The organism is Pseudomonas sp. P5_152 (assembly GCF_033989915.1).
Lineage (GTDB): Bacteria > Pseudomonadota > Gammaproteobacteria > Pseudomonadales > Pseudomonadaceae > Aquipseudomonas.
This window is the reverse complement of the sequence record NZ_JASFAH010000002.1, coordinates 5,828,670-5,924,505: the sequence shown is the minus strand read 5'-3', so window position 1 is coordinate 5,924,505 and position 95,836 is coordinate 5,828,670. Positions and strand designations below refer to the sequence as shown.

Here is a 95,836-nt window from a genome sequence, read left to right as displayed (position 1 = left end):
CTTGGGGCGCTGGATCAGTGGGCAAACAGCGAGTTGCCCTTCTGCCCGGCCAGTTTCTCCGGCTTGACCAGGAAACGCGCCAGCGCTGGCAGCAGCCACAGGGCGCCAAACATGTTCCACAGCAGCATGAAGGTCAGCATCAGGCCCATGTCGGCCTGGAACTTGATTGCCGAGAAGATCCAGGTGCACACGCCGATGGCCAGGCACAGGCCGGTGAACAGCACCGCCTTGCCGGTGGATTTCAGCGTCTGGTAATAGGCCTCCTGCAATGGCAGGCCGGCACGCAGGAAGCTTTCCAGGCGGCTGTAGATGTAGATGCCGTAGTCCACGCCAATCCCCACCCCGAGCGCCACCACCGGCAAGGTCGCAACCTTCACGCCGATGCCCATGAAGGCCATCAGGGCGTTACCCAGCACCGAGGTCAGGACCAGCGGCAAGACGATGCACAAGGTCGCCGCCCAGGAACGGAAGGTGATCATGCACATGGTGGCTACACAGATGTAGACCAGGATCAGGATGGTCAGCTCCGACTCCTTGATCACCTCGTTGGTGGCCGCCTCGATCCCGGCGTTACCGGCGGCAAGGATGAACTCCAGGCCATCCTTGTTGTTTTCCTTGGCAAACTCCTGCACCGCATGTACCGCACGGTCGAGGGTTTCGGCCTTGTGGTCGTTGAGGAACACCAGCACCGGCGCCAGGGAGCAACTGTTGTTGTACAGGCCGTCGGCGCGGGCGATGGAGTTGTTCAGCACGTCAGGGTTACGCGACAGGGTTTCCCATTTCAGGTTGCCCTCGTTCATGCCCTTGATCATCTGCTTGGACACGGTCACCAGGGAAATCGCCGACTGCACGCCCTCGGTGTTCTGCATTTTCCACATCAGCTCATCGATCGGTGCCATGGCCTCGTAGCGCGAGCAGCCTTCGGACTTGGTCTTGACCATCACCACCAGTACGTCGGAGCTGGTGGAATAGTTGTTGATGATGAAGTTGTTGTCCTTGTTGTAGCGCGAGTCCGGACGCAGCTCCGGTGCGCCCTGGTCGAGGTCACCGATTTTCAGGTTTTTGCTGTACCACAGGCCGCCACCGAAGGCGATCAGGGCGATCAGGATCGACACTGGCGCGACTTTGGAGCTGGCGAAGTTCGACAGCAGGCGCCAGAACGGGTGTTCGCGGGTTGCGTCCTTCTTGCTTTTGGCGATGGCACGCTTGCTGATGCCGACGTAGGAAATCGCCACCGGCAACAGGATCAGGTTGGTGAACACGATCACCGCCACGCCGATCGAGGCGCCGATGGCCAGCTCGCGAATCACCCCGATGTCGATGATCAGCAGGGTAATGAAGCCCACCGCGTCCGCCAGGATCGCGATCATGCCCGGCAGGAACAACTGGCGGAACGTGCGCCGGGCTGCGGTCAGCGCGTTGTCGGCCTCGCTGGATTGCAGGGCGATACCGTTGATTTTCTGCACGCCGTGGGAAATACCGATGGCGAAGATCAGGAACGGCACCAGCATCGAGTACGGGTCCAGGCCGAAGCCGAACGCATGCATCAAGCCCAGTTGCCAGATCACCGCCACCAGGGTGGTACTCAGTACGGCGATGGTGCTGCGCACGCAGTTGGTGAACCACAACAGCAGGACCAGGGTGATGACAAAGGCCACGCCGAAGAACAGCACCACCATGATCAGGCCATCGATCAGGTCACCGACCTTCTTGGCAAAACCGACGATGTGAATCTTGATGTTGGGGTTCTGTTGCTCGAACTTGTTGCGGATCTTGTCTTCAAGTTCGTGGGAGAACTTCTGGTAGTCCAGCGCCAGCAGCTTGCCCTGGTCTTGCGGGTCCGGGTAGGACTCCAGCAGCGGAATGTCGACGATGCTCGACTTGAAGTCGTTGGACACCAGGCGCCCGACCTGGCCGGACTTGAGCACGTTGTTGCGCAGCAGTTCGAGGCTGTCGGCCGAGCCGTTGTAGCTCTGCGGGATCACTTCACCGCCGGCAAAGCCCTCCTCGGTCACTTCGGTCCAGCGTACGCTGGGGCTCCACAGCGACTTCAGGCCCGAGCGATCGACGCCGGAGATGTAGAACACCTCGTCGTTGATCTGGCGCAGGGTCTCCATGTACTCCTTGGAGAAGATGTCACCATTGGTGGCCTCCACCGAAATCCGCACGGTGTTGCCCAGGTTCGCCAGGTCGTTGCGATGCTCCATCATTTTTTCAATGAACGGATGCTGCAGCGGGATCATTTTTTCGAAGCTGGTGGAAGGCCGGATCAGCGTCGCCTGCCAGAACAGGAAAATGCTCACCAGCAGGCAGATCACGATGACTGCCGGGCGGTTGTTGAAAATCAGGCGCTCGAGAAACGTCGCCTTGTCTTGATGATGACTGCTCATGGATGTCATTTCTCCGCCTTCTTATTATTTGCCCGGCTCATTTATTCAGTTCTGCACCGGTTGGCGAAGTGGCGCGAACGCCGCCCTGTCCGACCAAAATCAAATTGCCGTTGCCTGCCGCCGTGACGCCCGCCACCGAAATCCGGTCTGGGCGATTGAACACACTGAAGGTCTGCCCGTCGTCATTGCTGCGCACCACGCTGCCGCCGTTGCCGACGATCACGATCGAGCCATCCTCGAGCAAGGTCGCGCCAGACAGGCCGAATTCCAGGGCGCCGCGCGCGGCCTTGAGCTCGACCGGCTCCCAGTTGCTGCCAAAATCGCTGGAGCGGAACAGGTTGCCGCGCAAGCCGTAGGCCAGCAGCGTCGATGGCTGGGCGGTGCCGATGACCCCGAACAGCGAACCCTCGTACGGGCCTTCGACCCGTTCCCAGGTCTGGCCCCAGTCGGCGGAGCGGAACATGCTGCCCTGCTCTCCGACGATGAACAGGCCGGCATCCTTGACCGCGGCAATGGCGTTGAGGTGGTACTGATCTTCGTTGTCGAGGCGGTCACTGACGTCTTCCCAGGTTTTCCCGGCGTCGGTGGTTTCCAGTAGCGCGCCATAGGCACCCACGGCAAAGCCGTTGCTGGCGTCCTTGAACCAGACGTCGAGCAACGGCGCTTCGCGCTTGAGGTCTTCGAACTGCTTGGTCCAGGTCACACCGCCGTCGGCACTGGCGAGGATCTGCGCATCGTGACCGACGGCCCAGCCATGCTGGTCATCGACGAAGAACACCGAGGTCAGCAACTGCCGCGAAGGCACCTTGGCCTGGGTCCAGGTGCTGCCCTGGTCATCGGAATAGAGAATGTGCCCGCGGTCACCGACCGCGATCAGCCGTTTGCCGGCATGCACGACATCGAGCATCAAGCCCTTGGCGGACTTGGCCGACTCAATGGAATAGACCGTATCGACGGCTGGCGTGGCATTCGCCAAGGCCGGTGCCGACAGGACCGCGCTGCCCAACAGCGAGAGCGCTGTAGCCAGCAACGCGAATCTGCGTAGTGCCGGCGGGCGGCCAATACCCACACCCATGACAGGCTCACTCATAGACCTTTCCCCCATTATTATTGTTAGGTCGTTCAACCTTTCAGGGCGCCGTGCGGGGCGTGCTACCGGATGACCGGATTCAGCGTTGAGCTGAAACCTGCAATCTAGAGCCCCTTCTCGGAAGCTGGCCTATCCTATCCAGCTTTAGAATCGTCTGACAATCGACGCCACGTTATGTTTTGTTAACTTGGGGAGTAAGGGTAGGCGCTGAATGGCAAGGCATTCGTGCGCATGATGAAAAAAGGCCACGAAGGTTAATGCCGATCAGTTAAGCCCTTTTGTAGGAGCGAGCTTGCTCGCGATGGCGGTGGGTCAGGCGCCATCGATGTTGAATAGGAAACCGCAAGCGGGCACCGCAAGCGGGAGCCCGCTCCTACCTAAGCCAGGCTTTTGCTGACCACCTCGAAGACGTCGCTGGACAGCTCGCCCGAGGCGCGGATGCGTTCCAGTTCGGCTTTCATCAGCGCCTGGCGGGCGCTGTCGTATTTGCGCCAGCGGGTCAACGGCGCCAGTTGGCGCGAGGCGATCTGCGGATTGAAGCCGTTGAGCTCGATCACCAGGTCGGCGAGGAAGCGATAGCCCGAGCCATCGGCGGCGTGGAAGTTGATCAGGTTCTGCCCGGCGAACGCCCCCACCAGCGCCCGGACCTTGTTCGGGTTCCTGAGGTTGAACGCCGGGTGCTCCATCAGTTGCCGCACGCGCTGCAAGCCACCCGGCAGGCCGCTGCCAGCCTGAACGCTGAACCATTGGTCCATGACCAGCGGATTGTCCTTGAAGTGCTCGGCGAAGCTCGCCAGGGCCTTGGCCCTCTCGGCCTCGAACGGCGAATTGACCAGCACCGCCAACGCCGTCAGGCGCTCGGTCATGTTGTCGCAGGCCTCGAACTGCTCGAGGGTCGCGGCCAGGACTTCAGGCTTGGCGCTGAGCATCAGGTAGGACAAGGCGATGTTCTGCAGGCTGCGCCGGGCAAAGTGCTCGGCCTCAGCGAGGTACGGCGTCTGCCGGGACAGCTCGCGATTGGCCTGGTAACGCAGCCACAACCCTTCGAACAGTTGCTCGGCCAGTTGTTTGCGAGCAAATTCACGGGCGGCATGAATTGCCTCGACGTCCGCCACTTCGCTGATTTCGGTCAGGTAGGCTTCACTCGGCAGCGAGAGCATTTCGGCAACCATGGCCTGGTCCAGGCTCGGATCGGCGAGCACGCTGCGCAGCGCTTCGATCAAACGCTGGTCGAGGGCCAGTGCCTGCCCCGCCTGGTGCTGGCCGATCAGTTCCTGGAGCACTTGCACCGACAGTTGCTGGCCGGCTTCCCAACGGTTGAAGCCGTCGCTGTCGTGCTGCATCAGGAACATCAATTGGTCGCGGTTGTACGGGAAGCTCAGTTTCACCGGTGCCGAGAAACCGCGCAGCAAGGACGGCAGCGGGTGTTCGGCAATGTCGAGGAAGGTGAAAGTCTGTTCGGCTTCGGTCACCGACAGCACGCGGGAGGTGCCACTGGCCGCCGCTTCGCCGCTCAGGCGCAGGGCAATCGCCGCGCCCTGGCGGTCCAGCAGGCCCAGTTCCAGGGGAATCACGAACGGCAGTTTCTGCACCTTGTCCGGGGTTTCCGGGCAGCTCTGGCGCACGGTCAGGCTGTAGGTCCGGGCGGCGGCGTCGTACGACTCGCTGACCGCCAGACGCGGCGTACCGGCCTGGCTGTACCAGCGCTTGAACTGGGTCAGGTCGACGCCGTTGGCGTCTTCCATGGCCTTGATGAAGTCATCGCAGGTCACGGCCTGACCGTCATGGCGCTCGAAATACAGGTCGCTGCCTTTGCGGAACCCTTCGTTGCCGAGCAAGGTGCGGATCATGCGCACCACTTCCGAGCCCTTCTCGTAGACCGTCAGGGTGTAGAAGTTGGAGATCTCGATGAAGCTGTCCGGGCGCACGGCATGCGCCATGGGGCCGGCATCCTCGGCGAACTGATGGGTGCGCAGGTAGGCGACGTCCTCGATCCGCTTGACGGTGCGCGAATGCATGTCAGCGGAGAACTCGGCATCGCGGAACACCGTGAAACCTTCCTTGAGCGACAACTGGAACCAGTCGCGGCACGTCACGCGGTTGCCCGACCAGTTGTGGAAGTACTCGTGGGCGACCACCGCCTCGACCCGCTGGTGGGCGGCATCGGTTGCGGTTTCGGCCCGGGCCAGCACGCAACTGGAGTTGAAGATGTTGAGACCCTTGTTCTCCATGGCACCCATGTTGAAGTCGTTGACCGCGACGATCATGAAGATGTCCAGGTCGTACTCGCGACCGTAGACTTCTTCGTCCCAGCGCATGGACTTCTTCAGGCTGTTCATGGCGTGCTGGCACTTGTCGATGTTTTCCGGCTCGACATAGATGCGCAGGGCCACGCTGCGTTGGGTCATGGTGGTGAAGGTGTCTTCGACGCACCACAGGTCACCGGCCACCAGGGCGAACAGGTAGGCCGGTTTCATGAACGGGTCTTCCCAGGTCGCCCAGTGCCGGCCGTCTTCGCCTGGCCCTGAGGCAATCGGGTTGCCGTTGGACAGCAGCACCGGATAGCTGTGCTGCTCGGCGCTGACCGTGGTGGTGAACTTGCTCATCACGTCCGGGCGGTCGAGGTAGTAGGTGATCTTGCGAAAACCCTCGGCCTCGCACTGGGTGCAGAACATGCCACTGGACTTGTACAGGCCTTCCAGGGCGGTGTTGGTTTGCGGGTGGATGCGCACGCTGGTATCGACCGTGAAGCTGGCGCTGGTCGGGTGCAGGGTCAGGTGGCTGTCGCTCAACTGATAGTCGGCCGGCGTCAGCGTGTTATCGCCCAGGGCCACCGACAGCAGTTCCAGCTGCTGGCCGTCGAGCACCAGCGGCGGCAGGCCGGCGCCTTGGGCCGGGTTGCGGCGCATCACCAGTTGCGCATGGACCAGGCTGTGGTCCTCGAACAACTCGAAGGTCAGGTGCGTCTCGTCGATCAGGTACTCAGGCGCCTGATAGTCCTTCAGGTAAATCATCTTCGGTTGTTCGGTGCGCATGGCTCGAATCCTTCTACTGATGCACGGCGAGCTGGTAGGCCGTGTATTTACGAATATTGATCACGCCGGTGTCGAAGATCAGGTACTGGCCCTTGATCCCCATCAGCGTGCCTTCGGCAATCGGGTTCTTGTCCAGGTTAAAACTGACAATCTTCGCCGGGTATTGTTGCACCGGGTAATGGATCTCCAGCGGCTCGACATCGGTCACCGGTTGGATCGCCTGCAAGCCAAAACGCGCCTGCAAGCCTTGCAGGCCTTCGGCACAGCTGGCAAATAGTTGATCGCGAACCGCGGCCAGGTCGACCGCGGGCGCTTCGCCCTTGAGCAAGGCGCGCCAGTTGGTCTTGTCGGCCACCTGGCTGCGGAACAGGTCTTCGACGAACCCCGATTGCTGACGGGTCGACACCCGCATGATGGGCAGTACCTGGCGGGCGCCCTGGTCGATCCAGCGGGTCGGCAACTGGGTGGCGCGGGTGATCCCGACCTTGACCCCGGATGAGTTGGACAGATACACAATGTGATCGGTCATGCAGAACTGCTCGCCCCAGCCCGGGTCGCGGCAGGTGCCGGCGTCGTAGTGACAGCGTTCCGGGCTCATGATGCAGACGTCGCACTGCGCCAGCTTGGTCATGCACGGGTAGCAGTAACCCTGGCTGAAGCTGGTCTTGGTCTTGCGTCCACAATGGCTGCAGTGGATCGCCCCCAGGAACTCCAGGCGCAGCGTGCTGCCGATCAGCGGGTTGACCGGCACCTCGGTATCGCCCAGGCGAAAAGCGTATTGCACCGCCGACGCGTCGAGGCGCGCCGACATTTTACTGATTGCACCGCGGCCAATCTCGATCAATGGATGGCATCCGACTTGAACAGGATATTCGGCACTTCGATGGACTTGGAGCTGCATTCCTGCGGGCCCATGTAGCCGGTGCGCTGGTCTTCGGGCAGGTTCTGCACTTCCCAGGCAATCATTGCCTGCAACGACAGTTCACGCTGCTCGGCGGTGAGTTTGCCGCCGTCGGACCACTTGCCGATCTCCACTGCCAGTTTCAGGCTCTGGTAGATCTCGGGGGTGATGTTGTTGATCATTTCGCTAAAAGAGGACATCAGGGTCTCCGTGCTCTTCATTTACTAAACAGATTAGAGGGCTGTTTTACGACGACTGTACAAGCCGCCCAACAAACCGGTGGCGCAGCCGACGAGTAACCCGCCGACGTGGGCCGCATTGGCGATTTCGCCGAAACCGATCAGCGAGATCAGCCCCGACAGACAGAGCACCAGCCACACCAGCATCATCACCAGCACGCCACGCGGCAAGCGATAAGCCGGGTTCGGCGCCAGCCATTGGTAGATCCAGCAGTGCCCAAGCAGGCCGTACAGCACTCCGGACAGGCCGCCGAACAGCCCCGGACCGCCGTAAAAATACTGGGCGTAGTTCGACACCAGGCTGAACAGCAGGGTCAGGCCCAACAGGTTGATGCCACCCTGGCGCGCTTCGATGCGCCGTCCCAGTTCCCAGTACCACATGCCGTTCATGGCCACGTGCAGGAAACCGAAGTGGATCAGCATCGGCGTCACCAGGCGCCACCACTGCCCTGCCGCCAGGCTGTCGGCCAGGGGGGTGAAATGGATGTACTCGCCCACCACGCGAAACTGCAGGAAGGTGAACCAGCGCATCGTATCGAGGTTGGTCCCCAGTAAGGTGATAGCGCCGACGATCAGGGTCAGCAACAGCACCAAGGCGGTCATGGGGCTGGCGCGCAGTTGCGCAATAAAACCCGGACGCTGGGATTTCGCCGCGGGCGGCAAGTCCAGTTGCTGATCGGGATCACCTGCTGGAAACCGCTCGTACAGCGCGCGCACGTCTTCGCTGACGGCGTGCGGCACCCAGAGCACCTGCTGTCCCGCCTCCTCGCTGACTCGATGGGGCACCTGCATACGTTGCAGCAGTTTGACAAAACCACTGAGGTCCACAGTCAGGGGCAGACGTAATACAGCAACAGCACTCATTGCAGGGCCTCCGGCCGTTCGACATCGACCCAGACGAATTTGCTCGGGTCGAGTCGGGTTTCCTGGTCAAGTCGATAGGCAACCAGCTTGCCGTACAGCACTGCGCTGTAGTCCAGGCACGCCAGGTTCTGGCGGATGGGCGCTGGTTTGCCGCTGCGCCAGTAGTGGCCGACGAACAACAAGGGCTCGTCGACGCCATAGCGCAGCAGGGTGTCTTTTTCCACTGGGGTCAGCGGGGTCCGGGCCACGGGTTCGGGCAAGGCGTCCGGCTGGAACACGATGTCGCCGTAGGTCTGCGGGTTGTCTTCCCAGAACTTGGTACGGAAGAACGAACGCGTCAGGCCATCGCCGCTGGTCATGGTCAAGCCGTGGGGCAGGCGCATGTCGGTGCCGCGCAACAGGCGGTCGAAGGCCATGCAGGCAAAGCTGCCGCTGACCGCCGCGGCCTGGACGAAGTGTTCATCCACGCAGCCGTCAGGGTGCTGGCGGCGCAGCAGGTCGATCAAGCCACCGTCCCAGCAGGCATGTACTACCCGGAAACGCCCGGCGTCGACAAACAGCGGCATCTCGTAGAACCATTCGAGGAAGTCGTGCCAGTCTGCGGGGTGGTGGGCAAACTGGCTCAGGGTTTCGTCGATCAGCCGGGCATGGCGCGGGGTGTGCTCGCGCACGTACTGCTTGCCGCTGCCCGGTGGTGCCGGTGTGCTCCAGCCCAGCGCGTTGAACTCGTGGTTGCCCATGATGCACAGCGCCTGGCCTGCCTCGACCATGTCGTGCACCAGGTGCAGCGCCTCGCGGATGCGCGGGCCACGGTCGATGACATCGCCCAGGAACACCGCCATGCGCGATGGGTGACGCCACACGCCACCCAGCTTGTGGTACCCGAGTCGGTCCAGCAGATGCTCAAGGGTATGAGCGCAACCGTGCACGTCACCGATCAGGTCGTAGCTACGCGCGGGATCGAGCATCAGTCGCCTCCACCACCCAAACGGCTGCCCCAGCCAAGCTTGGTCCGGCAGACTTCGTAGTAGTTGTGGTCCAGTGGGTGGATCAGCCGCAACTTCTGCGCCTTCTTGCTGATAGTGATGGTGTCGCCGGGGGCGCAGGTAAAGTGATTCTGCCCATCACAGGAAACCTGCGGGTAAATCTGCATATCCTTGGACACGACGATTTTCAGCTCACTGTTGCCATCGACCACGATCGGCCGTCCGGACAAGGTATGGGGGTACATCGGCACAATCACAATGGCATCGAGCTTGGGGTGCATGATCGGGCCGCCGGCCGACAGCGCGTAGGCCGTGGAACCGGTGGGTGTGGCGACGATCAGGCCGTCGGCTTTCTGGCTGCAGACGAACTGGCCGTCGATGTACAGCTCGAACTCGATCATCCGGGTCGACTTGCCGGGGTGCAGCACCACGTCATTGAGGGCATCGCCCTGGCCGATGGCTTCGGCATGGCGGCGCACTTCGGCCTGGAGCAGGAAGCGGTTTTCCACCAGGTAGTGGCCGTCCAGCACTTCGGCGACCTTGACTTCCAGCTCGTCGGGGCGGATGTCGGTGAGGAAACCCAGGTTGCCGCGGTTGATCCCCAGCACCGGGATGTTGTGTCGCGCCAGTGCCCGTGCGGCGCCCAGCAGGCTGCCGTCACCGCCGACCACAATCACCATGTCGCAGACTTCGCCAAGCATCTTGCGCGACGAGGTCTGCAGGCCGTGGCCGGGCAGGACTTCGGCGATGGTGTCTTCGAGAATCACGTGCAAGTGCCGGTCAAGCAGGAATCTTTTCAGTCGGCGAACGGTATCCAGCACCTGGGAACTGCCCAGGCGACCGATAATGCCGATATTGCGAAATTGCTCCATGGGGCTCCTGCGGGGGTCTGCGACGGCGAAAACCACGATTATGGGCGAAAGCGCTGCGTAGACAAAATCCTTTCAGCCGGGACTTTAGAAGCTATGCTCGCAAAATGATCCTGTTCCCCGATTTGCTCACCCTGCCCCACCAGTTGCACCACCCGCAAGTGCGCGACCTGGCGTGGGTGATTCTCGCCCCGCCGATGCTCAGCGCCACACCCTGGCCGCAACGCCATCCGCTGGCCGGCAGCGCCTGGGTGAACGATCCGCAGCGCCTGGAGCGCTGGCTGCGCGAGCTCGACCGCGACAGCTACGCGCTGCTGCACTGGTTGTCCCAGGCTCGCACCCGGCGCCTGGGCCTGTATTACGAACGTCTGTGGCAGTTTGCCGTGCAGCATGCGCCGGGGATCGAACTGATTGCCGCCAACCTGCCGATCCGCCGCGAAGGTCATACCCTGGGGGAGCTGGACATGTTGCTGCGCGACCGCGACGGTGTGCATCACCTGGAGTTGGCAATCAAGCTCTACCTCGGCCCGCAACAAGGCAACGGCCAGGACCCCGCACAGTGGCTGGGCCCCGGTTGCCACGACCGACTGGACCTGAAGCTGGCGCACCTGAGCCAACACCAGCTGCCGATCTCCGCGCGCCCGGAGAGCCGCGCGGCCCTGGCCGCCCTGGATATCGGGGAGTTCAGTGCCAGGTTGTGGCTCGGCGGCTATCTGCTGTACCCGTGGCCGGGGCACGCCGAACCCCCGACCGGTGCCCACCCGCAACACCTGCGCGGCAGCTGGCTGCACCAGAAGGACTGGCCGGCCTTTGTCGCGCAACGCCCGCCCGGACGCTGGGTAAACCTGCCCCGCCACGCCTGGCTGGCGCCTGCGCACTACAGCGCCGACCAGGCCTGGCGCCCGGAGCAACTGCACGCCTGGCTGGTTGAGCTGCAACCCATGGCGCCGGCACAGCTGATGGTGCGCCTGAGCGAAAACCCTCAGGGCGACTGGGAGGAAGCCGAACGGTTGTTCCTGGTTTCTGATTTGTGGCCGAACGTTCCGGGGTCGAGCTGAGATGTGCGGTGGCTGGGTCGGCCTCATCGCGGGCAAGCCCGCTCCCACAGGTTTGGTGGTGTATGCAAAACCTGCGAACACCCCAAACACTGTGGGAGCGGGCTTGCCCGCGATAGGGCCAACGCGGTCCTAAACCGACAACCGCAGCGCCAAGGCCGCCAGCGTCACCAGCAACACCGGCAATGTCAGCACAATCCCCACCTTGAAGTAGTAGCCCCAGCCAATCTGGATATTCTTGCGTTGCAGCACATGCAGCCAGAGCAAGGTCGCGAGGCTGCCGATCGGGGTAATTTTCGGCCCCAGGTCGCTGCCGATCACGTTGGCGTAGATCATCGCCTCCTTGACCACCCCGGTGGCCTGGCTGGCATCGATCGACAAGGCACCGATCAGCACTGTCGGCAGGTTGTTCATCAGCGACGACAGCAGCGCCGTCAGCAGCCCGGTGCCCATGGCCGCGCCCCACACGCCATATTGGGCGAACAGATCCAGCCAGCCGGCCAGGTAGGCGGTCAGCCCGGCATTGCGCAGGCCGTAGACCACCAGGTACATGCCCAGGGAAAAAATCACAATATGCCACGGCGCTTCCTTCATCACCTTGCGCGTGGAGATCTTATGCCCACGGGCAGCGATAGCCAGCAACAGCGCCGCGCACACCGCGGAAATCGCGCTGATGGGAATCCCCAGCGGCTCCAGGGCAAAACACCCCAGCAGCAGGATCGCCAGCACCGCCCACCCGGCGAAGAAGGTGGCTTTGTCGTGAATCGCGGTCTTCGGCTCCGCCAGTTGCTCAGGCTCGTAACGCTGCGGAATATCGCGACGGAAATACCACAGCAGCACCGCCAGGGTCGCGGCCACGGCCACCAGGTTGACCGGCACCATCACCGCGGCATAGCGGTTGAAGCCAATGTGGAAAAAGTCGGCCGAGACAATGTTCACCAGGTTCGACACCACCAGCGGCAGGCTGGCGGTGTCGGCGATAAATCCGGCGCCCATCACGAAGGCCAGGGTCGCCGTCGGCGAAAACCGCAGGGCCAGCAGCATTGAAATGACGATCGGAGTGAGGATCAGCGCGGCACCATCGTTGGCGAACAGCGCCGAGACCAGGGCCCCGAGCAAGACCATATAGGCAAACAGCTTGCGCCCGCTGCCGTGCCCCCAGCGCGCCACATGCAGGGCCGCCCAGGCAAAAAAACCGGCTTCATCCAGCAGCAGGCTGATGATGATCAGGGCGACAAAGGTCCCGGTGGCATTCCAGATAATTTCCCAGACCAAGGGGATGTCGCTCAAGTGCACCACGCCACTGAGCAAGGCCAGTACCGCGCCGAGCATGGCACTCCAGCCGACGCCCAGGCCCTTGGGTTGCCAGATCACCAGGGTGATGGTCAGCAGGAAAATCAATGAGGCGATCAGCATGCACAGCAACCTTCAATCAGGAGTTTGGGAAAGAGAAAGCCATCAGCAGCAGCGTTGTGGACGGCCAGGCATCGCCACCAACCGCGCGATATCCGCAGCCAGCCAGGCCTCGTTGGCGACCAGGGCTTCGCGCAACAGCCGGGCGACCCAGGGCGCAAGTTGCGGATGAACCCGGTAATACACCCACTGCCCTTGCCGGCGATCGGCGAGCAGACCACTGCTGCGCAATTGCGCCAGGTGCCGGGAGATTTTTGGCTGGCTGAGGTCCAGCGCCGCAGTCAGCTCACAGACACAAAGCTCGCCTTCATGGGTGATGAGCAAGGCGATACGGCTGCGGGTGTCATCGGCCAGCGCCTTGAATACTTCGACGGGATTGCAGGATGGGGACATGGAGGGAGTGCGCCTGGACTAACCAGGCGCAAATATATGGAATTTCGAATATCTGGTAAAGCACAGACTTTGGGAATCGGGTTCACCCGTGCAACTGTCGAGCTCGCGAGGCTGCGTCAACGGCCGCAGGACGTTCATTCGATATGGCAATACCGCGTGGGGTCGCTGCGCAACCCCACGCGGCCTTCGGCGGTTGCTACAAAGCTCACTCAGGATTTTTTGTGTTGCTCGACCCACTTGGCGTAGGCGTCGATGAAGCCTTGCAGGAATGGCCGGACCTTTTCCGAGAGCTTGCCCGCCTCATCGAAGGCCGAACCCGCGCCCCCCAGGTACGCTTCCGGCTGTTGCATGCACGGCACGTCGAGGAACACCAGGGACTGGCGCAGGTGGTGGTTGGCGCCAAAACCGCCAACCGCACCGGGTGAAACGCTGATCACCGCGCCCGGTTTACCGCTCCAGGCGCTCTTGCCGTAAGGCCGTGAACCAACGTCGATGGCGTTCTTCAACGGCGCCGGTACCGAGCGGTTGTATTCCGGGGTCACGAACAGCACCGCGTCGGATGAGCTCACCTGATCGCGAAAAGTGCTGTAGGCTGCCGGCGGGGTTACGTCGATGTCTTCGTTGTAAAGCGCCAGATCACCAATCTCGACGATGTTCAAGCGCAGGTTGGCGGGAGCCAGTTCGGCCAGCGCCAGCGCGACCTTGCGATTGATCGACTGTTTTCTCAAGCTACCCACCAGGACAGCAACCGTATAGACCTTGCTCATTGGAGATTCCCGACTATCTGGCTAAAGGAGCCTGTAGTTATAGATGATTCGGTGCCATTTCAGGGGGTTGTTGTGCGGTTATCGCGGCAAAACACTATTTTTTTCCTGTAGGAAAACTTACCAAGCTTATCGACGGTCTACAGAACCGCAAATTGAGTGACTTATCTCCAGAGGTTCTAAGCAGATGGCAGCAGTACTCGTCGGACAATTCCATGCAAGAGACGCGGAAGGCCGTGTCTATTCGGTGCATGAGTTCCAGGATTCCACCCCGTCGGCAGACGGTTTCAGCACCTCCGTTCCTGTTACCACCTACAAGCTGGCCATCGGTGATCGAGTCAACAAGCTCGACGGCAACGAATTTGTGCTGGTGCAATCGGGCGTCACCATCATTCGTGAACCGGACACCAACGTCGCCTCTTGAGCCCGCCGTCATGAGCTGAAGTCAACGTCACGGACTTGGGTTAGGATTCAGCCACTACCCCTCACCTGCTGAACATGGACTTCACGCATGCGTCTACGCCATATCGAAGTGATCCAGGCACTCCTGCAAACCAGCCATCTGGGCACCGCTGCCGAGATGCTGCAATTGCCGGTGGCCGCGATCGAGGGGATGTTGCGCGAGGCCGAGGATCATCTCGGCTTCATGCTGTTTGCCAGCGTGCGCGGGCGCCTGCAGGCGACCCGCGAAGCTCGCCAGCTACAGGTGCAGATCGACCGCGTGTATGAAGCCTTCGAGCCCGTGCAGCGCCTGGCCGACAGCCTGCGTCAGTACCAGGCCCCGCCATTACGGGTGATCTGCACCCCACCCCTGGCCCAGCAACTGCTGCCCCAGGGACTGGCGAGCCTGCGCCGGCGGTTTCCCGATGCGCCCTGCTCGCTGCACAGCCAACCCACCCGCGATATCGTCAAGAGCCTGCTGCTGCGCGAAAGCGACCTCGGCTTGAGCCTGCATGACCCCGAACACGCCGACATTCACTGCCAACTCCTGGCCCAGGGCAAGCTGCAGTTGCTGGCCCCCCACGGCTGGCTGCAACCGCGACAGAAGTACATCGGCGTGCAGGACCTGGCGGGCCAGTCATTGGTCGGGCTGGAAGGCCACGACCCACTGAGCCCGCTGTTCGACAGTAAATTGCAGGCCCTGCGCCCCGCCCCGGTGATTCACACCCGGGTGCAGACTCACCAGATGATGCGCAGCATGGTCGAGGCCGGCGAAGGCCTGGCCATCGTCGATCCGTTTACCGCCCTGGGTGCCAAGGCCAGCGGCCTGGATGTCTGCCCACTGTCACCGGCGGTGCCGATCAACCTGTATGCCCTGACCCTCGACAATGCTGTCGCCACACCGGCATTGAGCGCACTGCTGGAGATCATCAAGGCACAAGCCGAGGCGATGCTGGCGGGCTGACCGGGTGCGCCAACGGGTCGGCAAACAGGCGGTACCAGAACAACGCCACTTCCGCCGTCTGCGGGTCGATACCGCGATATCGCAGGTGATCGATGCCGCCAATCACATACCCACAACGCTCATACAGCCGGCAGGCGCCCAGGTTGTTGTTCTGGGTTTCCAGCATGATCCCCGGCAGCTTCTTCTTGCGACTCCAGAACTGCGCCACGTCGAGCAATGCCTTGGCCACGCCATGGCGCCGCGCCGGCGCATGCACCGCCAGCTCGTCGATATGGGCGAAGCCGTTCCAGTTGGTGCTGACCACGATGTGCCCCACTGGCTGGTCATCGAGGAAGGCCATGAAAATCGCACTGTCGGCGGCGTCGTGGAAACTGGCGAACTCCTCGGGATCGATGCCGTAGCATTTGCGATAAGGCGTGATGGTTTGCAGCGGCCACTCCGCCACCGGCGTATCGAGTTGGGCGCGGGCATAGGCCCTGACTTCAAAACTGAAGTCGCTGCCCCAGATGTACGCGGCAAAACCCTGGTCAGCGACACGCACTGCCAGACCCGGGTATTTGGGGTTGATGACCGGTTGCATGCTGGGAAACGTCCTCAAATCTTGATGCAATCGACGGTGTAGCTCCGCCCATTGCCCTCGTCTTCATGTTGCAGGCCGTGCACATCGGCGACGAACCCCGGGAAACTGCGGTCAAACGTGCGGGCAAACGCCAGGTAGTCGATGATCGAGCGAGTGGCCTCGGTAAAACGCTCACCGGGCATGATCAGTGGAATCCCCGGCGGGTACGGTACCAGCATCACGGCAGCGATGCGCCCTGGCAATTGATCGATGGGCACCGCCTCGACTTCGCCACGGACCAGTTGATCATAGGCATCGGCCGGCTTCATCGCGACTTCCGGCAGCACCGTGTACATGCGCTTGAGGTGCTTGGCCGTGGCGTTGCTGCGGTAGCAGGCGTGCAATTGGTCGCACAGGTCGCGCAAGCCCATACCCTGGTAACGGGCGCCGTCCTGCTGGGCCACACAGGGTAGGCAGGCGGCGAGGCTGACGTTGGCATCGTAGCTGCGCTTGAACTCCAGCAACTCGGTGAGCAAGGTGCTCCACTTGCCCTTGGTGATGCCCATCGAGAACAGCACCAGGAACGAATACAGGCCGGTCTTCTCGACCACCAGGCCGCGCTCCCAGAGGAACTTGCTGACCACCGCCGCCGGAATCCCACGCTCGCTCAGCGCCCCGCCGGCGGTCAGGCCGGGCATCACCAGGGTCACCTTGACCGGGTCGAGCAACACGTAGTCCTCGGCGATATCACCAAAACCATGCCACTCGTCTTCGGGCAGCAGCAGCCAGTCCGCGGTTGCGACCCGGTCGATGCCGGTCACCAGCGGCGGCTGCCAGATCGAGAACCACCAGTCATCGGCAGCAATGTGCTGGCGCAGGTTGGCCAGCGCCCGGCGAAAGCTCAGGGCCTCATCGAACATCTCCTGCAACAGCGAGCGCCCCGCCGGCCCCTCCATCATCGCCGACGCCACGTCCAGCGAGGCAATGATGCTGTACTGCGGCGACGTCGAGATGTGCATCATGAAGGCTTCATTGAAGCGGTCGCGATCCAGTTGCCGGGCACCACCGTCCTGCACGTGAATCATCGAGGCCTGGCTGAAGGCCGCCAGCAGCTTGTGGGTCGAATGGGTGGTGAATACCAGCGGGCTGTCGGCCGAACGCGAAGTGCCCATGCCGTAGCGCCCGGCGAAGAACTCGTGAAACGCCGCATAGGCGTACCAGGCCTCGTCGAAGTGCAGGACTTCGACGCTGTTGCCCAGGGTTTGCTTGATCAGCTCAGCGTTGTAGCAAAGGCCGTCGTAGGTCGAGTTGGTGACCACCGCCAGCTTGACTTTGGCGGCACGGCCACGGGTCAACGGGCTGGCATCGATCTTGGCCTGGATCGATTCAGGGCTGAACTCGCTCAAGGGGATCGGGCCGATGATCCCCAGCTCGTTGCGCTCGGGGCACAGGTACAGCGGGATGGCCCCGGTCATGATGATCGAATGCAGCACCGACTTGTGGCAGTTGCGGTCCACCAGCACCAGGTCATCGCGGGCGACCATCGCCTGCCAGACGATCTTGTTGGCGGTGGAAGTGCCATTGATCACGAAAAAGGTGTGGTCGGCACCGAAGTTGCGCGCGGCCCGGGCTTCGGCTTCGGCCAGGGGGCCGGTGTGGTCGAGCAGCGAGCCGAGTTCGGGCACCGAGACCGAGAGGTCCGAGCGCAAGGTGTTTTCCCCGAAAAACTGGTGGAAGGCCTGCCCTACCGGACTCTTGTGATAGGCCACGCCCCCACCGTGCCCCGGGGTGTGCCAGGAATAGTTGGAGTCGGCGGTGTGGTGCTGCACCAGGGCCTTGAAGAACGGCGGCAGCAAGCCATCCAGGTAGCTACGGGCGGCCCGCGCCACCTGGCGTGCGAGAAAGGGCACGGTGTCTTCGAACAGATAAAGAATGCCGCGCAACTGGTTAAGTTCGCTCATGGCGTCGGCCGGGGCGTTTTCCAGGGTGACCTGTTCGCCCAGGGCGAAAATCGGCAGGTTCGGCGCCCGGGCGCGGGCCACCCGGATCAACTCGGCCATGTTCTGCAGCAGGTGGGTGTTTTCCCCCGCCCCCTCGGCGGCAATCAACATGCACGCCAGGCCGTGGTGAGTCGAGGCAACCAGTCGCCCTTCCGCGTAATCCACCGCCGACACGACGCTGAAACCTTCCTGCTCCAACTCCCTGGCGATACCCCGGACGCGGTCACCGGCAACCGTGTCGGCCTTGATGTCGCGGTGAACGATGAGGACCGGGAACTTCAAGTCTTTGTACATGGGGCTTGGCGTCCTGAGACGGCGGACCATGGTCTGCCAATACACTCAGGGTAGAGGGTTGCGGCCCATGTAGCGAGCGATGCCCCAGGAACCTGGGGGCAAACCGTATGCCTGAAACCACAACACCATGAATCATGGTGTACACCCTGTGGGAGCGGGCGCCCGCTTGCGGCTTGCCCGCGATGGTCGTGAACGATGCCGCGCCAAGCCAGGCTCAACGCGGGGTCCTTAAGTCCATCGCGGGCAAGCCGCAAGCGGGCGCCCGCTCCCACAGGGTCGGCGCTACTTCCTCAGCCCAGGGCTTTGGCTTCGGCCAGTTGAGTCCACAGCGCGGGCGCGCCGGCGGACTTGGCGATGATTTCCAGGCGCACGGCATGCTCGGCCAGTTCGGCTTCGCTGGCCCGAATGATCCGCGCCGGGGTGCGATCCGCCGGCAGGCGACGGATTTCACTGGCCTGGCTGCCGGAGCCATCACCCGAACCGTTACCGTCAGACGCATTGCCAGCCAGCGACAGGCTGGTCTGGCCGCCGGTCATGGTCAGGTAGACGTCGGCAAGGATCTCGGAGTCGAGCAACGCGCCGTGCAGTTCACGGCCGGAGTTGTCGACGCCATAACGCTTGCACAGGGCATCGAGGTTGTTGCGCTGCCCGGGGTGACGCTCCCGGGCCATCATCAGGGTGTCGAGGATCGAGCAGTGCTGGGTGATGTCCGCCCGGTCGTGCGCGCCCATCAGGGCAAATTCGTTGTTGATGAAACCAACGTCGAACGCCGCGTTATGGATGATCAGTTGGGCGCCCTTGATGAATTCAAAGAACTCATCGGCCACTTCAGCGAAGCGCGGCTTACCCACCAGGAACTCGTTGGTGATGCCGTGGACGCCAATCGCGCCCTCGTCACTTTCCCGATCTGGCTGCAAATAGACGTGGAAATGCCGGCCCGTCAGGCGTCGGCCGAGCAACTCGACGCAACCGATCTCGATGATCCGGTGCCCGTCGGTTACCGGCATGCCGGTGGTTTCGGTGTCGAGCACCACCATCCTCTGAGCCATCTATGTACACCCCTTCTGCGTAGCATTTTGCGTAGGGCGGCGATCTTAACACAGAGCTGCAAAGCACCGCCGGATGGCAGTTGCAGGCCTCAGCCCTGGTCGCCACCGCCCACCGGCATTACCAACCCGGTGATATAGGCCGCGGCGTCGGACGCCAGGAACAGGATCGGCTCGACCTGTTCATCAATGGTGCCATAGCGCTTCATCAGGCTGCTGTCGACGGTCTGGTCGACGATCTGCTGGTACCAGACCTGCTCCTGCGGGCTCTGCTCGGCGCTGTTGCGCGGGATTCGCCGCGGCGGTGCTTCGGTGCCACCTGGGGCCGTGGCATTGACCCGGATCCCGCGCCCGGCGGTTTCGAAGGCCAGGCATGCCGTCAGGGCGTTGACCCCGCCCTTGGCCGCGCCATAAGGCACACGATTGACACTGCGGGTGGCGATGGAGGAGACGTTGACGATCGCCCCACTGCCCTGCTCCAGCATGTACGGCAATGCGGCGTGACAGCACCACAGGGTCGGAAACAACGACCGCCGGACCTCCGCCTCGATCTGCTGCGCCTCGTAATGTTCGAACGGCTTGGCCCAGATGGTGCCGCCAACATTGTTGATCAGGATGTCGAGACGTCCGAAACGCTCGACCGCGGCCTGCATCACCCGGTCGCACTCGGTGTATTGTTCAAGGTCGGCCGTGAGGGTCAGGACTTCGCAGTGTGCGCCCAGTTGCTCCTGCAACTCGAACACCAGCTCAGAGCGATCGACCAGCACCAGGCGCGCACCTTCCGCCGCCATGCGCTCGGCCACTCGACGCCCGATACCCTGGGCTGCGCCGGTAACCAGCGCGACTTTTTCGTGGAATCTGTGCATATCCAATCCTCAAGACGGTGTGACTGATCCCTGTGGGAGCGGGCTTGCCCGCGATGACTTCGGCACAGTCAACATCATTGTTGGCTGACCCGGCGCTATCGCGGGCAAGCCCGCTCCCACAGGGGATGGGGTGGCTGCCTGAGCCTGTCAGGCAGCACTGGCGGCAAATTTTTCGTAGTAGAAATTCTTCGGTGCAATGCCCTGCTCGCGGATGTAATGGCTCACCGCCTCGACCATCGGCGGCGGACCACAGAGGTAGACGTCGACGTCGCCATCGTTCAAATGCCGGGGTTCGATGTGCTGGGTCACGTAGCCCTTGAGCGGGTGGCTGCTTTGCGGGTTGGCCACGCAGGCGCTGAAGCTGAAGTTGGGGATGCGCTCGGCCAAGGTTTGCAGGCGATCGAGCTCCACCAGGTCAAAATCGTTGGTCACCCCGTAGATCAGGTGCAACGGATGGGCACTGCCCTGGTCGGCGATTTTTTCCAGCATGGCGGTGAATGGCGCCAGTCCCGTGCCGCCCGCCAGCAGCAACAACGGCCGCTGAATATCACGCAGGTAGAAACTGCCCAGGGGGCCCGCCAGACTCATGCAGTCGCCGGCCTTGGCGATGCCGGTGAGAAAGCTGCTCATCAACCCGCCTGGAACGTTGCGGATCAGGAAGCTGACCTCGCCGTCACGCTGCAGCGAGCTGAATGAATAGGCCCGGGTCTGCTCGCTACCGGGAATGCCCAGGTTGACGTATTGCCCCGGCAGGAACGCCAGCTTGCTCAGGGCCTCACCCTTGATCGACAAGGCAATGGTGCTGTCCGACAACTGCCGCACCTGGCTGATGGCGGCGCTGTAGCTGGCCTGCTGGGTGCGGCAGACATCGGACGAGGCCGGCACCCGCACCACGCAATCGCTCTGGGCACGCATCTGGCAGGTCAGGACAAAGCCCTGCTCGGCTTCTTCGGCCGTCAGCGCGTCTTCGATGTATTCCTCACCCAGGTCATAGCGCCCGGCCTCGGCAAAACACTTGCAGGTCCCGCAGGCGCCATCGCGGCAATCCAGCGGGATGTTGATGCCCTGGCGGTAGGCGGCATCGGCCACAGTCTCACCGGGGTTGGCGTCGACAAAACGGGTGACGCCGTCTTCAAAATTCAAAGCGATGGAATGGGACATGCGCGCGGCCTCACAAATGGTAGACATCGATGACCTGGCGAACGTAGTCGTTCTTCAGGATCACTTTCTTGGCCTTGATCAGCGGGCTGTCACCGCGCACGTCGAGGGTGTAGAAACTGCTGCCGAAATAGCTGTCGACGGTCTTGTAGCGAAAACTCAGGGTGTGCCAGTTGAAGCGCACCTTGCACAGGCCGTCGTGCTGTTCGAGCAGCTCGATGTTGCTGATGTTGTGGGAGGTCCGGGTGTCCGGCACGCTGGCGCTGGAACGTTCGGTCTTGATACGGAAGATGCGGTCTTCAAGGCCGGTGCGGTTGCCGTACCAGATCAGGGAAATTTCCCGCTGCGGGTCTTCGGTCAGCTCGTCGTTGTCGTCCCAGGACGGCATCCAGAAGCTGGCGTCGGCGGCGTACAGCTCCAGCCAGTTGTCCCAGTCCTTGTCGTCGAGGTAGCGCGCTTCGCGGTAGAGAAAGTCGCGCACGGTGTCGTAGGTCACGCTCATGCCAGTTCCTCCACCTTGATCAACGCCGACTGCTCGGCGTCCAGCGCCTTGAGCATGGTTTGCTGCCAATACTTGTGTTGCAGCACGAACAGCCCTTCGTCTTCGGTGCGAACGCCACTGAGCAACGGGTGCAGGTCTATTTCCTTGGCCGCCTCATCGGCGCCTTCGACCCAGTGTTCGGCGCCGCGGGACATGTCGTTCCAGGCGCTGGTGCTGCCCTGGTAGCCCATCTGGCAGGAACGGAACTCTTCCAGGTCGTCCGGGGTGGCCATGCCGCTGACGTTGAAGAAGTCTTCGTACTGGCGGATCCGGCTCGAGCGCGCGGTGTCGCTCTCCCCTTTGGGGGCGATGCAGTAGATGGTGATTTCGGTGCGGTTGACCGAGATCGGCCGGGCAATGCGGATCTGCGAGCTGAACTGATCCATCAGGTACACGTTGGGGTACAGGCACAGGTTGCGCGAGTTCTCGATCATCCAATCGGCGCGCGCCTTGCCGAAGTCCCTGGCCAGTTCGTCACGGCGTTCGTACAGCGGACGGTCCTCGGGGTTGGACCAGCGGGTCCAGAGCAGCATGTGGCCCTTGTCGAAGGAGTAGAAGCCGCCGCCCTGCTTGGCCCAGGTGCCGGCGCTCATGGTCGGGTTCTCGTCCCCGCATTCACGCTGCTTGCGCTGGTTCTGGGTGGCTGCGTAGTTCCAGTGCACGGAGCTGACGTGGTAGCCGTCGGCGCCGTTTTCCGCGGTGAGCTTCCAGTTGCCTTCGTAGATGTAGCTGCTGGAGCCGCGCAGCACTTCCAGGCCGTCGGCGGACTGATCGACGATCATGTCGATGATCTTCGCCGATTCCCCCAGGTGCTCGACCAGCGGCACCACATCGGCCTTGAGGCTGCCGAACAGGAAGCCGCGGTAGGACTCGAAGCGCGCGACTTTGGTCAGGTCGTGGGAGCCTTCGCAGTTGAAGCTGGCCGGGTAGCCTGCCGCCGAGGGGTCCTTGACCTTGAGCAACTTGCCGGAGTTGTTGAAGGTCCAGCCATGGAACGGGCAGGTGTAGGACGATTTGTTGCCGGTCTTGTGGCGGCAGAGCATCGCCCCACGGTGGCTGCAGGCGTTGATGAAGGCGTTGAGCTCACCGTCCTTGTTGCGCGCGATGAAGATCGACTGGCGGCCCATGGTGGTGGTGTAGAAATCATTTTTGTTGGGGATCTGGCTCTCGTGGGCCAGATACAGCCAGTTGCCCTCGAAAATGTGCTGCATTTCGAGATCGAACAGGCGCGGGTCGGTAAACATCTCGCGCTTGCAACGGAAAATACCCTGTTCTTTGTCGTCTTCGAGCAGGGAGTGAAGGTATTCGGGTCGCAGGGACATGGCCGCCGCCTCCATTGTTTTTATTCAGGCAAGGCTCATGCTAGAGCCGGTGCTGGAGGGGCAATAGCCATTGGCTGCAGATCATTATCCGTTTTGTGCAATTGCCCCCATGGCAGTCAATGGCGGCGCTTGAGGGTATCGGAAGGCAATTCGCCGAACTGTTTACGGTAGCTCTCGGAAAACCGCCCCAGGTGCAGGAAGCCGTAGTCCATGGCCAGTTCAGTGACGTTGCGCACCGTGCAGGTGGGGTCGCTGAGGCAGGCGTTGACCCGCTCCAGTTTCTTCTGCCGGATGTAGTTTTTCGGCGTGCAGGCGGCATGCCGTTCGAACAGGCCATACAGCGAGCGCAAGCTCATGCGGGCCTGGCGCGCCAGTTCCTCGCTGCAGATGTCCTGCTTGAGATTGCGCTCGATGTAGTCGGCGATCAGCTCGAAACTCGAGGTCTGGGAACCGAGACCGGCGCGGCTGACGTTGGTTTTCATCAGGCTGAGCATCTTGCTGACGATGATCTGCGCGTAGTGTTCCTGAACCCGGGGCATGCTCTCGGTGGCCTCGGCTTCCTGGCAGACCATGCCCAGCAGGTTGACGAAGCCTTCGAGTTCGGCCAGTTGGTAGCGGTTTTCGAGGAAGCGTACGCCCTGCCCCGGATGCAGCCAGCGTTGTTCCTGGCAGACCGACTCGAGCAGGCTGGCGGGCATTTTCAGGATGAATTTTTCGCAGTCGTCGGAGTATGTCAGGTCCACCGGATCGTCCGGGTTGATCAACAGCAGTTCACCGGGGGCGAAGTAGTGTTCCTGCTTGTGACCGCGCCACAGGCAGTTGCCCTTGAGCAGTACCTGCAGGTGAAAGATGGTCTCCAGCGCTGGCGAGGTGACCCGCACACTGCCGCCGTAACTGATGCGGCACAGGTCCAGGCTGGCGAATTTGCTGTGATTGAGACTGGCTTGCGGGCTGCCACTCTTGGGCAGGCGGATGCAGTGGTTGCCCACGTGCTGATTGACGTAACCCGACACCGCGTAAGGGTCGGCCTGCGCAAAGACACTGCTGCGCTCACTCAAGAGATGCGCTTGCATAACCGGTCACTCTCATTATTTTTATAGGCTGTGCAGGGCTGCTCGTGGCGCCCTGCTCAGGCAAATCAGGCCTGGGCATTCTAGGCAACTTACCCCACAGCGCAAAGCCACGGGAAAACCGCAGGGTTTTACCGTGGCTCGATTCCCGCGTGGATCAGTCCTCCAGTGCGCGAACCCGCTCGTGACGCTGCTGCTCCTGGGGCTGGGCCGAGGATTGCAGGGTGAAGTCGAACTCGATTTCGGCAAACCGACCGCTCACGCCGTAGGCCGCGGCACGCTGCTGATCGTCGCTGAAGGTAATCTGGGCGATCAGTTCGTCACGAGTGGCGTAGGCGAAGTCATCGTGCAGGTACTTGTCGCCATCCAGGTTGATCTGGGTGGTCAGGTGGCGATGGTCATCGGCCGAGATGAAGAAGTGAATGTGCGCCGGACGCTGGCCATGCCGGCCCAGTTGATCGAGCAGTTGCTGGGTCGGGCCATCCGGTGGGCAGCCGTAGCCCGACGGTACGATACTGCGAAAACGATAGCGGCCTTCGGCATCGGTGACGATGCGCCGACGCAGGTTGAACTCCGACTGGCTGCCATCGAAATACGAGTAGGTGCCGCCGGTGTTGGCGTGCCAGACGTCAACCACAGCCCCGGCCAGCGGCGTGCCGTCGGTGTTCTTGACCTGGCCCTGCATGAACAGCACCACACCCGGGTCGACGCCGTCATCCAGGCGTGCCTCTGCCTGGGACAGCGGTGCGCCGGCCACGTACAGCGGGCCTTCGATGGTCCGCGGAGTGCCGCCGGCCTTGCCGGCCTGCTCGTCTGCAGCGTCCATCAGCAGGTCCAGATAGTGTTCCAGGCCCAGGCCGGCCACCAGCAGGCCGGCTTCCTGACGGCTGCCCAGCACGTTGAGGTAGTTGACCGCTTTCCAGAACTCTTCCGGGGTCACGTTGAGGTCTTCGATGATGTTCACCGAATCGCGCAGGATGCGGTAGACCAGGGCCTTGGCACGCGGGTTACCGTCATCGTTGAGCAGGCCGCTGGCTTCTTCGAGAAACTTCTGGGCCGTGGCAGTGTGGGAAATTCTGACGTTCATGATTAATCCTCATCTTGTATTTATTAGAGTACAGAACAGGCAACAGCGGCTCAGCGATCGTCCTCATGAATAGAAGAAGGATGCCTGCACATCGCCGTCACTTCGATAGCCATGTAGGGATACAGCGGCAATTGCATCAGCAGATCGTGCAGTTCTTGCACGCTGTCGACGTCGAACACGCTGTAATTGGCGTACAACCCGGCAATGCGCCACAGGTGCCGCCACTTGCCCTGCTGCTGCAGGCGCTGGGCCAGGGCCTTCTCGTCGGCCTTGAGTTGAGCGGCTCGCTCAGGGTTCATGTCGACCGGCAGGTTCACGGTCATTTTTACTTGGAACAACATGCGCAACTCCTCAGACTAAATGGTGGGCAGGGGCGCTCTTGTCCCGGCGGAAAAACGCCAGGCGCTCTTCGTCCAGGTTCAGGCCCAGGCCCGGCGCCGATGAAACGTGTAGGTGGAAATCGCGGTACACCAGCGGTTCGCTGAGGATGTCTTCGGTCAACAGCAGCGGGCCGAACAGTTCGGTGTCCCAGCTCAGTTTGTTCAGGGTCAGGAACGCATGGGCCGAGGCCAGGGTACCAATCCCGCCTTCGAGCATGGTGCCCCCGTACAGGCCGATGCCCGCCGCTTCGGCAATCGCCGCCGTGCGCAACACCGCGCGGGGTCCGCCATTCTTGGCGATTTTCAGGGCGAACACCGAGGCCGCGCCTTCACGGGCCAGGTTGAACGCGTCCTCGACGCACTCGATCGACTCGTCGGCCATGATCGGCGCCGGGCTCATGGCATTCAGGCGCACCATGCCGGAACGGTTGTTGCGCGAAATCGGCTGTTCGATCAGGTCGATGCCATTGCCGCCGAGAATCCGGCAGGCGCGCAGGGCCACGGCTTCGTCCCACGCCTGATTGACGTCGACCCGCACACTGGCGCGATCGCCCAGGGCTTTCTTGATGGCGATCACATGGGCCAGGTCGCGGTCGACGTCACCGGCGCCGATCTTCAACTTGAAGATCCGGTGCCGACGCAGGTCGAGCATCTGCTCGGCCTCGGCGATGTCCCGGGCGGTATCGCCGCTGGCCAGGGTCCAGGCTACCGGCAGCGCGTCGCGCACCCGGCCACCGAGCAATTCGCTGACCGCCAGCCCCAGGCGCTTGCCCTGAGCGTCGAGCAAGGCAGTTTCGATACCTGACTTGGCAAAGGTGTTGCCGCGAATGCTGCGCTCCAGGCGCAACATCGCCGCGTTGATATTGCTGGCATCCTGGCCCAGCAGCAGCGGAGTGAAATGCTGGTCGATGTTGGTCTTGATGCTGTCCGGGCTTTCATTGCCGTAGGCCAGGCCACCGATGGTGGTCGCCTCGCCTATCCCCTCGATACCGTCCTCGCAGCGTACCCGGATGATCACCAGGGTCTGGTTCTGCATGGTGTGCATCGCCAGCTTGTGTGGGCGGATGGTCGGCAGATCGACGATGATCGTCTCGATCGATTTAATGGCAGCAGCAAGCATGTCGATACCCGTTAGGTTCTTGAAGTTCTGGGATCGATTCTCGTACGGCTTTTTTCTGGGTTCCAATATAGAATTGGTCTGGATCGATACCTTAAAGGTATTCACTCCTGTGGACGGTGGAGGGCTCATGGAGCTGCGTCATTTGCGTTACTTCCAGGTGCTGGGGCAAACCCTGAATTTCACACGCGCCGCCGAGCGCCTGCATATCGCCCAGCCGCCACTGAGCCGGCAGATCCAGCAACTGGAAGATGAACTGGGGGTGGTGCTGCTTGAGCGTGGGCGGCCATTGCGCCTGACCGAGGCGGGACGATTTTTCCTCGAGCATTCCACAGCGTTGCTCGAGCAACTGCACAAGGTCTGCGACAACACGCGGCGCATCGGCCTGGGCGAGAAGACCTGGCTGGGCATCGGCTTTGCGCCTTCGACCCTGTATGGCGTGTTGCCCGAGCTGATTCGCCGCCTGCGCAGCAACGAGATCCTGGAACTGGAGCTGGGGCTGTCGGAAATGACCACCCTGCAACAGGTGCAGGCACTCAAGGCCGGGCGGATCGATGTCGGATTCGGGCGGATTCGCATCGACGACCCGGCGATCATCCAGACGGTGCTCAACGAAGACCGCCTGGTCGCCGCCCTGCCCGCTGGCCACCCTCTGCTCGCACGGCCCATCAGCCTCACCGAACTGGCCACCGAACCCTTTGTGCTGTACCCGGGCAATCCCCGGCCAAGCTATGCCGATCACGTGATCGCGCTGTTCGAATCCTACGGGGTCAGCATCAAGGTGGCGCAGTGGACCAACGAACTGCAAACGGCGATAGGCCTGGTGGGCGCGGGAATCGGCGTGACGCTGGTACCGGCCTCGGTGCAGTTGCTGCACCGCGACGACATCGGCTTCACTCCACTGCTGGAAAGCAATGCCACCTCGCCGATCATCCTCAGCCAGCGCATCGGCGATGTGTCGCCGGGGCTGAACCATTGCCTGCGGCTGATCGAGCAGTTGCGCAGCGCTTGATAGTTCGGCGCAGTCCCATTAAGCGGGCTTGCCCGCGATAGCGGTGTGCCAGGCGCTATGGATGCTGGCTTTGCCGACCCCATCGCGGGCAAGCCCGCTCCCACAGGTTTTGTAGGTGTATGCGGGATCTGTGCGCATCCAAAACCACTGTGGGAGCGAGCTTGCTCGCGATAGCAATGCGCCAAGCACCATCGATGTTGAATGTGCCGACCCCATCGCGAGCAAGCCGCAAGCGGGCGCCCGCTCCCACAAGCCTTACAGATCCTACAGGCCCCGAACTTCGTCGACGCCGCGGTTGGCCAATTGGTCGGCACGTTCGTTGCCTGGGTGGCCAATGTGCCCGCGGACCCATTTCCAGGTCACGTTGTGGCGGTTGACCTGCTCGTCCAGCAGTCGCCACAGGTCGGCATTTTTCACCGGTTCCTTGGCCGCGGTTTTCCAGCCGCGCTTTTTCCAGTTGACCATCCACTCGTTGATGCCTTTCATCACGTACTGCGAGTCCGTCACCAGCAGCACGTCGCAGGAACGCTTGAGCTCTTCCAGGCCGCGAATCGCGCCCATCAGTTCCATGCGGTTGTTGGTGGTATTGGCTTCGCCGCCCCAGAGTTCCTTTTCGACGCCCTTGCAGATCAGCAGTGCGCCCCAGCCGCCGGGGCCAGGGTTGCCTTTGCAGGCGCCGTCGGTGAAGAGTTCTACGCTATCGCTCATGCCAATCTATCCAGAAAATGTCGGTGGCTTGCCGATCAACGACCGACAACGCCTGAGGCCGGGCAAGCCCGGCCGGGAAAATAATGAGGGTGTTACGGATCGCTGTGGCGGCGGTTGACCTTGGCCATCGGCAGTGGAATCAGCTTGCCCATTGGCTCGCGGCGAACCTGACGCACCGGGCGCAGGCCGACTACTATCTTGCGTGCCACCAATAAATAGAAACCACCACCGGATACCTGCCAGTCTCCGGCCTTGCGCTCCCAACCGGCCAAACGTGTTTGCCAGGCGGGGGATGCGAGCGGCGGACGATAGCACCCGAAGCGGCGTTTCTCCAGCGCGAAGCCCAGCAGGTTGAGCCAGTCGGCAACCCGTGACGGCGAAATACAGCGCGCCTTGCGCAGCCCGTCGTGGGCAAACACATGGCGCAGACCCCAGGTGCTCCAGGGGTTGATGCCGATGATCAGCAAATGCCCGCCAGGCCTTACGGCACTGGCCGCTTCGCGCAGCAGGCCATGGGGCGACAGGCAGAAGTCCAGGCCGTGCTGCATCACCACCACGTCGGCGGCGTGTTCGCTGAGGGGCCAGGCCTGTTCTTCGCAGACGATTTCCACCCCCGGCAACGGTGCGCCAAGGCGCACATTACGCTGCACCTGGGGCGCATTGGGTGGAGACTCGGCAGACGGCCCGTAATGCACCAGGTAGCCACCAAAAAAGCGCCCCAACTCGTCTTCGAGCATGCGCCGCTCTTCATTCAGTAGAAATTGCCCCAGGGGACCGGACAGCCACTCGCGGGCCGCGCTGATCAATGCCAGCCAGTCCGGGTCAGCCTGAGCGAACGCTTTATCGGTCATTGCATTCTCCAATGCGCCAGGAAGCTCTAAGATGCACCAATGTTTTCCGCTTGGCGAATCCCGCGATGATACAGATCAGTGCTCTTCCCGCGTTCACCGACAACTACATCTGGTTGTTACAGGATCATCGCAGCCAGTGCTGCGCGGTGGTCGATCCAGGCGATGCCGCGCCGGTCCAGGCCTGGCTGGCCCAACACCCGGAGTGGCGGCTGAGCGAGATTCTGATCACCCACCATCACCATGATCACGTCGGCGGAGTCGAAACCCTGAAGCACGCCACGGGCGCGACGGTCTACGGCCCTGCCAGCGAAAACATTCCCGGGCGCGACGTGGCCCTAAATGACAACGATCGAGTCAGCGTACTCGGTTGGGAGTTTGAGGTGTATGCGGTGCCAGGCCACACCCTGGGCCATATCGCCTATTACCACCACGGCCTGCTGTTCTGTGGCGACACCCTGTTCGCCGCCGGCTGCGGGCGCCTTTTCGAGGGCACGCCGCAGCAAATGCATGACTCCCTCAGCCGCCTCGCCGCCCTGCCCGAGGACACCCTGGTGTATTGCACCCATGAGTACACCCTGAGCAACCTGCGTTTCGCTGTCGCGGTCGAGCCCGACAACCGGCACATAGCCGAGCGATTCGAGAAGGTCTCCCAGTTACGCGAAGCCGGACGCATGTCGTTGCCTTCGACCCTGGCGCTGGAAAAGCTGACAAACCCGTTTCTGCGTACTGGCGTAACATCTGTTAAAGAAAAAATAGACGAACGGAATGGCCCCGATAACCGGGCCCCCAGTGAGGTTTTTGCGGCCCTGCGCGCATGGAAAGATAAGTTCTAAGCAGTGCCACCATAGGCCGAAAAATTCTGAATGGTTGACCGCACCCGGTGCGCTTTCTAGAATCGCCCGACATTTTTGCCCGGAACTTACTTCCAGCCAATGTCGTCATCTATTCGTAAATCCATCCATTCAGACGCATTGACCCGCTTGGCTCAAGCCATCGCGGTGGCTGTGTCCGCCACCCTGGCGGGCTGTAGCAGCACCAGTCAGTTGCCGCAAACCGACGCGGCCCACACCTTATCCGTACGCACCAAGCAAAAACCGATCTGGCTCAGCGAGAAGCCCGCACCGGAAATTCCCCAGGATGTCTGGGAGCGCATGCGCCAGGGCTTCCAGCTGCAAGATGGCCTGGGCGTCAACCCGCGCATCGAGCAACAGCGCTTGTGGTTCGCCAGCAACCCGTCCTACCTGGAAAGCGCCGGCGAGCGCGGCAGCCTGTACATCCACTACATCGTCGAACGCCTCGAAGAACGCAACATGCCGCTGGAACTGGCCCTGCTGCCAGTCATTGAAAGCTCCTACAACCCGATGGCCTACTCGCGTTCCCATGCCGTCGGCCTGTGGCAGTTCATTCCGTCCACCGGGCGTTATTTCAACCTGCGCCAGACCCGCTTCTACGATGGTCGTCGCGACATCACGGCCTCCACCACGGCCGCGATGGACTACCTGACCAAGCTGCACGACATGTTCAACGGCGACTGGCTGTTGGCCCTGGCGGCCTACAACGCCGGCGAAGGCACGGTCAGCCGGGCCATCGAGCGCAACGAAAAGCTCGGCCTGCCCACTGACTACTGGAACCTGCCGTTGCCGGCGGAAACCCAGGCCTACGTGCCCAAGCTGCTGGCCCTCTCGCAAGTGGTCCTGGCGCCCGAAGCCTACGGCGTGAACCTCAATCCGATCGCCAACGAACCCTACTTCGAAGTCGTCGAGATCAACCAGCGCATGGACCTGTCCAAGGTTGCCGCGGTGGCCAACATCGACGAAGACGAACTGTTCCAGCTCAACCCGGCCTTCAAGCAACGCACCACCATCGACGGCCCCCAGCACCTGCTGGTGCCAACGTCCAAGGCGCAACTGCTGACGACCAGCCTGTCGACCATGAAACCCGAAGAGCTGATCAGCAAGCGTTCGCTCAAGCCGGTGTTCGAAGGCGCAGACAGCCCGGCGCTGGCCACGGCCAAGCGTAACTATCGGGTCAAGCGCGGCGACAACCTGACCTCCATCGCCAAGGCCAACCGGGTCGACGTCAAGGACCTGCAGCGCTGGAACAACTTGACCGGCAAGAACCTCAAGGCCGGCCAGACCCTGGTCATGCAGGACACCCGCAAGCGCAGCACCGGCCGCACCACTACGGTGCTGGCCGCCAACACCAAGAAGCAGACCCAGTACAAGGTCAAGCAAGGCGACTCGCTGTACATGGTAGCCAAGCGCTTCAACGTCGAGATGCAACACCTCAAGCGCTGGAACCCGCGCGTTGGCCAGGCACTCAAGCCTGGGCAGATGCTGACGGTCTCCTCGCCACGCTGAGCCCCCTTGCCTGCGATGGTCGCCAACGATGACGCGTACATCCTGAATCACCGCGTTGTTCTTTAGTGCATCGCTGGCAAGCCAGCTCCCACAGTTTCTGCCGCAAACCTTGTGGGAGCCGGCTTGCCGGCGATGGTCGTCAACGATGGCCCGTGTTGCGTGGGAGAACCTTGAACCCTACCTTTTTCCTGCCCATACAAGCTGTTACTGTACGAACCATGTAGCCCAAGCCGCCTGGATCGGATCTCTGACTTGAAGCGTCCCCTGCCCCTGTTCCTGATCAGTCTGGCCTTGAGCTTCCCCGCATGCGCGACGATCAGCGAAAGCCATGGTTATGCGCAGTTCGGCACACTCAAGTACCCGACACGTTTCACCCACTTCGACTGGGTAAACCCGCAAGCGCCCAAGGGCGGTACGTTGCGGCTCATGGCCTTTGGCACGTTCGACACCCTCAATCCCTACACCTTCAAGGGCACCAGCCCGGTCGCCACGGCTAACTTCCTGCAGTACGGAATCAACGAGTTGAACGAACCGTTGATGGTCGGCACCGGCCAGTACGCGCCATCAGGGGACGAACCGGCCTCCAGCTACGGCTTGATCGCGCAGTCCGTCGAGTACAGCGAGGACCGCAGCTGGGTGGTGTTCAACCTGCGGCCCGAAGCACGCTTTCACGATGGCCAGCCGATTACCGCCCGCGACGTGGCCTTCTCCTACCGACTGCTGCTCAAGGAAGGCCATCCGCGCTATCGCACCAGCCTGCAGGAAGTGCAGCGGGTGGATATCCTCAACCCCCTGCGCATCCGCTTCGTGTTCAAGCGGGCGGGCAACCCGTTGCTGATCCTGCGCCTGGGCGAGTTGCCGGTATTGCCCCAGCATTACTGGAAAGGCCGCGATTTCAAGGCCACCACCTTCCAGGCGCCGCTGGGCAGCGGGCCGTACCGCATCACCCGGGTGTCGCCAGGCCGGCAGTTGCTGTTCGAGCGAGTGAAGGATTACTGGGGCAAGGATTTGCCGGTCAATCGCGGCAAATACAACTACGATCGCGTCGAAGTCGAGTTCTATCGCGACAGCGATGTGGCGTTCGAAGCCTTCAAGGCCGGCGAGTTCGACATTTACATCGAGCACCAGGCGAAAAACTGGGCCAATGGCTACAACTTCCCCGCCGTACGCCGTGGCGAGGTGGTCAAGGCGCAGATCGAGCACCAGATCCCGACCCAGACCCAAGGCCTGTTCATGAACACCCGGCGCGCCTCGTTCGCCGACGCCAAGGTGCGCGAAGCCCTGGGCCTGATGTTCGACTTCGAATGGACCAATCGCACCCTGTTCAGCGGCGCCTACAAACGGGCCATGAGTTTCTACCCCAACAGTGAGTTTGCCGCCACCGGCCTGCCGGTGGGTCACGAGTGGCTGATGCTCTCACCCTATCGCGAGCAGTTGCCCGCCAAGCTGTTCACCGCCCCCTTCAGCCTGCCGCAGACCGATGGCCGCGGGATTCCCCGCGACACCCTGCGCCAGGCCCTTGGCCTGCTCGCCGAGGCCGGCTGGAAGCTCAGCGGCCAGCGCCTGCAGAATGCCGCCGGCCAACCGCTGCGCCTGGAGATCCTGCTGGTCAATCCGAACCTGGAGCGCATTCTCCAGCCCTACACGGAAAACCTCGCCAGCATCGGCATCGACGCCCGCCTGCGCACCGTCGACCGGGCCCAGTACAAACAGCGCCTGGACCAGTTCGATTTCGACATGATCCTGATGACCCTCGACCAGACCCTGAGCCCGGGCCTGGAGCAGTGGCAGTACTTCCACTCCAGCCAGGCCAAGGTCAAGGGCAGCAAGAATTACGCCGGCGTGGCCAACCCGGTGGTCGACCACCTGCTGGAACAACTGCTCGCCGCCCAATCCCGTGACGCGCAACTGGCCGCCGGCAAGGCCCTGGACCGGGTGCTGCTGTGGCAGCACTACATCATTCCCAACTGGTACATCAATTATCATCGCCTGGCGTACCGCAACCGGTTCGCCTTCGTCACCACGCCGCCCTACACGCTGGGGCTCAACGCCTGGTGGCTGAAGACTTCGGAGAAAGCCCAATGATGCCTTTGCGTACCCTGCTGGGCCTGGTCTTCGCAGGACTGGCCTGCGTCGCCCAAGCGGCCCCGCAACATGCCCTGACCCTGTATAACGAGCCACCCAAGTACCCGGCTGACTTCAAGCACTTTGCCTACGTCAATCCCGACGCGCCCAAGGGCGGGATCTTCCGCCAGGCCGGTTTCGGCGGGTTCGACAGCCTCAACCCCTTCATCAGCAAGGGTGTGCCGGCCGACAACATCGACCTGATCTACGACACCCTGGCCCGCCAGAGCCTGGATGAACCCTTCACCGAGTACGGACTGCTGGCCGGCAAGATCGAAAAGGCCCCGGACAACAGCTGGGTGCGTTACTACCTGCGCCCCGAAGCCCGCTTCCATGACGGTCATCCGGTGCGCGCCGAGGACGTGGTCTTCAGCTTCCAGACCCTGATCAAGGACGGCGCGCCCCTGTTCCGCGGCTACTACGGCGACGTGGCAGAAGTGATCGCCGAAGACCCGCTGCGGGTCCTGTTCAAGTTCAAGCACAACAATAACCGCGAGCTGCCACTGATCCTTGGCCAACTGCCGGTGCTGCCCAAGCACTGGTGGCAAAACCGCGACTTCAGCAAGGGCAACCTCGAGGCGCCGTTGGGCAGCGGTCCGTACCAGGTCAGCGAGGTCAAGGCCGGGCGTTCGATCCGTTATCAACGGGTCAAGGACTACTGGGGCAAGGACCTGCCGATCAACCGCGGCTTCTACAATTTCGACACCCTGAGCACCGACTACTACCGCGACAACACGGTGGCACTGGAGGCACTCAAGGCCGGACAGTTCGATTACTGGCTGGAAATGACCGCCAAGAACTGGGCCAACGCCTACAACATTCCCGCCGTCACCGAAGGTCGGCTGATCAAGGAGCAGATCCCCAACGGCAACCCCACCGGCATGCAAGGTTTCGTCTACAACCTGCGCCGCCCGGTGTTCCAGGACGTGCGAGTGCGCCAGGCCCTGAGCCTGCTGCTGGACTTCGAATGGACCAACAAACAACTGTTCAACGGTGCCTACGCCCGCACTCGCAGCTACTTCGAAAATTCGGAAATGGCCGCCAGCGGCCTGCCGGATGCCGAGCAACTGGCGATCCTCGAACCCTTGCGCGGCAAGATCCCCGACCAGGTGTTCAGCCAGCCCTTCGAGAACTCGGTGTGTGACGGCAGCGGCATGATCCGCGCCCAGCAGCGCCAGGCCTACCAACTGCTGCAGGAAGCCGGCTGGCGCATCGTCGACGACAAGATGGTCGACACCACCGGTAAACCGGTGAGCATCGAGTTCCTGCTGGCCCAGACCGAATTCGAGCGGGTCCTGCTGCCGTTCAAGCGCAACCTCAGTGACCTGGGGATCGAGCTGGTGATCCGCCGGGTCGATGTGTCCCAGTACATCACCCGCGTGCGCTCACGGGACTTCGACATGGTGGTCGGCAGCTTCCCGCAGTCCAACTCGCCGGGCAACGAACAGCGTGAATTCTGGAAATCGGAAAGTGCCGACAAGCCCGGCAGCCGCAACACCATAGGCCTGAGGGACCCGGCCATCGACCAACTGGTGGAAGAACTGATCAACGCCGATTCACGCCAGAGCCTGGTGGCCCACGCCAGGGCGCTCGACAGAGTGCTGCAATGGGGCTATTACGTGATCCCCAACTGGCACATCAAGACCTGGCGCGTGGCGTACTGGAACCACATCGGCCACCCCAAGATTTCGCCGGCCTATGACATAGGCATCAACACCTGGTGGATCAAGCCCGATGCCAAGCCCGCGATCGAGGTGCTGACCAACGAGCAAACCGAACCTGCAGGCGTGGAGCAATAAGATGCTGGCGTACATATTACGGCGACTGTTGCTGATCATCCCGACCCTGTTCGGCATCCTGTTGATCAACTTCGTGATCATCCAGGCGGCCCCCGGCGGCCCTGTGGAGCAGATGATTGCCAAGCTCGAAGGCTTCGAAGGCGCTACCAGCCGGATTGCCGGTGGCGGCGCGGAAGTCTCGGTGGCCGGCTCCAGCTACCGTGGCGCCCAGGGCCTGGACCCGGCGCTGATCAAGGAAATCGAGCACATGTACGGTTTCGACAAGTCGGCGCCGGAACGCTTGTGGATCATGGTCAAGAACTACGCCCGCCTGGATTTCGGTGAAAGCTTCTTTCGCGACGCCAAGGTCATCGACCTGATCAAGGAAAAGATGCCGGTGTCGATCTCCCTCGGGCTGTGGAGCACCCTGATCATGTACCTGGTGTCGATCCCCCTGGGGATCGCCAAGGCCACCCGCCACGGCAGTCACTTCGATGTCTGGACCAGCTCGGCGATCATCGTCGGCTACGCGATCCCGGCGTTCCTGTTCGCCATCCTGCTGATCGTGGTGTTCGCCGGGGGCAGCTACCTGGACTGGTTCCCCTTACGCGGCCTGACCTCGAACAACTTCGACGAATTGAGCTGGAGTGGCAAGATCCTCGACTACTTCTGGCACCTGGCACTGCCCGTCACGGCGCTGGTGATCGGCAACTTCGCAACCATGACCCTGCTGACCAAGAACAGCTTTCTCGACGAAATCAACAAGCAATACGTGGTCACGGCCCGGGCCAAGGGCCTGACCCGCCATCGGGTGCTCTATGGCCACGTGTTCCGCAACGCCATGCTGCTGGTAATCGCCGGATTCCCCTCGGCCTTCATCGGGATCTTCTTCACCGGCTCCCTGCTGGTGGAGGTGATCTTCTCCCTCGACGGCCTCGGCTTGATGAGTTTCGAGGCGGCGATCAACCGCGACTACCCGGTGGTCTTCGGCACGCTGTTCATCTTCACCTTGCTCGGCCTGGTGGTGAAACTGATCGGCGACCTCACCTACACCCTGGTCGATCCGCGCATCGACTTCGAAACCCGGGAGCATTGAGATGAACCTGTCCCCTCTCAACCGCCGCCGTTTCGAACTGTTCAAGGCCAACAAGCGTGGCTGGTGGTCGCTGTGGCTGTTCCTGATCCTGTTTGGCCTGAGCCTGGGCGCCGAACTGATTGCCAACGACAAGCCGCTGGCGGTGCATTACGACGGCGGATGGTACTTCCCGGCACTCAAGCGCTACCCGGAAACCACCTTCGGCGGCGAATTCCCGCTGGAAGCCAACTACAAGAGCCCCTACATCCGCGAACTGCTCAAGGCCAAGGACGCCTGGACCCTGTGGGCGCCGATCCCCTTCAGCTACCAGAGCATCAACTACGACCTGAAAGTCCCGGCCCCGGCCCCGCCCTCGGCGGATAACCTGCTGGGCACCGATGACCAGGGCCGGGACGTGCTTGCGCGGGTGATCTATGGCTTTCGGGTGTCGGTGCTGTTCGCCCTGACCCTGACCGTGCTCAGCTCGATCATCGGCGTTATCGCCGGGGCCCTGCAGGGTTTTTATGGCGGCTGGGTCGACTTGCTGGGCCAGCGCTTCCTGGAAATCTGGTCGGGGTTGCCGGTGCTGTACCTGCTGATCATCCTCGCCAGCTTCGTGCAGCCCAATTTCTGGTGGCTGCTGGGGATCATGCTGCTGTTTTCCTGGATGAGCCTGGTGGACGTGGTGCGTGCCGAGTTCCTGCGTGGACGCAACCTGGAGTACGTGCGCGCCGCCCGGGCGCTGGGCATGCAGAACGGGGCGATCATGTTCCGCCATATCCTGCCCAACGCCATGGTCTCGACCATGACCTTCATGCCGTTCATTCTCACGGGCGCCATCGGCACCCTCACCGCCCTGGACTTCCTCGGCTTTGGCCTGCCACCCGGCGCCCCGTCCCTGGGTGAGCTGGTGGCCCAGGGCAAATCCAACCTGCAGGCACCCTGGCTGGGCATCAGTGCCTTTGCCGTGCTGGCGGTGATGCTCAGCCTGCTGGTATTTATCGGCGAGTCCGCTCGCGATGCCTTCGACCCGAGGAAGTGAAATGAATCAGGACAATCTGATCGAAGTGCGCGACCTCAGCGTCGAGTTCGTGGTTGGCGAGCACCAGCAGCGCGTGGTGCAAGGCGTCAGCTTCGACATCAAGCGCGGGGAGACCCTGGCCCTGGTGGGCGAAAGTGGTTCGGGCAAGTCGGTCACGGCGCACTCGATCCTGCGCCTGCTGCCCTACCCCCTCGCTCGTCATCCCACAGGGACCATCCAGTACGCCGGACACGACCTGCTGAGCCTGAAGGAGAAAACCATCCGCCACATCCGCGGTAACCGGATCGCGATGATCTTCCAGGAGCCCATGACCTCGCTGAACCCGCTGCACAGCATCGAGAAGCAGATCAACGAAGTGCTCGGGATCCACAAGGGCCTGACCGGCAAGGTCGCGACCCGGCGCACCCTGGAGCTGCTGGAGCTGGTTGGCATCCCCGAGCCCCACAAACGCCTCAAGGCGCTGCCCCACGAATTGTCCGGCGGCCAGCGCCAGCGGGTGATGATCGCCATGGCCCTGGCCAACGAGCCCGAACTGTTGATCGCCGACGAACCGACCACCGCGCTGGACGTTACCGTGCAGCTGAAAATCCTCGAATTGCTCAAGGAGTTGCAGGCGCGCCTGGGCATGGCGCTGCTGCTGATCAGCCACGATTTGAACCTGGTGCAAAGAATTGCGCATCGGGTATGTGTCATGCAGCGCGGTTGCATCGTCGAACAGGCATCCTGCGCAGAATTGTTTCGCGCGCCGCAGCATCCGTACACCCGTGAGCTGTTGGCCGCGGAGCCCAGCGGGCGGCCTGCAACCAATGAAATCGGGCCGCCGCTGCTGCAAGTCGAGGACCTGAAAGTCTGGTTTCCGATCAAGAAAGGCTTCTTGCGCAGTACGGTCGATTATGTAAAAGCGGTGGACGGGATCAACTTCAGCCTGCCCCAGGGCCAGACCCTGGGTATTGTCGGCGAGAGTGGTTCGGGAAAATCGACCCTGGGCCTGGCGATTTTGCGCCTGATCGCCAGCAAAGGCGCGATCCGCTTTGCAGGCAAGCAGTTGGACGGCTTGACGCAGCAGCAGGTCAGACCGCTGCGGCGGGAGATGCAGGTGGTCTTCCAGGACCCCTTCGGTAGCCTGAGCCCACGCATGTGCGTGAGCCAGATCGTCGGCGAAGGTTTGCAGATCCACAAGATCGGTACGCAAGCCGAACAGGAGCTGGCTATCATTGCAGCCCTTGAGGAGGTAGGACTGGACCCGGCAACCCGGCACCGCTACCCCCATGAATTTTCCGGCGGGCAACGGCAAAGAATCGCCATTGCCCGGGCTTTAGTGCTAAAACCGGCGTTGATTTTGCTGGACGAGCCGACTTCGGCTCTGGACCGCACCGTGCAACGCCAAGTGGTTGAACTGCTGCGCAGACTGCAAAGCAAGTACAACCTGACGTATCTGTTTATCAGCCATGACCTGGCTGTGGTGAAAGCGCTGAGCCACCAACTGATGGTGGTCAAGCATGGCCAAGTGGTCGAACAGGGAGACGCGCAAGGTATCTTTGCCGCCCCCCAACATCCGTATACACAGCAGTTGCTGGAAGCCGCTTTCCTGGCACCAGCCACTGCGCAATAACCTGAAAGAGGAGCAACACATGGGTTTTCTCGCCGGTAAGCGCGTACTGATCGTCGGTGTCGCCAGCAAGCTGTCCATCGCATCCGGCATCGCTGCCGCCATGCATCGCGAGGGCGCTGAGCTTGCCTTCACTTATCAGAACGACAAACTCAAGGGTCGCGTCGAAGAGTTCGCACAAGGCTGGGGCTCGAGCCCTGAACTGTGCTTCCCGTGCGACGTGGCCAGCGATGAAGAAATCGCCAAGGTCTTCGAAGCACTGAGCAAGAAGTGGGACGGCCTGGACTGCATCGTGCACTCCGTCGGCTTCGCCCCGGGCGACCAACTGGACGGCGACTTCACCGAAGCCACCACCCGTGACGGTTTCCGCATTGCCCACGACATCAGCGCCTACAGCTTCGTGGCCCTGGCCAAGGCTGGTCGCGAAATGATGAAAGGCCGCAACGGCAGCCTGCTGACCCTGTCGTACCTGGGTGCCGAACGCACCATGCCGAACTACAACGTGATGGGCATGGCCAAGGCTTCCCTGGAAGCAGGCGTGCGTTACCTGGCCGGCTCCCTCGGCCCGGACGGTACCCGCGTAAACTGCGTATCGGCTGGCCCGATCCGCACCCTGGCAGCTTCGGGCATCAAGAACTTCCGCAAGATGCTGGCCGCCAACGAAGCACAAACCCCGCTGCGTCGTAACGTCACCATCGACGAAGTCGGCAACGCCGGCGCGTTCCTGTGCTCGGACCTGGCGTCCGGCATCAGCGGCGAAATCATGTACGTGGACGGCGGCTTCAACACCACCGCCATGGGCAACATCGAAGAGTAATCTTCGCGCGGCACGAAAAAACCGCCAGGATCGGCTGACGCCGATCCTGGCGGTTTTTTTGTGCCTTGGGCCTACCTCTTGGCGATCGCCGCCGATGCCGCCAGCATCGCCCGCAGCAACACCGCACAACCCGCCGCCAGATCTTCTGGCGTGGCGTTTTCGATTTCGTTGTGACTGATGCCGCCCTCGCACGGCACGAAAATCATCCCGGCCGGGCCCAGTTCGGCGAGGAAGATCGCGTCATGCCCGGCGCCACTGACAATATCCATATGGGACAGGCCCAAGCCCTGGGCCGCGCCGCGTACGGCCTCGACACAGCCTTGGTCGAAGTACAACGGAGGGAAATCGGCGGTCGGCGTCAGCTCATACGTCAGGCCGTGCTCCTGGCAGGTGCTGTCGATCACCTCGCGCACCTCGGCAATCATCGAGTCCAGGCGCGCCGGCTGCAGGTGCCGGAAGTCCAGGGTCATGCGCACCTCGCCGGGGATCACGTTGCGCGATCCCGGATAGGCTTGCAGACAACCGACGGTGCCACAGGCGTGGGGCTGATGACCGAGGGCCGCGCGATTGACCGCTCCGACTATCACTGCGGCCCCCACCAGGGCGTCCTTGCGCAGGTGCATCGGCGTTGGCCCGGCGTGGGCCTCGACACCGCGCAGCTTGAGGTCGAACCATTTCTGCCCCAGCGCGCCCATCACCACACCGATGGTCTTGCGCTCGTCCTCCAGGATCGGCCCTTGCTCGATGTGCGCTTCAAAGTAAGCCCCCACCGCATGCCCGCTGACCTGGCGCGGTCCGGCATAACCGATCGCGTTGAGTGCTTCACCGACCGTCACCCCCTCGGCATCGACCTTGGCCAGGGTTTCTTCCAGGGTGAACTTTTCGGCAAACACCCCGGAACCCATCATGCACGGGGCAAACCGCGAGCCTTCCTCGTTGGTCCAGACCACCACCTCCAGTGGCGCCTCGGTCTCTACTCCCAGGTCGTTGAGCGTGCGCAGCACTTCGACCCCGGCCAGCACGCCAAAACAGCCGTCGAACTTGCCGCCGGTGGGTTGGGTGTCGATGTGGCTCCCGGTCATCACCGGTGGCAGGTCCGGGTTGCGCCCGGGGCGACGGGCAAAAATGTTGCCCACGGCATCGATGCTCACGCTGCACCCAGCGTCCTCGCACCAGCGCACAAAGATGTCCCGGGCCTGACGATCAAGGTCGGTCAGGGCCAGGCGACAGACGCCGCCCTTGACCGTGGCGCCGAGCCTGGCCAGCTCCATGAGCGACTGCCACAGGCGGTCGCGATTGATGTGCTGATGGTTCGATTGCAGAACGTCTACGGCCGCGTTCATGGGGATCTCCTCAGGCTGTTATTGTTTTGTCAGGTACCAGGCACATGCTCCGCTCTGTCGGAGCGGGCTTGCCCGCGATGAGGCCTGCAGTCATACCGCCGATTTCGCAATGGAAGCGTCCGGCCGCATCGTGCACAACCCGTAGTAAATCAGGCCTCCCAGGGCCGAACCGGTGAACCAGCCGTAGCTGTAGAACCAACTGAACGCATCGCTGCCCAGGGACAACAGGGTCAGCACCACCGGTACGCCGAACGCGATGAAACCGAACCAGTTCCACGCCGGGTATACGTCATCGCGGTACAGCCCCGCCAGGTCCAGTTGCTGTTTCTTGATCAGGAAATAGTCCACCACCATGATCCCGGCGATCGGTCCAAGCAAGCTCGAATAACCCAGCAGCCAGTTGGAATACACCGATTCCAGGCTGATCTCGGAGACGATCCAACCCAGTTTTTTCAGCAGTTCATGGCCCATCAGGGCCAGGCCCACCAGCCCTGTGAGCATCACCGCCATGGTCCGGTTGATCAGCTTGGGCGCCAGGTTCTGGAAGTCATTGGTCGGCGACACAATGTTCGCCGCGGTGTTGGTGGACAAGGTGGCAATGATGATCAAGGCCATGGCCAGTGCGACCCAGAGCGGGCTCTGGATGTGACCGATGAGGGTCACCGGATCGGACACTGTCACCCCCACCAGTTTTTCCGAGGCGGCGGTCAGCACCACGCCCAGGGCGGCGAACAGGAACATGGTCAGCGGCAGGCCGATGATCTGCCCGACGATCTGGTCCTTCTGGCTTTTTGCGTAGCGGCTGAAATCCGGAATGTTCAACGACAGGGTGGCCCAGAAGCCGACCATGGCGGTCAAACCGGCGAAAAAGTAACTCCAGACGCTGGCGCCTTCCGGCCGTTTGGGCGGCTGCGCCATCAACTCGGTCAGGGAAACGTTCGGCATGGCCCACACCAGCAGCCCCAGCCCCACCAGCACCAACAGCGGCGCCGATAGGGTCTCCAGCCATTTGATCGACTCGGCCCCGCGCAGCACCACCCACAGGTTCAGGGCCCAGAACACCATGAAGCCAATAACCTCGCCGGTGCCGCCGAGGGATTTCCAGCCCTCGAAGATCGAGCCCAGAAACAGATGGATTGCCAGCCCGCCGAACATGGTCTGGATACCAAACCAGCCACAAGCGACCAGGGCGCGGATCAGGCAGGGTACGTTGGAGCCGATCACCCCGAAGGAGGACCGCAGCAATACCGGGAACGGAATACCGTACTTGGTCCCGGCAAAGGCATTGAGGGTCAGCGGAATCAGGACGATGACGTTTGCCAGCAGGATCGCCAGCAGTGCTTCGCCGACGCTCAGGCCGAAGTACGCTGTCAGCACCCCGCCCAGGGTATAGGTCGGTACGCAGATCGACATGCCGACCCACAGCGCGGTGATGTGCCATTTGTTCCAAGTGCGCTCATGCACCTTGGTCGGGGCAATGTCGTGGTTGTACCTGGGGCTGTCGAGGACGTCACTGCCGGCGTCCAGCTCGTACAACCCGTCGCGCTCGGTGACCTGGGATCTGTTCTGTTGCATGGCCGCTCCACTGTTCTTTTGATTATTTTGCTCATCGGGCTGGCCAACGGAGTAACCGCGAGCCAAACGATGGCCGGAGAACTGACGACTTTTACCTTCCGGCCAAGGTGTCAGCGGCGGCAATCAATAAGCGTGCCGCGGACGCTGCCAGGCTTCGGTGCGGATCAGTAAAATCCATGTAAACAACTGATATCAATTGGTTTCTGTTTCAAAACTATCCCGCCTGCAACAACCCGCCCGCACACTCAGGCTAACTGCCAGGCAAGTTGTCCAACCCGTCAGGACTCATTCTGGTGCGTTATATTTATAGATGAATTTTTCCTTCGCCACAGGCTGACCTCAAATAGCTGATTTCACATGACAAATCTCGACCATATTGGGTTCCTGTCAAGTGCGTCAAAATGGTGAACGGTCGCACCAATATGCGTATTTTTAGTTTTATCTGTTTATATTCAATAACTTAAGATAGTTATAAGCATATAAAAAATATTCTTGCTCATTCGCTTAACTCCAGCTAGCGTTTAATCCTGACAGCGCTGACAGGAATACAACTTCCTTGGCCTGCTCCATATAAAACACTTAGAACCGGCACAAGCCGGTCTTGCCTGCGAGGAACTCGGAATGTCTCTGTTGATCCGTGGCGCCACTGTAATTACCCATGATGAAAGTTACCGCGCCGATGTCCTCTGCGCCGACGGTTTGATCAAAGCCATCGGTAACAATCTGGAAATTCCCGCAGGCTGCGAAGTGCTCGATGGCAGCGGCCAGTACCTGATGCCCGGCGGCATCGACCCCCATACCCACATGCAACTGCCCTTCATGGGCACAGTCGCCAGCGAGGACTTCTACAGCGGCACGGCCGCGGGCCTTGCCGGCGGCACCACCTCGATCATCGACTTCGTGATCCCCAACCCCCAGCAGTCCCTGCTCGAAGCTTTTCACCAGTGGCGCGGCTGGGCCGAGAAGTCCGCCGCCGACTACGGCTTTCATGTCGCCATCACCTGGTGGAGTGAGCAGGTCCGCGAGGAAATGGCCGAATTGGTCAGCCAGCACGGGGTCAACAGCTTCAAGCACTTCATGGCCTACAAGAACGCCATCATGGCGGCCGACGACACCCTGGTCGCCAGTTTCGAACGCTGCCTGGAACTCGGGGCCGTGCCCACCGTACATGCGGAAAACGGCGAACTGGTCTATCACCTGCAACGCAAGTTGATGGCCCAGGGCATGACCGGGCCGGAAGCACACCCGCTGTCGCGGCCGTCGCAGGTCGAGGGCGAGGCGGCAAGCCGGGCGATCCGCATCGCCGAAACCCTCGGCACGCCGCTGTACCTGGTGCACGTCTCGACCAAGGAAGCCCTGGACGAAATCACCTATGCCCGCAGCAAGGGGCAACCGGTCTACGGTGAGGTGCTGGCCGGGCACCTGCTGCTGGATGACAGCGTCTACCAGCACCCGGACTGGCACACCGCCGCCGGTTACGTGATGAGCCCGCCCTTCCGTCCCCGCGGCCACCAGGAGGCACTCTGGCACGGCCTGCAATCGGGCAACCTGCACACCACCGCCACCGATCACTGCTGTTTCTGCGCCGATCAGAAAGCCGCCGGTCGCGACGACTTCAGCAAGATTCCCAATGGCACGGCCGGCATCGAAGATCGCATGGCGGTGCTCTGGGATGAAGGGGTCAACAGCGGGCGCCTGTCGATGCTGGAATTCGTCGCGCTGACCTCCACCAACACCGCGAAGATCTTCAACCTCTACCCGCGCAAGGGCGCGATCCGCGTAGGCGCCGATGCCGACCTGGTGCTGTGGGATCCACAGGGCACTCGCACGATCTCGGCCAAGACCCATCACCAGCAAGTCGACTTCAACATCTTCGAAGGCAAGACCGTGCGCGGCATTCCCAGCCATACCATCAGCCAGGGCCGGCTGGTCTGGGCCGATGGCGACCTGCGGGCCGAACGGGGTGCCGGGCGCTACATCGAACGCCCAGCCTACCCGGCGGTGTTCGACCTGTTGAGCAAGCGCGCCGAACTGCGCAAGCCGGTGGCGGTGAAACGCTGAGATCCGGGCCCACACAGGCCATACAAAAACCAATGCCCGCCAGAGGCAAACCCTCAAATAACCGTGAGGCCTAGACCGTGATCAATTCCCTGAACCACTTGCCCCATCCCCTTGAGGATGGCGCCACCCTCGCCGGCCACTTCAGCGACCTGGCCCCGCCCCTCACTGCGCGCCAGGCCGAAGTCGAAGCCTCGCGCTGCCTGTATTGCTACGACGCGCCCTGCGTCAACGCCTGCCCCAGCGAGATCGACATTCCCTCCTTCATCCGTAACATCCACCAGGACAACGTCCAGGGCGCCGCGCAGAAAATCCTCTCGGCGAACATTCTCGGCGGCAGCTGTGCCCGGGTCTGTCCGACGGAAATCCTCTGCCAGCACGCCTGCGTGCGCAACAACGCCGAGGAATGCGCGCCGGTGTTGATCGGCCTACTGCAACGCTATGCCATCGACAACGCGCACTTTCGCGAGCATCCGTTCCAGCGCGCCGCCGCCACCGGCAAGCGCATTGCCGTGGTCGGCGCCGGCCCCGCCGGGTTGTCCTGCGCGCACCGCAGTGCCATGCACGGCCATGAAGTGGTGATCTTCGAAGCCCGGGAAAAAGCCGGTGGACTCAACGAATACGGGATCGCCAAGTACAAGCTGGTGGATGACTTCGCCCAGCACGAACTGGATTTCCTCCTGCAAATCGGTGGCATCGAAATCCGCCACGGGCACAAGCTCGGCGACAACCTGAGCCTCAGCGACCTGCACCAACAGTTCGACGCAGTGTTCCTCGGGCTCGGCCTGGCCGCCAGCAAACAACTGGGCCTGCCCCACGAAGACGCGCCGGGCCTGCTGGCCGCCACCGACTACATCCGCGAACTGCGCCAGAGCGATGACCTCAGCCAACTGCCCCTGGCCGAGCATTGCATCGTCCTCGGCGCTGGCAACACAGCCATCGACATGGCCGTGCAAATGGCTCGCCTGGGGGCCCGTGACGTCAACCTGGTGTACCGCCGGGGCCTGGAGGAGATGGGCGCGACCGACCACGAGCAAGACATCGCCAAGGCCAATCAGGTGCGGCTGATGACCTGGGCCCAACCCGAGGAAGTCTTGCTCGACGCCAAAGGCCAGGTGCGCGGCATGCGCTTCGCCCGCACCCGCCTGGATGAGGGGCGGTTGGTCAACACCGGCGAGACCTTCGAACTGGCCGCCGATGCGATCTTCAAGGCCATCGGCCAAAGCTTCGACGAGCACGCCCTGAGCGATCCGCTGGCCGGCCAACTGCAGCGCCAGGGCGGGCGAATCCAGGTGGACGAGCAGATGCGCACCAGCATTCCCGGGGTCTATGCCGGCGGCGATTGCACCAGCCTCGACCAGGACCTGACCGTGCAAGCGGTGCAGCACGGCAAGCTCGCCGCGCACGCCATGCATGCCCAACTCATGCTCAACGTGGAGGCTGCGTAATGGCCGATCTCTCGATTGTCTTCGCCGGCATCAAGGCCCCCAACCCGTTCTGGTTGGCCTCCGCACCGCCCACCGACAAGGCCTACAACGTGGTCCGGGCCTTCGAGGCCGGCTGGGGCGGCGTGGTCTGGAAAACCCTGGGCGAGGACCCGGCGGCGGTCAACGTCTCGTCCCGCTATTCCGCGCACTTTGGTGCCAACCGTGAAGTCATGGGCATCAACAACATCGAACTGATCACCGACCGCTCGCTGGAGATCAACCTGCGGGAAATCACCCAGGTCAAGAAAGACTGGCCGGATCGCGCCCTGATCGTCTCGCTGATGGTGCCCTGCGTCGAAGAGTCGTGGAAACACATCCTGCCGCTGGTGGAAGCCACCGGCGCCGACGGCATCGAGCTGAACTTCGGCTGCCCCCACGGCATGCCGGAGCGCGGCATGGGCGCGGCAGTGGGCCAGGTGCCGGAATACGTCGAGCAAGTCACCCGCTGGTGCAAGACCTATTGCTCGTTGCCGGTGATCGTCAAGCTCACGCCGAACATCACCGACATCCGCGTCGCCGCTCGTGCGGCCCATCGTGGCGGGGCCGATGCGGTGTCGCTGATCAATACCATCAACTCAATCACCAGCGTCGACCTCGACCGCATGGTCGCCCTGCCCATGGTTGGCACCCAGAGTACCCACGGCGGTTACTGCGGTTCGGCAGTCAAGCCGATTGCCTTGAACATGGTCGCCGAAATCGCCCGCGACCCGCAGACCCAGGGCCTACCGATCTGCGGTATCGGTGGCATCGGCAGTTGGCGCGACGCCGCCGAATTCCTGGCCCTGGGCAGCGGCGCAGTGCAAGTGTGCACCGCAGCGATGCTGCATGGTTTTCGGATCGTCGAGGACATGAAGGACGGCCTGTCGCGCTGGATGGACAGCCAAGGTTACGCCAGCGTGCAGGACTTCGCCGGGCGCGCGGTGGGCAACACCACCGACTGGAAGTACCTGGACATCAACTACCAAGTGATCGCCCGGATCGACCAGCAAGCCTGCATCGGTTGCGGACGCTGCCACATCGCCTGCGAAGACACCTCGCACCAGGCCGTGGCCAGCCTCAAGCAGGCCGACGGCAGCCACAAGTACCAGGTGATCGACGACGAATGCGTGGGCTGCAACCTGTGCCAGATCACCTGCCCGGTGCAGGACTGCATCGAGATGGTGGCGGTCGATAACGGCAAACCCTTCCTCGACTGGAACCACGATCCGAGGAACCCCTATCACGTTGCCGGGTGAGATCAGCGGGGGGTTATCGCCCCCGCGACCTAGCAGATCTGCTAGCTAGACAACACTGCAGAAACATCGGAGCCTCAGACAAACCCAACCAGCCACAGAGCCCCCTGCCCATGGCACCTTCATCATTGAAGATACTGTCCCGGTATCAATACGATCCACTGGACCGTCTCATGGGCGTGGGGCTTCTGGAGCGCGCGAGCACACGGCGCTTCTATCAGGAGAACTACCTGGCGACCGAGCTGGACGGCCAAGGGCAACGATCGATCATTCGCCATGCAGCTCAGCCGTTAGCGCAGCAACAAAGTATGGCCGGTGTCAGCGAAACAACGCTATTGGTAACCGATCAAGCCCACTCGCCGCTGCTGACCCTGACCGGCGCCCTCTTGCAACACCTTAGTTACACCGGCTACGGACACGCGCCGGTCGAGAGTGGATTGAGTGGTTTGCTGGGGTTCAATGGCGGGTGCCCGGATCGAATCACCGGGCACTATTTACTGGGAAAAGGCAAGCGCGCCTTTAATCCGGTATTGATGCGGTTCAATAGCCCGGATGAATTAAGCCCTTTCGAAGAAGGGGGACTTAATGCGTATGTTTATTGTGCCGGCGACCCTATCAACTATTACGATCCAACCGGCAATGCGCGGCTCAGTATATTAATTGCTCGCATGAACGCAAAGCGTGATTCGGTAATAGTACGCAACCCAATGTACAAGGTAAAAAAAACCACTACCACAACATCCAGCCCCAGCGTTCCACAGCAGATCACAACACCATCCGGACTTTTAACCCAACAACCAGGACCTAGCAATTCCAGCGTGATCGGCCAGCGCATTAACGTTCCTCATCCGCTTCCTGCCGCAACCGAAAAGTGGACAACCACACACTACACTGGAGGCGGCAGCAAGAATTTTAAATCAAAACTAAAAGATTACGTATATAAATACGACAACCACATAAAAAATCGCACACCAGACTTCACAACCACCCCCGACAATTACCAGCAATCCAGATGGAATGAACTAAACATAAAACGACAAAACTTTCCAAGAGGAAAAAGCAACCTAAGCTATCAGGCGACAACGCGCCAACTAGAAGACCTAGAGTCCAGAATAAAACAAACCAGCGTTATTAACTTTGAAACCCGGAACAACATCAGGTAATAACCCATCCGCACGTCGAAGGTTATGACACGCTACAACCACAACGTACCACTCAAGGCTCCAACCCAATCCCCCGCAAGATCACACTCGTCACCGTCTGCACCGCCCGCTCGAACTGCATGTCCGACAGCGGCTGGTGCTCGTTGAGAATGTTCACCTGGTGATCGAAGTCAGCGTAGTGCTGGGTCGAGGCCCAGATCATGTACAGCAGGCTGGAAGGCTCGACCGGGAGGATGCGTTGGTCGTCGACCCACTGGCGGATTTTGGCTTCTTTCATCTTGGCCCAGTCGTACAGGCTGGCGTCCAGCGCCTGGCCCAGGGTCGGTGCGCCGTGGATGATTTCATTGGCCCAGACTTTCGAGCCATAGGGTCGGCTGCGCGAATGGTTCATCTTGGCGCGAATGTAGCTGCTCAGGACCACCCGCGGATCGTCGAACATCTCGAAGCACAGCGCGTCCTGCTTCCACACTTCCAGCAAGTCGAAGAGCACCGCGCTGTAGAGTTCGGTCTTGGTGCTGAAGTAGTAATGCAGGTTGGAGCGTGGCAGTTGCACTTCCCTGGCGATGTCCGCCATCGCGGTGCTGCCAAAGCCTTTTTCGGCGAAGACTTTTTCCGCGGCCAGGAGGATTTTCTCGACGTTGCTGCGACGGATCTCGATCTTGTGATTGCCCATGGGGGCTCCCTGTCAGCGGCATTGTCCAAGACTAGCATTGGCGACACACGAAACGAAACGTGTACGCTGAGGGCCGCCAATGATTACCGCTCAACCCAGCAACTGGCTCAACACCGCGCGCAACTTGCCGGGCTTCACCGGTTTGTTCAGCAGCGGCGCATCGAGTTTCTGCAAGGATTGCCGGCATTGGTCAGTGCGGTCGGCGGTGATGATCACTGCCGGGATCACCTGCTGGAAATGCTCGCGCAAATGCCGCACCACCTCACAGCCCACTACCCCGTGGTCCAGGTGATAGTCCGCCAGAATCAACTCCGGAGCCTGGCCCATCAAGTTGCTCAGGGCCGAGCTTTCATCGGTGGCCGTGACCACTTCGCAGCCCCACTGCCCGAGCAACGCGCTCATGCTCTGCAGGATGCTCACTTCGTTGTCCAGCACCAGCAACCGTCGGCCCGGCAGCGGATTGCCGGTGCCCGCCTGGGGCACCGCGAGGCTGATGGGCAGAGGGATATCGTCGGAAATCGGCACATCGATGCTGAACATCGAACCGCGTCCTGGCAAGGAATGCACCTGGACCCGGTAATCGAGGATCTTGGCGATCCGCTCGACGATCGCCAGCCCAAGGCCGACGCCCTTGCGGTCGGCCGCGCGGCCGACATCCAGTTGATTGAATTCGAGGAAGATCGATTCCAGGCGATCTGCCGCAATCCCACGCCCGGTATCCCAGACCTCCAGGCGCAACAGTGCGCCCCGCCGGCGAGCGGCCAGCAGGATGCTGCCCTGCTCGGTGTAGCGGCAGGCGTTGCTGAGGAAGTTGCGCAGAATGCGGGTCATCAGTCGCAGGTCGGTACGGATCCCGAAGTCACCCATGCGCACCCGCAAATTCAGCCCGGCGGCTTCAGCCACCGACTGGAACTCCGAGACCAGCGGGCCGAGCAATTCGTCGAGCCGATACAGGGCGACGTCGGGTTTTACCGCTGCCTGATCCAGGCGCGAGATATCCAGCAAGTCAGTGAGCAAATCCTCGGCCCCTTCCAGGGCCTGGTGAGTGCGCTCCACCAACACCTGCTCGACCTCGGGCAGATGCCGCTCGCGCAGGGTCGAAACCAGCAGCCGCGCGGCGTTTAGCGGTTGCAGCAGGTCGTGACTGGCCGCGGCCAGGTACTTGTCCTTGCTGTGGTTGGCGGCCTGGGCGGCGTCCCGGGCATCACGCAGGGCTTGCTCGATCTGCTCGCGCTCGGCGATCTGCTGTTGCAGGTTGCGGTTGGCCTCGAGCAATTCGTCGGTGCGTGCGGTGACCCGTTGCTCCAGTTGGTCATTGAGCTGTTGCAGGCGCTCCTGGGCCAGTTTGCGTTCGGTAATGTCGGCGACAAACCCTTCCACCAAGCCCTCCTGATCGGGCTTGAGCAACAGGTTCATCAGCACGTCCAGTGCGCTGCCGTCCTTGCGCCGCAGCTGGGTTTCGTAGCCCAGCAGGCTGCGCTCGCGCTGCAGGATCTCGCGGATCTGCTCCAGCTCGCGGGCACCGCCGACAAACAGCGTGTCGGCCAGGTCCGTCAGGGAGAACAGGACATCCTGCGGGTCTGTGTAGCCGAGCATCCGCGCCAACGCCGGGTTGGCCGCACGCATGCCTTCCAGCAAGCTGGCCTGGAACACACCGTGCACGGCGTTTTCGAACAGCCACTTGTAGCGATTGCGCTCGGCTTCCAGCTCTTGCAGGCGCGCCGCCAGTTCCGGGTAATGACTCTTGCGGGCCGAGTGGTTGCCCAGCCCCAGCAGCCCGGCCAGCGCCTGTTGCTGCTGCTCAGAGGGCTTCGCCATAGACGACCTCGACATCCCGCTGACTGGACTCGCGCGGATTGGTGAGGATGCACGGGTCATCCATCGCGTGTTGCGAGAGAAACGGGATGTCCGCCGTACTGACCCCATGCAGGCCCAGGGTTTCGTGGAAACCGATGGCGTGCTTGAGCGCGATCAGGTGCTCCACCAGGCGCCCGCAGATCTGCCGGTGATTGAGGCCACGGCAGTCGATGCCAAAGGTCTCGGCGATCACCTTGAAGCGCTCCGGCGCCGAGCTGTAGTTGAACGCCACCACGTGCTCCACCAGCACCGCGTTGCACAGCCCGTGCGGCAGGTCGAGAAAGCCGCCGAGGCTGTGGGACATGGCATGCACCGCGCCGAGGATCGCATTGGAGAACGCCAGCCCGGCCTGCATGCTGCCGAGCATGATTTTTTCCCGCAGGGCGATATCCGCCGGGTTGGCGATCATCTGCACCAGGTTGCCGTTGATCAGCCGCATCGCTTCCAGGGCGTGGGGGTCGGTCAGCGGCCCGTGCCCGGTGGACACGAAGGCTTCGATGGCATGCACCAACGCGTCAATGCCAGTACAGGCCGACAGGAACGGGTCCATGCTCAGGGTGGTTTCCGGGTCGATCAGCGACACGTCAGGCACCACCGCCTTGCTGACGATGGAAAACTTCATGCGCTCCTGCTGGTTGGAAATGATTACGAACTGCGACACGTCCGCCGAGGTGCCGGCAGTGGTCGGGATCAGGATCAGCGGCGGGCTGGGGACACGAATGGTGTCCACGCCTTCGAACTCGAGAATGCTGCGGCCGTGGGCGACCACAATGCCAATGCCTTTGCCGCAGTCCATCGGGCTGCCGCCACCGACCGCGACAATCACGTCGCAGTGATTTTCCCGGTACAGCTCGGCGCCGAGCATGACTTCTTCGACCCGCGGATTGGGCGACACGTCGCTATAGAGGAAATAATCGATGCCCTGGGCCTGCAGGCTGGCCTCGACATCGGCCACCCAGCCGGCGGCAATCACCCCCGGGTCGCTGACCACCAGTACCTTGCGGGCACCGAAGGTCTTCGCATAGTTGCCGACGTTGTGCCGGCAACCGGCACCGAAGATGATTTCAGGGGAAACGAACTTACGCAGTTGGCTGAGACTCTGGCTCATTGGAAAGCCTGTTTTTTATTGTTTTGAAAGGTAACAGCCACACTAACCGATCCGGTGGTGAATGCAATCAGACCATTGGGTACCCCCAGAGCGAACCAGATCTGACTATCTATCCGCGATAAATCAACCGTGAAGCCTTTTCATTGCGTAGCGTCAGCGCCTCCATGCCCGGCCCGGGTGCCTCGGCTTCTTTCCGGGCCTTGAGGATCACCCCGTGGTGCGCCGACTTGCTGCACACCGGATCAGCGTTGGCGGCGTCGCCGGTGAGCATGAACGCCTGGCAACGACAGCCGCCCAGGTCCTTGTGCTTTTCATCGCAAGAGCGGCACGGCTCCTTCATCCAGGCATCACCGCGAAAGCGGTTGAAGCCGAACGAGTCATTCCAGATGTGCTCGATGCTGTGCTCGCGCACATTGGGGAACGCCACGGGCAACTGCCGGGCGCTGTGACACGGCAGCGCGGTGCCGTCGGGGGTGATATCGAGAAACAGGTTCGCCCAGCCGTTCATGCAGGTCTTGGGACGCTCCTCGTAGTAGTCCGGGGTGACGAAAATCAGTTTGCACGGATGGCCTTGCGCCTCAAGCCGCTTGCGGTACTCCTGGGTGATCGCCTCGGCGCGCTGCAACTGGTCGCGGGTCGGCAGCAGGCCCACCCGGTTGAGTTCGGCCCAGCCGTAGAACTGACAGGTGGCCAGCTCGACAAAGTCGGCCTCCAGCTCCAGGCACAGCTCGATGATCTGCTCGATGCGGTCGATGTTGTGCCGGTGCGTGACAAAATTCAGCACCATCGGGTAACCCTGGGCCTTGACTGCCCGGGCCATCGCCAGTTTTTGCGCGAAGGCCTTGCGCGAGCCGGCGAGCATGTTGTTCACCGCTTCGTCGGCCGCCTGGAAGCTGATCTGGATATGGTCCAGCCCGGCCACTTTGAAATCCCGCACTTTCTGTTCGGTCAGGCCAATGCCCGAGGTGATCAGGTTGGTGTAATAGCCCATGTCCCGAGCGGCCTTGATCAGCTCGGCGAGGTCCTGGCGCACCAGCGGTTCGCCACCGGAAAAGCCCAGTTGCGCGGCGCCCATGTCGCGGGCCTCGCGGAATACCCGAATCCACTCGGCGGTACTCAGTTCCTCGCCGTGCCGGGCAAAATCCAGCGGGTTGGAGCAATAGGGGCATTGCAACGGGCAGCGATAGGTCAGCTCCGCCAGCAACCACAGCGGTGGACCGGGTGGCGTTTCACTCAATCCAGAATTGCGCATGGGCTACCTCCAGGAACGCCAGGACATCCTCGTCGATCCCCGGCACCCCGGGGAAACTGGCGCTCAATTGAGTAATGATCGCCGCCACACTGCGTTGGCCGTCCACCAGGCTGAGGATCTGCCCGGCGCTGGTATTGAGCTTGATCATGCCCTCGGGGTACAGCAGCACGTGACAGTCCTGGCGCGGTTCCCATTGCAGGCGAAAACCACGGCGCAGCACGGGTGCCTGTTCGTGTTTGATCAGGTTCACAAGGCGATCCCCCGGTGCCAGACATTGGCGCTGGTCACCGTGTGGTACGGCGGGCGCTCCAGTTCGTAGGCCAGGCTCATGGCATCGAGCATGCTCCACAGCACATCGAGCTTGAATTGCAGGATGTCGAGCATGCGTTGCTGGCCGGCGGCGGTGACGTAATGCGCCAAGGTAATCTGCAGCCCATGCTCGACGTCGCGACGGGCCTGCCCCAGGCGCGTGCGGAAATACTGGTAGCCGGCCGGGTCGATCCAGGGGTAATGCTGGGGCCAGGCGTCCAGGCGCGACTGGTGGATCTGCGGGGCGAACAGCTCGGTCAGCGAACTGCTCGCTGCCTCCTGCCAGCAGGCGCGCCGGGCGAAATTGACGTAGGCATCCACGGCAAACCGCACCCCCGGCAGCACCAACTCCTGGGACAGCACTTGTTCGCGGGTCAGCCCGACGGCTTCGCCGAGGCGCAACCAGGCCTCGATCCCACCTTCGCTGCCCGGCGCGCCGTCGTGATCGAGCAAGCGTTGCAGCCACTGGCGCCGCACCTCGCGGTCTGGACAATTGGCCAGGATCGCTGCGTCCTTCAGCGGGATGTTCAACTGGTAGTAGAACCGATTGGCGACCCAGCCCTGGATCTGCTGGCGAGTGGCACGCCCGGCGTACATGGTTTGGTGGAACGGGTGATGGATGTGGTAATAGGCGCCCTTGGCACGTAGGGCGGCTTCGAATTCGCTGGGGGTCATTGGCTGGTCAATCATTGTGCTTCTCCTGGCGGTTCGGTGAGGTCTGACGGGCATCGCGGGCAAGCCCGCTCCCACAAGGGTCCGAGGCAGCCTGCTGGCGAAAGGCCCTACAGGTCGATGTGCATGCCGTCATAGGCCACTTCGATCCCGCGCCGCTCAAGCTCCGCCCGCTCGGCCGAGTCCGGGTCGAGGATCGGGTTGGTGTTGTTGATGTGGATCAACACCTTGCGCTGGCGTGGAAAGCCCTCCAGCACCTCAAGCATGCCCCCCGGGCCGCTTTGCGCCAGGTGCCCCATCTCGCGGCCCAGGCTCTGGCCGACTTCGCACAGGCGCATCTCGTCGTCGCGCCACAGCGTGCCATCGAGCAACAGGCAATCGGCGCGCTGCATCCAGCCCAGCAATTCGTCGTCGACCTGGCCCAGGCCCGGGGCATAGAACAACGACGCACCGCTGCGCCGGTCCTCGATGAACAGACCGATGGTGTCACCCGGCTGCGGGTTGCCACGATTCGGCGAATACGGTGGTGCGTTGCTGACCAACGGGATGGCCCGGAACTCAAGGTGTGCGCACGCAGCGATGCTGAACGGCGCGCGGTCCAGGCCGATGGGCGACCACTGCAGGCCGCCGTTCCAGTGGGCCAGCATGTCAAACAAGGGAAACCCGCTGCTCAGGTCCTGATGGACCCGTTCGGTGCACCACACGGTGTGCGGACAGCCTTCGCGCAGGCTCAACAGGCCGGTGCAGTGGTCGATCTGGCTGTCCATCAGGATGATTCCGTTAATCGCCGTATCCCGCAGCCGGCGCGCTGGTTGCAGCGCGGGGAAACTTTCCAGCTGCGCGCGAATGTCTGGCGAAGCGTTGCACAGCACCCAGTCCACAGCGTTGTCACTCAGGGCAATCGAGGACTGCGTACGCCGTTGCGCACGCAGGCTGCCCGCGCGCACGCCAGCGCACTGGCGGCAATTGCAGTTCCACTGCGGAAAACCGCCACCGGCGGCGGAACCGAGGACACGGATGTGCATGGGCATTGCTCCAGAAGGCAGGCCCGGCCAACGCTATGGCTGGCCGGGTGGACAATCAACGGTTGGCGAAATACATCGTCACTTCGAAGCCAATGCGCAGATCGGTAAACGCGGGTTTAGTCCACATGGGTCATTCCTCTTCTTGTGCCGGGCGATTCCGGTACAGGCATTAATGCACGGGGCTTGAGGTGACCGAATGCTACTTTCGAAGGAGTTGGCGGGGTGATTTGGTAGGGGGTGTTGCGCAATTTTTCAGTAACACCTTCAGACCTGTGGGAGCGGGCGCCCGCTTGCGGCTTGCCCGCGATAGCGGTCGTACAGTTCAACATTGATGTTGAATGTGCTGGCCCCATCGCGGGCAAGCCCGCTCCCACAGGTTTTGTGTCGTGTTTAAGGAATCAGAAGAACCCCAGCGGATTGATGTCGTAGCTCACCAGCAGGTTCTTGGTCTGCTGGTAGTGGTCAAGCATCATCTTGTGGTTTTCCCGGCCGACCCCGGACTTCTTGTAGCCACCGAACGCGGCATGGGCCGGGTACAGGTGGTAGCAGTTGGTCCACACGCGGCCAGCCTTGATCGCCCGGCCCATGCGGTAGGCGCGGTTGATGTCGCGGGTCCACAGGCCGGCACCGAGACCGAACTCACTGTCGTTGGCAATCGCCAGGGCCTCGGCTTCGTCCTTGAAGGTGGTGACACCGACTACCGGGCCGAAGATTTCCTCCTGGAACACGCGCATCTTGTTGTGACCCTTAAGCAGGGTCGGCTGGATGTAATAGCCGCTGGACAGGTCGCCCTCCAGACGCTCGGCCGCACCGCCAGCAAGCAGCTCGGCGCCCTCCTCCTGGGCAATCTGCAGGTACGAGAGGATCTTGTCGTATTGCTGCTCGGAAGCCTGGGCGCCGACCATGGTTTCGGTATCCAGCGGGTTGCCGCGCTTGATCTTGACGATCTTCTTCATCACCTCGGCCATGAACGGCTCGTAGATCGACTCCTGCACCAGCGCCCGGGACGGGCAGGTGCAGACTTCGCCCTGATTGAAGAACGCCAGCACCAGGCCTTCAGCGGCCTTCTCGATGAACGCAGGCTCGGCATTCATGATGTCTTCGAAGAAGATGTTCGGCGACTTGCCACCCAGCTCCACCGTGCTCGGAATAATGTTCTCGGCGGCGCAATGCATGATGTGCGCGCCCACCGGGGTCGAGCCGGTGAAGGCAATCTTGGCGATGCGCTTGCTGGTGGCCAGGGCTTCACCGGCTTCGCGACCAAAACCCTGGACGATGTTCAGCACGCCGGCGGGCAGCAGGTCGGCGATCAGTTCGGCGAAGACCATGATCGACAGCGGCGTCTGCTCGGCTGGCTTGAGCACGATGCAGTTGCCGGCCGCCAGCGCCGGGGCGAGTTTCCAGGCGGCCATCAGCAACGGGAAGTTCCAGGGGATGATCTGCCCGACCACGCCCAGGGGTTCGTGGAAGTGGTAGGCGGTGGTCAGTTCGTTGATTTCTGCGGCACCGCCTTCCTGGGCGCGGATGCAACCGGCGAAGTAGCGGAAGTGGTCGGCGGCCAGCGGCACGTCGGCGTTGAGCGTCTCGCGCACGGCCTTGCCGTTGTCCCAGGTTTCGGTGACCGCGAGGATTTCCAGGTTCTGCTCGATGCGGTCAGCAATTTTCAGCAGCACCAGGGAGCGATCCTGGGCCGAGGTCTTGCCCCAGGCATCTGCCGCTGCATGGGCGGCATCCAGGGCGCGGTCGATGTCGGCGGCGCTGGAGCGCGGGAACTCGGCGATCACCTCGCCGGTGACCGGCGAGGTGTTGGTGAAATACTGGCCATTGATCGGCGCAACAAATTCGCCGCCGATGAAATTGCCATAGCGCGGCTTGAAGGAAACAACAGCGCCTGGGGTACCGGGTTGTGCGTAGATCATGCTGGGCCTCTGTCTTGGTCAATGCCTGTCGGGCAAACAGGCGATGCACCGATAGTAGAGAGCCCCGCGTGCCAGACGTATGCGCCGTTGGCAGGGGGGGCTCTCGTTATTTGGTCGTAGATTTTGCACAGATCACTGTAGGAGCGAGCTTGCTCGCGATGAACCCGAGAACGCCACGGGGTATCAGGTTTCCAGCGTTATCGTTGACGACCATCGCGAGCAGGCCGCAAGCGGGCGCTCGCTCCTACAGGGGTTATGCGGTGGAGTCGGGATCAGTGCTTGGCCACCAGCTCCTTCGGCAACTTGAAGGTCCAGAGCATGCCGCCCTGGTTGAAGTCCTTGACCCGCTTGGCCACTTCGCCGCCCCACAGCGGTACGGCGCCGCCCCAGCCCGAGAGCACCGAGACGTATTGTTCGCCGTCCATTTCCCAGGTCACGGGTGAGCCCAGGACCCCGGAGCCGGTCTGGAACTCCCAGACTTTTTCCCCGGTCTTGGCGTTGAACGCCTGCAGGAAGCCTTCCGGCGTACCGGTGAACACCAGGTTGCCCTTGGTGGTGAGCACCCCACCCCACAGTGGCGCGAAGTTCTTGTGGCGCCAGACTTCCTTGCCGGTTTTCGGATCAATTGCCCGCAGCACGCCGATGTAGTCTTCGTTCAGCGGCTTGATGGTGAAGCCGGCCCCGAGGAATGCCGCGCCTTTTTTGTAGGCGATGCCTTCGTTCCAGATGTCCATGCCCCACTCGTTGGAGGGCACATAGAACAGCCCGGTGTCCTTGTTGTAGGCCATCGGCATCCAGTTCTTGGCCCCCAGGAACGCCGGCGCGACAAACACCGAGCTGCCCTTGGCCTCGCTGCCCGGAGCACCCGGTCGGCTGGCTTCGTTGTAGATTGGCCGGCCATTTTTATCCAGGCCGGTGGCCCAGGTGATCTTGTCGACAAACGGGAAGCCACGGATGAACTTGCCGTTGGTGCGGTCCAGCACGTAGAAGAAGCCGTTGCGGTCGGCGGTGGCAGCAGCCTTGATCTCTTTGCCGCCTTCGTTGTAGTTGAACGACACCAGTTCGTTCACCCCGTCATAGTCCCAACCATCGTGGGGCGTGCTCTGGAAGTGCCACTTGATGGTGCCGTCGTCCGGGTTGAGGGCCAGGCGCGACGAGGAGTAGAGGTTGTCGCCAGGACGCAGGTGCGAGTTCCACGGAGCCGGGTTGCCGGTGCCGAACAGCAGCAGGTTGGTTTCCGGGTCGTAGTAGCCGCCAAGCCACGGTGCGGCGCCACCGGTCTTCCACAGATCGCCCGGCCAGGTCTTGCCCGCTTCGCCACCGGAAATGCCGTTCTCGACCGCCTTGCCGTCCTTGTAGACGTAGCCCATGTGACCTTCGACCGTTGGCCGGCTCCACAGCAGTTCGCCGTTTTTCGGGTCGTAGGCTTCGATCTTGCCCACCACGCCGAACTCGCCACCGGCGACCCCGGTGATCAGCTTGCCGTTGATCACCAGGGGCGCAGCGCTGATGGAGTAGCCTTCCTTGTGGTCGGCGACTTTTTTGCTCCAGACCACTTTGCCGGTGTCCTTGTTCAAGGCCACCAGCTTGGCGTCGAGGGTGCCGAAGAACACCAGGTCGCCGTACAGCGCCACGCCGCGGTTGATCACGTCGCAGCAGGGACGGATGTCATCGGGCAGGCGCGCATCGTATTGCCAGAGCTTCTTGCCGGTGCGCGCGTCCACCGCAAACACCCGCGAGTAGGAGCCGGTCATGTACATCACGCCGTCCTTGATCATCGGCTGCGCTTGCTGGCCACGCTGTTTTTCGCCACCGAAGGAGAATGCCCAGACGGGGCGCAGGTCCTTGACGTTATTCACGTTGAGGGTGTCCAGCGGGCTGTAGCGCTGACCCTGGACGCCCAGACCGTTGGTGACGATCTGCTCCGGGTTTTTCGGGTCCTGGAGAATGTCCTGGTCGCTGACGGCGGCCAGGGCCGTGCCGGACAGCAGCATGGCGCTGAGCAGTGCACACAGGACGAAGGGTTGGCGACGTGCGGGTTGGGTCATGGCGGCTACCTCTGCGGTTTTTGTTATACCCGGGAAATTTTCCCGGTCTGGAGCAGATTCTTCAGCGCCACGACCCTGGCAACAATTGCCCGCAGTGTGGAGATTGTTAGTTCCTTGGTAGGGGGTCGAGCCCGACTCCCGTACCACGCGGTCCCGTAGCGCGGTGCGGTGATGCGTTGGGTGGGGTCGTGCAGGGTTACGGGGCGTTTGAGGCGGCGTCAATCCGCTGCATCTGCTCGCGCTCATAGCGCGGATACAAATGACTGACGCTGCGGATCAATTCATAGCGGCTCAGGTTGATGGCGGCGAAGCGCTCGGGGATCGGGCTGCGGATCATCTCGCCCATGTCGCTGCCGTTGGCGGCACCGTCACGCAGCAGTTGGTCGAGCCAGGCCAGGTAGTCGCGCATCTGCTCGAACGGACGCGCATCGCTGGCCACCGGGCCGTGACCGGGCACCACTTGCGTCCAGGGCAAACCCTGCAGCGTGGCAATGTCGGCCAGCCACACCGACAACCCCGGGCTGTTGGGCGTGGTCAGGGCTCGCTGATAAAACACCAGGTCACCGGCAAACAGCACGCCGGTTCGCTGGTCGAGAATAGCCAGATCTGCGCCGGTATGCCCACCCAGGCTCAGCAGTTGCAAATCGTGATTCCCAAAACTTTTCAGCCCCGGCGCCAGGGTCTGGGTTGGCAGCACCACTTCGGTGCCGCGCATCCAGTCGCCGACCATCCGGTACATGTTCTCGGCCATGGCGTCACCCTGCTGTTGCAGGAGCTCGGTGGTCCCGGGCAAGGCGCCAATGGGCACATCACTGAACGCCTGGTTGCCCAGCACGTGGTCAGGATGGTGATGGGTCAACAGCAGCTGGATCACCGGCTTGTCAGTGACCGTTGCGATCGCCTTGCGCAGGGCCTCGCCGTAGCGTTTGGAGGGCCCGCTGTCGATCACCACTACTCCTTGGCGGGTGACGATGAACGCGGTGTTGACGATATTGCCGCCGTTGGCCTTGGCAAAATTGTCGGTGCTGCCCTCCAGCAGCCAGGTGTCTTCGGCGATCTGTCGCGGGCTGAGCACATAGTCTAGATCCGCCAGGGCCGGCAGGCTCAGCGACAGGCACAACAACAGCATCCAGCGCATCAGGTACTCCTTGGGCTCAGGGCAGGGTTGCGGAAAATTGGTTGCCGCTGTTGTCACGCAGCAGCAGGCGCGTCTGCCCTGCCCCTTCGATATCGAAGGCCAGGCTGGGGTTTTCACTGACCGCAGGGAACAGCTCCAGGCGGGCCATGAGCTGGTCGTCCTGGTCACGCAGTTCAGCGTGGTTGAGGAAGAACTCCGGGACTCCGCCAACCATGCCGTTGTCCATCGGATGGGCCACCTGCAGGCGCAAGCGGCTGAAGCTGTCCCGCGGATAACGGCCACCGAGCACTTCGCCAATGTGTTCTTCCCAACCTGGCTGGCTGCGCACCACACTCGGCGCCGTGCAGCCGCCACCCGCGGCGTCGATCAGGGTCGAGCCAACGTGCCACAGGCCGTCCCGGGTCTGCACCGCCGCGCGCAGGGGCGTGGCCTGCTCGATACGGATACGGATCGCCAGCCACGGCAGCACCCCGCCGAGCGGTTCGAAGTCGACGATCTTCGGCAACGGATTCAACTCGGCCCAGGCGAGGATTCTCACCACCTCGCCCTTGAATGCCCGGGCGTCGATTTCCAGTGGCACCTGGCGCGCATCCTCGGCAAACGGTGGCGCCAGCAGCTTGACCCGCTCATCGAACACGAACGGCGCATCGCCGAGCATCTGCTTGTGATAGAAGGCCCACATCACCGACGGCACCGGATCCTTCCCTGGGTCGACCGGCGCGGCCACCGCCAACAACGGCAGCCAGCAGGCCAACAGACAACTCGCTCGCCAGTTCATCGCAGCTCCTATTGATACATCTCGGGCACGTCGTAGCGCAGGCCGTAATGGCTATACAGGGCTTGCACCGCACCCTCGCGGATCAAACCTTCCAGCGCCTCTTCGACGGCGTAGGCCAGTTGACGGTTGCTCTCGTGCACCGCCATGCCGATTTCCCAGCGTTGCTTGCCCATGTTCGGGTAGGCGTTCTCTGCCAGCGCCAACTGCGGGTCGGCGGCTTGGTGCAATTGCCAGTCGATCTCGCCGCGCATGGCCATGACCGCATCAACTTCTCCAGCCTGCATGGCGGCAAAGGCCTGCGGCACACCGGGATAGTGCCGGGTGTTTTTCGCCAGCATGCCGTTGAACACCGAGGTCAGGTAGAACGAGGGCACGCTGTCGACCTCGACCCCGATCGGCTGGTATTCGAACACCGCCACACTGGCCACCTTGTCCAGCCGCCGGCGGTCAAAAGCCACCTGCCACTGTTCGCTCTGGTACGGCCCGAACATCACCACATGGCCGTTTTCCAGCTCGCCCAGCTCGTTGCGTTTCTGCGCGAAGTCGCGGTCGTAGGGCACGCGCATCATCAGGTCGGCCAGTTGCTGGTTGTGCAACGCACTGGCACGCCAGATGTAATCGCGCAGATCGTCATCGAGCTTTTCCCCGGCCGGCGCCCAGATCAGTTGCAGCCGCACGCCCAAAGCCTTGGCCAATGCCTGGGCCAGCTCCACATCGACCCCACGGGGCTGCCCGGCTTCCTCGAAGCTGTAGGGGGCAAAGTCCTTGTACACCGCCACCTTCAACTCCCCGGCGGCGATCATCTCGTCATACGTCCGGACCTGGGCCTGCGCCGCTGGGCAGCACAGCAGCAGCGCACTGATCAACACCGCGAGCAGGCGCATGGGCTCACTCCTCGACGTGCACGCTATCGAGGTAGGTGCGTACCGCCCACAGGGCTTCCTGGCTCAGGTAGTCGGCCATCTTCGGCATGTACACCCGACCGTCACGCACGGCACCGTGGCGCACGCGCTCGACGAACCATTCGTCCCCGGCATCGCCGGCGTCGAGCATGCGCAGGTCGGGGGCAATCCCCCCGGACTTGGCTTCCAGGCCATGGCAGGCGGCGCAGTTCTGGTTGTAGGCCGATGAACCGATGGCCACGGCCTTGTCGTGTTCCGGCGAAGTGCGGTATGGGTTCACTGCAGCCCAGCCATCGCCATCCAGCGTCACGCCGGCATCCTTGATCGGGGTCAGGCCCTGGGTCTCGACGGCTTGTGGCACCACGTTGCCGTGGGCCCAGGCCGAACCTGCACTGATAAAGCCGGCCAGCAGTCCGGCAACGAGCAAGGCGTTGCGTTTTGTTGTCATTGTTATGCCCTCAGGATTGCACGCAAAACCTCTTGGCAGAGGCTATGGCAGCCATCTTAGAAAGGCCTTGGCACAAGCCCCATGCTGCTTTGGTGGCCGCGCTCTACTCCCTTGGTAGTAGGGCTTGTGACGCACACCCAATTCATAGCCCGACCGGGAAGTCTTCCCGGCCACAGCGGGATTTTTTCCGTAGGCGCCACCGACACGGCGCAGCACCCTGTGCAGGCCAAAACCTCCACTGGGAACTGCAACCATGACAATAAGATCGCTACCCGCCCTTTCCCCCCTGACCCTCGCCGTGCAGGCCTTCCTGCTGGTGGGCGGCCTGTCCCTGGGCACCACCGGGTACGCTGCCACTGCCCCGACCAGCGCCAAGGTGAGCTGGGAAGACATTGCCAACGACCACCTGACCACCAAGGACGTGCTGCAATACGGCATGGGCACCAACGCCCAGCGCTGGAGCCCGCTGGCCCAGGTCAACGACCAGAACGTGTTCAAGCTCACCCCGGCCTGGTCCTACTCCTTCGGCGATGAAAAACAGCGCGGCCAGGAATCCCAGGCCATCGTCAGCGACGGCGTGGTGTACGTCACCGGTTCCTACTCCCGGGTCTTTGCCCTCGACGCCAAGACCGGCAAGCGCCTGTGGACCTACAACCATCGCCTGCCGGACAACATTCGTCCGTGCTGCGACGTGGTCAATCGTGGCGCGGCGATTTTCGGCGACAAGATCTACTTCGGCACCCTCGACGCGCGGCTGATCGCCCTCGACAAGAACACCGGCAAAGTCGTATGGAACAAGAAGTTTGGCGACCACGCCGCCGGCTACACGATGACCGGCGCCCCGGTGCTGATCAAGGACAAAACCAGCGGCAAGGTGCTGCTGATCCACGGCAGCTCTGGCGATGAATTCGGCGTGGTCGGCCAACTGTTCGCCCGCGACCCGGACACCGGCGAAGAAGTCTGGATGCGGCCTTTCGTCGAAGGCCACATGGGCCGCCTGAACGGCAAGGACAGCACCCCCACCGGCGATGTCAAGGCACCGTCCTGGCCCAATGACCCGACTACCGAGACCGGCAAGGTCGAGGCCTGGAGCCATGGTGGCGGCGCCCCTTGGCAGAGCGCCAGTTTCGACCCGGAAAGCAACACCATCATCGTCGGCGCTGGCAACCCCGGGCCCTGGAACACCTGGGCGCGTACCTCCAAGGACGGCAACCCGCACGATTACGACAGCCTCTACACCTCAGGCCAGGTCGGGGTCGACCCGAGCACCGGCGAGGTCAAGTGGTTCTACCAGCACACCCCGAACGATGCCTGGGACTTCTCCGGCAACAACGAGCTGGTGCTGTTCGACTACAAGGACAAGGACGGCAAACTGGTCAAGGCCACCGGCCACGCCGACCGCAACGGCTTCTTCTACGTGGTCGACCGCAACAACGGCAAACTGCAGAACGCCTTCCCCTTCGTCGACAACATCACCTGGGCCAGCCACATCGACCTCAAGACCGGACGTCCGGTGGAGAACGAGGGCCAACGCCCGGCCAAGCCCCTGCCAGGGGAAACCAAGGGCAAGCCGGTGGAAGTCTCGCCGCCGTTCCTCGGCGGCAAGAACTGGAACCCCATGGCCTACAGCCAGGACACCGGGCTGTTCTACATCCCGGGCAACCAGTGGAAAGAGGAATACTGGACCGAAGAGGTCAACTACAAGAAGGGTTCGGCCTACCTGGGCATGGGGTTCCGCATCAAGCGCATGTACGACGATCACGTCGGTACCTTGCGCGCCATGAACCCGACCACCGGCAAAGTGGTCTGGGAGCACAAGGAGGCCTTGCCGCTGTGGGCCGGCGTGCTGGCGACCAAGGGCAACCTGGTGTTCACCGGCACCGGCGACGGGTTCTTCAAGGCCTTCGATGCGAAAACCGGCAAGGAGCTGTGGAAGTTCCAGACCGGCAGCGGCATCGTCTCGCCGCCGATCACCTGGGAACAGGATGGCGAGCAGTACATCGGCGTGACCGTCGGTTACGGCGGCGCGGTGCCGTTGTGGGGTGGCGACATGGCCGAGCTGACCAAACCCGTGGCCCAGGGTGGCTCGTTCTGGGTGTTCAAGATCCCGAGCTGGGATAACCCGACCGCCAAACGCTGATCCTCGCTACTGACACATACTTTGTAGGAGCGAGTGCCCGCTCGCTCCTACAGGGAAATCGGCACCTCCGAGAACCTTGCGATGAACTATCTACCTCTGCTGCTTCTCCTGAGCCTCACCGCCGCCCACGCCGACGACGGTGACGACACCCCGCTGATCATCAACGGCTGCACCATCGCCGACCACAGCCAATGCCCCGGCGCCAATCTGCGTGGCGCCAACCTGAGCAACCAGGACTTGCGCAACATGAACCTCAGCGGCGCCGACCTGCGCGATGCCGATCTGCGCCACGCCCGCCTCGACCTCGCCAACCTGGAAAAGGCCCAACTGCAAGGCGCCAACCTGACTCGCGCCAGCCTGCAACAAAGCAACCTGCGCCTGGCCGACTTCACTGGCGCGACACTGCTGGCGGTCCAGGGTTGGGGCCTGTTTGCCCAAGGCGCGCAATTCCAGGACGCCAACCTGGGCGGCGCCTACCTGCAATTCGCTCGCCTGTCCGGCGCCAAGCTGCACAACGCCAACCTGCGCGCCGCCGACCTGGAAATGACCTGGCTGAGCAAGGCCGACCTGCAGGGCGCCAACCTCAGCGACGCCAACCTGCAGGAAGCCAAGTTCGGCGAAAGCAACCTGGCCCAGGCCAACCTCAGCGGCTCGCGCCAGCATTACGGCAACTTTCAGGATGCGAACATGGAGGGGTGTGTCGGTTGCCCAACGACCTGGGATAAATGACTGGCTTTACGCAGGCTCTACGAACACCTGGCTCGTGCCCTCAGTGGGATTTTTCGATAGCGGCAGATTTTGCATACACCGACACAAGGAGCGAGCGCCCGCTTGCGGCTTGCTCTCGATGGCGGTGTGTCAGGCGACATCGATGTTGAATGCTCCGTCAGCTCGCCACCCGCACCACCCCCATATCAATCCCCAGGTGCACCAGTTCGGCATGAGAGCTGACCTGCAGCTTGCTCTTGAGCAAGGTCAGGTGATTGGAAACAGTCTTGCTGCTGATGCTCAACTGCTCGGCAATCAGCCGTGCCGGGGTGCCTTTGGCGAGCATCACGAAGATCTCCAGTTCACGCTGGGTCATGCTCTGCAGGCGCGGATCGCTGGCGTCCTGTTGCGGGTGGCACGCCAACTGGGTAGCCAGGGGCTGCTCGATATAGGCGTGACCGGCGAGAATCCGCCGCACCGCCTCGATCAACACCTCAGGCGCCGAGCTTTTGGTCAGGTAGCCCGACGCCCCGGCATCGAGGGCCTGGCGCACCAGCGGCAGTTCATCGTGCATGCTGAAAAACAGCACCCGCAGTTGCGGCAAACGCTGGCGCAGGCGGCGGGTGGTTTCCAGGCCACTGATGCCCGGCAGGCCAAAATCCATGATCACCAGGTTCGGCAGCGCCTCCTGGACCCGGCTCAACGCCTCCTCGCCGGTGGCCGCTTCGCGCACTTCGATCGCCGGCAACAACGCCCGCAACAGGCTGGCGTAGCCTTGGCGGACTACCGCGTGATCATCGACCAGCAAAATGTTCATGACACCTCCAAAGGCATGCTCAAGGCCAGCGCCCAACCGGCGCCGGGCTGACTGATGATGCGCAGTTCGCCGCCCAGGCAACGGGCCCGTTCGAACATTGAATACAGGCCGACACCCGGTTGCTGTGGTTGCTGCGCACCACGACCGTTATCGCGCACCAGCACCCGCAATCGTCCGCCGCAATGATGCAGGCGCACCCGCACCTGACTGGCGCCAGCATGACGGGCAATGTTGGTCAGGGCTTCTTGCAGCAGCCGATACAGATGGGTCTGGTGCGGTGCGGACAGCAGCGGCAGATCGGCGCTGACCCGCAACCGACAATCGATGCCCTGCCGGGTCTGCCACTGCTGCACCAGCAAGCCCACGGCCGCGCTCAACGGCAGGTGCTGCAGGACTACCGGATAGAGATCCTGGACCAGGGCGCGAAAGCCCTGCTGCAGGTGTTCGCAGTTGTGCTCCAACTCGCGCACTGTGCGCTCGATGGTCTGGGGCTGGTTCGCGACCAGGCGCAGCAGACAGGCCTGGGCGCGAATCCCCGCCAGGTACTGGCCAAGATCGTCGTGCAGGGTCTGGGCCAAATGGGTGCGTTCCTGCTCCTGCACGGCCAACAGGGTGCGGGTCAACCGGGCATTGTCGGCATGGGCCTGTTCCAGTGCCTCGGTCATGCGGTTGAATTGCTGGGCCAGTTGGCGCGCTTCCGCCAGGCCGGTACCGCGCAGACGGACCTTGAGCTGGCCGGCGCACACTTGCTGCAAGGCCCGCAACAACTCATCGAGCAGGCTCATGCCACGGCGTACCGCCCAGCGGATACTGACCAGGCTGACGAGCAACGCCAGGGCGCACAGGCCGAGCAGTTGCTGCACCGAGTCCCAGACTTCATCGAGTTCGTCCCGCGGGTCCAGGGCAATTTGTACCCGCCGGCCGTCGCGCAGATCAAGTAGCCGAGGGCTATGCAGGCGTTCGGCAAACAGCAGGCGGGCGAGCCAGGCATCCATTCCGGTCTGCACCGGAGCCTGTGCCGCCTCCCCCGGCTGCAACCAGCGTACCCGCACGTGACGCAGACCCTCCGTCAGCCGGGGCTGCAGGCTGACCGGGTCGCGCGCCGCGCTTTCGCTCAAATACTCGACCACCGCTTCTGCCGACTGCAGTTCCCGCTCGACATCTGCCAGCGCCTGATGCAGCAGCAAGCCCATGCACCCCAGGGTCACCAGGGCAAAAAAGCCGCAGACCCACAGGTTGATCCGCCACAGGGCCGACACCCCTAGCGCCCCGGTAGAGCGGGCATGACCCGCGCTGCGACCGGTTGCGGACCGTGCAGGCGGTCGACGCCGATCATGCTCAGGATCAGCAACAACGGCAGGAGCAGCGCCTTGAGAATTCGCATGATCAATCGCCTCCACTGAAATAGCCGTTATTGCCCATGCTAAAACCACGCCGCCTTGGCGCAGTTACTACCTTGGTACTGGCTGACTGGTACTTTCTGCATATTTCCCCCTGCTCGTGGGCTTCCTATGCTGGCGCTACCTGGAACGGAGTGCCCTATGCGCCAGCTTGCCCCCTACGCCCTGATCTACCTGCTGGCGATTACCTGCGCCGCCGGCGTGGCGAGCCAAAGCCAGGCGGCAGACCCACCGTTACCGGTGCAGATCGGCTACCTGGGCTATCGCCCCGACCCGGGTCCGCTGTTGTCCAACGTAATTGGCGAACCGACTGACGCCGGCCTGCGCGGCGCCGAACTGGCGATCACCGACAGCAACAGCACCGGGCGCTTTCTCAACCAGAGCTACCACTTGCTCAGCGCCAGCGTCGTCACCCCGCAAGCCCTGCTGGACGCCGCCAAGGCCCAGCATGAGCAAGGGCTGCGGCTGTTTGTGGTCAACGCCCCGGCGTCCAGCCTGCGCCAGCTGAGCGCGGCATTGCCCGACAGCCTGCTGTTCAATGCCGGGAGTCCGGATGACAGTTTGCGCAGCACCGACTGCCTGCCCAACGTGCTGCACAGTCTGCCGAGCCGGGCGATGCTCGCCGATGCCCTGGGGCAATTGCTGGTGCAGCGAAAATGGCAGCGGGCCTTGTTGATCGTCGGCCCGACCGCAGACGACCAGGCTTATGCCGCCGCCCTGCGGCGCGCCGCCAAGCGCTTTGGCCTGCAACTGGTGGCAGAAAAGGCCTGGAGTTTCGACAACGACCAACGCCGCAGCGCCCAGGCCGACATGCCGCTGTTCACCCAGACCGCCGAGTATGACGTGGTGCTGGTGGCCGATGAGCGCGGCGATTTCGGCGAGTACGTGCCCTACCAGACCTGGTACCCGCGCCCGGTCGCCGGCACCCAGGGCCTGACTCCCGTGGGCTGGCACAAGACCGTGGAAACCTACGGCGCCGCGCAGCTGCAAAAACGCTTCGAGGCCCTGGCCGGGCGCTGGATGAACGACCGCGATTTCGCCGCCTGGATGGCCGTGCGCAGCATCGCCAGTGCGGTGAGCAAACTGCGCAACGCCGACCCCATGGCGATCCGCGAGCTGCAACTCAGCGACCAACTGCCGCTGGACGGCTTCAAGGGCCGCAAGCTCAGCTATCGCCACTGGAACGGCCAGTTGCGCCAACCCATCCCCATCGTGCAACCCCGGGCGCTGGTCAGCACTTCACCCCAGGAGGGTTTCCTGCACCCCTTCAACGAAATGGACAGCCTGGGTTACGACAAGCCCGAGGTCAGTTGCCGCTTTCCCTGAAATTGCCCACCCCACAACAAGAAGGTATCCGCCATGCGCCGCACCCTGCTCTCATGCGCCCTGTTGCTCGCCGCCGGGCACGCCGCGGCCAGCACCGCCTGGGTCTCCAACGAGAAGGACAACAGCCTGAGCCTGATCGACCTGCAGACCCTGCAAGTCACCGACACCCTGCCCGTCGGTCAGCGCCCTCGTGGCCTGCTGTTGTCCCACGACAATAAGCTGCTGTACATCTGCGCCAGTGATTCGGACCGGGTCCAGGTGATGGACGTGGCGACCCGCAAGATCATCAAGGAGCTGCCTTCCGGCAAGGACCCCGAGCAGTTCGCCCTGCACCCCAACAACCGCTGGCTGTACGTCTCCAACGAAGACGATGCGCTGGTGACGGTGATCGACACCGAGACCGCCAAGGTGCTCGGGCAGATCAGCGTCGGCGTCGAACCCGAAGGCATGGCCGTCAGCCCCGATGGCAAGTGGGCGGTGAACACCAGTGAAACCACCAACATGCTGCACTGGATCGACACCAGCACCCAGACCCTGGCCGACAGCACCCTGGTGGACCAGCGCCCACGATTTGTCGAGTTCTCCCCGGATGGCCAGCAGCTCTGGGCCTCGGCGGAAATCGGCGGCACCGTGACCATTCTCGAGGTGGCCAGCCGCAAGGTGCTCAAGACCCTGAACTTCCAGATCAAGGGCGTGCATCCGGACAAGGTCCAGCCGGTGGGGGTCAAGCTCAGCGCCGACGGCAAGTACGGGTTTGTCGCCCTCGGCCCGGCCAACCATGTGGCGGTGATCGACGCCAGGACCTTTGCAATCCTCGACTACCTGCTGGTGGGACGCCGCGTCTGGCAGATGGCGTTCACCCCGGATCAAAAACAATTGCTGGCCACCAACGGCGTCAGCGGCGATGTCTCGGTGATCGATGTCGACAGCCTCAAGGTCATCAAGTCGGTGAAGGTCGGGCGTTACCCCTGGGGCGTGGTGGTCACGCCATGAATGCCCTGGACGTCAGCGACCTGAGCTTCGCCTACGGTGCCCGCCAGGCGCTGAACCAGGTCGGCTTCAGTCTGGCACCAGGGCGTTTTGCCGCGTTGCTGGGGCCCAACGGCGCAGGCAAGTCGACCTTGATTGCCCTGCTCACCCGGCTCTACGACCTGCAGCGCGGCGAGATCCGGGTTGGCGGCCATTCATTGCGCGACCGCCCGCGTCCGGCGCTCAAGCAATTGGGCGTGGTATTTCAGCAAAGCACCCTGGACCTGGACCTCAGCGTCGAACAGAACCTGCGTTACCACGCTGCCCTGCATGGCCTGTCCCGGCGCCAGAGCAGCCAGCGGGTGGACGCCGAACTGGCGCGCCAGGGCCTGACCGAGCGCCGCAGTGAACGGGTGCGCGAACTCAACGGTGGCCACCGTCGCCGGGTAGAGATCGCCCGCGCCCTGCTACACGAACCGCGCCTGTTGCTGCTCGACGAAGCCAGCGTCGGCCTCGACCCGGCCAGCCGCCTGGCCCTCAACCAGCACCTGCGTAGCCTGTGCCGCGAGCAACAGTTGAGCGTGCTGTGGACCACTCACTTGCTGGACGAGGTGTCGCCCAGCGACGACCTGCTGATTCTCCATCAGGGTCGCCTGGTGGCCAGCGGGCAGGCCGCGGCCCTGAGCCTGGAACATGGCGGCGACCTTGGCGTGGCCTTCAACCGCCTGACGACCCTGGGAGCCACCCGATGAACGCCTACTGGCAATGCTTGCGCGGGATCGTGCTGCGCGAATGGCTACGGTTCGTGTTGCAGCGCACGCGCTTTCTCAGCGCCCTGGTACGCCCGCTGTTGTGGCTGCTGGTGTTTGCCGCCGGTTTTCGGGCGGCGCTGGGCATCGCAATCATCGAGCCCTACGACACCTACATCCCCTACGAGGTCTACATCATCCCCGGTCTTGCCTGCATGATCCTGCTGTTCAACGGCATGCAGGGTTCGCTGTCGATGGTCTACGACCGGGAAATGGGCAGCATGCGCGTGCTGCTCACCAGCCCCCTGCCCCGGACCTTCCTGCTGTGCAGCAAGTTGCTGGCGACCGCACTGGTTTCGCTGTTGCAGGTGTATGCCTTCCTGGCGATTGCCTGGCTGTACGGGGTGCGCCCGCCGGTGGCGGGTCTGCTGCTCGCCCTGCCGGCGCTGTTGCTGGTGGCGTTGATGCTCAGCGCCCTGGGGTTGCTGCTGTCCAATGGGATCCGCCAGCTGGAGAACTTCGCCGGGGTGATGAATTTCGTGATCTTCCCGCTGTTTTTCCTGTCGTCGGCGCTGTATCCGCTGTGGAAAATGCGCGACTCCAGCGAGTGGCTGTACTGGCTGTGTGCGGTCAATCCGTTCAGCCATGCGGTGGAACTGGTGCGGTTTGCCCTGTATGAGCGGTTCAACCCCCTGGCATTGGCGGTGTGCGCCGGGCTGACGCTGCTGTTCGGCCTGCTGGCGGTGCTGACGTTCAACCCGCAGCATGCAGCGTTGCGCAAGGCAGGTTAGGCGGTATTTGCCAGCAAAGGCGCAAAACTACTACTTTGGTACTGGTTTTCCTGTCTATCGTCGCATTCCCAAGGCACAACGTCTGGCATGTAATAGGTTCATAACGATAAGGACTGAACCGCTATGCTGCGTGCCTGCCATCGCCTGTTGCGCCCTCCTCTCACTGCCCTGTCGCTGTGCCTGCTGCTGGGCGTGGTCCACGCTGACAGCCCGCTGTTTTCTGCCCAGGGCTACCGTATCGGCCAGTACCGCAGCCCGACGCCTGACCAGGCGCCGGGCGCGAGTATTGTCGATACCGCCAGCCTGCAAACCCTGCTCGGCCAGACACCGCCTCCGCTGCTGATCGACGTCTACCGTCGGCAATGGCTGCATGAGCGTTTCATTGAAGACCAGCCCCACGAGAACCTGCCCGGCAGCCACTGGCTGGCCAACACCGGTGACGGCGATCTGAGCCCTGCCTGGCAGGCCTACTTTGCGCGTAACCTGCAAACATTGACCGCAGGCGATACCCGGCGTGCGCTGGTGTTTTACTGCCGCTCCGATTGCTGGCTGAGCTGGAACGCGGTAAAACGCGCCGCAGCCCTGGGGTATCAGTCGGTGTACTGGTACCGCGACGGCCTGGATGCCTGGCAGGCAGCAAACCTGCCCGTGACCCTGGCCCAACCGGAGCCCTTTCCCTGACGTTGCACCCTTGCGTGTTGTTGCCACACCATAATCAAAATAACGAGGTGAAAGGCTATGTACAAAATTCTGATTGCCGACGATCACCCACTGTTCCGCGAAGCCATTCATAACGTCATCAGCGATGGTTTTCCCGGCAGCGAGGTGATGGAAACCGCCGACCTGGACAGTGCCCTGGCCCTGACCCAGAGCCATGACGACCTGGACCTGATCCTGCTGGATCTGAACATGCCGGGCATGCACGGCCTCAATGGCCTGATCAACCTGCGCAACGAAGCGCCGACCATCCCGGTGGTGATCGTTTCCGCCGAACAGGACAAGCAGATCGTCCTGCAAGCCATTACCTATGGCGCGGTGGGGTTCATCACCAAGTCCTCGCCCAGGGCGCAGATGACCGAAGCCATCGAGCAGATTCTCAACGGCAACGTGTACCTGCCGCCCGATATCATCCGCACGCAAAAAAGCAGCAGCCAGCGGCGCATGAACGACACCCCGAGTTTCCCGCCGGAACTGCTCCAGGCTTTGACTCGCAAACAGTTGCTGGTACTCGAACGGATGACCAAGGGCGAGTCGAACAAGCAGATTGCCTACACCCTGGAAATCGCCGAGACCACGGTCAAGGCCCACGTCTCGGCCATCCTGCGCAAGCTCAACGTGCACAACCGGGTACAGGCGATCCTCAGTGCCGGGGACATCGATTTTGGCTCGTACCTGCGCCGCTGAGGCCCTTTGCGGGTTCGCGGTTGGGGCGTGTGGATCAAGATCAAGAGCTGCAGGCGAGCTAACACTCGGCCTGTTGAGTGGTAAGGGTGGGCGAGACGGCCTACCGGCCGGCCTGGCTTTTCCTGGTGTACGAATTTCCCATGAGCTAGCGCCCACAAGTTGGCTGTGGCGCATGCAAAATCTGCGAGCACCTCCAGACCCCCTGTGGGAGCGGGCTTGCCCGCGATGGGGCCGGCACAGCCAACATCGACGGTACCTGACCCACCGCTATCGCTGGCAAGCCAGCTCCCACAGGTTGAGTGGGTGTACCCAGAATCTGCGAACACCCAGAACCACTGTGGGAGCGGGCTTGCCCGCGATGGGGCCAGCACAGTCAACATCGACGGTACCTGACCCACCGCTATCGCTGGCAAGCCAGCTCCCACAGGTTGAGTGGGTGTACCCAGAATCTGCGAACACCCAGAACCACTGTGGGAGCGGGCTTGCCCGCGATGGGGCCGGCACAGTCAACATCGACGGTACCTGACACACCGCCATCGCGAGCAGGCTCGCTCCCACAGGGGTGGGAGCCGGGGTTCAGACGCTGATCGCGCCATCCACCAGGGTCTGGGCTTCTTGCACCAGTTGCTTGAGGTGATCGTCGCCAATGAAGCTCTCGGCATAGATCTTGTAGATGTCTTCGGTGCCTGAAGGACGGGCGGCGAACCAGCCGTTTTCGGTCATGACTTTCAAGCCACCGATGGCCTGGTCGTTGCCCGGCGCCTTGCTGAGGATGCTCTGGATCGCTTCGCCCGCCAGTTGGGTCGACTTGACCTGCTCCGGCGCCAGTTTGCCCAGCAGGGCTTTCTGTTCGGGGCTGGCCTTGGCGTCGACGCGCACGGCGAAGGGCTCGCCCAGCTCATCGGTCAGGGCACGGTAGGCCTGGCTCGGGTCGCGGCCAGTGCGGGCGGTCATTTCCGCGGCCAGCAACGCCGGGATCAGACCATCCTTGTCGGTGCTCCAGACGCCGCCATCCTTGCGCAGGAACGAAGCGCCCGCACTCTCTTCGCCACCAAAACCCAGGGAGCCATCGAACAGCCCGTCAGCGAACCATTTGAAGCCCACCGGTACTTCGTACAGGCGTCGACCCAGGCGCTTGGCCACGCGATCGATCAGGCCGCTGCTGACCACGGTCTTGCCCACGCCCGCATCGGCACGCCACAACGGACGGTTCTGGAACAAGTAGTCGATGGCGACCGCCAGGTAGTTGTTCGGCGCCAGCAAACCACCGGAGGGGGTGACGATACCGTGGCGGTCATGATCCGGGTCGCAGGCAAACGCGACGTCGAAGCGCTCCTTTAGGCCGATCAGGCCCTGCATGGCGTGGCTGGAGGACGGGTCCATGCGAATCTGCCCATCCCAGTCCACCGACATGAAGCGGAACGTCGGGTCGACCTCGGTGTTCACCACTTCGAGGTTCAAGCGGTAGTGCTCGGCGATAGCCGACCAGTAGCGCACTCCGGCGCCGCCCAGTGGGTCGACGCCCAGGCGCAGATTGGCCCCACGGATTGCGTCGAAGTCGATCACATTGATCAGGTCGGCGACATAGGTATTGAGGAAGTCATGGCGATGGGTGGTGCTGGCCTTGAGCGCCTGCTCGTAGCTGATGCGCTTGACCCCGGCCAACTGGTTGGCCAGCAGCTCGTTGGCCTTGGCTTCGATCCACTTGGTGATGTGGGTATCGGCCGGACCACCGTTGGTAGGGTTGTACTTGTAGCCACCGCTTTGCGGCGGGTTGTGCGACGGCGTAATGACGATACCGTCGGCCAGGCCCGAAGTGCGGCCGCGGTTGTAGCACAGGATCGCGTGGGAAATGGCCGGGGTCGGGGTGTATTCGTCATTGGCGGCGATCATCACGGTCACGCCGTTGGCTGCCAGCACTTCCAGGGCGCTGGCACCGGCCGGCGTCGACAGCGCGTGGGTGTCGATACCGACGAACAATGGGCCGTCGATGCCTTGGGCCTGGCGATACAGGCAGATCGCCTGGCTGATCGCCAGGACGTGCCATTCGTTGAAACTCAGCTCGAACGAGCTGCCACGGTGCCCGGAGGTGCCGAACGCAACGCGCTGGGTCGCCACCGAGGCATCGGGCCGACCGGTGTAATAGGCTGTTACCAGTCGCGGGATATCGACCAAGAGCTCTGCTGGTGCCGGCTTGCCCGCAAAAGGACTGAGTGTCATGCAAAACCTCTGAAAAAGAGTGGTTCAGGAATAGGCAGGGAGTTTACTGGCAGTTTGACTATAGAGCGACGATATCTATCCGCGCCAGGTCAGGATTATTTGCCCCTCGACTACTCCATCAACTCCAGCCTCAGGGCATCGCCGAGCATCGCCATGGTCGTGTCCAGATCGTGCTGGCCATTAAACGCATGGCTCAGTCGCACATGCTGCGAATGCAGGCCATGCAGGCTGAACAGCTCCCCCGGGGCAATCACCACACTCTGCTTGAGCATGCGCTGGAATACCCGGCGCATATCGACCGGACGCAGCGAGCGGGCCCAGAGGGTCGCGCCACCCGCCGGCTCGACGAAGTCCAGCGCATCACCCAGGCGCTCCTGCAGCAGCTGCACCATGCGGCTTTTGCGTTCACTGAGCAAGCGACGCAATACCAGCAGGTGCTGGTCGATGCGTCCACTGCTGTACAGCCGGGCAATGGCTTTCTGGCGGATCGGTGACAAGCGGAATGAGCGCAGCAAAAAGGTCCGCTGCAGTTCAGCGCTGAGCGGGCGCGACAGCAGGTAGCCGTAAGGCGCCTCGGGCCCCATGAGCTTTTCGAAGGTCGAAAACACGATCAAGCGCTCGGGATCGAGCAGGTCGCGAAAGCGCAACTCGTTCGGCTCGTGCCCGAGCTCGCCGTAGACATCATTCTCCAGGACCCAGCAACCGTGCTCCTGCAACAGGTGCGCGATGTCCTGGCGGTTGGCGGCCGGCATCAGGCTGCCCCTTGGCATGCTTACGCCGGAGGACAGCAGCACCAGACGCACTGTTTCGGTCGCCAACAGGTGTGCCAGCCATTGCGGGTCGAGCGAGCCATCCTCGCCGATCGGCAACTCGATAACCTGGACCCCGGCCGCCTGCAACAAGCGCAAGATCACCCAGTCACAGGGCGACTCCACCAGCACGGTGGCGCCCTTGAGCGCCAGCACCGCAATCAGGATCTCCAGCACGCCACGCAAATCGGCACCAATGTAGACATCGTCAGCGTGCCAGCAACGGATCGGTGATGTGGTGTAGCGCGCTGCCAACGCGGTACGCAGTTCCAGTTCGCCACAGGGTTGGGAATGCGGTTGCTGCTGGCTCGGATATTGGCGCACCAGTTCGCGCTCCAGCAGCAGTAACGGACTGTCCAGCGACTGCAGCAGGGCCGGCTCGTCGGTGCTCATCACCAACATGCCCGGACGCCTGGCGCTTACGTAGAGGGTTTCCAGCAGGTCATTGCCGCCGCAGAACGCCGCGTTCAGCGACACCGGCAAGGCGTAGTACCCGGACTTGGCCACCGAGTACACCCGCCCTTCCTTCTCCAAAAGCGAGTAGGCGTACTGGATAGTCGAAATCGACACGCTCAGGCGCTCGGCCAGTTGCCGCAGTGACGGCAGCTTGATTGGCGTCTCGGCCTCCATTTCATTGATCAGGCAGGTCAGGTAGCGGTACACCGCCTGATAGGCAAAGTCGCTCTCTCTCTGCTCTTTCATGGACGCAGGCCAATCGCAGCAAGGGTCAGGGGCCGAGCCTGGGGCAGACACGCCTGGGCGCAGGTGTCGCGGCCCATGTAGTTCGAATCAGTCAAACCAGGCTCCTCAAGGTCGCGCTGACAGAGCATTGAGCGCGTGCACCAAGGCCCCGCCACTGGAGTCCGCAACGCCGGCCTCCAGCACGGGACGCCGGCGATATAGCGTGCGCATCAGGTTGATCGGCAAGCCGCTGACATCCACCATCCAGTGCATCACCTGCTCCGGCGCGGCCTCGCCCTGCAATGCCTTGTGCAGCTCGCCAATAGCCACCAGCATGCCGGGATGGCAACGTCGCAGAAATCTCTCCAGACCCGCGCCCTGGCCGACAAAGGGCGCGAACAACAGGCACACCAGTTGCGCTTCGCACAGACCCAGGTTCTGCTGGAGTTCGGCGTTGGCCTCGATGCGCCGCTCGGCCAATGCCGGGGGATTGTCGTAAAGCGCCGAGGCCTGCTGGCAAACGGGCTCTGGTAGGCCTTTTTTACGCATGAGCAACAACCCGCGCTGCACGTACTGGGCAAATCCGCGCTCATACGGCTGGCCCTCCAGGTAGCTGGCCTGCAATCCACGACAATGGGCCGACAGCAGCGCGCTGGCGTAGTCGTTTTCCCGCAGGGCCACATCCGCTTCCTCCGCCTGCAGGCCGAGGAATTCGTTGAGCAGCAGCCAGCGCTCTTGCGCGTTGCCCGTCACCAGGTCCTGGATATCGATAAAGGTGGTCCCGCGCCGCGCGTCAAAACCCGCCTGGGGTCGCCAGGCCACGGTTTGTTGCTCGGCATACAGCTCGCGGTAGCAATCGTTGTCCAGTTGTTCGAGGCTGCTCAGCAGGCCATCCATGCTCAGAGCCGGCTCTGCCAGCGTCGGCAAGCTGGCGCGCTGGGCTGCTCGCGCCAACCCGGCCAGGAACTGCCGCTGCTGACGTGCCGTTGCTCCGCCCACCAGCGCATCCACGCCACCCTGCCAGCGGCTCATCTGCCCATAAAATTCGCCGGTGGCCAGGTAGCCGTCATCACAGGCTTCATAAGGACTCTCCGGCTCTCGCGAATGGCCGAGCAACAACAGGCTGGTGCGATTCCATTCTCGGCCGGCGTCGGACAGCGCTGGTAAATGACTAAAGGGCAATACCTCACGGTTATCGACCATCAGCACCTCGACGCGCGGGTCATCGTAGACAAACAGCGCTGCATAGCTGCGGTGAATACTGTCCATGATCACTGGCGTCGTCGAGCCCATGCGCAGGGTTGCCACCCGCAGATGGAAGGTCGCTGGCGACCGGGCGGCGATGCTCAACTGCGCGGCACGCAGCAACGCCAGCGAGTAGCAGCTGTCCTGGCTACCGGAGTGGGCCAGCAGGACTTTGAAATGCTCGATTCTTTCCGGGCCGCCAGCCGCTACCAGTAAACGCTGGATCAAAAGTTGCAGTGCGGTGCGCTCTGCCCGGGAGAAGAAACTCAGCAGACGAGTCAGTACTTGGTGATAGACATTGTTCATCGCTGAATCATGCATGGTGCTCATCGTTATTTACCTGAAATTCAATAAGTCGGTATCAAAAGAACATCGCTCAACCGCTGTGGCAGTGATCAATCTCGATTGATTAGTGCGAGGTGTAATTATCGGCGATCGATGGTGGCGTTATGCCTTCGGCAACTATTTGACACTGTTGCCCTAACAGATTCAGCACGCCGGAAAGTTCGTCTGCGTGCGCCTGAATCAGGGGCTTTCTGGAAAATACGACAAGGCCTAGGACAATTCCGACAACTTCCCACAGACAATGAGTACGCAAAACCAAGAAGCCATAACCCGGCAAAAAATACGCAACTAGTAGTTAGCTGCGCTACTTGCCAAACACCAACGCCCTGCGTGGGCGAGCAATGCGCCCGCCACCCGACACTGTTAATAGCGCTGACTAAAACAAAAGGCTCAGCCATGACTCATTCCTTGAGATGAAAGTGATCATTCAATTATCAGGGCTTGGATATTGATTAGAAGATACAGATCACAGACAAAAACCAGTTCAGTTGCTGAACAGGCTGTTTATCAGGGGAGTGGGTACGGCGTTTACCTGGGGCCATAACGCAAAAGCCCGCTTTCGCGGGCTGTTTGTTGAGCGGATCTCAGGAGGGCTCGACCAGAATCGCCACTCGCTCGCGACACGGACACTCGTCCATATAGCGATGCGCCTCGACGAACTCGGCGAACGGGAAGACCCGGGTCTTGAGCGGCAGCAACACGCGGTCGGCGGTCAATTGGTTGATTTCGCGCAGTGCCCGTTGCAGCGCGGCCTGGTCCTGGACAATCCCCAGCTCCGGCTTGCCGGTGAAGTTACCGATGCAGTGCACGAAAAACTGAATGTTCTTCTGAAACGCTGCGCAGGCCGGAAATGGCGTCTGGTTGCCGCCTTGCAGGCCATACAGCACCAAGCTGCCCCGTGGCGCCAGGACGTCGCCCAGCAGCGACATCTGTGGACCGCCCAGGCCGTCGAACACCACGTCCACGCCACGATTGTCGGTGAGCTTGTTGATCTGCATGAGCAGGTCCTGCTCTTCGGTGACAATCACCTTCTCGGCACCCAGCGACAGCAGGTACTCACGCTCTTCGGCAGTCTTGGTCGCGGCAATTACCCGCACACCCAAAGCCTTGCCCAGTTGCACAAAGGACGGGCCGGCACAGTGGCTGGCGTCAGTCACTAGGGCAAACTGCCCGGGTTTGACCCGTGCCAGATCGGCGTAGGCAAAATAGGCGATCAGCAAGGGCGTGTAATGCACCGCCGCCTCGATCGGGCTCAGGACATCGGGATAACGGGTCAGCGCCGAACGCGGCAGCACGATCTGCTCGCCGTACACCGGGTAGTCATTGGGGCTTTCCGCCGGGAAGCTGGCCACCTTGTCGCCAACTACCAGGTCATCCACGCCTTCACCGAGGGCCGTGACCACGCCCGCCATCTCATGCCCCAGCCCGGACGGCAGCCGTGCATGGGACGATGCCAGGTTCTGCCGCCAGAGGATGTCATACCAGCTGACGCCTATCGCCTCGACACGCACCTGTACTTCACCGGGTGCCGGCAGAGCAGCCGCATGCTCTTCGCATTTGAGCACCTCGGCTGGACCAAACTTGTGAAAACGGATCGTGCGGGACATCGCAAACCTCGTCAAAGTAACCTCTAATGCCATGAACTTTATCCGGGCTTTGTGGCCAAGACCATCAGTGGCTATTAATAGTCGACATGCCTGTCATTGATTCCGCAGCTCCGGAAATCCGTCAATCAATCTAGAAAACCGAACCAGCATTGTGGGAAAAATGAATTACTCGGTGCAGAGTAACAGCCTTTCCCCGTAAGATTCATGCCGGTCATTGTTCTCATATGGCCGCTCTCGTCAAGCTTGCTGACTCTGCCAGGACTCCAGATGAATCGTAATGACCTGCGTCGTGTCGACCTGAACCTGTTGATCGTGTTTGAAACCCTGATGCACGAACGCAGCGTAACCCGTGCCGCCGAGAAGCTGTTCCTCGGCCAACCGGCCATCAGCGCGGCCCTTTCGCGCCTGCGGGGGCTGTTCGACGACCCTCTGTTCGTGCGCACCGGACGCAGCATGGAACCGACCGCCCGCGCGGTGGAAATCTTCGCCCTGCTCTCCCCAGCCCTGGACTCGATCTCCACGGCCGTGAGCCGCGCAGCCGAGTTCGACCCTGCTACCAGCACCACGGTATTTCGCATCGGCCTGTCGGATGACGTCGAATTTGCCCTGTTGCCCATGCTGCTCAAGCGCCTGCGCGCCGAGGCACCGGGCATTGTCCTGGTGGTGCGCCGGGTCAACTACCTGTTGATGCCCAACCTGCTGGCCTCAGGAGAAATTTCCATTGGCGTCAGCTACACCACCGACCTGCCGGCCAATGCCAAGCGCAAAGTGCTGCGCCGCAGCCAGCCCAAGCTGCTGCGCGCCGACACCGTGCCCGGTGCACTGAGCCTGGACGACTTCTGCGCCCGCCCCCATGCGCTGGTGTCGTTTGCCGGCGACCTCAGTGGCTTCGTCGATGAAGAGCTGGAGAAACAAGGTCGCAAACGCCACGTGGTGCTCGCCGTACCGCAGTTCAACGGCCTGGGCACCCTGCTGGCCGGCACCGACATCCTCGCCACCGTACCGGACTACACCGCCGAAGCCCTGACCGCCGCCGGCGGCCTGCGCGCCGAAAACCCACCGCTACCAACCCGCACCTTCGAGCTGCACATGGCCTGGCGCGGGTCCCAGGATAACGATCCGGGGGAGCGTTGGTTGCGGTCGCGGATTCAGATGTTTTTTGGGGATCCGGACAGTCTCTAGACGTCTTCTGGCAGGCTGTTCATTTGATCATTTTTGCCATTCCACGAACCATAGAGCTCCATTCACTTCCAGTGGATTGCTACATTGGGGGCATATCTGAGGGCATGCTTTGAATGGTTTGAAAACGATGCCTCCAGCCTAAGGCCAAGCAGGCTATTGATGGGGATAGCTCCGTTGGCTGACTCTCCAACATCCCCCCACCCTTAGCTATGAACCCTCGGCCCTACCCCGTATCAATGGTCGAGCCGTAGTGAGCGCAGCAACCACCACGCTGGACAAATGTTTGCAAATGTAAAAAATTATAATGGCACAATGCCTCGATACCCGGCAAAATCCACACGTTCTCAACGGATTTGAAGGACCGATGCCGATGACATGGCCAGTCACACTGAAACTCGACAGCGCAGCCTACCCTCTAAGCGTGGTGCAACGTGCCGCTTACTCCCTGGCCGACACCGTCGCGATTCAGGTCGGTATCGAAGCCAGCCAGATCAGCCTCACGGCTTTCCCCGCTGAAGCAAGGCTGACGCTTTCCCCGGAGCAGGCAAACTCGCTGATCCTCCAGCACCTGAACGACTTCGTCCTGCGCGACCACATCAACCGCGAAACAACGGGGTTGCGTGAAGTTCTGGCCCGAGCCGCGCTCGCTGGATGTGGAATTTCGCAGTGACACTGATTGCAACCGACGCCAAGCACTACCGCTTGCTCCCTTTGCGATTTATGCGCATGAACACGGGGCATGACCGTGACATTCTGCTCACTTCCGATACGGGTGAGTACATGCACGTGAACAACGAGCAGTTACGAGCCCTCAGTTACTTCGACGTTCAAGCGGGTACGCCTTTTTACAAGGACCTGCTGGCTCGCCACTTCATCTACGAACCAGGCCGTCACGACCCATTCCCGGAAATGGCCGCGCAGTATCGCAGCCGCAAGGACTTCCTCTTCCAGGGCCCTGCACTGCACTTGTTCGTGGTTACATTGCGTTGCAACCACACCTGTCAGTACTGCCAGGTATCGCGGGCCCCTCTGGGTGGATCCGGCCACGACCTGTCGGAAGCGGATGCACAGGCTGCGGTCGATCGCCTGTTCGAATCGAACGCCCCCGCCCTGACCGTGGAGTTTCAGGGTGGTGAACCGCTTCTGGCCTTCGAACGCGTCCGCCAGATTGTCGAATGGGTAGTTGAACGGAACGTGGTCGAACAGCGAGATATCCAGTTCGTCATCACCACCACGCTGCACCACCTGACGGACGAAATACTCAACTTCGCAGAACAGCATCGCATCCAGTTTTCGACCTCACTCGATGGACCAGCGCCCTTACATAATGCCAACCGCCCTACCCCGTCACGGAACTCCTACGAACGCACGGTAAAAGGTATCCAGTGGGTACGTGAGCGCCTTGGCCATGATGCAGTTTCCGCACTGACCACGCTGACTTCAAGAAGCCTCGAACAACCTGAAGCGATCATTGATGAGTATGTAAGCCAGAGCTTCTCCAGCATCTCGCTTCGGCCTCTGAGCCCTTATGGGTTTGCCACCAAGAGTGCCCATCGACTTGATTATCCGATTGAGCGATACCTGGCCTTCTACAAGAAGGCACTGGACTATTTGCTGCGTATCAACCAGCAGGGCGTGTACCTGTCGGAGAGTTACACAAGCCTGCTGCTGAAGAATATCCTCACGCCCTTCTCCTCCGGCTATGTGGACCTGCGCTCCCCTGCTGGCGCAGGCACTGCGGCGTTGGTTTACAACTATGACGGTTACGTCTATCCCTCGGACGAAGCCCGAATGTTGCTGGAGATGGGTGAAGACGGCTTGAGGCTCGGCACCGTACGGCAACCCTTGTCTGAACTACTGGCATCGCCCGTCATGGAGGTATTGCTTGCCAGTGGTGTTGCGGAGGCACTGCCGGGCTGCTCGGACTGCGCACTGGTCCCCTACTGCGGCGCAGACCCCATCGAACACTATGCGCGCCAAGGCGACCCAGTCGGACACCGGGTGTTCAGCAGCTTCTGCAAGAAGAACATGGGACTGTTGAAGCATTTATTCGGCCTGCTTCGCGATGGCGACGACAACGCGCAGAGGGTGCTGTTGTCCTGGTTGAACAGACGCTCCTACAGCGATGTTCGGTTCCCGGGTTACAGGGGCTGATGGCGATGCTGCGCAAAGATACCCATTTCGAAATCCATCATCTGAATGAGCCAAAGCTGCTCAAGGTCATCACCCTGGATGAGTTTATCGAACAAGGCCTGGCTGTATGTGCCGGAAACGCTGAGGTCGGTGAGCTGCTGCTTTGGTTGCCAAACCAAGAACGGCTACGGAGCCCGAACCTGCTTTCATTGCCCGTGGGTGGATTCCTGACCCCAGAGCCATTGATTGGCGACTTCGACAGCGAGCGGCTACACCTGCACACACCCAAAGATGCGGATGTCGTGCAGCCCGGCGATGTCATTGCCATCACACCAGGCAACGCTTTGGTGCGAGTGCTCTATCGACGAGGCTCGGACAGCAACCTGCTGTTCATGACCGATCGTTGCAACAGCCTCTGCCTGATGTGCTCGCAGCCACCCAAAGATATCGATGACCGTTGGCACATCGAGGAAAACCTTCGGCTGATCGACCTGATGGACCCGGGCGAGGAAAACCTGGGCATCAGCGGCGGCGAGCCAACACTCTATCGCGACGGCCTACTCGAAACTCTGGCCAAGTGCAAAGCCGTTTTGCCACAGAAATCCATTCATGTGCTCAGCAATGGGCGCCTGTTCAAAGATCCGAGCTGGATCCAAGCACTCTCTACTATCGGCCACCCTCAGTTGAGCTGGGGTATTCCGCTGTATGCCGACAATGCCGAAGACCATGACCATGTGGTGCAGGCCCCAGGCGCTTTCAGCGAAACCCTTCAGGGGCTTTATAACTTAGCCCGCGCCAACCAGATCATAGAGATACGCGTGGTACTCAATCGCCTGACCACGCCACGCTTGCCCGAGCTGGCCCACTACGTGTTCAGGAACCTGCCCCTCGTGCGCCATGTTGCACTGATGGGTATCGAAAGTACCGGCCTGGCCAGGAAGCACTATGAAGAACTGTGGATCGACCCGCTGGACTATCAGGAGTCGTTGAGCCAGGCGGTGTATTTCCTGTTCAACCGCGGGGTGCCGGTTTCGATCTACAACTTGCCCCTGTGCCTGATCCCGGCCCACCTCTCGCGTTTCGCCCGTCAGAGCATCTCGGACTGGAAGAATCTGTTCATCGATACCTGTCAGCAATGCGCTGCCGTCAAACATTGCTCCGGCTTCTTCAAATCCCACAACGACCGCTGGCAGAGCCGCGGCGTACAACAACTATCGACCGAGGCCTTTAGCGCCTATGCAAGGAGTGCACAGTGAAATTGCTTGACCGCTGGAAAGTCCTGATCAGTGGGATCAGTTTGCTGCCTATGGCAGGTACCACCCTGGCACAGACGGGCCATATGCCGCTCGCCGATGCGAACTGGCAGCCTAACGACAAGCTGCAGCCCCCGGTATTTGCCGATACGCTCAATGCGCCAGACGCCGTGAACATCTATGCGGCACATCGCTCACACAGTTCACATCGATCGCACAGTTCGCACAGTTCTCACTACAGCGGCTCAGGTGGCTACAGCGCGCCTCGCTACTACAGCCCACCCGCGACCAGTACCCGGAGCTACAGCGCGCCGAGTACTTCGAGCGGCACCTCTAACAGCAACAGCCTTTATCAGTCGTCTGGCACTACCAGCGGGACAAGGTCGAGCACTTCAAAGAACCGCGCGACCAATGAGCAGAAAAGCGACCTGGTGACCCGCGTGCAGACCGCGCTGATGGTGCGCCAGTATTACCAAGGCACCATTGATGGGGTGATGGGCAAGGCGACACGTGGTGCGTTGATGGCCTTTCAGATGGACAGTGGGCTGACCGTGAATGGCCGGATGGATACACCATCGCTGAATGCGTTGGGGATCAAGATTCCATAAGTCGCTTCACTACGTCAATGAACGCGCTAAGCTCTAGGCCCTGATTCAAAAACACTAAAACAATGCGGTTGCGAACCATGTGCAGGTCTCCCTTACAACTCGATAGTCGAAGCCCTACCTAGACATAGCTGGTGGTAGGGCTTCCCGGAGGTCAGTTGACTTGACCCTGCTAGCTGACGCGCCTATTTCCACCAATACTCAAGCTGCACACCAACGTTTGAGCCATGCAAAGCGTTACCAAAGGCACCGGTATCCGAAAGTGCCGACCCAGCAGCCATTTGATTCGCTGCGCGTTGGGCTGCCTGGTTCCAGGACGCATAGGTGTAATACAGTCGAAACTCTGGACGATGCCAGTAGCCAGGCCCAGCAGGTGACCAAGTTGGTGCAATGGTGAACTTCGTCAGTTTGCGCGTCCCGCCAGGCGCCTCCACTTGGTCTCGGCCAATCTCAGTGCTCAACTTGAATTGTTCAGTGAACGCATAGACCGGGCGTACCCCCACAGAAAGCCAGTTTTGGTCATCACCGTCTGGACGTTTGTCCTTTTGATAGACAACCTGGAGCTGCCCACTGAATCGCGGAGTCATTTGCCAGTCGAAGTACTCCACCATGCGCCAACTCTGGTTGGCGTTGTCCAGGGTTGGGTCGCCGGTGTAACTCAAAGCCGTTCCTGGGCCTCGTCCGTATTGCACCGCGAAAGTATTGAGCCCACCTAGGAAACCTTTCTGCTTGTGCTGAGCAATGGCCGACCAACCAGTATGGGAATCATCCCTGCTATCTGGCTTGTCGAGAAAGCTCACGCCCAGTTGCAAGGCTCCGCCTGGGTTGGTATCGAAGCCACTGACGGTGAAGTCGTGGCAGTTGATATAGTCCTTTTGGAACAAGTTGTCTGTTTGTACTCAATGTTGGCACCGATGCCGAATTACTCCAGTTGCCGAGATGTCACTGACCCAGTCTGTTCCTCTCGAACCATTGCCTATGCGGGATTTGTGCAGATTTAGAGGTGGGTCAGTCTTGCTTCAGCTCGGAGGTTAATTCGGCGTCAGCGTTAACACAGAACACCATCTCTCCTCTCTTCGCTCCGCAAAAGCCACTAGGTTATGGGAGACGGGACGCTCGGCAGCCACGCGATGTATGGCGCCTGCAGTCAGTCATGGCGCGAGAGCTGCTCGATCAAGCGTGTGTTGGGTACGGCTCGGCGCACGTCTTCTATGACGCCCTCAATTGCGTCATGTGCAGAGGGGGCTTCACGCACAAACTCCAACGCCAGGCGGCCTGGCTGTCCGACGCCGACCAACGCATCATCACAGCCTTCTTCCGCCAAGCGATTCATGATCACATCCATATTGTTGTCGTCAGACGGCAATTGGTGCTTCAGCGTGAAAGTACATAGGTTAGATGCATCCTCCATACTACCCGACCATCAAATTCACTGGCGCTTTAATTTCCTTTACGACAAAGGAGGTACAGACATCTTTAACACTTGAAAAACCATTTATATTCTTTCTTGCAAACTCACTGAATTCAGCCAAATCAGTTGCCAATACAGTCAACTGGTAATCATAAACACCTGAAACACAGTGACAGGCTATAACCTGTTCAAAAGAAGTTATCGACTCCTCGAACGCCTTCATATGGGCAGTATCCTTTTGATCTAAGGAGACCTGTACAAAGGCAGTAATAGCGTACCCAAGCATTTCGGTATTAATGCTTGCATGGTAGCCACGTACAAGACCTATTTCCTCAAGTCTTTTGACCCGTCGCCAGCATGGAGATGCGCTCAGTGACACCAACTCAGCAAGCTCCGCACTCGAAAGCCTTGCATCTCTCTGGAGCGCAGCCAAAATGCGGCGATCAGTGGCATCTATCTTTACTTTCGGAATATTCATTTCAAAAACCCCATAAATACAGAATGTTCATTCTGTATTCTCTTAATCGAACTAGGGATTTTAGCACAAGGTATTTACTGAAAAATCGTAGAATCTATCCACCGGTTAGCCTGCTGCTTGGATTGGGATCCTGCTACCTTGAAGCGCCCCCACAAGGGACTCTTGAGGTGAGAACCGCCATATCGGAAACTGAGCAGCTAGCGCTGTCAGCGGCGATAGGGGCTCATTCCAAAGCAGCAGTAACCGGCCTCCGCTCCATATTACCCCTTACAAATCTAGCCTAAGATAAAAAACGCCCCGCTCAACCATCAAACCGAAATTAAGAACTAATAGACGCTGTAGAATTTATAGCAGCTTTAATTATTCGCGCAATCGTACAATACAAATCAGTATGAGTAACATCAACGATGGATTGAAGAGCACTTTAACCAAAGCAGCTCTGACTTGCTCAAAACGAAGTAAATCCAACTTACTCTTCAGCATCACAATACGATGCTTTTTTTCAGTTATTTTCATCTGCGACCTCACAAAACTCTAAGCCTTTTGATGGTCTTCATCTGCCTTGAAAACTGCACCTAACCAAAACTTCGTTTAAAACAGTCAAACCACCACAAAATCTATCAGATACAAGAAGGGAAAAATTAGGATAACTCTCCCTCCCACATCGACAATCACCTTCGAACTTCCCCCCCCAAAGACTCATCGAAATTAAAAATTTTATCTAACTCCTAAGCTCAATCACCCTTCAAAATTTAACTATAAAGAGATCTTGCTCACATTATCAATCGACGCATATCAGCTAGATGCTCGACAAGAAAGGCGTTAAACCGGCCAGCAGCGGCGCCATCAATAACTCGGTGGTCCCAACTCAAACTAAGTGGCAAAATCAACCTTTGGACTACTTGTCCACTCTCTAAAAAAACACGATTATTGCTTCGACCAATGCCCAAAATCGCGACCTCTGGAGCATTGATTATCGGGGTAAAATACGTGCCACCAATCCCACCTAGGGAAGAAACAGTAAAACACCCACTGCTCATATCGGATGGTTCAAGTTTTCCTGCGCGAGCTTTAGCTGACAACTCAGACATCTCGCGAGCTAAAGTTACTACGCCTTTTTTATCAACATCTCGAATTACCGGAACTACTAGCCCATTGGGTGTATCAGCAGCGAAACCGATATGAAAATAATTTTTTAATATAAGCTGATCCCGATCCAGGCTTGAGTTAAACTCTGGGAACTTTTTGAGTGCAGCCACGCAGACCTTCATCACTAAAGCAATCATCGTTACTTTAACGCCGTGTTTCGCATTACCTTCGTTAATATTACGACGAAAATCCTCCAAATCCGTTATATCTGCATCATCATGATTTGTCACATGTGGAATGCTTAACCAATTACGGTAAAGATTCGCACCGCTAATTTTTTTGAGTCGAGAGAGATCTACTCGTTTCACTTCACCAAATTTTGTAAAGTCAATATCTGGCCAAGGTAATACTCCCGCCATGAACGGTTGAGCTGCCTGACTCATCTTTTGCGCGTCGGTTTTTCGTACAGCGACCATCACTTGCCCGACGAAAGCATGTAGATCATCTTTAGTAATGCGTGCTTTCGGCCCAGTACCATTGATTTCATTCAGTGGCACCCCAAGTTCCCGGGCTAACTTACGAACTGATGGCGAAGCAAACGGCAACACTGCGCCTGCGACCACGTTCTCAATAATTTTCGTGCTAGCAAGCTCCGGTAAGGGAGCTATTATCTGTACAGGAGCGTGAACCGGAGTAGATATTGCGGTAGAAACAGCAAGCTGGGGCGGTTTTGTATTAGCCTCAGGTGTTTCACCTAACGTTGAGGGCGGCTGACATGCAGACGCCTCGATTTGTTCCAGGGTTGCAATCAAAGATCCTTCACTGATTTTGTCCCCAACGACGATTTTAATATCTTTTATCTTACCGTCGTGTGGAACGGGAATATCCATTGTTGCCTTATCGGTTTCAACAACAATGATAGTTTGCCCTACCTCAACCAAATCACCAGGCGCAACAAGCACTTCGATAATACTGATTTCTTTAAACTCACCAATATCAGGAACTAAAATATCACGCATCGTACTCATGAGGTTCATCCAGAATTTTTCTAACAGAGTAATGGCAAGCAATGGGGCGTCAATTTCGACGCCCACCACCACAAACTCGAATCAACATTCCCAAGGGGCTTTTTCGTCAAATATGATGTCGTACTTCTCAATCGCACGAGAGCAGACGTCGGCACTAAGCTTTCCTTCGCGAACAAGGGCCGACAGCGCGCTCAAGACTATTTGATGACGGTCGACTTCAAAAAATTTGCGTAAAGCCGTTCGAGTATCACTGCGTCCAAAACCATCGGTGCCCAGCACGACGTAGTGATCCTCAACATAGGTGCCAATCAGTTGTGGCAGCGCTCGTACGTAATCGGTCGCGGCAATGATTGGGCTCCCCTTCGGCAGGCACGTACTAACGTGGCTGGTTTTCTGTTCATTTTCTGGGTGATGCCTATTCCAACGCTCTACGCCCCTGGCATCCCTTGCGAGCTCTGTAAAGCTAGTCACACTCCAAACTTCTGAACTAACCTGCCAATCAGCGTTTAGTAGTTCGGCTGCAGCCATCACTTCGCGCAGGATAGTTCCAGATCCGAGCAGCCGAACTTGGTTAGATTCTGCTCCACACTTGTGTTCTGAGAAGAGGTACATACCTTTAATGATGTCTTTCTCAACATCATTCGGAAGGTTAGGCTGAGCATAGTTTTCATTCATAAGGGTGACGTAATAAAACTCATCAACCTGTTTCTCCAGCATCTGACGCATGCCATGGTCGAGAATTACGGCAAACTCCCCCGCGAATGCTGGGTCGTAAGCTCGGCAGTTTGGCACCAGAGCAGCCATCAAATGGCTATTGCCATCTTGATGCTGCAGACCTTCTCCTCCCAGGGTTGTGCGGCCTGCCGTGGCTCCTAGCAGGAAGCCTCTAGCCCTTTGGTCAGCAGCTGCCCAAATGAGATCACCTACTCGCTGAAAACCGAACATTGAGTAATAGATGTAGAACGGCAACATGGGCAACCCATGAGTGGCATAACTGGTTGCCGCTGCTACCCAAGAGCTAATGGCACTGGCCTCGCTGATGCCCTCTTCGAGTATTTGCCCATCCAGCGCCTCCCGATAGCTCAGGATGGAGCCAATGTCCTCAGGCTCATAATGCTGACCGACGCTGGAATAGATACCGATTTGCTTGAAGAGATTTGCCATCCCGAATGTCCGAGCTTCGTCTGCCACAATGGGAACTACTCGTCGCCCCAGGACAGGATCTTTTAGCAAGCCGCTAAGCATCCTGACGAATGCCATGGTTGTGGACATTTCTTTGCCTTCCGCTTTGGTGGCAAAGCTTCCATACACATCCAGTCCGGGTACCGCGACTACAGGGACATCCGTTTGCCGGCTAGGTGTGTAGCCCCCGAGGCTTTGCCGACGCTCAAGGAGATAGCGTATTTCGCGGCTATCATCGGCAGGTTTGTAGAACGATAGAGTCTCGACCTGCTCATCAGTAAGAGGAAGATTAAATCGGTTTCTAAAACCAATAAGTGCTTCGCGATCTAACTTCTTCTGCTGATGAGTGGTCATCTTCCCTTGGCCGGCTTCGCCCATCCCATAACCTTTTTTGGTCTGGGCAAGAATCACCGTAGGTTGACCCTTATGAACTGAAGCAGCATGGTAGGCGGCATAGATCTTCACCATATCGTGGCCGCCTCGTTTCAGCCGGTCGATTTGCTCGTCTGTGAGACCTTGGGCAAGCTTTGCCAATGCTTCGTTTTGACCAAAGAAATGATCTCTGTTGTAACGTCCATCTTTCGCCGCAAAAGTTTGGAACTGCCCGTCAACGGTTTCCGAAAGGGCTCGCACCAGGCTTCCGTCCGTATCGCGGGCGAAAAGCCCGTCCCAATCAGATCCCCAAACCAGTTTTATGACATTCCAGCCAGCCCCAACAAACAATGCCTCCAGCTCGTCAATGATTCGCCCGTTGCCACGCACCGGCCCATCTAACCGCTGAAGATTGCAATTAACCACCCAGATCAGGTTATCCAAACCCTCCCTTGCAGCTAAAGTAAGAGCAGACATGCTTTCCGGTTCATCCATCTCACCATCACCGAAAACTCCCCACACTTTACGGCCTGAGGTGTCTAACAGATCTCGGTTGTGGAGATACCGCATGAATCGGGCTTGAAAAATCGAACTAATTGGGCCGATACCCATCGACCCTGTTGGAAATTGCCAGAAGTCCGGCATTAACCAAGGGTGTGGATAGCTGGATAAGCCTTGCACTCCTTGGCTAGAAGCAGTGATTTCCTGCCGGTAATGCAGAAGGTTCTCTTCTCCCAATCGCCCCTCAAGAAAGGCTCGAGCGTAAACGCCTGGAGCTGAATGAGGTTGATAGAAGACTAAGTCGCCACCAGAAGCGTCGTTCCTCGCTCTGAAGAAATGGTTAAAACCAACCTCGAACAAGTCAGCCGCGCTCGCGTAACTGGCAATATGACCACCCAGTTCACCATATGCTTGGTTAGCACGTACGACCATGGCTAGAGCATTCCACCGAATAATCGATGACAGGCGTTCCTCGATTGCCAAATCGCCTGGGAATGCAGGCTGCTTTGTCACTGGAATGGTGTTGATGTAGGGCGTACCCAACGTGGGTTTCCAGCCGATGCTGGGATCACGCACTAGGCTGACCAGTTCATCAATGATTTCGCGAGCTCTTTCAGGGCCGCTATTTTCAATCAATGAAAGTAGTGCTTCGCGCCACTCTTCAGACTCCTGCGCGTCATTTTGGTTGGCGGAAAACTCTAAACTTTCAAGAATACCGTGCTGGGAATCATTCATGCTTATATCACCTCACATCAAGAGATCTAGCCACTGCTAGTAAGGTTGTCTGCCCCTATCAGCGGTTATTGTCGCTACCCGCCTAGGTACGAGCTTTTTATGCTCTCGTTTTTCAACAAGTTTCGCCCTGTATCTGCTAATACAACTCGACCATTTTCAAGAACATATCCCCTGTCGGCGATTTGCAATGCCTTGTTGGCGTTTTGCTCTACTAGGAATACCGTGACACCTGAATCTCGAATAGCTTTGACAATTTCAAATATTTGTTTGATCACTAAGGGAGCTAAACCAAGCGTAGGCTCATCCAGTAATAGCAATCTAGGACGACTCATTAAAGCACGACCAATTGCTAACATTTGCTGCTCACCTCCAGACATCGTCCCTGCACGTTGTGTAGATCGCTCTTGCAAGCGGGGAAAAAGTGTATAAACGTGCTCTACACCCTTCTGCGCGTCTTTACGACTAGAGAAGAACCCACCCATCTTTAAGTTCTCGTACACTGTGAGTGTAGGAAAGACCCGGCGACCTTCAGGAGAAACGGCCATCCCGTTTCTCATTATCTCGTGCGTTGGAGTATTGGTAATATCTTGCCCTTCAAAAATTACATTGCCGCTAGAAGCGCCAGGAGACCCGCAAACCGTCATCATCAATGTTGATTTACCGGCACCATTTGAGCCGATCAACGTGACTATCTCGCCTTTATTAACTTCAATGGAAACATCCGCGAGCGCCTCAACAGCACCATAATGTGTATGCACGCTATCTAACCTAAGCATCACTCTTCCCCCAAATAGGCCTTGATAACGCGCGGATCGTTCTGAATCTCTAGGGGCAAACCCGTAGCAATTGCTCGGCCATACTCCATAACCAGTATTCGATCTGAAACCTCCATGACGAGACTCATATCGTGCTCAATCAGCAATACCGATATACCGAAATCAGTTCGCAAGCTATCTATAAGCTTCGCAAGTTCGATCTTCTCCTGGGGATTCAGCCCTGCAGCTGGCTCGTCCAACATTAGGAGGCGGGGTTTCGTGATCATGCAGCGTGCGATTTCAACCAACCGCTGGTGACCATAGGGGAGTGTGCCAGCCCCTCGGTTGGCAACGGATGTCAAACCAAGCCGATGAAGCCACGCTGCTGCATTTTTTAGGGCTTCATGCTCCGCTTTACGGTAGCTTGGGGTAGCAAAAAGCCCCTGCAACAAACCAGTTTTTATCTGACTATGTTGAGCGACAAGAAGGTTTTCAAGCACCGTAAGATCCTTGAAAAGGCGAATATTTTGGAAGGTTCTGACCAGACCTTTTTCCGCAACAGCATGACTCGGAAGTCCCTCAATATGCACGCCATCCAACACAACACTTCCGGCCGCTGGCTTATAAAAACCGCTAATACAGTTAAATACTGTGGTCTTCCCTGCACCGTTAGGGCCAATGACTGAAAACACTTCATTCTTGCGAACGGAAAAGTTTATCTGATCAACAGCTAGCAGCCCACCAAAACGCATCTGCAAGTTTGAAACTTCCAGTAGATTTTTAGTCATTTCGGCAACTCCACATGTGGACGGCTAGCTGGTAAAAGTCCTTGTGGGCGCCATATCATCATAAGCACCATGACAAGACCAAAGATTAACATCCGGTACTCATCGAAGCCACGTGCCACCTCGGGCAAAACCGTCAGCAATATAGCGGCCAGTACAACACCGAGTTGTGATCCCATGCCACCGAGTACGACTACTGCAAGAATTAACGCCGACTCAATAAAGGTGAAAGACTCCGGGTTTACCAATCCCTGACGAGCAGCAAAGAATGCGCCCCCAAGCCCGGCGATTGCTGCACCTAAAGTAAATGCGGAAAGCTTAATTTTTGTTGGGTTCAAAGCCAACGAACGACAAGCGGTTTCATCCTCTCGCAAGCCTTCCCAAGCACGGCCAACCGGCATACGAATCAGGCGACTGGTAACAAATAAGGTAAAGGTAACTAAAGCAAGAGCTACCAGGTAAAGGAACACCACCATATGACTCCCAGAATAGTCAACCCCTAGAATTTGGTGAAATGTTTTAGTTCCCTCCACACTGGCCTTTCTAGCGAACTCAATACCGAAGAATGTCGGTTTTGGGATTCCAGAGATACCATCCGGGCCACCGGTAACGTTCGTAGCATTGTTCAATAACAAACGAATAATTTCACCAAACCCGAGTGTCACAATCGCAAGATAGTCGCCGCGTAACCGTAATACAGGAAACCCCAATACGAATCCGAAAATTGATGCCACGAGGGCCGCTGCAGGCAAGCACTGCCAGAATGAAAGACCGAAATGCTGATTGAGTAGAGCATATGTGTAGCCTCCGACAGCATAAAATCCAACATATCCTAAGTCTAAAAGTCCTGCATAACCTACAACGATATTTAGACCCAGTCCGAGAATGATATAGATCAGCGCAATTGTGCCAACATCCACCGCTCCCCTTGAGGCAAAGAACGGAAAAATTAAACCTAATACCAATAACGCTTGAATAATAGCTTTCTGACGATGCGCATTCAGATCTGGAACTGATGGAAGTTTTATGGCTGAGCGATTTACCAGCCATATGGGCCGGAGTAATTGGAAAACAAACACAGCGGTTGCCGCCAACCACACAGGCATCCAATGCTGTTCTAAAACAACCTTATAGCTAACCATTTTGAGCTGTAGACCCAAAACAGGCGTTGTCAAAATAATTGTTATGACAGAAGCGACAAATGCAGATTTGAGGTTTTTCCCTAGAGCATCCGCTCGTAAGGACTTACCTTTTGCTACTGATATACTCGTAGTCGTGGTATGTAACGAAGCTGCGCTGGCATTAGAGTCTTGATTCATAATGAGTTTACACCTTCTCGACGTTAGTTTTTCCCAGCAGACCCGTAGGCCGGAAGAGGAGAATCAAAATCAACAAAGCGAAGGCAACAACATCTTTGTACTCCGCGGGCAAGTAAGCTGCTGCAAATGTTTCCACCAAGCCCAAAAGTATTCCGCCAAGCATCGCACCTGGAATGCTACCAATACCCCCTAATACTGCAGCTGTGAACGCTTTTATACCTGCAATAAAACCAATAAACGGACTTAGCTTGCCTATCGCCAATGCAATCAAAACCCCTCCTACCGCAGCCAACATTGCGCCCAATATGAAGGTAAACGAAATGACTCGATTAGTATCAATCCCTAGAAGATTGGCCATACGCATATCTTCAGAACAAGCGCGACATGCTCGCCCCATACGGGAATAGGCAATAAAAAGAGTCAAAGCAACCATCAGCACAAAAGTAGCACCAAATATCATGACTCTTGAATATGGGATAGTTATATCAAAAAAACTCCCAGCCAGTTGAAACTCTACAGCACCCGACACCAACGCTGGCACGGATATATCCCGAGATCCATGGCCAATCTGGATGTAATTTTGCAGAAAA

The 95,836-nt window shown here is 60.6% G+C and carries 83 protein-coding genes and 2 pseudogenes (1 of these 85 running past the window's edge); 29 read left to right on the top strand and 56 right to left on the bottom strand.

Annotation, left to right across the window (positions count from 1 at the left end; genetic code table 11):
- Positions 1-14: 14 nt before the first annotated feature.
- From QMK50_RS27050 to QMK50_RS27015, 8 genes are all read right to left on the bottom strand, one after another.
- Entirely contained in the window at positions 15-2,390 is a 2,376-nt protein-coding gene (locus QMK50_RS27050) for an efflux RND transporter permease subunit (RefSeq protein WP_413787313.1), read from the bottom strand.
- A gap of 37 nt (positions 2,391-2,427) precedes the next feature.
- Positions 2,428-3,480, bottom strand: coding sequence for a YCF48-related protein (locus QMK50_RS27045; protein WP_320334476.1), 1,053 nt, complete (start codon positions 3,478-3,480; stop codon positions 2,428-2,430).
- 377 nt (positions 3,481-3,857) lie between these two features.
- A complete protein-coding gene (pepN, locus tag QMK50_RS27040; RefSeq protein WP_320334475.1) occupies positions 3,858-6,515 on the bottom strand; it encodes an aminopeptidase N in 2,658 nt (885 codons plus the stop codon).
- Between the two features lie 13 nt (positions 6,516-6,528).
- Positions 6,529-7,359: a DUF2797 domain-containing protein gene (locus tag QMK50_RS27035; RefSeq protein WP_320334474.1), complete on the bottom strand. Its 831-nt coding sequence runs from the start codon at positions 7,357-7,359 to the stop codon at positions 6,529-6,531.
- Positions 7,356-7,616, bottom strand: a complete 261-nt coding sequence (locus QMK50_RS27030) for a YeaC family protein (RefSeq protein ID WP_095168815.1) — start codon at positions 7,614-7,616, stop codon at positions 7,356-7,358. The genes QMK50_RS27035 and QMK50_RS27030 overlap by 4 nt, the downstream gene beginning before the upstream one ends.
- Before the next feature lie 33 nt (positions 7,617-7,649).
- Positions 7,650-8,519, bottom strand: a complete 870-nt coding sequence (locus QMK50_RS27025) for a rhomboid family intramembrane serine protease (RefSeq protein WP_320334473.1) — start codon at positions 8,517-8,519, stop codon at positions 7,650-7,652.
- The gene (locus QMK50_RS27020; RefSeq protein ID WP_413787332.1) at positions 8,516-9,490 is read right to left on the bottom strand and encodes a metallophosphoesterase; all 975 of its coding nucleotides are present in this window, start codon (positions 9,488-9,490) and stop codon (positions 8,516-8,518) included. The genes QMK50_RS27025 and QMK50_RS27020 overlap by 4 nt, the downstream gene beginning before the upstream one ends.
- Positions 9,487-10,377: an NAD(+) kinase gene (locus QMK50_RS27015; RefSeq protein ID WP_095168818.1), complete on the bottom strand. Its 891-nt coding sequence runs from the start codon at positions 10,375-10,377 to the stop codon at positions 9,487-9,489. The genes QMK50_RS27020 and QMK50_RS27015 overlap by 4 nt, the downstream gene beginning before the upstream one ends.
- A gap of 104 nt (positions 10,378-10,481) precedes the next feature.
- Here QMK50_RS27015 and QMK50_RS27010 point away from each other — a divergent pair, with 104 nt between their 5' ends.
- Positions 10,482-11,432: a DUF1853 family protein gene (locus QMK50_RS27010; protein WP_320334471.1), complete on the top strand. Its 951-nt coding sequence runs from the start codon at positions 10,482-10,484 to the stop codon at positions 11,430-11,432.
- 129 nt (positions 11,433-11,561) lie between these two features.
- On the opposite strand, the gene QMK50_RS27005 is transcribed toward QMK50_RS27010, so the two are convergent.
- From QMK50_RS27005 to QMK50_RS26995, 3 genes are all read right to left on the bottom strand, one after another.
- Positions 11,562-12,845, bottom strand: coding sequence for an arsenic transporter (locus QMK50_RS27005; RefSeq protein WP_320334470.1), 1,284 nt, complete (start codon positions 12,843-12,845; stop codon positions 11,562-11,564).
- Between the two features lie 42 nt (positions 12,846-12,887).
- On the bottom strand, positions 12,888-13,235 hold the full coding sequence (locus QMK50_RS27000) for a metalloregulator ArsR/SmtB family transcription factor (protein ID WP_095168821.1): 348 nt from the start codon (positions 13,233-13,235) through the stop codon (positions 12,888-12,890).
- A 209-nt stretch (positions 13,236-13,444) separates the two neighbouring features.
- Complete coding sequence (locus QMK50_RS26995) at positions 13,445-14,002, bottom strand: NADPH-dependent FMN reductase (protein WP_095168822.1); 558 nt, start codon at positions 14,000-14,002, stop codon at positions 13,445-13,447.
- Positions 14,003-14,186: 184 nt separating this feature from the next.
- On the opposite strand from QMK50_RS26995, the gene QMK50_RS26990 reads away from it, so the two are divergent.
- Positions 14,187-14,423: a hypothetical protein gene (locus QMK50_RS26990; RefSeq protein WP_320334469.1), complete on the top strand. Its 237-nt coding sequence runs from the start codon at positions 14,187-14,189 to the stop codon at positions 14,421-14,423.
- A gap of 87 nt (positions 14,424-14,510) precedes the next feature.
- Positions 14,511-15,404 (top strand): LysR substrate-binding domain-containing protein, encoded by an 894-nt coding sequence (locus QMK50_RS26985; protein ID WP_320334468.1) that lies wholly within the window; start codon positions 14,511-14,513, stop codon positions 15,402-15,404.
- Here the strand turns inward: QMK50_RS26985 and QMK50_RS26980 are convergent.
- From QMK50_RS26980 to QMK50_RS26930, 11 genes are all read right to left on the bottom strand, one after another.
- Positions 15,370-15,984, bottom strand: a complete 615-nt coding sequence (locus tag QMK50_RS26980; RefSeq protein ID WP_320334467.1) for a GNAT family N-acetyltransferase — start codon at positions 15,982-15,984, stop codon at positions 15,370-15,372. The two genes, QMK50_RS26985 and QMK50_RS26980, sit on opposite strands and share 35 nt — an antisense overlap.
- A 14-nt stretch (positions 15,985-15,998) precedes the next feature.
- Positions 15,999-18,257, bottom strand: a complete 2,259-nt coding sequence (locus tag QMK50_RS26975; RefSeq protein WP_320334466.1) for an Orn/Lys/Arg decarboxylase N-terminal domain-containing protein — start codon at positions 18,255-18,257, stop codon at positions 15,999-16,001.
- Positions 18,258-18,547: 290 nt separating this feature from the next.
- On the bottom strand, positions 18,548-19,306 hold the full coding sequence (dnaQ, locus tag QMK50_RS26970; RefSeq protein WP_095168827.1) for a DNA polymerase III subunit epsilon: 759 nt from the start codon (positions 19,304-19,306) through the stop codon (positions 18,548-18,550).
- 89 nt (positions 19,307-19,395) lie between these two features.
- Positions 19,396-20,169, bottom strand: coding sequence for a 1,6-dihydroxycyclohexa-2,4-diene-1-carboxylate dehydrogenase (locus QMK50_RS26965; protein WP_095168828.1), 774 nt, complete (start codon positions 20,167-20,169; stop codon positions 19,396-19,398).
- 147 nt (positions 20,170-20,316) lie between these two features.
- Positions 20,317-21,330 carry a benzoate 1,2-dioxygenase electron transfer component BenC gene (benC, locus tag QMK50_RS26960; protein ID WP_320334465.1) on the bottom strand — a complete coding sequence of 338 codons (1,014 nt, stop codon included), beginning with the start codon at positions 21,328-21,330 and terminating at the stop codon, positions 20,317-20,319.
- A gap of 10 nt (positions 21,331-21,340) precedes the next feature.
- Complete coding sequence (gene benB / locus QMK50_RS26955; protein ID WP_095168830.1) at positions 21,341-21,829, bottom strand: benzoate 1,2-dioxygenase small subunit; 489 nt, start codon at positions 21,827-21,829, stop codon at positions 21,341-21,343.
- The gene (gene benA / locus QMK50_RS26950; protein WP_095168896.1) at positions 21,826-23,190 is read right to left on the bottom strand and encodes a benzoate 1,2-dioxygenase large subunit; all 1,365 of its coding nucleotides are present in this window, start codon (positions 23,188-23,190) and stop codon (positions 21,826-21,828) included. The genes benB and benA overlap by 4 nt, the downstream gene beginning before the upstream one ends.
- A gap of 116 nt (positions 23,191-23,306) precedes the next feature.
- Entirely contained in the window at positions 23,307-24,263 is a 957-nt protein-coding gene (locus QMK50_RS26945; RefSeq protein ID WP_095168831.1) for an AraC family transcriptional regulator, read from the bottom strand.
- A 154-nt stretch (positions 24,264-24,417) separates the two neighbouring features.
- The gene (catA, locus tag QMK50_RS26940) at positions 24,418-25,347 is read right to left on the bottom strand and encodes a catechol 1,2-dioxygenase (RefSeq protein ID WP_095168832.1); all 930 of its coding nucleotides are present in this window, start codon (positions 25,345-25,347) and stop codon (positions 24,418-24,420) included.
- A 50-nt stretch (positions 25,348-25,397) separates the two neighbouring features.
- Positions 25,398-25,688: a muconolactone Delta-isomerase gene (gene catC, locus QMK50_RS26935; protein ID WP_320334464.1), complete on the bottom strand. Its 291-nt coding sequence runs from the start codon at positions 25,686-25,688 to the stop codon at positions 25,398-25,400.
- A 10-nt stretch (positions 25,689-25,698) separates the two neighbouring features.
- A complete protein-coding gene (locus QMK50_RS26930) occupies positions 25,699-26,847 on the bottom strand; it encodes a muconate cycloisomerase family protein (protein WP_162530203.1) in 1,149 nt (382 codons plus the stop codon).
- Positions 26,848-26,974: 127 nt separating this feature from the next.
- Here QMK50_RS26930 and QMK50_RS26925 point away from each other — a divergent pair, with 127 nt between their 5' ends.
- Positions 26,975-27,856: a LysR family transcriptional regulator gene (locus tag QMK50_RS26925; protein WP_320334463.1), complete on the top strand. Its 882-nt coding sequence runs from the start codon at positions 26,975-26,977 to the stop codon at positions 27,854-27,856.
- 264 nt (positions 27,857-28,120) lie between these two features.
- Here the strand turns inward: QMK50_RS26925 and rnhA are convergent, their stop codons facing one another.
- The gene (gene rnhA / locus QMK50_RS26920) at positions 28,121-28,564 is read right to left on the bottom strand and encodes a ribonuclease HI (RefSeq protein WP_095168836.1); all 444 of its coding nucleotides are present in this window, start codon (positions 28,562-28,564) and stop codon (positions 28,121-28,123) included.
- Between the two features lie 92 nt (positions 28,565-28,656).
- Positions 28,657-29,415, bottom strand: a complete 759-nt coding sequence (locus tag QMK50_RS26915; RefSeq protein ID WP_095168837.1) for a class I SAM-dependent methyltransferase — start codon at positions 29,413-29,415, stop codon at positions 28,657-28,659.
- Positions 29,416-29,480: 65 nt separating this feature from the next.
- Here QMK50_RS26915 and gloB point away from each other — a divergent pair, with 65 nt between their 5' ends.
- The 8 genes from gloB to fabI all read left to right on the top strand — a co-directional run bounded on the left by gloB (position 29,481) and on the right by fabI (position 40,220).
- Entirely contained in the window at positions 29,481-30,248 is a 768-nt protein-coding gene (gloB, locus tag QMK50_RS26910; RefSeq protein WP_320334561.1) for a hydroxyacylglutathione hydrolase, read from the top strand.
- A gap of 99 nt (positions 30,249-30,347) precedes the next feature.
- The gene (locus QMK50_RS26905) at positions 30,348-31,775 is read left to right on the top strand and encodes a transglycosylase SLT domain-containing protein (protein ID WP_095168839.1); all 1,428 of its coding nucleotides are present in this window, start codon (positions 30,348-30,350) and stop codon (positions 31,773-31,775) included.
- Positions 31,776-32,027: 252 nt separating this feature from the next.
- Entirely contained in the window at positions 32,028-33,860 is a 1,833-nt protein-coding gene (locus QMK50_RS26900; protein WP_320334462.1) for an extracellular solute-binding protein, read from the top strand.
- Positions 33,857-35,698 (top strand): extracellular solute-binding protein, encoded by a 1,842-nt coding sequence (locus tag QMK50_RS26895; RefSeq protein ID WP_095168841.1) that lies wholly within the window; start codon positions 33,857-33,859, stop codon positions 35,696-35,698. Before QMK50_RS26900 ends, QMK50_RS26895 begins: the two co-directional genes overlap by 4 nt.
- Position 35,699: 1 nt before the next feature.
- A complete protein-coding gene (locus QMK50_RS26890; protein ID WP_095168842.1) occupies positions 35,700-36,773 on the top strand; it encodes a microcin C ABC transporter permease YejB in 1,074 nt (357 codons plus the stop codon).
- Position 36,774: 1 nt separating this feature from the next.
- A complete protein-coding gene (locus tag QMK50_RS26885; RefSeq protein ID WP_095168843.1) occupies positions 36,775-37,794 on the top strand; it encodes an ABC transporter permease in 1,020 nt (339 codons plus the stop codon).
- Position 37,795: 1 nt separating this feature from the next.
- Positions 37,796-39,406, top strand: a complete 1,611-nt coding sequence (locus tag QMK50_RS26880) for an ABC transporter ATP-binding protein (RefSeq protein WP_320334461.1) — start codon at positions 37,796-37,798, stop codon at positions 39,404-39,406.
- Between the two features lie 19 nt (positions 39,407-39,425).
- A complete protein-coding gene (gene fabI / locus QMK50_RS26875) occupies positions 39,426-40,220 on the top strand; it encodes an enoyl-ACP reductase FabI (protein ID WP_007910591.1) in 795 nt (264 codons plus the stop codon).
- Positions 40,221-40,291: 71 nt separating this feature from the next.
- Here the strand turns inward: fabI and QMK50_RS26870 are convergent, their stop codons facing one another.
- Both QMK50_RS26870 and QMK50_RS26865 read right to left on the bottom strand, forming a co-directional pair.
- Positions 40,292-41,563, bottom strand: a complete 1,272-nt coding sequence (locus tag QMK50_RS26870; RefSeq protein ID WP_095168845.1) for a Zn-dependent hydrolase — start codon at positions 41,561-41,563, stop codon at positions 40,292-40,294.
- Between the two features lie 90 nt (positions 41,564-41,653).
- Positions 41,654-43,138, bottom strand: coding sequence for an NCS1 family nucleobase:cation symporter-1 (locus QMK50_RS26865; RefSeq protein WP_159995771.1), 1,485 nt, complete (start codon positions 43,136-43,138; stop codon positions 41,654-41,656).
- A gap of 621 nt (positions 43,139-43,759) precedes the next feature.
- On the opposite strand from QMK50_RS26865, the gene hydA reads away from it, so the two are divergent.
- From hydA to QMK50_RS26845, 4 genes are all read left to right on the top strand, one after another.
- Complete coding sequence (hydA, locus tag QMK50_RS26860) at positions 43,760-45,199, top strand: dihydropyrimidinase (RefSeq protein ID WP_320334460.1); 1,440 nt, start codon at positions 43,760-43,762, stop codon at positions 45,197-45,199.
- 77 nt (positions 45,200-45,276) lie between these two features.
- Positions 45,277-46,644 carry an NAD(P)-dependent oxidoreductase gene (locus QMK50_RS26855; RefSeq protein ID WP_320334459.1) on the top strand — a complete coding sequence of 456 codons (1,368 nt, stop codon included), beginning with the start codon at positions 45,277-45,279 and terminating at the stop codon, positions 46,642-46,644.
- Complete coding sequence (gene preA / locus QMK50_RS26850) at positions 46,644-47,918, top strand: NAD-dependent dihydropyrimidine dehydrogenase subunit PreA (protein WP_095168849.1); 1,275 nt, start codon at positions 46,644-46,646, stop codon at positions 47,916-47,918. The genes QMK50_RS26855 and preA overlap by 1 nt, the downstream gene beginning before the upstream one ends.
- Before the next feature lie 110 nt (positions 47,919-48,028).
- Positions 48,029-49,078, top strand: coding sequence for an RHS repeat-associated core domain-containing protein (locus QMK50_RS26845; RefSeq protein WP_320334458.1), 1,050 nt, complete (start codon positions 48,029-48,031; stop codon positions 49,076-49,078).
- 52 nt (positions 49,079-49,130) lie between these two features.
- Here the strand turns inward: QMK50_RS26845 and QMK50_RS26840 are convergent, their stop codons facing one another.
- The 14 genes from QMK50_RS26840 to pedF form a co-directional block, all read right to left on the bottom strand.
- Positions 49,131-49,751, bottom strand: coding sequence for a TetR/AcrR family transcriptional regulator (locus QMK50_RS26840; RefSeq protein ID WP_159995763.1), 621 nt, complete (start codon positions 49,749-49,751; stop codon positions 49,131-49,133).
- Between the two features lie 90 nt (positions 49,752-49,841).
- Positions 49,842-51,569 (bottom strand): NahK/ErcS family hybrid sensor histidine kinase/response regulator, encoded by a 1,728-nt coding sequence (locus tag QMK50_RS26835; RefSeq protein ID WP_095168853.1) that lies wholly within the window; start codon positions 51,567-51,569, stop codon positions 49,842-49,844.
- Positions 51,553-52,716, bottom strand: coding sequence for an alcohol dehydrogenase-like regulatory protein ErcA (gene ercA / locus QMK50_RS26830; protein WP_095168854.1), 1,164 nt, complete (start codon positions 52,714-52,716; stop codon positions 51,553-51,555). The genes QMK50_RS26835 and ercA overlap by 17 nt, the downstream gene beginning before the upstream one ends.
- Before the next feature lie 109 nt (positions 52,717-52,825).
- Entirely contained in the window at positions 52,826-53,968 is a 1,143-nt protein-coding gene (gene pqqE, locus QMK50_RS26825; protein ID WP_320334457.1) for a pyrroloquinoline quinone biosynthesis protein PqqE, read from the bottom strand.
- A complete protein-coding gene (pqqD, locus tag QMK50_RS26820) occupies positions 53,946-54,218 on the bottom strand; it encodes a pyrroloquinoline quinone biosynthesis peptide chaperone PqqD (RefSeq protein WP_095168856.1) in 273 nt (90 codons plus the stop codon). Before pqqD ends, pqqE begins: the two co-directional genes overlap by 23 nt.
- Positions 54,215-54,967, bottom strand: coding sequence for a pyrroloquinoline-quinone synthase PqqC (pqqC, locus tag QMK50_RS26815; protein WP_095168857.1), 753 nt, complete (start codon positions 54,965-54,967; stop codon positions 54,215-54,217). The genes pqqD and pqqC overlap by 4 nt, the downstream gene beginning before the upstream one ends.
- A 92-nt stretch (positions 54,968-55,059) precedes the next feature.
- Positions 55,060-55,974, bottom strand: a complete 915-nt coding sequence (gene pqqB, locus QMK50_RS26810; RefSeq protein ID WP_159995755.1) for a pyrroloquinoline quinone biosynthesis protein PqqB — start codon at positions 55,972-55,974, stop codon at positions 55,060-55,062.
- A 55-nt stretch (positions 55,975-56,029) separates the two neighbouring features.
- Entirely contained in the window at positions 56,030-56,101 is a 72-nt protein-coding gene (gene pqqA / locus QMK50_RS26805) for a pyrroloquinoline quinone precursor peptide PqqA (protein ID WP_003253598.1), read from the bottom strand.
- Between the two features lie 271 nt (positions 56,102-56,372).
- Entirely contained in the window at positions 56,373-57,893 is a 1,521-nt protein-coding gene (locus QMK50_RS26800; RefSeq protein ID WP_320334456.1) for an aldehyde dehydrogenase family protein, read from the bottom strand.
- A 272-nt stretch (positions 57,894-58,165) separates the two neighbouring features.
- Entirely contained in the window at positions 58,166-59,941 is a 1,776-nt protein-coding gene (locus tag QMK50_RS26790; RefSeq protein ID WP_159995753.1) for a PQQ-dependent methanol/ethanol family dehydrogenase, read from the bottom strand.
- Between the two features lie 196 nt (positions 59,942-60,137).
- Entirely contained in the window at positions 60,138-61,079 is a 942-nt protein-coding gene (locus tag QMK50_RS26785) for a quinoprotein relay system zinc metallohydrolase 1 (protein ID WP_320334455.1), read from the bottom strand.
- Between the two features lie 16 nt (positions 61,080-61,095).
- Entirely contained in the window at positions 61,096-61,857 is a 762-nt protein-coding gene (locus QMK50_RS26780) for a quinoprotein dehydrogenase-associated SoxYZ-like carrier (RefSeq protein WP_320334454.1), read from the bottom strand.
- 8 nt (positions 61,858-61,865) lie between these two features.
- Positions 61,866-62,741 carry a substrate-binding periplasmic protein gene (locus QMK50_RS26775; protein WP_159995749.1) on the bottom strand — a complete coding sequence of 292 codons (876 nt, stop codon included), beginning with the start codon at positions 62,739-62,741 and terminating at the stop codon, positions 61,866-61,868.
- A 4-nt stretch (positions 62,742-62,745) separates the two neighbouring features.
- A complete protein-coding gene (pedF, locus tag QMK50_RS26770; RefSeq protein ID WP_095168864.1) occupies positions 62,746-63,207 on the bottom strand; it encodes a cytochrome c-550 PedF in 462 nt (153 codons plus the stop codon).
- Between the two features lie 253 nt (positions 63,208-63,460).
- Here pedF and exaA point away from each other — a divergent pair, with 253 nt between their 5' ends.
- A complete protein-coding gene (exaA, locus tag QMK50_RS26765) occupies positions 63,461-65,347 on the top strand; it encodes a quinoprotein ethanol dehydrogenase (protein WP_320334453.1) in 1,887 nt (628 codons plus the stop codon).
- An 81-nt stretch (positions 65,348-65,428) separates the two neighbouring features.
- A complete protein-coding gene (locus QMK50_RS26760; protein WP_320334452.1) occupies positions 65,429-66,076 on the top strand; it encodes a pentapeptide repeat-containing protein in 648 nt (215 codons plus the stop codon).
- A 157-nt stretch (positions 66,077-66,233) separates the two neighbouring features.
- Here QMK50_RS26760 and QMK50_RS26755 read toward each other — a convergent pair whose 3' ends face one another.
- The 3 genes from QMK50_RS26755 to QMK50_RS26745 are packed head-to-tail and all read right to left on the bottom strand — an operon-like array spanning position 66,234 to position 68,256.
- On the bottom strand, positions 66,234-66,872 hold the full coding sequence (locus tag QMK50_RS26755) for a response regulator transcription factor (protein WP_159995743.1): 639 nt from the start codon (positions 66,870-66,872) through the stop codon (positions 66,234-66,236).
- Positions 66,869-68,131: a sensor histidine kinase gene (locus QMK50_RS26750; protein ID WP_320334451.1), complete on the bottom strand. Its 1,263-nt coding sequence runs from the start codon at positions 68,129-68,131 to the stop codon at positions 66,869-66,871. Before QMK50_RS26750 ends, QMK50_RS26755 begins: the two co-directional genes overlap by 4 nt.
- Positions 68,132-68,133: 2 nt before the next feature.
- On the bottom strand, positions 68,134-68,256 hold the full coding sequence (locus tag QMK50_RS26745; RefSeq protein WP_256585469.1) for a hypothetical protein: 123 nt from the start codon (positions 68,254-68,256) through the stop codon (positions 68,134-68,136).
- A 157-nt stretch (positions 68,257-68,413) separates the two neighbouring features.
- Here QMK50_RS26745 and QMK50_RS26740 point away from each other — a divergent pair, with 157 nt between their 5' ends.
- From QMK50_RS26740 to QMK50_RS26715, 6 genes are all read left to right on the top strand, one after another.
- Positions 68,414-69,598 carry an ABC transporter substrate-binding protein gene (locus QMK50_RS26740; protein ID WP_320334450.1) on the top strand — a complete coding sequence of 395 codons (1,185 nt, stop codon included), beginning with the start codon at positions 68,414-68,416 and terminating at the stop codon, positions 69,596-69,598.
- A 33-nt stretch (positions 69,599-69,631) separates the two neighbouring features.
- Positions 69,632-70,591, top strand: a complete 960-nt coding sequence (locus QMK50_RS26735) for a YVTN family beta-propeller repeat protein (RefSeq protein ID WP_159995737.1) — start codon at positions 69,632-69,634, stop codon at positions 70,589-70,591.
- The gene (locus tag QMK50_RS26730) at positions 70,588-71,319 is read left to right on the top strand and encodes an ABC transporter ATP-binding protein (RefSeq protein ID WP_320334449.1); all 732 of its coding nucleotides are present in this window, start codon (positions 70,588-70,590) and stop codon (positions 71,317-71,319) included. Before QMK50_RS26735 ends, QMK50_RS26730 begins: the two co-directional genes overlap by 4 nt.
- Positions 71,316-72,107, top strand: coding sequence for an ABC transporter permease (locus tag QMK50_RS26725; RefSeq protein WP_095168872.1), 792 nt, complete (start codon positions 71,316-71,318; stop codon positions 72,105-72,107). Before QMK50_RS26730 ends, QMK50_RS26725 begins: the two co-directional genes overlap by 4 nt.
- Positions 72,108-72,230: 123 nt before the next feature.
- Positions 72,231-72,788: a PQQ-dependent catabolism-associated CXXCW motif protein gene (locus QMK50_RS26720; protein WP_320334448.1), complete on the top strand. Its 558-nt coding sequence runs from the start codon at positions 72,231-72,233 to the stop codon at positions 72,786-72,788.
- 57 nt (positions 72,789-72,845) lie between these two features.
- Positions 72,846-73,511 carry a response regulator transcription factor gene (locus QMK50_RS26715; protein WP_095168874.1) on the top strand — a complete coding sequence of 222 codons (666 nt, stop codon included), beginning with the start codon at positions 72,846-72,848 and terminating at the stop codon, positions 73,509-73,511.
- A 576-nt stretch (positions 73,512-74,087) separates the two neighbouring features.
- Here the strand turns inward: QMK50_RS26715 and pgm are convergent.
- The 4 genes from pgm to QMK50_RS26695 form a co-directional block, all read right to left on the bottom strand.
- Positions 74,088-75,731, bottom strand: a complete 1,644-nt coding sequence (pgm, locus tag QMK50_RS26710) for a phosphoglucomutase (alpha-D-glucose-1,6-bisphosphate-dependent) (protein ID WP_095168875.1) — start codon at positions 75,729-75,731, stop codon at positions 74,088-74,090.
- Between the two features lie 110 nt (positions 75,732-75,841).
- Complete coding sequence (locus QMK50_RS26705; protein WP_320334447.1) at positions 75,842-77,242, bottom strand: PLP-dependent aminotransferase family protein; 1,401 nt, start codon at positions 77,240-77,242, stop codon at positions 75,842-75,844.
- A gap of 105 nt (positions 77,243-77,347) precedes the next feature.
- Positions 77,348-78,796 carry a hypothetical protein gene (locus QMK50_RS26700; RefSeq protein WP_320334446.1) on the bottom strand — a complete coding sequence of 483 codons (1,449 nt, stop codon included), beginning with the start codon at positions 78,794-78,796 and terminating at the stop codon, positions 77,348-77,350.
- A gap of 599 nt (positions 78,797-79,395) precedes the next feature.
- Complete coding sequence (locus QMK50_RS26695; protein ID WP_159995725.1) at positions 79,396-80,418, bottom strand: zinc-dependent alcohol dehydrogenase family protein; 1,023 nt, start codon at positions 80,416-80,418, stop codon at positions 79,396-79,398.
- A 267-nt stretch (positions 80,419-80,685) separates the two neighbouring features.
- Between QMK50_RS26695 and QMK50_RS26690 the strand changes: the two genes are divergently transcribed.
- From QMK50_RS26690 to hxsA, 5 genes are all read left to right on the top strand, one after another.
- Positions 80,686-81,600, top strand: coding sequence for a LysR family transcriptional regulator (locus QMK50_RS26690; RefSeq protein WP_166591581.1), 915 nt, complete (start codon positions 80,686-80,688; stop codon positions 81,598-81,600).
- 370 nt (positions 81,601-81,970) lie between these two features.
- Positions 81,971-82,270 (top strand): His-Xaa-Ser system protein HxsD, encoded by a 300-nt coding sequence (gene hxsD / locus QMK50_RS26685; RefSeq protein ID WP_320334560.1) that lies wholly within the window; start codon positions 81,971-81,973, stop codon positions 82,268-82,270.
- Positions 82,267-83,754, top strand: coding sequence for a His-Xaa-Ser system radical SAM maturase HxsB (gene hxsB, locus QMK50_RS26680; RefSeq protein WP_320334445.1), 1,488 nt, complete (start codon positions 82,267-82,269; stop codon positions 83,752-83,754). Before hxsD ends, hxsB begins: the two co-directional genes overlap by 4 nt.
- On the top strand, positions 83,754-84,989 hold the full coding sequence (gene hxsC, locus QMK50_RS26675) for a His-Xaa-Ser system radical SAM maturase HxsC (RefSeq protein ID WP_320334444.1): 1,236 nt from the start codon (positions 83,754-83,756) through the stop codon (positions 84,987-84,989). The genes hxsB and hxsC overlap by 1 nt, the downstream gene beginning before the upstream one ends.
- Positions 84,986-85,594: a His-Xaa-Ser repeat protein HxsA gene (gene hxsA, locus QMK50_RS26670; RefSeq protein ID WP_320334443.1), complete on the top strand. Its 609-nt coding sequence runs from the start codon at positions 84,986-84,988 to the stop codon at positions 85,592-85,594. Before hxsC ends, hxsA begins: the two co-directional genes overlap by 4 nt.
- Before the next feature lie 182 nt (positions 85,595-85,776).
- Here the strand turns inward: hxsA and QMK50_RS26665 are convergent.
- The 9 genes and pseudogenes from QMK50_RS26665 to livH all read right to left on the bottom strand — a co-directional run.
- Positions 85,777-86,481 (bottom strand): annotated as a pseudogene (locus QMK50_RS26665) (carbohydrate porin); the annotation flags it as partial.
- 278 nt (positions 86,482-86,759) lie between these two features.
- Positions 86,760-87,002 (bottom strand): annotated as a pseudogene (locus QMK50_RS26660) (hypothetical protein); the annotation flags it as partial.
- A gap of 1 nt (position 87,003) precedes the next feature.
- On the bottom strand, positions 87,004-87,480 hold the full coding sequence (locus QMK50_RS26655) for an Lrp/AsnC family transcriptional regulator (protein ID WP_159995721.1): 477 nt from the start codon (positions 87,478-87,480) through the stop codon (positions 87,004-87,006).
- Between the two features lie 773 nt (positions 87,481-88,253).
- Complete coding sequence (locus QMK50_RS26650) at positions 88,254-89,597, bottom strand: dihydrolipoyllysine-residue acetyltransferase (RefSeq protein WP_320334442.1); 1,344 nt, start codon at positions 89,595-89,597, stop codon at positions 88,254-88,256.
- Positions 89,598-89,678: 81 nt separating this feature from the next.
- On the bottom strand, positions 89,679-92,387 hold the full coding sequence (gene mdeB, locus QMK50_RS26645; protein WP_320334441.1) for an alpha-ketoglutarate dehydrogenase: 2,709 nt from the start codon (positions 92,385-92,387) through the stop codon (positions 89,679-89,681).
- A gap of 74 nt (positions 92,388-92,461) precedes the next feature.
- Positions 92,462-93,163, bottom strand: a complete 702-nt coding sequence (locus tag QMK50_RS26640; RefSeq protein WP_159995715.1) for an ABC transporter ATP-binding protein — start codon at positions 93,161-93,163, stop codon at positions 92,462-92,464.
- Complete coding sequence (livG, locus tag QMK50_RS26635) at positions 93,163-93,930, bottom strand: high-affinity branched-chain amino acid ABC transporter ATP-binding protein LivG (RefSeq protein ID WP_159995713.1); 768 nt, start codon at positions 93,928-93,930, stop codon at positions 93,163-93,165. The genes QMK50_RS26640 and livG overlap by 1 nt, the downstream gene beginning before the upstream one ends.
- On the bottom strand, positions 93,927-95,246 hold the full coding sequence (locus QMK50_RS26630) for a high-affinity branched-chain amino acid ABC transporter permease LivM (RefSeq protein ID WP_320334440.1): 1,320 nt from the start codon (positions 95,244-95,246) through the stop codon (positions 93,927-93,929). Before QMK50_RS26630 ends, livG begins: the two co-directional genes overlap by 4 nt.
- A 7-nt stretch (positions 95,247-95,253) precedes the next feature.
- Positions 95,254-95,836, bottom strand: the 3' portion of a protein-coding gene (gene livH, locus QMK50_RS26625; RefSeq protein ID WP_159995709.1) for a high-affinity branched-chain amino acid ABC transporter permease LivH. 347 nt of this gene lie beyond the right edge of the window; 583 of the gene's 930 nt are visible here — the last part of the coding sequence; the start codon falls outside the window, past its right edge; it ends in the stop codon at positions 95,254-95,256.

Bases quoted from the DNA above. Each gene is read 5' to 3' on its own strand.
- QMK50_RS27050 (WP_413787313.1), bottom strand. From the start codon at position 2,390: ATGAGCAGTCATCATCAAGACAAGGCGACGTTTCTCGAGCGCCTGATT.
- QMK50_RS27045 (WP_320334476.1), bottom strand. From the start codon at position 3,480: ATGAGTGAGCCTGTCATGGGTGTGGGTATTGGCCGCCCGCCGGCACTA.
- pepN (WP_320334475.1), bottom strand. From the start codon at position 6,515: ATGCGCACCGAACAACCGAAGATGATTTACCTGAAGGACTATCAGGCG.
- QMK50_RS27030 (WP_095168815.1), bottom strand. From the start codon at position 7,616: ATGTCCTCTTTTAGCGAAATGATCAACAACATCACCCCCGAGATCTAC.
- QMK50_RS27025 (WP_320334473.1), bottom strand. From the start codon at position 8,519: ATGAGTGCTGTTGCTGTATTACGTCTGCCCCTGACTGTGGACCTCAGT.
- QMK50_RS27015 (WP_095168818.1), bottom strand. From the start codon at position 10,377: ATGGAGCAATTTCGCAATATCGGCATTATCGGTCGCCTGGGCAGTTCC.
- QMK50_RS27010 (WP_320334471.1), top strand. From the start codon at position 10,482: ATGATCCTGTTCCCCGATTTGCTCACCCTGCCCCACCAGTTGCACCAC.
- QMK50_RS27005 (WP_320334470.1), bottom strand. From the start codon at position 12,845: ATGCTGATCGCCTCATTGATTTTCCTGCTGACCATCACCCTGGTGATC.
- QMK50_RS27000 (WP_095168821.1), bottom strand. From the start codon at position 13,235: ATGTCCCCATCCTGCAATCCCGTCGAAGTATTCAAGGCGCTGGCCGAT.
- QMK50_RS26995 (WP_095168822.1), bottom strand. From the start codon at position 14,002: ATGAGCAAGGTCTATACGGTTGCTGTCCTGGTGGGTAGCTTGAGAAAA.
- QMK50_RS26990 (WP_320334469.1), top strand. From the start codon at position 14,187: ATGGCAGCAGTACTCGTCGGACAATTCCATGCAAGAGACGCGGAAGGC.
- QMK50_RS26985 (WP_320334468.1), top strand. From the start codon at position 14,511: ATGCGTCTACGCCATATCGAAGTGATCCAGGCACTCCTGCAAACCAGC.
- QMK50_RS26980 (WP_320334467.1), bottom strand. From the start codon at position 15,984: ATGCAACCGGTCATCAACCCCAAATACCCGGGTCTGGCAGTGCGTGTC.
- QMK50_RS26975 (WP_320334466.1), bottom strand. From the start codon at position 18,257: ATGTACAAAGACTTGAAGTTCCCGGTCCTCATCGTTCACCGCGACATC.
- dnaQ (WP_095168827.1), bottom strand. From the start codon at position 19,306: ATGGCTCAGAGGATGGTGGTGCTCGACACCGAAACCACCGGCATGCCG.
- QMK50_RS26965 (WP_095168828.1), bottom strand. From the start codon at position 20,169: ATGCACAGATTCCACGAAAAAGTCGCGCTGGTTACCGGCGCAGCCCAG.
- benC (WP_320334465.1), bottom strand. From the start codon at position 21,330: ATGTCCCATTCCATCGCTTTGAATTTTGAAGACGGCGTCACCCGTTTT.
- benB (WP_095168830.1), bottom strand. From the start codon at position 21,829: ATGAGCGTGACCTACGACACCGTGCGCGACTTTCTCTACCGCGAAGCG.
- benA (WP_095168896.1), bottom strand. From the start codon at position 23,190: ATGTCCCTGCGACCCGAATACCTTCACTCCCTGCTCGAAGACGACAAA.
- QMK50_RS26945 (WP_095168831.1), bottom strand. From the start codon at position 24,263: ATGCAAGCGCATCTCTTGAGTGAGCGCAGCAGTGTCTTTGCGCAGGCC.
- catA (WP_095168832.1), bottom strand. From the start codon at position 25,347: ATGAACGTCAGAATTTCCCACACTGCCACGGCCCAGAAGTTTCTCGAA.
- catC (WP_320334464.1), bottom strand. From the start codon at position 25,688: ATGTTGTTCCAAGTAAAAATGACCGTGAACCTGCCGGTCGACATGAAC.
- QMK50_RS26930 (WP_162530203.1), bottom strand. From the start codon at position 26,847: ATGCTTGCTGCTGCCATTAAATCGATCGAGACGATCATCGTCGATCTG.
- QMK50_RS26925 (WP_320334463.1), top strand. From the start codon at position 26,975: ATGGAGCTGCGTCATTTGCGTTACTTCCAGGTGCTGGGGCAAACCCTG.
- rnhA (WP_095168836.1), bottom strand. From the start codon at position 28,564: ATGAGCGATAGCGTAGAACTCTTCACCGACGGCGCCTGCAAAGGCAAC.
- QMK50_RS26915 (WP_095168837.1), bottom strand. From the start codon at position 29,415: ATGACCGATAAAGCGTTCGCTCAGGCTGACCCGGACTGGCTGGCATTG.
- gloB (WP_320334561.1), top strand. From the start codon at position 29,481: ATGATACAGATCAGTGCTCTTCCCGCGTTCACCGACAACTACATCTGG.
- QMK50_RS26905 (WP_095168839.1), top strand. From the start codon at position 30,348: ATGTCGTCATCTATTCGTAAATCCATCCATTCAGACGCATTGACCCGC.
- QMK50_RS26895 (WP_095168841.1), top strand. From the start codon at position 33,857: ATGATGCCTTTGCGTACCCTGCTGGGCCTGGTCTTCGCAGGACTGGCC.
- QMK50_RS26890 (WP_095168842.1), top strand. From the start codon at position 35,700: ATGCTGGCGTACATATTACGGCGACTGTTGCTGATCATCCCGACCCTG.
- QMK50_RS26885 (WP_095168843.1), top strand. From the start codon at position 36,775: ATGAACCTGTCCCCTCTCAACCGCCGCCGTTTCGAACTGTTCAAGGCC.
- QMK50_RS26880 (WP_320334461.1), top strand. From the start codon at position 37,796: ATGAATCAGGACAATCTGATCGAAGTGCGCGACCTCAGCGTCGAGTTC.
- fabI (WP_007910591.1), top strand. From the start codon at position 39,426: ATGGGTTTTCTCGCCGGTAAGCGCGTACTGATCGTCGGTGTCGCCAGC.
- QMK50_RS26870 (WP_095168845.1), bottom strand. From the start codon at position 41,563: ATGAACGCGGCCGTAGACGTTCTGCAATCGAACCATCAGCACATCAAT.
- QMK50_RS26865 (WP_159995771.1), bottom strand. From the start codon at position 43,138: ATGCAACAGAACAGATCCCAGGTCACCGAGCGCGACGGGTTGTACGAG.
- hydA (WP_320334460.1), top strand. From the start codon at position 43,760: ATGTCTCTGTTGATCCGTGGCGCCACTGTAATTACCCATGATGAAAGT.
- preA (WP_095168849.1), top strand. From the start codon at position 46,644: ATGGCCGATCTCTCGATTGTCTTCGCCGGCATCAAGGCCCCCAACCCG.
- QMK50_RS26845 (WP_320334458.1), top strand. From the start codon at position 48,029: ATGGCACCTTCATCATTGAAGATACTGTCCCGGTATCAATACGATCCA.
- QMK50_RS26840 (WP_159995763.1), bottom strand. From the start codon at position 49,751: ATGGGCAATCACAAGATCGAGATCCGTCGCAGCAACGTCGAGAAAATC.
- QMK50_RS26835 (WP_095168853.1), bottom strand. From the start codon at position 51,569: ATGGCGAAGCCCTCTGAGCAGCAGCAACAGGCGCTGGCCGGGCTGCTG.
- ercA (WP_095168854.1), bottom strand. From the start codon at position 52,716: ATGAGCCAGAGTCTCAGCCAACTGCGTAAGTTCGTTTCCCCTGAAATC.
- pqqE (WP_320334457.1), bottom strand. From the start codon at position 53,968: ATGCGCAATTCTGGATTGAGTGAAACGCCACCCGGTCCACCGCTGTGG.
- pqqC (WP_095168857.1), bottom strand. From the start codon at position 54,967: ATGATTGACCAGCCAATGACCCCCAGCGAATTCGAAGCCGCCCTACGT.
- pqqB (WP_159995755.1), bottom strand. From the start codon at position 55,974: ATGCACATCCGTGTCCTCGGTTCCGCCGCCGGTGGCGGTTTTCCGCAG.
- QMK50_RS26800 (WP_320334456.1), bottom strand. From the start codon at position 57,893: ATGATCTACGCACAACCCGGTACCCCAGGCGCTGTTGTTTCCTTCAAG.
- QMK50_RS26790 (WP_159995753.1), bottom strand. From the start codon at position 59,941: ATGACCCAACCCGCACGTCGCCAACCCTTCGTCCTGTGTGCACTGCTC.
- QMK50_RS26785 (WP_320334455.1), bottom strand. From the start codon at position 61,079: ATGCGCTGGATGCTGTTGTTGTGCCTGTCGCTGAGCCTGCCGGCCCTG.
- QMK50_RS26780 (WP_320334454.1), bottom strand. From the start codon at position 61,857: ATGAACTGGCGAGCGAGTTGTCTGTTGGCCTGCTGGCTGCCGTTGTTG.
- QMK50_RS26775 (WP_159995749.1), bottom strand. From the start codon at position 62,741: ATGCGCCTGCTCGCGGTGTTGATCAGTGCGCTGCTGCTGTGCTGCCCA.
- pedF (WP_095168864.1), bottom strand. From the start codon at position 63,207: ATGACAACAAAACGCAACGCCTTGCTCGTTGCCGGACTGCTGGCCGGC.
- exaA (WP_320334453.1), top strand. From the start codon at position 63,461: ATGACAATAAGATCGCTACCCGCCCTTTCCCCCCTGACCCTCGCCGTG.
- QMK50_RS26760 (WP_320334452.1), top strand. From the start codon at position 65,429: ATGAACTATCTACCTCTGCTGCTTCTCCTGAGCCTCACCGCCGCCCAC.
- QMK50_RS26755 (WP_159995743.1), bottom strand. From the start codon at position 66,872: ATGAACATTTTGCTGGTCGATGATCACGCGGTAGTCCGCCAAGGCTAC.
- QMK50_RS26745 (WP_256585469.1), bottom strand. From the start codon at position 68,256: ATGCGAATTCTCAAGGCGCTGCTCCTGCCGTTGTTGCTGATCCTGAGC.
- QMK50_RS26740 (WP_320334450.1), top strand. From the start codon at position 68,414: ATGCGCCAGCTTGCCCCCTACGCCCTGATCTACCTGCTGGCGATTACC.
- QMK50_RS26735 (WP_159995737.1), top strand. From the start codon at position 69,632: ATGCGCCGCACCCTGCTCTCATGCGCCCTGTTGCTCGCCGCCGGGCAC.
- QMK50_RS26730 (WP_320334449.1), top strand. From the start codon at position 70,588: ATGAATGCCCTGGACGTCAGCGACCTGAGCTTCGCCTACGGTGCCCGC.
- QMK50_RS26725 (WP_095168872.1), top strand. From the start codon at position 71,316: ATGAACGCCTACTGGCAATGCTTGCGCGGGATCGTGCTGCGCGAATGG.
- QMK50_RS26720 (WP_320334448.1), top strand. From the start codon at position 72,231: ATGCTGCGTGCCTGCCATCGCCTGTTGCGCCCTCCTCTCACTGCCCTG.
- QMK50_RS26715 (WP_095168874.1), top strand. From the start codon at position 72,846: ATGTACAAAATTCTGATTGCCGACGATCACCCACTGTTCCGCGAAGCC.
- pgm (WP_095168875.1), bottom strand. From the start codon at position 75,731: ATGACACTCAGTCCTTTTGCGGGCAAGCCGGCACCAGCAGAGCTCTTG.
- QMK50_RS26705 (WP_320334447.1), bottom strand. From the start codon at position 77,242: ATGAAAGAGCAGAGAGAGAGCGACTTTGCCTATCAGGCGGTGTACCGC.
- QMK50_RS26700 (WP_320334446.1), bottom strand. From the start codon at position 78,796: ATGAGCACCATGCATGATTCAGCGATGAACAATGTCTATCACCAAGTA.
- QMK50_RS26695 (WP_159995725.1), bottom strand. From the start codon at position 80,418: ATGTCCCGCACGATCCGTTTTCACAAGTTTGGTCCAGCCGAGGTGCTC.
- QMK50_RS26690 (WP_166591581.1), top strand. From the start codon at position 80,686: ATGAATCGTAATGACCTGCGTCGTGTCGACCTGAACCTGTTGATCGTG.
- hxsD (WP_320334560.1), top strand. From the start codon at position 81,971: ATGACATGGCCAGTCACACTGAAACTCGACAGCGCAGCCTACCCTCTA.
- hxsC (WP_320334444.1), top strand. From the start codon at position 83,754: ATGGCGATGCTGCGCAAAGATACCCATTTCGAAATCCATCATCTGAAT.
- QMK50_RS26655 (WP_159995721.1), bottom strand. From the start codon at position 87,480: ATGAATATTCCGAAAGTAAAGATAGATGCCACTGATCGCCGCATTTTG.
- QMK50_RS26650 (WP_320334442.1), bottom strand. From the start codon at position 89,597: ATGAGTACGATGCGTGATATTTTAGTTCCTGATATTGGTGAGTTTAAA.
- mdeB (WP_320334441.1), bottom strand. From the start codon at position 92,387: ATGAATGATTCCCAGCACGGTATTCTTGAAAGTTTAGAGTTTTCCGCC.
- QMK50_RS26640 (WP_159995715.1), bottom strand. From the start codon at position 93,163: ATGCTTAGGTTAGATAGCGTGCATACACATTATGGTGCTGTTGAGGCG.
- livG (WP_159995713.1), bottom strand. From the start codon at position 93,930: ATGACTAAAAATCTACTGGAAGTTTCAAACTTGCAGATGCGTTTTGGT.
- QMK50_RS26630 (WP_320334440.1), bottom strand. From the start codon at position 95,246: ATGAATCAAGACTCTAATGCCAGCGCAGCTTCGTTACATACCACGACT.